The 112,096-nt window shown below is 62.7% G+C and carries 116 protein-coding genes, 2 tRNA genes and 3 pseudogenes (2 of these 121 running past the window's edge); 57 read left to right on the forward strand and 64 right to left on the reverse strand.

The features are described 5' to 3' along the window. From VXM69_RS14600 to VXM69_RS14630, 7 genes are all read right to left on the reverse strand, one after another. Positions 1–44, reverse strand: partial view of a DnaB-like helicase C-terminal domain-containing protein gene (locus VXM69_RS14600; protein ID WP_367189787.1) — the 5' end (the start) only. 925 nt of this gene lie to the left of the window's left edge; only the first 44 of its 969 coding nucleotides appear in the window; its start codon is at positions 42–44; its stop codon lies off the left edge, out of view. Beyond that, on the reverse strand, positions 44–493 hold the full coding sequence (locus VXM69_RS14605; protein ID WP_367189788.1) for a histidine ammonia-lyase: 450 nt from the start codon (positions 491–493) through the stop codon (positions 44–46). The genes VXM69_RS14600 and VXM69_RS14605 overlap by 1 nt, the downstream gene beginning before the upstream one ends. 453 nt (positions 494–946) lie before the next feature. Further along, positions 947–2,512: an IS66 family transposase gene (locus VXM69_RS14610; RefSeq protein ID WP_367189789.1), complete on the reverse strand. Its 1,566-nt coding sequence runs from the start codon at positions 2,510–2,512 to the stop codon at positions 947–949. A 31-nt stretch (positions 2,513–2,543) separates the two neighbouring features. Continuing rightward, positions 2,544–2,894 carry an IS66 family insertion sequence element accessory protein TnpB gene (gene tnpB / locus VXM69_RS14615; protein WP_121863073.1) on the reverse strand — a complete coding sequence of 117 codons (351 nt, stop codon included), beginning with the start codon at positions 2,892–2,894 and terminating at the stop codon, positions 2,544–2,546. Then, positions 2,870–3,412, reverse strand: a complete 543-nt coding sequence (locus tag VXM69_RS14620; RefSeq protein WP_175907237.1) for a transposase — start codon at positions 3,410–3,412, stop codon at positions 2,870–2,872. The genes tnpB (VXM69_RS14615) and VXM69_RS14620 overlap by 25 nt, the downstream gene beginning before the upstream one ends. Positions 3,413–3,456: 44 nt before the next feature. Next, positions 3,457–3,912 carry a hypothetical protein gene (locus tag VXM69_RS14625; RefSeq protein WP_367189790.1) on the reverse strand — a complete coding sequence of 152 codons (456 nt, stop codon included), beginning with the start codon at positions 3,910–3,912 and terminating at the stop codon, positions 3,457–3,459. A gap of 8 nt (positions 3,913–3,920) precedes the next feature. Continuing rightward, a complete protein-coding gene (locus tag VXM69_RS14630) occupies positions 3,921–4,187 on the reverse strand; it encodes a helix-turn-helix transcriptional regulator (protein ID WP_367189791.1) in 267 nt (88 codons plus the stop codon). 228 nt (positions 4,188–4,415) lie between these two features. Between VXM69_RS14630 and VXM69_RS14635 the strand changes: the two are divergent. Beyond that, positions 4,416–5,230, forward strand: a pseudogene (locus VXM69_RS14635) (IS5 family transposase); the annotation flags it as partial. On the opposite strand, the gene VXM69_RS14640 reads toward VXM69_RS14635, so the two are convergent. The 3 genes from VXM69_RS14640 to VXM69_RS14650 all read right to left on the reverse strand — a co-directional run bounded on the left by VXM69_RS14640 (position 5,158) and on the right by VXM69_RS14650 (position 6,594). Continuing rightward, positions 5,158–5,844 carry a hypothetical protein gene (locus VXM69_RS14640; RefSeq protein WP_367189792.1) on the reverse strand — a complete coding sequence of 229 codons (687 nt, stop codon included), beginning with the start codon at positions 5,842–5,844 and terminating at the stop codon, positions 5,158–5,160. The pseudogene VXM69_RS14635 and the gene VXM69_RS14640 overlap by 73 nt on opposite strands. A 140-nt stretch (positions 5,845–5,984) precedes the next feature. Continuing rightward, on the reverse strand, positions 5,985–6,263 hold the full coding sequence (locus VXM69_RS14645) for a hypothetical protein (RefSeq protein WP_367189793.1): 279 nt from the start codon (positions 6,261–6,263) through the stop codon (positions 5,985–5,987). Then, entirely contained in the window at positions 6,256–6,594 is a 339-nt protein-coding gene (locus VXM69_RS14650; protein ID WP_367189794.1) for a hypothetical protein, read from the reverse strand. Before VXM69_RS14650 ends, VXM69_RS14645 begins: the two co-directional genes overlap by 8 nt. 334 nt (positions 6,595–6,928) lie before the next feature. On the opposite strand from VXM69_RS14650, the gene VXM69_RS14655 reads away from it, so the two are divergent. Beyond that, positions 6,929–7,456: an excisionase gene (locus VXM69_RS14655; protein ID WP_367189795.1), complete on the forward strand. Its 528-nt coding sequence runs from the start codon at positions 6,929–6,931 to the stop codon at positions 7,454–7,456. 27 nt (positions 7,457–7,483) lie between these two features. Then, positions 7,484–7,798, forward strand: coding sequence for a helix-turn-helix domain-containing protein (locus VXM69_RS14660; protein ID WP_367189796.1), 315 nt, complete (start codon positions 7,484–7,486; stop codon positions 7,796–7,798). Here VXM69_RS14660 and VXM69_RS14665 read toward each other — a convergent pair. The 3 genes from VXM69_RS14665 to VXM69_RS14675 all read right to left on the reverse strand — a co-directional run bounded on the left by VXM69_RS14665 (position 7,793) and on the right by VXM69_RS14675 (position 9,080). Next, positions 7,793–8,002: a DUF4224 domain-containing protein gene (locus VXM69_RS14665; RefSeq protein WP_367189797.1), complete on the reverse strand. Its 210-nt coding sequence runs from the start codon at positions 8,000–8,002 to the stop codon at positions 7,793–7,795. The genes VXM69_RS14660 and VXM69_RS14665 overlap by 6 nt on opposite strands. A gap of 18 nt (positions 8,003–8,020) precedes the next feature. Continuing rightward, on the reverse strand, positions 8,021–8,704 hold the full coding sequence (locus VXM69_RS14670) for a hypothetical protein (RefSeq protein ID WP_367189798.1): 684 nt from the start codon (positions 8,702–8,704) through the stop codon (positions 8,021–8,023). 103 nt (positions 8,705–8,807) lie between these two features. Beyond that, a complete protein-coding gene (locus VXM69_RS14675) occupies positions 8,808–9,080 on the reverse strand; it encodes a hypothetical protein (RefSeq protein WP_367190231.1) in 273 nt (90 codons plus the stop codon). Positions 9,081–9,218: 138 nt separating this feature from the next. Here VXM69_RS14675 and VXM69_RS14680 point away from each other — a divergent pair, with 138 nt between their 5' ends. Continuing rightward, complete coding sequence (locus tag VXM69_RS14680) at positions 9,219–9,455, forward strand: hypothetical protein (protein WP_034190708.1); 237 nt, start codon at positions 9,219–9,221, stop codon at positions 9,453–9,455. A gap of 73 nt (positions 9,456–9,528) precedes the next feature. Continuing rightward, complete coding sequence (locus tag VXM69_RS14685; protein WP_034190707.1) at positions 9,529–9,726, forward strand: hypothetical protein; 198 nt, start codon at positions 9,529–9,531, stop codon at positions 9,724–9,726. Between the two features lie 429 nt (positions 9,727–10,155). On the opposite strand, the gene VXM69_RS14690 is transcribed toward VXM69_RS14685, so the two are convergent. The 4 genes and pseudogenes from VXM69_RS14690 to VXM69_RS14705 all read right to left on the reverse strand — a co-directional run bounded on the left by VXM69_RS14690 (position 10,156) and on the right by VXM69_RS14705 (position 12,806). Then, on the reverse strand, positions 10,156–10,461 hold the full coding sequence (locus VXM69_RS14690) for a hypothetical protein (protein WP_367189799.1): 306 nt from the start codon (positions 10,459–10,461) through the stop codon (positions 10,156–10,158). A 75-nt stretch (positions 10,462–10,536) separates the two neighbouring features. Next, a complete protein-coding gene (locus VXM69_RS14695) occupies positions 10,537–10,752 on the reverse strand; it encodes a hypothetical protein (protein WP_367189800.1) in 216 nt (71 codons plus the stop codon). A gap of 276 nt (positions 10,753–11,028) precedes the next feature. Beyond that, positions 11,029–11,209 (reverse strand): annotated as a pseudogene (locus VXM69_RS14700) (integrase); the annotation flags it as partial. A gap of 205 nt (positions 11,210–11,414) precedes the next feature. Beyond that, entirely contained in the window at positions 11,415–12,806 is a 1,392-nt protein-coding gene (locus VXM69_RS14705) for a right-handed parallel beta-helix repeat-containing protein (RefSeq protein WP_260435835.1), read from the reverse strand. A gap of 229 nt (positions 12,807–13,035) precedes the next feature. On the opposite strand from VXM69_RS14705, the gene VXM69_RS14710 reads away from it, so the two are divergent. Further along, positions 13,036–13,374, forward strand: a complete 339-nt coding sequence (locus VXM69_RS14710) for a hypothetical protein (protein ID WP_124609469.1) — start codon at positions 13,036–13,038, stop codon at positions 13,372–13,374. A gap of 42 nt (positions 13,375–13,416) precedes the next feature. Here VXM69_RS14710 and VXM69_RS14715 read toward each other — a convergent pair whose 3' ends face one another. Continuing rightward, on the reverse strand, positions 13,417–14,157 hold the full coding sequence (locus VXM69_RS14715; protein WP_049032606.1) for an SDR family NAD(P)-dependent oxidoreductase: 741 nt from the start codon (positions 14,155–14,157) through the stop codon (positions 13,417–13,419). 115 nt (positions 14,158–14,272) lie between these two features. Here VXM69_RS14715 and VXM69_RS14720 point away from each other — a divergent pair. Then, positions 14,273–14,895, forward strand: a pseudogene (locus VXM69_RS14720) (TetR/AcrR family transcriptional regulator). A gap of 40 nt (positions 14,896–14,935) precedes the next feature. On the opposite strand, the gene eco reads toward VXM69_RS14720, so the two are convergent. After that, positions 14,936–15,436 (reverse strand): serine protease inhibitor ecotin, encoded by a 501-nt coding sequence (gene eco / locus VXM69_RS14725; RefSeq protein ID WP_034190702.1) that lies wholly within the window; start codon positions 15,434–15,436, stop codon positions 14,936–14,938. Between the two features lie 143 nt (positions 15,437–15,579). Between eco and VXM69_RS14730 the strand changes: the two genes are divergently transcribed. Continuing rightward, positions 15,580–15,894, forward strand: a complete 315-nt coding sequence (locus VXM69_RS14730) for a hypothetical protein (protein ID WP_034190701.1) — start codon at positions 15,580–15,582, stop codon at positions 15,892–15,894. A gap of 196 nt (positions 15,895–16,090) precedes the next feature. Here the strand turns inward: VXM69_RS14730 and VXM69_RS14735 are convergent, their stop codons facing one another. Beyond that, entirely contained in the window at positions 16,091–16,492 is a 402-nt protein-coding gene (locus VXM69_RS14735; RefSeq protein WP_034190700.1) for a hypothetical protein, read from the reverse strand. Positions 16,493–16,609: 117 nt separating this feature from the next. Here VXM69_RS14735 and VXM69_RS14740 point away from each other — a divergent pair, with 117 nt between their 5' ends. Both VXM69_RS14740 and VXM69_RS14745 read left to right on the forward strand, forming a co-directional pair. Next, positions 16,610–16,990 carry a DUF5594 family protein gene (locus tag VXM69_RS14740; protein ID WP_034190699.1) on the forward strand — a complete coding sequence of 127 codons (381 nt, stop codon included), beginning with the start codon at positions 16,610–16,612 and terminating at the stop codon, positions 16,988–16,990. A 182-nt stretch (positions 16,991–17,172) separates the two neighbouring features. Then, complete coding sequence (locus VXM69_RS14745; protein ID WP_034190698.1) at positions 17,173–18,540, forward strand: MFS transporter; 1,368 nt, start codon at positions 17,173–17,175, stop codon at positions 18,538–18,540. Positions 18,541–18,559: 19 nt separating this feature from the next. Here VXM69_RS14745 and VXM69_RS14750 read toward each other — a convergent pair whose 3' ends face one another. From VXM69_RS14750 to VXM69_RS14760, 3 genes are all read right to left on the reverse strand, one after another. Further along, positions 18,560–19,150, reverse strand: a complete 591-nt coding sequence (locus VXM69_RS14750; RefSeq protein ID WP_367189801.1) for an AAA family ATPase — start codon at positions 19,148–19,150, stop codon at positions 18,560–18,562. Continuing rightward, positions 19,143–20,564 (reverse strand): alpha,alpha-trehalose-phosphate synthase (UDP-forming), encoded by a 1,422-nt coding sequence (otsA, locus tag VXM69_RS14755; RefSeq protein ID WP_059558202.1) that lies wholly within the window; start codon positions 20,562–20,564, stop codon positions 19,143–19,145. The genes VXM69_RS14750 and otsA overlap by 8 nt, the downstream gene beginning before the upstream one ends. 137 nt (positions 20,565–20,701) lie before the next feature. Beyond that, the gene (locus VXM69_RS14760; protein ID WP_080287933.1) at positions 20,702–20,899 is read right to left on the reverse strand and encodes a hypothetical protein; all 198 of its coding nucleotides are present in this window, start codon (positions 20,897–20,899) and stop codon (positions 20,702–20,704) included. A 286-nt stretch (positions 20,900–21,185) separates the two neighbouring features. On the opposite strand from VXM69_RS14760, the gene VXM69_RS14765 reads away from it, so the two are divergent. From VXM69_RS14765 to VXM69_RS14780, 4 genes are all read left to right on the forward strand, one after another. Continuing rightward, positions 21,186–21,737, forward strand: a complete 552-nt coding sequence (locus VXM69_RS14765; protein WP_034190696.1) for a hypothetical protein — start codon at positions 21,186–21,188, stop codon at positions 21,735–21,737. After that, on the forward strand, positions 21,734–22,228 hold the full coding sequence (locus VXM69_RS14770; RefSeq protein WP_034190695.1) for a hypothetical protein: 495 nt from the start codon (positions 21,734–21,736) through the stop codon (positions 22,226–22,228). The genes VXM69_RS14765 and VXM69_RS14770 overlap by 4 nt, the downstream gene beginning before the upstream one ends. Positions 22,229–22,562: 334 nt before the next feature. Beyond that, positions 22,563–22,636: transfer RNA gene (locus tag VXM69_RS14775), tRNA-Gly, on the forward strand. 2 nt (positions 22,637–22,638) lie between these two features. After that, a tRNA-Ile gene (locus tag VXM69_RS14780) sits at positions 22,639–22,714 on the forward strand. Positions 22,715–22,765: 51 nt separating this feature from the next. Here the strand turns inward: VXM69_RS14780 and VXM69_RS14785 are convergent. The 6 genes from VXM69_RS14785 to VXM69_RS14810 are packed head-to-tail and all read right to left on the reverse strand — an operon-like array spanning position 22,766 to position 29,931. Next, positions 22,766–23,230 carry a hypothetical protein gene (locus VXM69_RS14785; protein ID WP_367189802.1) on the reverse strand — a complete coding sequence of 155 codons (465 nt, stop codon included), beginning with the start codon at positions 23,228–23,230 and terminating at the stop codon, positions 22,766–22,768. A gap of 12 nt (positions 23,231–23,242) precedes the next feature. Beyond that, on the reverse strand, positions 23,243–24,376 hold the full coding sequence (locus tag VXM69_RS14790; RefSeq protein WP_258281294.1) for a hypothetical protein: 1,134 nt from the start codon (positions 24,374–24,376) through the stop codon (positions 23,243–23,245). Positions 24,377–24,391: 15 nt separating this feature from the next. Continuing rightward, entirely contained in the window at positions 24,392–25,303 is a 912-nt protein-coding gene (locus VXM69_RS14795; protein ID WP_367189803.1) for an ankyrin repeat domain-containing protein, read from the reverse strand. Between the two features lie 37 nt (positions 25,304–25,340). Beyond that, positions 25,341–26,531, reverse strand: a complete 1,191-nt coding sequence (locus tag VXM69_RS14800; protein ID WP_258281292.1) for a PAAR-like domain-containing protein — start codon at positions 26,529–26,531, stop codon at positions 25,341–25,343. Further along, positions 26,516–27,814, reverse strand: a complete 1,299-nt coding sequence (locus VXM69_RS14805; protein ID WP_367189804.1) for a DUF2169 domain-containing protein — start codon at positions 27,812–27,814, stop codon at positions 26,516–26,518. The genes VXM69_RS14800 and VXM69_RS14805 overlap by 16 nt, the downstream gene beginning before the upstream one ends. Before the next feature lie 5 nt (positions 27,815–27,819). Then, positions 27,820–29,931, reverse strand: a complete 2,112-nt coding sequence (locus tag VXM69_RS14810) for a type VI secretion system Vgr family protein (RefSeq protein WP_367189805.1) — start codon at positions 29,929–29,931, stop codon at positions 27,820–27,822. Positions 29,932–30,072: 141 nt separating this feature from the next. Here VXM69_RS14810 and VXM69_RS14815 point away from each other — a divergent pair, with 141 nt between their 5' ends. From VXM69_RS14815 to VXM69_RS14840, 6 genes are all read left to right on the forward strand, one after another. Further along, positions 30,073–30,594 carry a type VI secretion system baseplate subunit TssF gene (locus VXM69_RS14815; RefSeq protein WP_367189806.1) on the forward strand — a complete coding sequence of 174 codons (522 nt, stop codon included), beginning with the start codon at positions 30,073–30,075 and terminating at the stop codon, positions 30,592–30,594. Next, the gene (gene istA, locus VXM69_RS14820) at positions 30,494–31,501 is read left to right on the forward strand and encodes an IS21 family transposase (RefSeq protein WP_367189807.1); all 1,008 of its coding nucleotides are present in this window, start codon (positions 30,494–30,496) and stop codon (positions 31,499–31,501) included. Before VXM69_RS14815 ends, istA begins: the two co-directional genes overlap by 101 nt. Then, positions 31,498–32,271, forward strand: coding sequence for an IS21-like element ISBcen13 family helper ATPase IstB (gene istB, locus VXM69_RS14825; protein WP_367189808.1), 774 nt, complete (start codon positions 31,498–31,500; stop codon positions 32,269–32,271). The genes istA and istB overlap by 4 nt, the downstream gene beginning before the upstream one ends. 126 nt (positions 32,272–32,397) lie before the next feature. Next, positions 32,398–32,802, forward strand: coding sequence for a transposase (locus tag VXM69_RS14830; RefSeq protein WP_279612793.1), 405 nt, complete (start codon positions 32,398–32,400; stop codon positions 32,800–32,802). Then, positions 32,799–33,143 carry an IS66 family insertion sequence element accessory protein TnpB gene (tnpB, locus tag VXM69_RS14835; RefSeq protein WP_175908252.1) on the forward strand — a complete coding sequence of 115 codons (345 nt, stop codon included), beginning with the start codon at positions 32,799–32,801 and terminating at the stop codon, positions 33,141–33,143. The genes VXM69_RS14830 and tnpB (VXM69_RS14835) overlap by 4 nt, the downstream gene beginning before the upstream one ends. A gap of 39 nt (positions 33,144–33,182) precedes the next feature. Further along, the gene (locus VXM69_RS14840; protein ID WP_367189809.1) at positions 33,183–34,673 is read left to right on the forward strand and encodes an IS66 family transposase; all 1,491 of its coding nucleotides are present in this window, start codon (positions 33,183–33,185) and stop codon (positions 34,671–34,673) included. A gap of 31 nt (positions 34,674–34,704) precedes the next feature. Here the strand turns inward: VXM69_RS14840 and VXM69_RS14845 are convergent, their stop codons facing one another. From VXM69_RS14845 to VXM69_RS14855, 3 genes are read right to left on the reverse strand one after another with little or no spacing between them, the layout of a single operon-like run. After that, on the reverse strand, positions 34,705–36,276 hold the full coding sequence (locus VXM69_RS14845) for an IS66 family transposase (protein WP_367188812.1): 1,572 nt from the start codon (positions 36,274–36,276) through the stop codon (positions 34,705–34,707). 51 nt (positions 36,277–36,327) lie between these two features. After that, positions 36,328–36,675 carry an IS66 family insertion sequence element accessory protein TnpB gene (tnpB, locus tag VXM69_RS14850; RefSeq protein WP_038785480.1) on the reverse strand — a complete coding sequence of 116 codons (348 nt, stop codon included), beginning with the start codon at positions 36,673–36,675 and terminating at the stop codon, positions 36,328–36,330. Next, entirely contained in the window at positions 36,672–37,085 is a 414-nt protein-coding gene (locus VXM69_RS14855; protein ID WP_080298168.1) for a transposase, read from the reverse strand. The genes tnpB (VXM69_RS14850) and VXM69_RS14855 overlap by 4 nt, the downstream gene beginning before the upstream one ends. A 31-nt stretch (positions 37,086–37,116) precedes the next feature. Here VXM69_RS14855 and VXM69_RS14860 point away from each other — a divergent pair, with 31 nt between their 5' ends. Beyond that, the gene (locus VXM69_RS14860) at positions 37,117–37,260 is read left to right on the forward strand and encodes a hypothetical protein (protein ID WP_367189810.1); all 144 of its coding nucleotides are present in this window, start codon (positions 37,117–37,119) and stop codon (positions 37,258–37,260) included. A 59-nt stretch (positions 37,261–37,319) separates the two neighbouring features. Then, positions 37,320–38,939: a type VI secretion system baseplate subunit TssF gene (gene tssF / locus VXM69_RS14865; RefSeq protein ID WP_367189811.1), complete on the forward strand. Its 1,620-nt coding sequence runs from the start codon at positions 37,320–37,322 to the stop codon at positions 38,937–38,939. Between the two features lies 1 nt (position 38,940). Here the strand turns inward: tssF and VXM69_RS14870 are convergent, their stop codons facing one another. The 12 genes from VXM69_RS14870 to VXM69_RS14925 form a co-directional block, all read right to left on the reverse strand. Continuing rightward, positions 38,941–39,513: a hypothetical protein gene (locus VXM69_RS14870; RefSeq protein WP_126360742.1), complete on the reverse strand. Its 573-nt coding sequence runs from the start codon at positions 39,511–39,513 to the stop codon at positions 38,941–38,943. A gap of 21 nt (positions 39,514–39,534) precedes the next feature. Beyond that, positions 39,535–39,912, reverse strand: a complete 378-nt coding sequence (locus tag VXM69_RS14875) for a DUF3592 domain-containing protein (RefSeq protein WP_047898728.1) — start codon at positions 39,910–39,912, stop codon at positions 39,535–39,537. Between the two features lie 97 nt (positions 39,913–40,009). Continuing rightward, entirely contained in the window at positions 40,010–40,342 is a 333-nt protein-coding gene (locus tag VXM69_RS14880; protein ID WP_367189812.1) for a hypothetical protein, read from the reverse strand. Between the two features lie 91 nt (positions 40,343–40,433). Next, on the reverse strand, positions 40,434–41,999 hold the full coding sequence (locus tag VXM69_RS14885; protein ID WP_367189789.1) for an IS66 family transposase: 1,566 nt from the start codon (positions 41,997–41,999) through the stop codon (positions 40,434–40,436). A gap of 31 nt (positions 42,000–42,030) precedes the next feature. Beyond that, entirely contained in the window at positions 42,031–42,381 is a 351-nt protein-coding gene (gene tnpB, locus VXM69_RS14890; RefSeq protein WP_121863073.1) for an IS66 family insertion sequence element accessory protein TnpB, read from the reverse strand. Next, positions 42,357–42,899 (reverse strand): transposase, encoded by a 543-nt coding sequence (locus VXM69_RS14895; protein WP_175907237.1) that lies wholly within the window; start codon positions 42,897–42,899, stop codon positions 42,357–42,359. The genes tnpB (VXM69_RS14890) and VXM69_RS14895 overlap by 25 nt, the downstream gene beginning before the upstream one ends. Before the next feature lie 44 nt (positions 42,900–42,943). Then, positions 42,944–43,648: a hypothetical protein gene (locus tag VXM69_RS14900; RefSeq protein WP_367189813.1), complete on the reverse strand. Its 705-nt coding sequence runs from the start codon at positions 43,646–43,648 to the stop codon at positions 42,944–42,946. Positions 43,649–43,882: 234 nt separating this feature from the next. After that, positions 43,883–45,778 carry a hypothetical protein gene (locus tag VXM69_RS14905; protein WP_367189814.1) on the reverse strand — a complete coding sequence of 632 codons (1,896 nt, stop codon included), beginning with the start codon at positions 45,776–45,778 and terminating at the stop codon, positions 43,883–43,885. A gap of 58 nt (positions 45,779–45,836) precedes the next feature. Further along, entirely contained in the window at positions 45,837–48,251 is a 2,415-nt protein-coding gene (locus VXM69_RS14910; protein WP_367189815.1) for an ATP-binding protein, read from the reverse strand. Positions 48,252–48,273: 22 nt separating this feature from the next. Next, positions 48,274–49,101, reverse strand: coding sequence for a phosphoadenosine phosphosulfate reductase family protein (locus tag VXM69_RS14915; protein WP_367189816.1), 828 nt, complete (start codon positions 49,099–49,101; stop codon positions 48,274–48,276). After that, positions 49,079–52,534 (reverse strand): hypothetical protein, encoded by a 3,456-nt coding sequence (locus VXM69_RS14920; protein ID WP_367189817.1) that lies wholly within the window; start codon positions 52,532–52,534, stop codon positions 49,079–49,081. The genes VXM69_RS14915 and VXM69_RS14920 overlap by 23 nt, the downstream gene beginning before the upstream one ends. Continuing rightward, positions 52,527–53,432 carry a DUF4007 family protein gene (locus tag VXM69_RS14925; protein WP_367189818.1) on the reverse strand — a complete coding sequence of 302 codons (906 nt, stop codon included), beginning with the start codon at positions 53,430–53,432 and terminating at the stop codon, positions 52,527–52,529. The genes VXM69_RS14920 and VXM69_RS14925 overlap by 8 nt, the downstream gene beginning before the upstream one ends. A 474-nt stretch (positions 53,433–53,906) precedes the next feature. Here VXM69_RS14925 and VXM69_RS14930 point away from each other — a divergent pair, with 474 nt between their 5' ends. From VXM69_RS14930 to VXM69_RS14970, 9 genes are all read left to right on the forward strand, one after another. After that, a complete protein-coding gene (locus tag VXM69_RS14930) occupies positions 53,907–54,710 on the forward strand; it encodes a hypothetical protein (protein ID WP_367189819.1) in 804 nt (267 codons plus the stop codon). Between the two features lie 120 nt (positions 54,711–54,830). After that, the gene (locus VXM69_RS14935) at positions 54,831–55,799 is read left to right on the forward strand and encodes a DUF932 domain-containing protein (protein ID WP_367189820.1); all 969 of its coding nucleotides are present in this window, start codon (positions 54,831–54,833) and stop codon (positions 55,797–55,799) included. A 283-nt stretch (positions 55,800–56,082) separates the two neighbouring features. Further along, complete coding sequence (locus tag VXM69_RS14940) at positions 56,083–57,078, forward strand: YqaJ viral recombinase family protein (protein WP_367189821.1); 996 nt, start codon at positions 56,083–56,085, stop codon at positions 57,076–57,078. A gap of 12 nt (positions 57,079–57,090) precedes the next feature. Beyond that, a complete protein-coding gene (locus VXM69_RS14945) occupies positions 57,091–57,306 on the forward strand; it encodes a hypothetical protein (protein WP_367189822.1) in 216 nt (71 codons plus the stop codon). 51 nt (positions 57,307–57,357) lie between these two features. Further along, positions 57,358–58,260, forward strand: coding sequence for a phage capsid protein (locus VXM69_RS14950; RefSeq protein ID WP_367189823.1), 903 nt, complete (start codon positions 57,358–57,360; stop codon positions 58,258–58,260). Then, positions 58,257–59,330, forward strand: coding sequence for a hypothetical protein (locus VXM69_RS14955; RefSeq protein WP_367189824.1), 1,074 nt, complete (start codon positions 58,257–58,259; stop codon positions 59,328–59,330). The genes VXM69_RS14950 and VXM69_RS14955 overlap by 4 nt, the downstream gene beginning before the upstream one ends. A gap of 66 nt (positions 59,331–59,396) precedes the next feature. Then, positions 59,397–60,203 carry a DUF4942 domain-containing protein gene (locus tag VXM69_RS14960; RefSeq protein ID WP_367189825.1) on the forward strand — a complete coding sequence of 269 codons (807 nt, stop codon included), beginning with the start codon at positions 59,397–59,399 and terminating at the stop codon, positions 60,201–60,203. Positions 60,204–60,305: 102 nt separating this feature from the next. Further along, entirely contained in the window at positions 60,306–60,605 is a 300-nt protein-coding gene (locus tag VXM69_RS14965) for a hypothetical protein (protein ID WP_367189826.1), read from the forward strand. A gap of 1 nt (position 60,606) precedes the next feature. After that, positions 60,607–60,957: a hypothetical protein gene (locus VXM69_RS14970; protein WP_367189827.1), complete on the forward strand. Its 351-nt coding sequence runs from the start codon at positions 60,607–60,609 to the stop codon at positions 60,955–60,957. Here the strand turns inward: VXM69_RS14970 and VXM69_RS14975 are convergent. Beyond that, positions 60,954–61,322 carry a helix-turn-helix domain-containing protein gene (locus tag VXM69_RS14975; protein ID WP_367189828.1) on the reverse strand — a complete coding sequence of 123 codons (369 nt, stop codon included), beginning with the start codon at positions 61,320–61,322 and terminating at the stop codon, positions 60,954–60,956. The two genes, VXM69_RS14970 and VXM69_RS14975, sit on opposite strands and share 4 nt — an antisense overlap. Before the next feature lie 56 nt (positions 61,323–61,378). Here VXM69_RS14975 and VXM69_RS14980 point away from each other — a divergent pair, with 56 nt between their 5' ends. The 6 genes from VXM69_RS14980 (at position 61,379) to VXM69_RS15005 (ending at position 66,347) form a co-directional block, all read left to right on the forward strand. Beyond that, a complete protein-coding gene (locus VXM69_RS14980) occupies positions 61,379–63,331 on the forward strand; it encodes a hypothetical protein (protein WP_367189829.1) in 1,953 nt (650 codons plus the stop codon). A gap of 166 nt (positions 63,332–63,497) precedes the next feature. Next, a complete protein-coding gene (locus VXM69_RS14985) occupies positions 63,498–64,652 on the forward strand; it encodes a toxin-antitoxin system YwqK family antitoxin (RefSeq protein WP_367189830.1) in 1,155 nt (384 codons plus the stop codon). A 206-nt stretch (positions 64,653–64,858) separates the two neighbouring features. Next, positions 64,859–65,149 (forward strand): H-NS family nucleoid-associated regulatory protein, encoded by a 291-nt coding sequence (locus tag VXM69_RS14990; protein WP_367189831.1) that lies wholly within the window; start codon positions 64,859–64,861, stop codon positions 65,147–65,149. A 69-nt stretch (positions 65,150–65,218) separates the two neighbouring features. Next, positions 65,219–65,521 (forward strand): hypothetical protein, encoded by a 303-nt coding sequence (locus VXM69_RS14995; protein ID WP_367189832.1) that lies wholly within the window; start codon positions 65,219–65,221, stop codon positions 65,519–65,521. Positions 65,522–65,662: 141 nt separating this feature from the next. Then, the gene (locus tag VXM69_RS15000) at positions 65,663–65,806 is read left to right on the forward strand and encodes a hypothetical protein (RefSeq protein WP_367189833.1); all 144 of its coding nucleotides are present in this window, start codon (positions 65,663–65,665) and stop codon (positions 65,804–65,806) included. Positions 65,807–66,155: 349 nt separating this feature from the next. Next, the gene (locus VXM69_RS15005) at positions 66,156–66,347 is read left to right on the forward strand and encodes a hypothetical protein (RefSeq protein ID WP_367190186.1); all 192 of its coding nucleotides are present in this window, start codon (positions 66,156–66,158) and stop codon (positions 66,345–66,347) included. An 862-nt stretch (positions 66,348–67,209) separates the two neighbouring features. Here the strand turns inward: VXM69_RS15005 and VXM69_RS15010 are convergent. Further along, positions 67,210–67,500, reverse strand: a complete 291-nt coding sequence (locus VXM69_RS15010; RefSeq protein WP_367189834.1) for a hypothetical protein — start codon at positions 67,498–67,500, stop codon at positions 67,210–67,212. 103 nt (positions 67,501–67,603) lie between these two features. On the opposite strand from VXM69_RS15010, the gene VXM69_RS15015 reads away from it, so the two are divergent. Continuing rightward, a protein-coding gene (locus VXM69_RS15015; protein ID WP_175908046.1) for an IS5 family transposase occupies positions 67,604–68,421 on the forward strand; the annotation gives its coding sequence in 2 pieces (ribosomal slippage) (positions 67,604–67,952 and positions 67,952–68,421; 819 coding nt in all). 335 nt (positions 68,422–68,756) lie between these two features. On the opposite strand, the gene VXM69_RS15020 is transcribed toward VXM69_RS15015, so the two are convergent. The 6 genes from VXM69_RS15020 to VXM69_RS15045 form a co-directional block, all read right to left on the reverse strand. Further along, entirely contained in the window at positions 68,757–69,902 is a 1,146-nt protein-coding gene (locus VXM69_RS15020; RefSeq protein ID WP_367189835.1) for a hypothetical protein, read from the reverse strand. A gap of 332 nt (positions 69,903–70,234) precedes the next feature. Further along, a complete protein-coding gene (locus tag VXM69_RS15025) occupies positions 70,235–70,552 on the reverse strand; it encodes a hypothetical protein (RefSeq protein ID WP_367189836.1) in 318 nt (105 codons plus the stop codon). A 417-nt stretch (positions 70,553–70,969) separates the two neighbouring features. Continuing rightward, on the reverse strand, positions 70,970–71,902 hold the full coding sequence (locus VXM69_RS15030) for a hypothetical protein (protein WP_367189837.1): 933 nt from the start codon (positions 71,900–71,902) through the stop codon (positions 70,970–70,972). An 86-nt stretch (positions 71,903–71,988) separates the two neighbouring features. Next, on the reverse strand, positions 71,989–73,326 hold the full coding sequence (locus VXM69_RS15035) for a tyrosine-type recombinase/integrase (RefSeq protein ID WP_367190187.1): 1,338 nt from the start codon (positions 73,324–73,326) through the stop codon (positions 71,989–71,991). Positions 73,327–73,479: 153 nt separating this feature from the next. Beyond that, positions 73,480–74,817 (reverse strand): AAA-associated domain-containing protein, encoded by a 1,338-nt coding sequence (locus tag VXM69_RS15040; protein WP_069245685.1) that lies wholly within the window; start codon positions 74,815–74,817, stop codon positions 73,480–73,482. 22 nt (positions 74,818–74,839) lie between these two features. After that, positions 74,840–76,597, reverse strand: a complete 1,758-nt coding sequence (locus tag VXM69_RS15045; protein WP_367189838.1) for an ABC transporter permease — start codon at positions 76,595–76,597, stop codon at positions 74,840–74,842. Between the two features lie 448 nt (positions 76,598–77,045). On the opposite strand from VXM69_RS15045, the gene VXM69_RS15050 reads away from it, so the two are divergent. Then, complete coding sequence (locus tag VXM69_RS15050; RefSeq protein ID WP_027786765.1) at positions 77,046–77,312, forward strand: hypothetical protein; 267 nt, start codon at positions 77,046–77,048, stop codon at positions 77,310–77,312. Between the two features lie 42 nt (positions 77,313–77,354). Here VXM69_RS15050 and VXM69_RS15055 read toward each other — a convergent pair whose 3' ends face one another. Then, entirely contained in the window at positions 77,355–78,671 is a 1,317-nt protein-coding gene (locus VXM69_RS15055; RefSeq protein ID WP_049033472.1) for an ATP-binding protein, read from the reverse strand. Further along, positions 78,655–79,380 carry a response regulator gene (locus tag VXM69_RS15060; protein WP_006493394.1) on the reverse strand — a complete coding sequence of 242 codons (726 nt, stop codon included), beginning with the start codon at positions 79,378–79,380 and terminating at the stop codon, positions 78,655–78,657. The genes VXM69_RS15055 and VXM69_RS15060 overlap by 17 nt, the downstream gene beginning before the upstream one ends. A gap of 224 nt (positions 79,381–79,604) precedes the next feature. On the opposite strand from VXM69_RS15060, the gene VXM69_RS15065 reads away from it, so the two are divergent. Further along, positions 79,605–80,156: a periplasmic heavy metal sensor gene (locus VXM69_RS15065; RefSeq protein ID WP_034186231.1), complete on the forward strand. Its 552-nt coding sequence runs from the start codon at positions 79,605–79,607 to the stop codon at positions 80,154–80,156. A gap of 69 nt (positions 80,157–80,225) precedes the next feature. Here VXM69_RS15065 and VXM69_RS15070 read toward each other — a convergent pair whose 3' ends face one another. After that, the gene (locus VXM69_RS15070; protein ID WP_034186232.1) at positions 80,226–80,924 is read right to left on the reverse strand and encodes a pirin family protein; all 699 of its coding nucleotides are present in this window, start codon (positions 80,922–80,924) and stop codon (positions 80,226–80,228) included. A gap of 362 nt (positions 80,925–81,286) precedes the next feature. On the opposite strand from VXM69_RS15070, the gene VXM69_RS15075 reads away from it, so the two are divergent. The 4 genes from VXM69_RS15075 (at position 81,287) to VXM69_RS15090 (ending at position 84,484) form a co-directional block, all read left to right on the forward strand. Then, positions 81,287–82,069 (forward strand): ABC transporter substrate-binding protein, encoded by a 783-nt coding sequence (locus VXM69_RS15075; protein WP_034186329.1) that lies wholly within the window; start codon positions 81,287–81,289, stop codon positions 82,067–82,069. Between the two features lie 217 nt (positions 82,070–82,286). Beyond that, complete coding sequence (locus VXM69_RS15080; protein ID WP_034186233.1) at positions 82,287–82,976, forward strand: ABC transporter permease; 690 nt, start codon at positions 82,287–82,289, stop codon at positions 82,974–82,976. Beyond that, on the forward strand, positions 82,973–83,686 hold the full coding sequence (locus tag VXM69_RS15085) for an ABC transporter permease (protein ID WP_034186234.1): 714 nt from the start codon (positions 82,973–82,975) through the stop codon (positions 83,684–83,686). Before VXM69_RS15080 ends, VXM69_RS15085 begins: the two co-directional genes overlap by 4 nt. An 18-nt stretch (positions 83,687–83,704) precedes the next feature. Continuing rightward, the gene (locus VXM69_RS15090; protein ID WP_034186235.1) at positions 83,705–84,484 is read left to right on the forward strand and encodes an ABC transporter ATP-binding protein; all 780 of its coding nucleotides are present in this window, start codon (positions 83,705–83,707) and stop codon (positions 84,482–84,484) included. A gap of 54 nt (positions 84,485–84,538) precedes the next feature. Here the strand turns inward: VXM69_RS15090 and VXM69_RS15095 are convergent, their stop codons facing one another. Continuing rightward, positions 84,539–85,036, reverse strand: a complete 498-nt coding sequence (locus VXM69_RS15095; RefSeq protein WP_367189839.1) for an N-acetyltransferase family protein — start codon at positions 85,034–85,036, stop codon at positions 84,539–84,541. Positions 85,037–85,169: 133 nt separating this feature from the next. On the opposite strand from VXM69_RS15095, the gene VXM69_RS15100 reads away from it, so the two are divergent. Beyond that, positions 85,170–86,096, forward strand: coding sequence for a LysR family transcriptional regulator (locus VXM69_RS15100; RefSeq protein WP_069705597.1), 927 nt, complete (start codon positions 85,170–85,172; stop codon positions 86,094–86,096). A 544-nt stretch (positions 86,097–86,640) separates the two neighbouring features. Then, a complete protein-coding gene (locus tag VXM69_RS15105) occupies positions 86,641–87,720 on the forward strand; it encodes a porin (RefSeq protein WP_049032448.1) in 1,080 nt (359 codons plus the stop codon). Positions 87,721–87,890: 170 nt separating this feature from the next. Here the strand turns inward: VXM69_RS15105 and VXM69_RS15110 are convergent, their stop codons facing one another. After that, positions 87,891–88,229 carry a P-II family nitrogen regulator gene (locus tag VXM69_RS15110; protein ID WP_006398637.1) on the reverse strand — a complete coding sequence of 113 codons (339 nt, stop codon included), beginning with the start codon at positions 88,227–88,229 and terminating at the stop codon, positions 87,891–87,893. Between the two features lie 83 nt (positions 88,230–88,312). Continuing rightward, on the reverse strand, positions 88,313–90,043 hold the full coding sequence (locus tag VXM69_RS15115) for an NAD+ synthase (RefSeq protein WP_069705598.1): 1,731 nt from the start codon (positions 90,041–90,043) through the stop codon (positions 88,313–88,315). Between the two features lie 100 nt (positions 90,044–90,143). Between VXM69_RS15115 and VXM69_RS15120 the strand changes: the two genes are divergently transcribed. Then, positions 90,144–91,322, forward strand: a complete 1,179-nt coding sequence (locus VXM69_RS15120) for a GNAT family N-acetyltransferase (protein ID WP_367189840.1) — start codon at positions 90,144–90,146, stop codon at positions 91,320–91,322. A 71-nt stretch (positions 91,323–91,393) separates the two neighbouring features. On the opposite strand, the gene VXM69_RS15125 is transcribed toward VXM69_RS15120, so the two are convergent. Next, positions 91,394–93,652 (reverse strand): glycoside hydrolase family 3 C-terminal domain-containing protein, encoded by a 2,259-nt coding sequence (locus VXM69_RS15125; protein WP_367189841.1) that lies wholly within the window; start codon positions 93,650–93,652, stop codon positions 91,394–91,396. 151 nt (positions 93,653–93,803) lie between these two features. Here VXM69_RS15125 and VXM69_RS15130 point away from each other — a divergent pair, with 151 nt between their 5' ends. Together VXM69_RS15130 and VXM69_RS15135 are read left to right on the forward strand one after the other, a co-directional pair. After that, positions 93,804–94,838 (forward strand): AraC family transcriptional regulator, encoded by a 1,035-nt coding sequence (locus VXM69_RS15130; protein ID WP_069705600.1) that lies wholly within the window; start codon positions 93,804–93,806, stop codon positions 94,836–94,838. A gap of 49 nt (positions 94,839–94,887) precedes the next feature. Continuing rightward, positions 94,888–95,679: a GIY-YIG nuclease family protein gene (locus VXM69_RS15135; protein WP_367189842.1), complete on the forward strand. Its 792-nt coding sequence runs from the start codon at positions 94,888–94,890 to the stop codon at positions 95,677–95,679. Positions 95,680–95,733: 54 nt separating this feature from the next. Here VXM69_RS15135 and ppa read toward each other — a convergent pair whose 3' ends face one another. Then, complete coding sequence (gene ppa / locus VXM69_RS15140; protein ID WP_011352863.1) at positions 95,734–96,261, reverse strand: inorganic diphosphatase; 528 nt, start codon at positions 96,259–96,261, stop codon at positions 95,734–95,736. A 225-nt stretch (positions 96,262–96,486) separates the two neighbouring features. Here ppa and VXM69_RS15145 point away from each other — a divergent pair, with 225 nt between their 5' ends. The 5 genes from VXM69_RS15145 (at position 96,487) to VXM69_RS15165 (ending at position 102,033) form a co-directional block, all read left to right on the forward strand. Next, entirely contained in the window at positions 96,487–97,926 is a 1,440-nt protein-coding gene (locus VXM69_RS15145; RefSeq protein ID WP_034186332.1) for an aldehyde dehydrogenase family protein, read from the forward strand. A 68-nt stretch (positions 97,927–97,994) separates the two neighbouring features. Beyond that, positions 97,995–98,753, forward strand: coding sequence for an SDR family oxidoreductase (locus tag VXM69_RS15150; RefSeq protein WP_034186242.1), 759 nt, complete (start codon positions 97,995–97,997; stop codon positions 98,751–98,753). 98 nt (positions 98,754–98,851) lie between these two features. Further along, a complete protein-coding gene (locus VXM69_RS15155; RefSeq protein WP_034186243.1) occupies positions 98,852–100,156 on the forward strand; it encodes an MFS transporter in 1,305 nt (434 codons plus the stop codon). Positions 100,157–100,399: 243 nt separating this feature from the next. Next, positions 100,400–100,810: a helix-turn-helix domain-containing protein gene (locus VXM69_RS15160; RefSeq protein WP_034186333.1), complete on the forward strand. Its 411-nt coding sequence runs from the start codon at positions 100,400–100,402 to the stop codon at positions 100,808–100,810. Beyond that, positions 100,807–102,033, forward strand: a complete 1,227-nt coding sequence (locus VXM69_RS15165) for an alpha/beta fold hydrolase (protein ID WP_059560392.1) — start codon at positions 100,807–100,809, stop codon at positions 102,031–102,033. The genes VXM69_RS15160 and VXM69_RS15165 overlap by 4 nt, the downstream gene beginning before the upstream one ends. A 64-nt stretch (positions 102,034–102,097) precedes the next feature. Here the strand turns inward: VXM69_RS15165 and VXM69_RS15170 are convergent, their stop codons facing one another. The 3 genes from VXM69_RS15170 to hemC are packed head-to-tail and all read right to left on the reverse strand — an operon-like array spanning position 102,098 to position 106,259. Further along, positions 102,098–103,285 carry a heme biosynthesis protein HemY gene (locus VXM69_RS15170; RefSeq protein ID WP_034186245.1) on the reverse strand — a complete coding sequence of 396 codons (1,188 nt, stop codon included), beginning with the start codon at positions 103,283–103,285 and terminating at the stop codon, positions 102,098–102,100. 2 nt (positions 103,286–103,287) lie between these two features. After that, complete coding sequence (gene hemDX / locus VXM69_RS15175; protein ID WP_124609529.1) at positions 103,288–105,258, reverse strand: fused uroporphyrinogen-III synthase HemD/membrane protein HemX; 1,971 nt, start codon at positions 105,256–105,258, stop codon at positions 103,288–103,290. Next, positions 105,258–106,259, reverse strand: a complete 1,002-nt coding sequence (gene hemC, locus VXM69_RS15180) for a hydroxymethylbilane synthase (protein WP_175027686.1) — start codon at positions 106,257–106,259, stop codon at positions 105,258–105,260. The genes hemDX and hemC overlap by 1 nt, the downstream gene beginning before the upstream one ends. Before the next feature lie 208 nt (positions 106,260–106,467). Here hemC and ppc point away from each other — a divergent pair, with 208 nt between their 5' ends. After that, entirely contained in the window at positions 106,468–109,482 is a 3,015-nt protein-coding gene (ppc, locus tag VXM69_RS15185) for a phosphoenolpyruvate carboxylase (protein WP_367189843.1), read from the forward strand. A 103-nt stretch (positions 109,483–109,585) separates the two neighbouring features. Here ppc and VXM69_RS15190 read toward each other — a convergent pair whose 3' ends face one another. Further along, a complete protein-coding gene (locus tag VXM69_RS15190; RefSeq protein WP_034186249.1) occupies positions 109,586–110,338 on the reverse strand; it encodes a class I SAM-dependent methyltransferase in 753 nt (250 codons plus the stop codon). Positions 110,339–110,556: 218 nt separating this feature from the next. Between VXM69_RS15190 and VXM69_RS15195 the strand changes: the two genes are divergently transcribed. Then, a complete protein-coding gene (locus tag VXM69_RS15195) occupies positions 110,557–111,366 on the forward strand; it encodes a helix-turn-helix transcriptional regulator (protein WP_343727580.1) in 810 nt (269 codons plus the stop codon). Positions 111,367–111,469: 103 nt separating this feature from the next. Further along, positions 111,470–112,096, forward strand: partial view of an argininosuccinate lyase gene (gene argH / locus VXM69_RS15200; protein ID WP_059560384.1) — the beginning only. Its footprint extends 783 nt past the window's final position; the window shows 627 of its 1,410 coding nt (coding positions 1–627); it begins with the start codon at positions 111,470–111,472; its stop codon lies beyond the right edge, outside the window.

Consider the following 112,096-nt stretch of genomic DNA (forward strand, 5'->3'; position numbering starts at 1 on the left):
GCATATGCCTCCCAGTCGATCGAATCGGGAATCGTTCGGGCCATCAGTCCACCTCCTTAGCGCTTTCATTTCGTTCGGCAGCAAGCTGCTCGATGAGCTCGCACGCGCGGTCATAGGGATTCGGTAGCGTGTCGCACAGGGCGTCGAAAAGGCGGCGCGCCAGTGTGTCCGATGCCGGCCAGCACATCGGCGCAATCGGAATCGGAAACCAGTCGAAGAGCGCGAAGTCCTCGCCGGGCACGATTCGTCGTTCGCCGCAGTGCACCCTTGGACCTTCGCGGAACGCGAGCACCAGCGTGTCGGGAACCGCAGCCGAGATGTCGCCGAGCGTGCGAAGCAGATCGCCCCAAGGCACGTCAGCGGACGTGAATACCTCAACATCGAGCGCGGCAATCGGGCGCCAGTCGTAGAGTCGACCTGCGGCAGCCGAGAGCGTCACGTTTTCGAATCGCAGCGGTCCAACGAGAGTCACAAGCACCGGAAGTTCAGGCACACGACCGGCTCGGCGCATTGACGCTAGTGCGGCACCGTTGGCTGGATATCGAAGTCTCATTGCCGTCACGCGAACGGGTTGTCGGAAGCATGGCCATTCACTCGCTGCTGCGCCTCGGTCAGCCATGCAGCGTTGAAGCCCCCCCACCCGCGGACAACGCAGATCCGCACCACCTCGGCCATCGGGATCCCCGCCTTGTCTGCTTCGGCCCTTATGTCATCGAATGCCGTAGCAGTTGGCGCCAATCTCTTGGTCCTACGCACTGCGAGCCAGTCCTTGACAAGGTCTGAGGGAACTCCGAAAGACTCGAGATGCGCCTGCGCATCGAAGCGCGGAGCGCGTTGCTTGTGTTTCTTTGAAGATGAAGATGAAGATGAAGATGAAGAGCCGTCACCTTGATCTTCACCATGCCGTCTGCTTGGTGAATCGTACGCGGTCTTTTAACGACGCCCCTCAGTGGTTGAGGGCAGCAGGCATTCTCCAAGGCATGAGATCGGCGTAGTCGTCGGCAGTTGCAGCGAGCGGCAACCTGGTGAACAGCCAGACCAGATAGCGATACGGCTCGATGCCGTTCGCCTTGCACGTCTCGACGAGGGAGTACAGGTTGGCACTGGCCTGCGCGCCGGCGACAGTATCGGAGAACAGCCAGCCCTTGCGGCCGACGACGAACGGCCGGATCGCGTTCTCGCACAGGTTGTTCGAGATCGGCCAGTTGCCGTTACCGACGTAGCGGACCAGCTTGGGCCACTGTCCGCTCATGTACTGCAATGCCTTGCCGAGCAGACTCGACGGCACGACGCCTGGCAGATGCTCGACCAGCATGCGCTCGATGATGGTGAGCACGCGGGCGCTGTACCGGGCACGCAGTCGCTGCCGGCGTTCAGACTTCCACTTCGCGCTGCGCGCCTCGGCCGCGAACAGCTTGCCGATCAGCACGACGAAGCGCGTCGCCAGTAGGTCCGGCGAGCGTGCCGCCTTCGGCACCGACTCCTCGGCCTTGATGAAGCCGCGGCGCACGTGTGCCCAGCATCCGAGATGCACGAGCTGGTGATCGTGGGCGATGCCGTTGTAGAGCTCGTACCCGTCAGTCATCAGCACGGTGCCAGGCTGCACGCCGGCATAGAGCTTCTGCGCATGCTGGGCGCCGCGCCCCGGCGAGTACGAGAACATCCGCACAGGCGGCCCCGAGCCGTTGATCTGCGCCCACAGGTAACTCTTTGCTTGCGGCCTTCGTCCCGGTTCCTTCAGCACCTGGAACGTTGTCTCGTCGCCGTAGATCAGGTCCGATTCGAGCAGCGCGTCGCGCATCAGATTGATCACCGGCTGCGTGGCGAGCCCCACCCGCACTACGCTGGCGGCCAGCGTGTTCGACGAGATGGCGCCGCCGAAGCGACGCAGCAGCGTGGCCTGGCGATACAGCGGCATGCCGTACTGGTACTTGCCGGTGATGATCCACGCCAGCGCGGATTCCGTGAGCAGCCCGCGAGGGATGATACGCGCCGGTGCGGGCGTGACCTTGATACCGAGATCGCAGCATGGGCACGCGTATTTGACCCGTTGGTGCTGAACGACGCACACTTGCTCGGGAATCACGTCGAGCTGTTCGCTCGTTTCCACGCCGATCTCGACGAGAGCATGGCCATCATGCGCGCAGAACCGTTCGGACTCGGGCAACTCGTGTCGCACGACCTCGCGCGGCAGGTTCGGATCGAGTGGTTTGCGCCCACGCTTGCCGCGCGTGTGAGCGGCGACCGATGTGCCGGGCATATCCTCGCGCGCGGGCGCGTCGGTAGTCGTCGCCAGCGCCTCGGCTTCGTTGAACAGACCGAGCTGGTCAGCATGGCGCGCTTCGCTCGATGCGCCGAACAGTTCGTGCTTGTAGGCCCGCAGTTTCTCCTCGGCCAGATCGCGCTGAGCCGTCACGAGTCGAAGCTCACCGCGCAGCGCATCGCGTTCGGCGCTCGCGGCAATCAGCGCCTCGTACTCCTCGGCGCTCAACATGACGGGATTGTTCGGCATGGCCGGTTAGACCATGTCGCCCTCGTCGTGTTCAGCTCATCCGCGCGTAATATCGCTGGGGATGCTTCTGGATCACGGCCAGGTCGATTCCGTCGAGCAGCCAGTGCAACTGCTCAGCGCTGAGCGTGATCGTGTCGCCTCCGTTCGGCCAGACGAAGCGGTCGGCTTCGAGTCGCTTGAGCAGCAACCAGAAGCCGTTGCCGCCCCAGCCGAGAATCTTGATGCGATCGCGTCGTCGGTTGCCGAACACGAACAGCGCCGAGGTCATCAGATTCAGGCGCATCGCCTGTTCGACCAGAATCGACAACCCGTTGATGCCCATGCGGAAGTCGACTGGATCGCGATGCAGATAAACCTTCAGCTCTTCGTCGAACCGGAACACGGCAGCCTCCCGAGCATCTGGATCACCGTGGCCAGCTCATCGACACTCGCCTCGCCGAGATCAAATTCGACACCATTGGACAAGCGCACATGTAACGAGAGCGCCATCAACGACGGGGCTGGTGGCAGTACTGGGGAAACGGCAGGCACGGTCGACGCAGTCGTGACGACAGGAACGAATGCCCGCGCTTCACTCATCGGAACCCGACGGGCAGTGCCCGGAATGTCGATCGATACGCCGTCGATCACCAGCGGGTCCGGCCTCGTTGGGGTTTGCAGCGTATGCTGCTGATGGCGCGAGATCCAGCGGCGCAACTGATTCGGATTGACGTCATGGTCCATAGCCGCCCGGGCGATCGATACCCCCGGCTTCAGGCAAAACTCGACCAGCTCCCGCACGGCATCTTCATCAAATTCCCGCCGGCCATCCCGTCGTTGGCCAACTACCAGTCTGCTTCGAAGGTCCTGTTTCTCTGTCATCATGGTCTGAGTGCATGTGTCCACGCGGACACTTAGCATCTGACCTTATGCCTACCATTGGTAGGGCGTCGTTTATTGACGGCTTACGGTGAATCACCTTGCCGATCACCATGCCGTCGGCTTGGTGTCGATGTATTCGGGTTACCGAAGCGCGTGGATGCGCCTGCATGTATGCGCACATACTCGTCTTTGACCATCCGCGACGAGTACCAAATCGGCCCTTCCTGCTCGGCAACTAACGTCACTGGATCACCGTCGCGCCGCCCGGACCTCGGAACATAGACGAACGCAGCGCACGTTTGCGCTTTGTCCGCCCCCTTCAGCACACCCTTGGTGATGATGGATCTCAGCATCGAAAGCGGCGCGCCGATCGCCTGGGCGATTTCCTTAAGCGGCCAGCGCAGTACACCGTATTCCGGCGAGTCGTGCAGCAGGCACATCACGTCGATCCACACGCCTTTCTCAGCATGGGTGCAGCGCCGCAGGTTGCTGTTCGCCTGCCAGTCGCCCGGGTAGAACTGGAACGATGGGCGCGTCATGGCGCACCTCAAGCACTTTCGAGAGCACGGTAGCCAGCCGGGTCGGCCAACCAACGGTGAATCTCTCGATTGGGCCATGCGACGCAGCGCGGCGATCCGAGCTGCACGCGCTCCGGAAACCTCCCTGCAAGCTCGCGAAGGCGCACGGCCTCGCGACTCAACGGAATGAAATACTTCAGACTGCTCCAGCGCGTGTAGCCGTCAAACGGTAGCGACTGAGGGGTAGTCACCGGGACGCAATCGCGGGAGGCTGACTTGTGGTCCTTGGTTGCCATGCTCATAACCTTGTGGTCGATGGGACATGGGTACAAGAATCAGCCCAAAAACCGCGCGAAGGTATCAGCTAACGGTACGTGTTTCCGTACCATTCGGCGGTGGCCGGCAGACCGTCTTTCAGCTACTGCGGGCGCTCTTTAGAGGCCAGTTCAAAAACTCCGGAGAGGGGTTGTTTACTTCCTCGGCAAGCTGTTAACCTTGGGCATCAGAACAAGGGAAGTCCAAGGATGGAAGCGCCAATCATTGACGACGAACTGTGGATACTGATCGAACCATTGCTGCCACCTGCGAAGCTTCGCGCGAAGAGCGATCCTGGTCGTCCGCGCGTGTCCGATCGTGCGGCGCTCAACGGTATCCTGTTCGTGTTCAAAACGGGAATTCGTTGGAACCACTTGCCGACTCGTCTGGGCTTTGGCTCGGGCGCCACTTGCTGGCGGCGATTGAGCGGCTGGCAAAAGGCTGGTGTATGGGACCAACTGCACGAGTTGCTGCTCGACAAGTTGCGTGCGACCGGCCAAATCGATCTGTCATACGCTGCGGTCGATTCGTCGTCCGTGCGCGCCGTTGGGGCGGGCGAAAAACTGGCCCGAACCCCACGGATCGCGCGCGACCCGGTTCCAAGCACCACATCCTCGTAGACGCCAACGGCGTTCCTCTCGTTGCGATCCTGACTGGCGCGAACACCAACGACGTCACGCAGTTGCTGCCGCTCGTTGATGCGATCCCACCCATCCGCGGCGTTCGTGGCCGACCGCTTCAGAAGCCCGGCGTCGTCTACGCCGATCGCGGCTACGATTGCACCCGACATCGTCGCGCGTTGCGCGAACGCGGTATCAAGCCGGTGATCGCCAAGCGCCGGACCGAGCATGGCAGTGGTCTGGGCAAGTATCGTTGGGTGGTCGAACGTACGCATTCCTGGCTCCACAATTTCCGTCGCCTACGCACTCGCTTTGAGCGACGTGCCTACATTCACGAAGCATTCCTGAAACTTGGCTGCTCGCTCATCTGTTGGAACATCTTCCGACGAGCTGAGCAGGGGTTTTTGAACTGGCCTCTTAGCAAGTCGCCGAAATCGGCAGAGTGGGTATCTGGATCAGCATGATGTATTCCGGCAGCTGTAAGCGCGCGATGGACGAAATCGCGCTCGTCTGCTTCCCGCTCGTCGGCGGGCCCCGCGTAGCGGTCAGTAAAGATGCACAGCAACGCGAAGACGGTTCGCTGCAGGGCGCTGCTAACCGGATGGCGCCCAGTGCCAACTGCGCCTTTGTAGCGATTAATGGCCATTTGAAGCGCATCGCAGATACGCATTACTTCAGTGTCAGAGACCGGCGATCCGTCTTCTTTCGTCAGTTCCATGCGAAGGGATGCCGGAACGTTCATCAAACCATCGCGCAGCTTAGTTGCGGTCTCGAGAAGAGGCTGGAGAGATGCCACTTTCCGCGGCGCGCTCTTTTCCCCTGCCGCGCTCTTGTCGTAAGTCGTCTCTGCCTCATACAGCGCAAGTGCGGTCTCGAGTTCGGTCACTGCCTGCTGCTGCGAAAACGATGGGCCAAGCTTCAGACAAGCCAAAACCGCGCTCATGTCATGAGCCGCTAATTTTTTCGGCAGAAGCGCCGTCGTTTGTTCTGCTCGAGAGAACGGTTTCGACCTTGCCATCGCGCCACCTTCGTGCGCCAGCCTTCAGTGGAGTGCCGCGCCAGACCGGTGAAGGTAACCGGTTCTTCGCCCCGTCGAGCTAGGCGCGGTGTGAACGATTATGCCGCAAAGGATCCATACGGCATGTGCCGCCCGCAGCGTTACATAGCGAGCCAGTAGCCGGGATCCTCAAGCTCCTTGATCGGATCCCACGTGTCAACTATCGGTACATCCCCGTCGCAAACGGACCGATGGACCAGCAACGCCACGGCATCCTCGAACCCTTCGCGTTGGGCATCGTTCAGCTTTCCAACCGTCTCTTGAATTTGCCCGGCTACGATCCGCCAGTCGTCAGGCATATTGGCGTCCAATTCTCGGCACATGGCCGCAAACGCCATCACACCACTCCGGTACCCTTGCGACAGTCGACGCTTAGTCATGACGCGCCTCCCTTTCGGGGTTGGACGAGTCCGCTCGGTCCGCCAAGCATTCAATCTTATTGATCGCCATATGCGAAAGCGCATTGAGCCCTTCCATCAAGCCGCCAACGAGATCGTTGCTGAGTGTCGGGACACAGCAGTCCTCCGCAACGCTGTTAGCCAGAAGAATACGGCCGATCGCGTTGATACCCTGCAGCGCGTGGAACACGTTATTCAACGTGTCGCAAGCACCATCCACGGTTAGACCACGTGTGCTAACTCGATCGAAGTTCTGATTGAGGAAGTTTTCTTGGCTAGCGGCCGGCGGTTCGGCCTGGAGATTGTGCGGCATGATGGATCCTTGAGTGTTGGACCCGCCTTCCGTCGCCAAACGGGGTGGGCGGGCGAATGACAGGGTTGGCGAACCGGCACTCAAGGCATCCGGCATACCCTCGCGGGTATCCCCACCATCGCCCACCCATAGACTGGATGTGCGCGAAGTGTACAGACGAAAAAATACCGCCATGTAGCGGTCGTCATCCGCCTTGAGTGTCAGGTCGCCAAACCCGGCCGCTGTTGTCTCAGCAGCGATTCAAGGTTATGACCGCCGTGTTACGTCGTCAAGGGGAATTTTGTAAACCGTCTGCCCGAATGCGAACGCGTGGTCAAAGGTCGAGGAGTTGTCGATGTCAAAGCCGTCCGAAGAGCAATGGGTTCCGCTGGAAGAAGCTGCAACGTTGATGAAGCGCAACGTATCGCGGATCAAGAGCCAAATGAGGAATGGTCGTCTCCAGCGGGGTGTGCAATTTCGTCTCGTTGGAGACGGTGCGTTCGAGCTCAACATCCCTGCATATCTCCGTTGGCTGCAAGACGAGAAAGAAGAACGCAAGCGCCCCCTTGTAGAACGCGTCGCCCGGAAGATGGAGAGGGACGAGAAGCAAATCAAGGAGGCGCTCGACAATATCGCTAAGAAGTCCTCTCCTCCGGTATCGACGACGCCTTCGAAATCAAGGCCAAAGTTGATACCACTGAGCGTTTGGGCAGAGCAAACGTTCGGGGAATACGCTCCCTCACAGCGCTCTATTCGACGATGGATAAAGAACGGGCTTATCCATCCATCGCCGAAGAAAATTGGTAGCAGGTATTACGTCAGCCCAGACGCAGAGTACATGACAGTATCCGATCTACGAATTCGCCGGATGGTTGGCTACTGACCACCGCGATATCGACCAGGAGGTGACATGCGACGCGTCCAGCACGATGATCTATCGATCAACTTCGACGAGTGGCTGCGGTCAAGGATCGGCGCCACTGTCAGTAACGGCGGCCACGACAGCGACGAGGAACGCGAACTACGCATCGCTCTTCGAGCGGTCGAACTCTATGCGAACCGCCATCCGCGCCCTCCGCAGGTCAACCAGAAGCAAGCGGCAGAAATGCTCGGCGTAAGCGCGCGCACCGTGCACAACATGATTAGATTCGGAACGCTGAGACTGAATCGCTGCGGACTCGTTTCGATCGAAGAGGTGGACAAGCTGCTAGCCAGCGAATCATAGCGGCTTGGTCCAGTTCGGTTCTGTACGTCGCCGCTCTGCCGGCTGCAGCACGTTGTTGATCTGCTCCCACGTGATCATCGGCGTTCCGTCGATGCGTCGCGGCGCTTTGATACCGAGGGCGCGTTCGATCCAGCGGATCTGCGCAGCGCCCTGCTTGAGGCCGCCAGTCAGCTCAACTAGTTCTTCTTTCGATAAGATAGCCATCGGATTCTCGCAATCGCGTCAGTGCTTGATACTCTTCACATAGACATTCATCTCGTCCCTAGCAAGTTGAAGCTGAGCGATCAGATCGTTGTAGCGGTTGGCAATTTCTCGCACGGACTGTAATTCTTCCGGGGTGCTAGGCGCGGGCATGCTTTGTATCCGCTGCAACAGCGACACGCGCGCTTGAAGCACGTCTGATAGCTTCGCGTACGCCGGCTCGAGAACAAAATCGCTTCGATCTTCGCGGACTCGATTCAAGATTGCTAACACCTGGGTCAACACATCCTGCACCCGCTTAACTAGCGCGGCCCAAGCAACCTCGCGAGACGCTTGGTCAGCGCCTGCCGCTGATTCCGCATACTCCCCTAGGTTCTTGGCGAGAATCAATTGGCTCGAGACCAACGAACTGGCGAGCGCGCTAGTGTTTCGCAACTTGTCGTACACGAGGTTTGCGTGCACTGCGTTGTAACCCTGAGCGCCCGTGGTGACGAGATGCGTCAGACTGTCTACGATTTTCGTGAGCGCGTCTGCGGCCGCGCCAACTCCATCAGCCAATTCCTTGAGCAGGACTACGCTTGACGCGGCGCCAATTTGCGGGCGCACTGGTAACGAGATACAGAGAGCTAAGATGGCGGCGCCGGCCGATAGCAATTGGCGTCTCGTCGAGATGCTCCCCCCGCTCTTAATCGAGTTTTTGTTCATGTCACGTCCCCGGTGTGGTCGATCCATTCTACGCTCGTCGATATTGCGGAAGACCCGCAGACGCAGCGCCTATCTGCTTCATGGGCTCACGGTTCTACGATTCTCATTCAGTGTCTTTTCTGTTTGGTGACGACTCAGCCACCATCTCCTCTGCCGGATAAAGCTGCAGCATCGCTCGCGCCGCCTCGACGTTCGACGTCGTCAGCCACTCCTCCCAGTCGTCCCGCCGCAGGTTGACGACGGCTCGCTTCTCGTCGCGGACGAAATAAAGCAGCTGCCTGATCAGCGAAGCGCGTATGATGAGTTGGACCGAGCAGCCAATTGTAGATTGATCGCTCGCCCCTCCCCAAGTCTGCGTCGCGCTCTGCTTGCGCACCACATTTGCTCCCTCTCCCCTCGTCGCGCCACGCGGCGGCAGTACGGTTCAAGCTCGGCTCGCGCATTGTCTTTGAGTGAACTCAAAGGCTCCCGAGGCTCAACAAGTCACAATAAAAACTATCAGAAGGCGGCAAACATGAGCTGGTACTGCGAAGCGGAACGCGAATTGATACATATCAGGCGAGCGATCGGACTACTTGAGCAAGCGCAACACGCCTTCGTCAACAATTCCCCTGTAAACGACCCGGCGTACTGGAAGCTCAAGCTCAACAAGCTCCGCACGCAACCCGTGCGAAACAGGGCCTTCGAAATCCAGGTGGACGAACTTTTAGGCCGTCTCGCACTGATCCACGATCCGCACTGCCGCAAGTAAGGCGCGCTCCTTCCCCCTTTTTCGAACGTACGGCCTCGAGCGCCTATGCTGTCGTTATCACCGGGAGCAAGCCATGACCCCACACGACGTAATCACGATCTTCGAGCGGCTGAATGCCGAAGGACGGGCAGCGGTCGATCTGGACCACGCTTGTGCCGGATTCGCTGGTTGGCTGGCGAGCGCCTGGGACACATTGGGAGAAGAAGACATCGCGTTGCTGACATCGATCGGCGCAACGCTGTATCGCGAGGGCTACGGGCGCCGATACTAGGCGGTTCGGCGTCCGTCTCTCCACCGATACAACTACCACCATCGAATGCGAAGTGACGTATGCACCGTTGGACAGGTTCCGACTACCGTGGCGATCAGTGCCGGGTGCCGTCGACCATGTACCAGACGCTCGCTTCGGGAAAAGACATCAAGGGCCGCGACAACGATGCGCAGCACGACGAACACTCGTAGTGTTCTTCGAACGGGCGACCGTTGCGCATGACCACTCCGACCAATTCGAGGTGATGCGCTTCCCGGCTCGACGACTCGCCGTGCAGCGCGACGCAGGCGTCACATGGTGCTTCGATCATTGGAGCGGTTGGAAGGAATTGCACGGCATATAGTTCCAGCGTGGGACTGTTCCCGGTCACGCTACGGCGCCATCATCGCGCAGGCCGCCAGATGTGAAAAGCCCCGCTCGGAGCGGGGCTTATACGTGAAATTCTATGGGATCTTTACAGTAAAACTTAGGATTTCGCATTACTGTAATCGCGGTAATTTCGTGCATCGCCGCGCCGTTACCTGTTGCCTTAGCGAAGCCGCAAGGTATGTTGATGTGCGAGTTTCCACATCGAAGATTGAACGTGGCCTGATCGTTGAGTGCCAAGATCTGCCCCACGTGCTGCGAAACGACTTGCTGCAACATCGCTTCAAGTTCCGCGAGCGTAATCGGCGGTATGTTCCGCACGTGATTCACACGGTCGCCAGTGAAGTGAGCCGAGAGCACAAGCTTCACGTTGTGCTTCGCTAGCGCTGTGTTGATCCGTGTTTCAAGTGCCGTCAGTTGTTGTGCTGTTATCGGCATAATCGATCACTTCGTGTTGTGCTCGACGAGATCTCTCAGCTTGCTGTTCAGGTCTTCGTTCGACTTCGCAACAACGGTACCAATGAGACGGCTATCGCGGAGCGTACCGATTCGGACACTAAATTCGTGATTGTCGAACGAATCGACGAACACGAACTTCCCCGTTCTTTCGTCGCGGAACGATGCGAAGTTTTCGCTCAGCGACATGCGAAAATCGAACATAGTGTCTCTCCTCTGCTGCGACGTCCGGCATATGTATCATGAACGGCAGGTAGTAAACAAAACTTTAGTCCGGCTGTCTATGTTTCGCCACACCAATAAACACCGATGCTCCGGCCGTAGCTACAGCGCGGCGCTCGTCAGGAGAATCTCACGCAAGATTCGAGCCACTTCGACTGAAGGGTCCCAAAATCGCGCTCCAGAGCCGCCATCATCGGTTGGTCCCCGCCCGTCTGAATTGATTCCCATCAAGACGTGTCGCAAAAGTAACAACCCTTATTACTCTGTAAGGTGGCTAGCGAGATAGTCGGCCCACCACTGCATCATCTTCCGGCGCTCGGGCAGGTACTCTGCGTGATTGTAGGCTGCCCGGACGCCGTCGCGCTCGCTGTACCAGCTGACGCTCGATCCAGTCGTGGTTGAAATTGTGCTCATTTAGGATGGACGATGCGAAGCCGCGACGACTGTCTGCCGCCCTCCATAGCACCAGCCCCTCCGGCGAGTCTTGGGAATCGCGCCCGTAGAATTCACGACTACGATTTTTTAGGGGTGTTTTTGGGGGTATAAGTTATGAAAATCTCTCCGCAATCCCTCGCCATCACTGAAGCATGAATTCTGTCGGGGACCAACATTCCCCCGCCAGCCTCACCCTGCCCAGTCCGCCCTCACATCAACCCCGTCCTCACCTGCGGCATCAAACTCGCATCCGCCCCCGTCACGGAAAACGCCCCTTTCGCAGCCGACACCCCCGCCGGCTGCGCCAGCAAGCTGCCATCGCCCAACCGATTCGCATCGACGACCATCTGGCTCGCCGCACACCCGCTCGCCAGCAGCGACACGGGCGAACCGGCGATCGACGAGAACGTGTTCCCCGTCACGCTGAACGAGCACACGTTCCCATACGCCCGGAAACCCGCATAACCGGAGCCGGACACGCTGTTGCCCGTCACCGCGACATTCGTCACCGTGCCCGTCGACGTGTCCAGTTCGAGCGCCGCCTGCTGCGTCGGCTGCAGCCCGTTGTTTGCGTTCGAGTTCTGGATGTTGGTCACGACGTTGCCGCTAATCATCACGTTCGACGCACCGAACGAGTTCCAGCTGTCCTCCTGCGCCACCAGGATGCCCGCCGCCTTCTGCACGCCGTCGACCGTGTTGTTCGAGATCGTCACGGCCTGGCCGCCGACCACCGCCATGCCGCGCCCCCACACGTTGCCGGACACCGCGTTATGGTCGATCAGCACATTGCTGCTGACGCGGCCGTCCCCCCGATAGCTGACGACCGCGATCATGTCGTCGCCGGTGGCCGTCACCGTATTGTTCTGCACGAGCACGTTGATCGATCCGTTGGTCGTATGGATCCCGTCCGCCAGTGTGGCGCTCACCGTGTTGCCGACAATCGCGACGTCGCTGCCGCCGAACACGAAGATCCCGGCGCTGGCGCCACCCTGGATCGTCACGCGCAGCACCTGGACGCCCGCACCGATCACGTCGACCTTGGTTGAGGCCGGCGTCGTGAGCCGCGTCGTGCCGGTACCGACCAGCGTCACGCCCACGAGCGTCGAACCGGTACCGCTCATCACGATCGTCTGGTCCGCGGGATTCGTGGCGGCCAGCGTCGCGCCGTATCCGGAAATCACCGCCTGCGGCACGCTGACCGTGAGCGAATGCCCGACGACGTAACGCCCCGGCGAGATGACGAGGCGCTGGCCGGCCTTCAGGCTGTCGAATGCCTTTTGCAGCGCGTCGGCCTGATCGCCGCCGTTGGCTGCCGGATAGACGGTCACATCCGCGACGAGCCCGGAATTGGCACCCTGCGTGGGCGCGCGCGCCGCGCCGGGCGTCGTGCCGGCCGCGGTGGACGCGGGCACGGGGCTGGCGGGATTCGCCGACGACGGCGAACCGCCGGACGCCGCGCTGGCAGGCTCGGCAGGCGATGCCGGCGGAACGGGTGTGCCCGCAACGGTCTGCGCGGGCGGCGCCGCACTGTCGCCGCCACCGCCGCACGCGGCAACGACAAGGCAAAGCGCGGCGAGCATCGCGCGATCGACTATATGCATAGGATTTCTGACGGACCGGAGGTGGCGTCATCCTAAGGATGCGTCGCGCCTTTGTAAATGAGGCCTTCGTCCGCCCCGGCGCACTGTATGTCCGACGCACGAACCGTTGGCGCGCCTCTCCGATTCATCGCCGTGTCATGCGACATGTGATCGCACTTTGTCCGTGCACCACGGTGAGGCACCGCGCATTGCGTAGAATCCCGAACCTTCGCTCGCACCGGACCCGATCATGATTCGAACCATCGCGGCACTGACCGCCCTTTCGGCGCTGACCTGCACGGCGAACGCCACCGACACCGATATCGGCACGGCTCGCGCCACGCCGCGCTATGTCAGCCCGGGCATCGCCAACGTCACGACGGCGGCAGCACCACTTCGGGACAGCACATCGCCCGACGCACGCTGCCGCGAACTGGCCGCGCGCATCGACGCGGTCACGCACGCCCCCGACCGCGGCCACAAGGTCGTGCGCCGCGTCGGCCCGGACGGCAAGCCGCGCAACGAACTGCACGCCTACGACAAACGGGCCGACCTCGAAACCGAGCATCAACGGCTCGGCTGCCGATAACGAACGTCGCGCCGCCCGGCCGGATCCCGCCGGGCGCGGCCCTTACGCGTTCGCACCGCCGTCGATCGTCAGGCCCGTGCCGTTGATCGACCGCCCTTCCGGCCCGACGACGAAGGCCACGAGCGCGGCGACGTCATCGGCCTTGCCGTACTGCGGAATCGCCATGCGCGAACGCTGGGCACTGGCGTGTTCGCCATCGGCCGGATTCATGTCGGTATCCGTCGAACCCGGATGCACGATATTGACCGTGATGCCGCGCGAGCCGAGGTCGCGTGCGAGCCCCTGCGTCCAGCCGATCAGCGCGGCCTTGCTCGCCGCATAGAGACTCATTCCCGCATCGGGCACGCGCGTCGCGAGGCAACTGCCGGTCGACACGATGCGCCCGCCCTCCCCGAGATGGCGCGCCGCCGCCTGCGACGCGACGATCACCGCGCGCACGTTCACGTTCAGCGTCGCGTCGATGTCGTCGAGCGTGAGGTCGTCCAGCGCGCCGGCCCGGAAAATCCCCGCGTTGTTGACGAGGATGTCGAGGCCGCCGAGCGCCTCCGCGGCACGGTCGACCGCGTCGCGCACGGCAACCGGATCGGCGCTGTCGGCCTGGATCGCGACGGCGCGGCGGCCCTGCGCCTCGATGCCCGCGACGACGGCCTGCGCCCGCTCGGCCGATTTCTCGTACGTGATCGCGACGTCCGCGCCCTCGTCCGCCAGCCGTTTCGCGATTGCCGCGCCGATGCCGCGGCTGCCGCCGGTGATGAGTGCACGCTTGCCCTGAAGTCGGTTCATGTCGGTTCCTTTCCTTATTTATGCAACGACCGACACAGAATGTAGCGAGTTGCGTCGCACAGTCAATTGATTTATTTTATCGATCGATACAGAAATCGACGCAGGGATGGACGCAATGGCTGAACGGGGCCGACCGAGAAGCTTCGACAAGGAAGCGGCGCTGGATCGCGCGATGGAGGTGTTCTGGCGCCTCGGCTACGAAGGTGCGTCGATGACGGACCTGACGGCCGCGATGGGCATCGCGTCGCCGAGCCTGTATGCGGCGTTCGGCAGCAAGGAAGCGTTGTTCCGGCAGGCGCTCGAGCACTACGTCGCGACGGAGGGACGGGAAATCTGGGGGGCGTCGAACGGGCGGACAGCGCACACGACGCCGTGCGGAACTACCTGATGGATACGGCGCGCGTGTTCACGCGGCGCTCGAAGCCTCCCGGCTGCCTGATCGTGCTGTCGGCGCTGCATCCGGCCGAACGCTCCGACACGGTCCGGCAAACGCTGATCGGGATGCGCGAGGGCACGGTCGAGGCGCTGCGGGATCGTCTCCGGCACGGCGTCGCGACCGGCGAGATCTCGGCGCACGCGAACCTCGATGCAATCGCCCGTTACTACGTGACGGTTCAACAGGGCATGTCGATCCAGGCGCGCGACGGCGCGAGCCGCCGCGATCTGGAGGCCATCGCGCAGGCCGCGCTGGGCGCATGGCCCGCGCTCGTCGGTGCGGGCAGCACGGGCGGCGCGTAGCGTCTGGACACTGCCGCACGCAACCGCGCCGGCGGGTGACTTACTGCTTCGTGGCCTGCTGCACGTCCTTCGACGCATGCCACACGCGATAGCGCACCTCGAAGCCGTCCGGCACGTAGACGACGAGCGGCAGGCGGCTGTTGTAGCGCAGCAGCTGGCCGTCGCCGCGCACCTGCACGAACCGTTGCTGCGGCGCCTGGCCCGGGCACGCCATCAGCGTCGATGCCGGCCCCTTCACGTCGGTGAGCTGGTAATACGTGTAGCCCCAGCCCTTCACGTCCTCGGCGGTCAGCTCGCCGCCGAACCATTGCTGGTTGCAGTCGGTCTGCAATGTCTTGCCGATCATCAGCTCGACGCGCGCATCGCCTTCGTTCTCGAGCGCGGGCAGCCCGATCACGACGCGCTGCTGGCCGGCCGCCGCCTGCGGAAACATCTTGATCGACTCGGCCGGCACGGCGGGCGCCGATGCGGGGCTCGCCACGCACGCGGCGGCAGTCGTTACGCAGATAGCGGCCAGGGCGGCCCGGATCGCGAATTTCATCGATGTGCTCCTGAAAAACAAAAGAGCCCCGGATGCTAACACTTTCGCATCAAGACCTTACTGAGCTGTAATTTGCGGACACAATTGCAAACAGCTGTCGGTTCCCGTGCGCGGTACTTATACGGCAACCAACGGAGAACATCATGCTGAAGCTCATTGCTGCCGCCGGCGTCGCGACCTTGCTGGCCGGCTGCGTCGTCGCCCCGGACGCCGGATACGGCTACGGACAGCCCTATTATTCCGATCCCGGCTACGCGTACGCGCCGTCGCCCGTGTACGGCACGGTCAACATCTGGGGCGGTGGCGGCGGGCGCGACTGGGATCGCGGCCGGCGCGACTACCACCGCTGGGACGGCGATCGCGGCAACCGCGGCAACGGCTGGGGACGCGGCGGACGCCGCGGCGACTGGAACGACGGCGGCGGGCGCGGTGACGGCGGTGGCGGCCATCGTCACTGACGCGCAATTGCAACCGTTTGTATCCGCGCACGGCCCGCCGGTGGCCGGTCGTGCGTCACGCAGGCAAACGGACGGTCGCACAAAAGCACAGGCCCTCGCATGAAGCGAGGGCCTTTTGTCGTCCGGTCCCGCGAATGAACCCCGGCGGGTGCCGGCCTGCCGGCGCCCTGCCCGTTCACGCGTCGCGTGCGCCCGCTTACCAGCCGGCCGGCTGCGCGTAGCCGCCCCGCACCGGCGCACCGCACACATACGCGCGCTGGTAACGGTCGTAGCAATAGTTCGGGCCGTCGTCCTGGTACTGCGCCTGCTGATAGGTCGGATACGCCGGCTGCTGGTATGCCGGCGCCTGGTAGTACGTCGGCGGCTGATAGGCCGGTGCCTGGTACACGGGCGCCTGATACGCGACGGGCGGATTCATCGCGGACGTCACGATCGCGCCCAGCACCGCGCCGCCGATCAATGCGCCGATGACGGCGCCGCCGTCGCGGCCATGCGCGGACGCCGGGCCCGCGATGGCGAGCGAACCGGCGAGGACACACACTGCGGCAATCTTTTTCATGATGGACTCCCACGCGAAGTGGTACTGGATGCGATGCATTGTGGCGGCACGCGGCCGTAATAGATGCAGCAAGTGGTAACGCGCGATTACCGGCATCGGGCCCACCGGAACGCCGCGCCGCCGTGCTACGATTTTCGGCACACAGGAGACGCCTTCATGCAGCCCGAAACCGCCCGCCGTTTCGATACCGAATTCGCGCCGCGCATCGCGCAGGCAATCGCCGCCTTCTTCGCCGAGCACGTACTGACCGACGTCGTCCCGTACGGCGGCCACGGGCATCCGACGCGCGTGCAGATCCGCAGCGCGCCGCACGAGCATGTGAGCGGCTTCGAGCATCCGCTGAATCTCGAGCTGACCTGGGACACCGACGAAATCGAGCGGCTGATGGAGCCGGACGGCCCGCAGCGCTTCGAGCACTACCTGGCCGCGCTGCCGAGAAAGCTGGGCGCGTGGCAGGGCGCGCGCGACATCGATCTCGCGTCGCGCACGCAGGCCGATCCGCTCGTGCGGCTCGGCGGCCTCGACTTCGAAGGCTGAGTGCCCGCGCCGGCCCGCGGCCGCGCATGCCGGCGTCGCGTCATGCGGCCCGGTGATACACTCGACCGGCCCCGTTCCGGTGCCGCCGCACCGAGCGGGCCGTTCATCGCCGCCACCCTCGCGCATGGTTGCGCACGCAACCGGCAACCGGGTGCGCGGACAACCAAGCTCTCGCTCCCGTCATGAACGCCGATACCGGCCTGCCGCTTCCGCAACGCTACTGGGCGATCGTCTGCGTCGCCCTGGGCATCACGCTCGCCGTGCTCGACGGCGCCATCGCGAACGTCGCGCTGCCGACGATCGCGCGCGACCTCCACGCGTCCGACGCCGCATCGATCTGGATCGTCAACGCGTACCAGCTCGCGGTCACGATCACGCTGCTGCCGCTCGCGTCGCTCGGCGAGCGCATCGGCTATCGCCGCATCTACATCGCCGGGCTCGCGCTGTTCACCGCGGCCTCGCTCGGCTGCGCGCTGGCCGGCTCGCTGCCGATGCTGGCCGTGATGCGCGTGATCCAGGGGTTCGGCGCGGCCGGCATCATGAGCGTCAACGCGGCGCTCGTGCGGATGATCTACCCGTCGTCGATGCTCGGGCGCGGGCTGTCGATCAATGCGATGGTCGTCGCGCTGTCGTCGGCGATCGGGCCGACGGTCGCCTCCGCGATCCTGTCGTTCGCATCGTGGCCGTGGCTGTTCGCGGTCAACGTGCCGATCGGCATCGCCGCGGTCCTCGGCAGCCTGCGCGCGCTGCCGGCCAACCCGCTGCACGACGCGCCTTACGATTTCCCGAGCGCGCTGATGAACGCGTGCGTGTTCGGCCTGCTGATCACGGCCGTCGACGGGCTCGGCCACGGCGAACGCCATGCGTACGTCGCGGCCGAGCTGGCGGTGGCGTTCGTCGTCGGCTACTTCTTCGTGAAGCGCCAGCTGTCGCAGCCGGCGCCGCTGCTGCCCGTCGACCTGATGCGCATCCCGATGTTCGCGCTGTCGATCTACACGTCGATGGCATCGTTCACGTCGCAGATGCTTGCGTTCGTCGCGCTGCCGTTCTGGCTGCAGAACTCGCTCGGCTTCTCGCAGGTCGAGACGGGCCTGTACATGACGCCGTGGCCGCTCGTGATCGTGTTCGCCGCGCCGCTCGCGGGCGTGCTGTCGGACCGCTATTCGGCGGGCATCCTCGGCGGGATCGGGCTCGCGTTGTTCGCGGCCGGGCTGCTGTCGCTCGCGACGATCGGCGCGCATCCGGGCACCGTCGACATCGTGTGGCGGATGGCGCTGTGCGGCGCGGGCTTCGGGCTGTTCCAGTCGCCGAACAACCGCGCGATGCTGTCGTCCGCGCCACGCGAGCGCAGCGGCGGCGCGGGCGGCATGCTGAGCACCGCGCGCCTGACCGGCCAGACGCTCGGCGCCGCGCTGGTCGCGCTGATTTTCGGGCTGTCGCCCGATCGCGGGCCGACGATCGCGCTCTATGTCGCCACGGCATTCGCGGCGGTGGCGGCCGTCGTGAGCATGCTGCGCATCACGTCGCCAAGGCCGGACACGGCGACCTGAGACTACCGCGCGACGGGCGTCACGCGCCGTCGAGCGCGTCCATCACGAAGCGCACGCGCGCCTTGACGCCGACGCGCGGCAACTCGATCAGCCGGTAGCCGTACGACGTGTAGCACTCGACCATCGCGTCGTAGGTCCGCTCGGCTTCCGCGAAATCCTGCCGGCGCTCGATGTCCTGCATATAGATGTCGGGCCACGGCGGCGCGATGAACACGCGCCGGTGATAGCGAAAACGGCGGGCCGCCGCTTCCGCGTGCGCGGGGACCGGCAGGCCCGTCAGCCGCAGGTAGCCGACCACGTCCGGCACGCCGCGATCGAAGAACACGGGCCCGCGCGCCTGCCGCGCGAGGTGGTACGAACGCATCTCCCAGCTCAACATCAGCTCGGCGAACGCCGCCGGGTCGCGCCACGGCAGCGCGAGGCCGTCGATCGCCATCTGGTCGCGGATCACGCCGCGCCCGGCTTCCTGCGAGCGCGCAAAGCCGGCGCGCTCCAGCGCATCGAGCAGCGTGCTCTTGCCCGAACCCGGGCCGCCCGTCACGACGAAGAAACGGCCGGCGGCGTCCGTCTCTTCGTCCTCGGCACCCGCGCCCGGGGCGAACTCACGCATGCGCGACGCGCCGGCCCGCACGCCGCGTGACCGACGCGGCCGCCGCGACGCTGCGCAGGTCGGCGACGAACGTGTCGCGCCAGACCGACAGGTCGTTTTCACGGAGCCGCGCGAGGTTTTCCTCGTGACGCGCCTGCCGTTCCGCGAGCGGCATCGACAGCGCACGTTCGAGCGCTTCCGCCATCTGCGACAGGTCGTACGGATTGACGAGCAGCGCACCGGTCAGCTCGGCCGCCGCACCGGCAAACTCCGACAGCACCAGCACACCGGGATCGGCCGGATCCTGCGACGCGACGTACTCCTTCGCGACGAGGTTCATCCCGTCGCGCAGCGGCGTCACGTAGCCGACCTGCGACATCCGGAAAAACGCCATCAGCAGGTTGCGTTCGTACTTGCGGTTCAGGTACTGGATCGGCGTCCAGTCGAGTTGCGAGAAGCGGCCGTTGATGCGACCGGCTTCGCCTTCGAGCGTTTCGCGAATGTCCTGGTAGGTCTGCACGTCCGAACGCGTCGGCGGCGCGATCTGCAACAGCGACACGCGCCCCTGCCAGCCCGGCGCGTTCGCGAGCATCCGCTCGAACGACTGGAAACGCTCGACGAGCCCCTTCGAGTAATCGAGACGGTCGACGCTCATCACGAGCTTGCGGCCGTCGAGCGCCTCGCGCAGCATCTTCACCGGCTTGCGCGTGCCGTACTGGACGGCCGCCTGCGCGATCGCGTCGGGATGCACGCCGATCGGATAGGCGGCGACCTTCACGACACGGCCGTGCGCATGCAGCATCCCGTCGTCGCTGGCCGCGCCGATTCCGCGCCGTTCGATGTAGTCGGTGAACGCCTGCTTGTCGGCGTCGGTCTGGAAGCCCGCGACGTCGTACGCGCACATGAACTTCACGAGTTCCTCGTGCGGCGGCACGAGGCGCAGCATGTCGGGCGACGGAAACGGGATGTGCAGGAAGAAGCCGATCGGGTTCTTCACGCCGAGCTCGCGCAGGTAATGCGCGAACGGCAGCAGATGGTAGTCGTGCACCCAGATCAGGTCGTCGGGCCGCAGCAGCGCCGCGAGCTGCTTCGCGAGCATCGCGTTCACGCGCAGGTAACCGGCGTACTCCTGACGATCGAAGCGCGCGAGATCGCCGCGGTAGTGGAACACCGGCCACAGCGTCGCGTTCGAGAAACCGCGGTAGTACTGGTCGTAGTCGCGCCGGGTCAGGCCGACCGTCGCGTACGTGACGTTGCCGTCCCGCTGGATCGCGGGTTCGGCGTCGGGCGTGCCGACGATCTCGCCGTTCCAGCCGAACCAGACGCCCCCGCTTTCCTTCAGCGCGTCCATCACGCCGACGGCCAGGCCGCCCGCGCTCGGGCGCGTGTCCTCGCCGGCGGCGACACGGTTCGATACCACGATCAATCTGCTCATGCGGTTTCCCTCCTCGATTCGATAAGCTCGCGCGCGGCGCGCGCCGAAGCGGGCGCGGCGGCCCGAAGGCGGCCGCGCGGCGATTCAGTTCCGAGAAATGCAATGAAATACGGCGGTGGAATGCAACGCCGACGACATCAAGCGTCCTGCTCCTGACCGAGGTCGCGTTGATAGTCGAGCCCTTCCGGGCGAGCGCCGCCCTGGTTGTGATCGCCGTCGGACGGCGTCTCGTCGGGCGCGCCGGCGGGCGGCGCCGGTGGCGCGTCGGTCCGCGGACGCGGGCGGTCTGCTCCCGCGTCGGGCGGCCGGTGTGACAACCGTTTTGAACGGCGCATGGCTGGGTGTCTCATGTGCGGCGCGGCTCGAGGCCGTCGGAGAAACATTCCATAGCAAAACAGTCTAGGTCGGTTCGCGGCACGCCAAGGTAACAATTACCTTCAATTTGTAACGTTTCGACCCCTCGCCAATCATCTATCCGACAATAGCGCCGCGCGTGCGCGCGGCATGCCGGCCGGCGATTTGTCAAAGCTTTGCAATTTTCCTATGACAATTGCGAAACAATGATGCGGCATCAGGGCGTGCATGCGCCGCCGCTCACCCAGACAGGACTTGCACTCAGGGATGAACATTCGCTTCGAATCGCCGCGTCGGGCCATGCCGGCGCGCATCGTGCTGGCCGTCATCGCCACGGCCGCACTGCTGTCAGGCTGCAACTCGCTGTACAGCGAAGGCGCGACGGCCGGCGCCGGTATCGCGGGCGCCGCGATCGCGTCCAAGGTCACGAACAACGCCGCCGTCGCGACGGGTATCGGCCTCGGCGCCGTGGCCGGCGCGCGGGCCGGCGTCCAGTACTCGCAGCGCGTCGCCCACCGTTACACCCAGGAACAGATCGCGAAGGCGGCCGGCCCGCTCGATGTGGGCGGCGTCGCGCCGTGGTCGACGCACCACTCGTTCCCGATCGAGGACGACGAACAGGGCCGCGTGACGGTCAGCCGGATGATCAGCGTCGGCCCGCTCGACTGCAAGGAAATCGTGTTCGCGGTCGACACGCCGGCGAAGGCCGACAAGGCCGCGCAATCGGCGTTCTACGTCGCCACCATCTGCCGCGACGGCCCCGCATGGAAATGGGCGTCCGCCGAGCCGGCGACCGAGCGCTGGGGCGCGCTGCAATGAGCGTCGCCCTCCGTCTCGCGGCGATCGGCGCGCTGTGCGCGGCAACCGCCGCGCTGTCCGGCTGCGGCTCGGTCGGCGCGGCAAGCGGCGCGCTGGCCGGCGCGGCGACGGGCCTCGTCACCGCGAATCCGGCGGTCGGCGTCGGCGTCGGGATCGCCGTGCAGGCCGCGACCGACGAGGCCGTCAACCGCACGATGAAGCAACTCCATCAGAACCAGCAGGACGCGATCGCGAAGACGGCCGGCGGCCTGGCCGTCGGCGAAGTGAAGCCGTGGAAGGTGAAGAACACGCTGCCGCTGGAAAACGGCGAAGGCGAAGTGCGCGTCACGCGCGCGTACGCGTCGGCGCTCGCGATCTGCAAGGAATTCGCGTTCTCGGTGAAGGACGGCGACAAGGCCGACTGGTATTTCGCGAATGCATGCCAGCAAGGCACGCACTGGAAGTGGGCGTCGGCGGAGCCGGCGGTCGACCGGTGGGGGAACCTGCAGTAACGGACGATGCGCGCCGCGTCACGCGCGGCTCCTGCGAATGCCGGGCCGACGGCCCGGCATCGTCGATCAGGACTCGACGTCCTCGAGGCTGAAATTTGACTACGAACTCTATCCCTTAAATTTCAATGAGTTACACCAGAAATTCACAGCACCCAGGCGAATGTTCGATTCAATGTAGGCGCTGTGTAGGCATTTTGGGTCCGTATCAATCAATGTTGATCCACTTCCACTGCGTTGACTTCGGGCAGCCGCAGCCCTATCCAATAGCACCGGACCCGAACGCGCCCTTTCGTAGCGCGCCCAGCCATAAGGGTCAGGTACAATGACTTGCGCTGCGGGTGTAGCTCAATGGTAGAGCTGAAGCCTTCCAAGCTTACGACGAGGGTTCGATTCCCTTCACCCGCTCCACCGGGCCTCTAGCTCATGCTTGGTTAGAGCAGCGGGCTCATAACCCTTTGGTGCCGCGCTCGACTCGCGGGAGACCCAACACCTCAGCCAGTCCTGTCGCCCCGCCCAATGCGAACGTCGTTCCGAACATCACTCCTCCTCAGCCAAGCCACTCAAGTCTACCGGCTTAGGATCGACTTGTGCTTCCACGGCGCGCTGGAGTGTCCCCGGCTTTCTACGAAGAGCGTATGCCCGCATCACTGAGAGTGGCGCAAACTCAAGCCCCTCTATCGGCGTATGCCCAACAATGACCGGGGTATTGAAATTTACGTTCTTGTCGTCGTCAAGCGGCAACGTCCATTTTCCGCCGTAGTTTTCCCTGACAATTTCACCAAGGTAACGAGCAAAAGTAACAACGAGCCCCAACACATAATCCTTGTTCTGCCCAGAAGACAAAAGATCGAACAACTTCTCCAACTTCGGCAAATCATCCAGCTGAACACTCAACTCAATACCATGCTCCTCCGCCTTCTCGGATAACCAATCCAACTGATCATCCATGTTCATCAGGAAATTATCAAATTCTTCTTCAGCTGATTTTCTATCGAAAGCCATTTCATACTTCCTTTACGGAATCTTAGGACCAATATGCGCATCCACACCCGCCTTCTCCAAAGCATCGAGATATGGCTTTGACGCGCCTTGCTCAAGGATGTGTTCGACCTGCCAGCCTTGCTTGACTAGTTCTCCATCCTTCTGAATTGCCAAGATGTTTTCCTTCGTCAAACTTACGGGACCTGTTTTAAGCTGTCCAGCATACATTTCGTCTGCCTTCAGAATATCAATCTGACGATTGGTCAGAGGCGTCTTGAGGGTACCTTCAGAGGCATCCATGGCCTCACGATATGCAGATTCACGCGCAGCGCCAAATTGGTAGTTGCGCATGTTCGTGTCATATTGCTTGCTCCAAGCCTCGTAGTCTTTCTTCCCACCTCGTGCTTTGTATCTTTCCCACCTCGATGCTTTATGTTCGGGCGTACCGGGCTTTAGCTTAGCCTCAGCAGGCTTAAGCACTTTAGCGCCATCCCCTGCCGCACCTCCGGCACCAACGCCGTCAGTTGCGCCAGCCGCCTTACCGACCGCCGTGGGTACGTCGGCTGCCTTGGTGCCCTCTGCGATAGTCCCCTCTGCCTGAAGCACTTTCCCGGTAGCTGTGGCGGTCTTACTCAGTTCAACTCCTTCAGCAGCACCTACCTTACCTAAGGCGGCCACGCCTCTGATCCCGCCCTTGACTATCCCAGCCCCTCCGGCAGCCAGCGACACCGCCGTTACGATCTTGTCGCCGCCGGCCTGAGCTGCGTTGCTCATCTTGAACTTTGGCAACTCTATCGAGCCGGCACTTGCCTTAACGTCCTGTGCCGCTTGCGTCAGCGCTTCGGCAGACTGCGTTTGCCCAAACACGCTTTGCATCGCGGCGGCCTGCTCCATTTCACCTGCGGTTTGGAGCGTACTACCTTTGATCAGTAGTTCACCAATATCGGACGGTATATTCGCTATCCCTTTGACTGCACCTTTTGTCGCTTCCCATGGGTGATCTGCGGCCTCACTAAGCTCGTGCTTGGTGTTGCCCCACCATTTGGAGAACCACCCCTCCTCCTCTGGCGTTTCCGCCTTCACCGGCGGATTGGCTGAAGACGCAGGGGCGCTCGACATAGCCGCCTGACCATACAGTCTGCCGACAGTATTGCCCTTATCACCCACAATGCTCTCCCCGACTTATTTTTGGCTCATCCGCTCTCGGACCTTCGCCGGCGGGTCTGGCGGGAATTTCGCCCCTTTCGCGATCATCAGTGTGCGCAGATGCTCGAATTTTTCTAGCAACTCATGCCCTTCCGACGTAGTGCCCGGGCTCGGCTGCCCCTGAGTCGTTACGACGGGCTTGCCGCTTTGACCAAGCGTAACGGCCGTTGTACTGGCAGATTTGCCATCCGGTTGAAGGTGATCAATCTCCCATTGCACCGAGTAGGCCACGCTCACGCCGTTGGTCGTATGTGCGTTCACGTCGGCCCCATGCTCGACCAAATAGATAGCAAGGTCGGGCTTCGATACATCGATCGCCTTGTCCAGTGCAGCACTACCGATGGAGTCTCGCAGGTTAACGTTTGCCCCGCGCTCTACAAGCAGATGCACATGCTCGGGCGCTTTCTCACCTTCCAGTGCGCGCTGAAGCAATGTGGTGCCGTCTGCGTCCTGGTAATTCGGCGACAGTCCACCCTCCAACATTGCCTGGAGCACGTGCGGATCGTCGTTCGTCAGCGCGACATGAAGAGCACTTCCAAGGCCTTCTACGACCTGCTTGTCCGGTTCAGCACCATGAGCAACCAGTTCGCGAATGGCGTCGTAGTTCTTCTGCAAAATCGCGTACCAAAGCAACGTCATATCGTCGCGTCCCGCCGCATTGACGTTGAGGCCAGCAAGCGACTCCTTCAGCCGCGTGGTGTCGCGATCATTGATCGCCTTTGCTGCATTCAGATACGGCCCCTCGAAGAACTTGCCAGGAGAATTTGCGCTCATGTTGCATCCAGTGGTGACGAGTACCAGTGCGACGAAAGACGCGCCCGCCAGCTGGCGCCATGACTTTTGGCCGAAACGCACGAGTCGTTGCAGAAAAATGGTTGTATCCGCCATCGTGTTGATGATCGACTATCTGAAAGCAAGGTTGGGTTCATCCTCCAATTTCCTTGAGGATCGTTGTCTGGTCTTCCGTCTTCTGCTGCTCAATTCCGTCAATCACCTTGTCCATACCGTGCTTCGCGACCGAGCCCCCTTGACCCGGCAAGATGTGTGGCTCGCCCACTGCTGTCGGCATCAGGCCATGGCTCTTTTCCTGAGCCGCTGTCAGGACCTCGCCTTCAACTCGATATGCCTGAATGTCCGAGGCGACCGGCGTTCCGCCGTAACGGGCGACCGTCAATGGATTGAGACCAGCAGAATTAAATGTGGTGGCAGCAATCCCGCTCGTTCGTGACGCAGCAGACGCCATCCCACCGCCCAGCGAGTGACCGACAATATTGACGTCAGCACCACTCTTCGCAAGCGCCTTGCCAATCGAGACGGCACGGCTGTAATACGCCGAGTCTTTGTTCATGCCCTGCATGATGTTGTTTTTCCAGTCGGACAAGCTCTTCTTGTCCGTGCCTTGAAACACCACCTGGGGCTTGAAATCGCTACCGAACACGTCCTTGTCCGGCTCATACACCTGCGCACGAAAATTCGTCCCCGGAATGGAAAAATCGCCAGATTTAAGCTTGTACTGAGCGAGTTTGGCCGGATCGCCACTGACGTTGTTCCAGCCTTCCGGTGTATCTGCCTTAGGGTTGTAGACGTTTTGCGCCAGCTTGGCCTGCTCTACTACGGAATTGTTCTTCTCGAATCGATCTGCGGCAGCCTGTAATTTGTCACGCTCCGCGCCCGGCGGCAAAGAACCCACCTTCTCCCGCGCCTCGGCGATCTGGGCCTTTCGCCCTCGCCAACGGGCAGCCTTCGCATCCTTCCCGACGTAATTGCCATTCATCCAGAACTGGTCGCTGTGGCGCACGACCATCTTGCTTTCAACCCGGACAGTCTTGCTATGATCGATCGGCCAGCATTTGGCACCAACGGTTCCGCTTTCGACTCCATGTGCTACGCCAGCCTGATCACCGATCGTATCCGGTGCAAAACTCGAATCAAACCGTACGATAGGATTCCCGTTTGCAAACACCGTCTTCGACGTCATTTGACTGTCGCCAAGGCTTGCCGTGACGGGATAAGGTACCGGCGGCGTGCTACTCCCCATGGGGGTTTTGCATACGTCGGGCATCATCGACACGATGGTCCACTGGCCATCCTTGCGGGCCATTACGTTGTCTGCCACGTGTCCTCCGCTTCGCTCGTTGTTTTCAGGGCGGCCATTCGCAACAGAGGCGCATGCCGATCCAGTTCGAAACGTGCCTCGCACACGCGCAACGCCGGCTGCAACGGAAAAACCGCTCGCCACGTCGCCGATACGCGCATTTCCTCGGTATCGATCAAAAGTGTGTCGAGCTTCATCTCGAGTGGCACGATTTCACCGCTCTTGAAGCGAAGCGCCACAAGGGCGCGATGCCCCGGAAGCCTCGCACGCAAAAAGCCTGCGCGCGTGTGCTCCGGCGGCGCGAGATTGGCAAGCTCAAAGGCGAGTCCTGGCGCAGGCCATTCGATCTGCTGGTCTGCCGGCGCACCATTCCAATAGTGGAAGTCATGATCCACCGGATGGTACGGCCATCTTGTCTTATGCCATGTCTCGTCGTAAGTCCCGGCAAACTGCAAACGCGGTGTCCAGGCGCGACCGACAGCACCCAATCCGACAGGCATCGTCGCGTAGCTCGCCACCACCTCTTTCATCTGCTTGGCATCCAGCCCGGAAGCCGAGTGCTCGCCAACGTCGAGACTGGTGACAGGAATGTCCCATGCTTCGATCTGAGGCGCCGGAATCTCAGCGATCTTTGGCAACGGTCCTGGAATCGATGACGCACACAACGAGGCGACGACCGACTTATGGGTCGCCCGATCGAGGAAACGCTTCTCCACCCATCCCCGGCCCAACGGGTTAGTGAAACAGACCTCGTTCAGCTCGAGTTCCGCACTCGCCCCCGTTGCACCCGGCGCAAGGGCGATGCGACTCGCGCCGCCGTACGCCTGCTCCCAGCGAACCGGAACAGCGCCTGTGGGTTCAGGTTCGCCGAGCTTCCACCCACGCCAGCCCTTCGTAAATGAGCGCGGCCCCGTTATGCGAAGTCCTTTGTCGATGACCATCGTGCCGGCATCGAAGACCCGTACGCGAGCGGGCCACGAAGCCACAGGAGTGCCATGCGGGGCGTGTGCTGTCGCACGAACCAGGACATCACACTTCGGCTTGAACGGTGCGAGATCACTCTCCCATTTCACGCTGCTCGTGCCCGTCTTGCCTTCGTATTCGTCGGCCATCGCCAACGGAACGGCATTGTCGCCGCTCAGCAGCACGCAACGATGCGTATCGCCATCAGCGTCGAGCGATTGCGCCGGCTCAAGCCGGTACGCTGCCTTGAGCGCCACCACGTGAATCTCGTTGCCGGGCACGTCGACGGCATGGAACGCCATCGCATGCAAGGGCGTGAGGTTACGGAACTCCATCGCCATAGCGCTTAGTTCAGATCGACGGTCTTGCCGTCAACCTTCACCGCGTCGGAACCGAGAATGTCGATGCTCGTCCCACTAATCGTAATGTGGCCGCTGCTTTCGAGAACGATTGACGCTTTACCGGTTCGCAGTTCAATGCGATCGCCTGCGGTAACCGTGTAGGTCTTGCCCACCATCGTGGTTTTCGACAGGCCCACCTCCTCGGCGCTGGCAAGGCCGGCCGCAGTGTTGATCGCGCCCGCTACCGTCACGGTATACGCGCCGCCCACGGTCAGTGCTTTCGCAAGCCCGACCGTCTCCGTCGACGTCAGTGCAATCAAGAGGTTCTCCATCCCCTGGATCGTCTCGTTTCGGTTACCGCCGACCGTCAGCGTCTCGTTGTTGCCAACGGTCTCGGTGCGATCCACGCCAACGTGAATCGTCTCGTTGTTGTCGACCGTTTCCGTGCGATCGTGGCCGACGTGAACCGTTTCGTCATGGTCGATATTCTTGCTGCGATCATTGCCGACCCAGTGCGACTCGTTGTGCTCGACCTCGATGCGCTGATCCTTCTCGGCGTGAAGCCAGACCTCTTCTTCGCCCTTCTTGTCCTCGAAACGGATCGCATTGGCTGTGTTGACGTTACCGGTCTTGGTCGAGCGCGTCAGAATCCCGCTCTGTGTCGCGTTTGCTGGCAATGCCCACGGCGGCATGTTCTGCGAGTTGTAAACGCGTGATGTCACCAGGGGACGGTCCGGATTTCCGTCCAGGAAACTCACGACCACCTCATCCCCGATTCGCGGAATTTGAACCATCCCGAAACCGCTGCCCGCCCACGGCTGGCTCACACGCACCCAGCAGGAGCTACCTTGGTCGCGTTTGCCGAGACGATCCCAGTGGAACTGTACCTTCACCCGGCCGAGGCTATCCGTATAAATCTCCTCGCCTTTCGGCCCGACGACGATCGCCGTTTGCGGCCCGACGATCGTCGGACGCTCGCCCTCGAATGCCGGGCGATACGGAATTTTCTTGCGAATGCAGGTGAAGCTGCACGAGTATGCTGAGCTACCTTCACCGGGCTCATAGTTGTTTGTGCCAGCATGAGAGACGGTCAACAACAGGAACTGACGGTCTTCCTGTTTAGTACTGGCATGATCGTAATGGTCATCCAGTTCGAAGTATCGACACGGCATCATCCGTCGACCGGTCGTCGTACCGACAAACGTCTTGCTGTGTGCAGCCAACGCCTCTGTTCGGAAGCGCGTGAGCTCTTCACCCCGATCACTGTCAGCGAAACCATGCTCGCCGAGATAGTCGTAGATCTCGTAGGACGGTACGTCGCCTTGATTGACTTCCGAGCCACCCGACACGAATCGCCTGGCATGGGGAATTTTGTAGTCGAAAGTTTTCAGTCCAACCGTATCCGGCGCAAGCTGACGCTGCGCTTGAAACGACGTGACAACGGCTAGATTGTCCATCGCCTCGCCCTGGTTGTACTGTAACGACGGGCTACGCCCGTCGATCGGCTTCGCGGTCACCGAGTTATCGGCAATGATCAGCTTGTGCCCATCCTTCGCATGCTCGAAGTAATAGAACAGGCCATCCTCTCGCATCAGCCGTTCGACAAAGGCTAGATCGGTTTCCCTGTACTGGGTGCAGTAGCTACGATTCTTGGTTCCCTTCGACAGACGGAACTCGAACGACGCGAGCTTGCCGTACTCCCGGAACACGCGTGAGAGGATCGACTCGGTGTTCTCTTCCTGGAAAATGCGAATGTCCTGTCGACGAGAGAGCATCCACAGCCACGGCAGGATCGTCGCGCTATACATCGCAAAGCCGCCATCCGTGTCCAGATGCGAAAACGCTGCGACGTATCCGTGGAAGTAGCGCTCTTCGGAGCTGGCGAGCGCATCGGTCAACTGTAACGTGATTGTCACCGGTTGGCCGATCAGCTTCTTCAGCTCGATATTCTTGTCCTGCGATGCGAGCCGGGCATGCATCTCGAAATTTTGAGATACCCCCTCGGTACAATGGAAATCGACGAGCACGAGATCCGATCGACCTTTCAATGGGGTTTCGATCGTAAACAGGCGATTGCTCTGGAGCTGGAAGAAGCTCGCAATTTCTGACATTTGCATATGTAGCCTCGGAATCTCTCAGCGGAGGGGGCAGTTTCTTGTCGGCGCGGCCATTCTAATATGTCTGCGCGCCATTTGGACTAGATGTCGGCCCCGGAAAACAGGGACCGATTATCGTGAATCATTGAATATTTGCAGCGAATGGACCATCTGCTGTCACATTACGAACGTGAAGTCGGACTGCTTGCACGCAGTCTGGCGGAGTTCGCTCGGCGCTTTCCGAAGATTGCAGCACGCCTCGGCATGACTGGCGGACACGTCGAAGACCTGCACGTCGACCGAATGGTACAGACGTTCGCCCTACTAGCAGCTCGTGTAGATGCGAAGCTTGATGATGATTACCCGCAATTCACCGAGGCACTTCTCGAAATTGCCTATCCGCAGTATCTGCGCACCGTCCCGTCATGCGCGGTTGCCTCGTTCGACCCATCGGTTCTGTTCGGCCAGCTTGTTGGGCGCAAAGTAATAATGAGCCACTTCGCGCGAAGTAAATCTAAGCCACCTTTCAGTACAGTCAGCCTTTTGCGCGCAAAGGCTGGCGATGCTCCAGAAGGAACAGTGGATGCAAATCCATGTGCTCAAAGCCCAAGGCGTATCGGAGCGCGAGATCGCGCGGCGCCTGGGCATTTCTCGCAACACGGTGGCGCGGTACCTGTCGGCTGAGGAAGTGCCGCGCTACAAGCCGCGTGAACCGCGGCCAACCAAGCTCGGAGCGTTCGAGGCGTACATCATCGAGCGCATGAGGGCCGCAGCACCGGAGATCATCGCAGCGCCGGCGCTGCTGCGCGAGTTGCGGGCGCGCGGCTACGAGGGCCAACTGCGAAGCCTGCAGGCTTTCATGAACACGCATAAGCCCATGCCGAAGCCCGATCCAGTCGTAAGGTTCGAGACCGAGCCCGGTCGGCAGATGCAGTGCGATTTCGTTGTCTTCCGACGAGGCACCGACCCGCTTTACGCCTTCACCGCCACGCTCGGCTTCAGTCGTTGGCGCTGGGCACGCTTCACCACCGATGAACGCGCCGAGACGCTGGTTGCCTGTCATCATGCGCTGTTCGAAGCCTTGGGTGGCATTCCTCGCGAGATCCTTTACGACAACGCCAAGACCATCGTTGTCGAACGCGATGCTTATGGCGACGGCCAACATCGCTGGCACGCCGGCCTGCTCGATCTGGCCAAGCGGTACGGCTTCCTGCCCAGATTGTGCCAACCGTACCGCGCGCAGACCAAGGGCAAGGTCGAGCGATTCCACCGCTATTTGCGCGGCAATTTCTATGTGCCGCTGGCAAGCCAGCTTAAACAATCCGGCTTGATGCTCGATGCCGCGACTGCGAACGTCGAGGTGAGTAAATGGCTGCGCGACGTGGCCAACCAGCGCGTGCATCCGGTTACCGGGCAGGCACCCGCGATTCTGTTGGAGCAACGAGAACGGGCTTGCTTGCTCGATATGCCTGGCTACACATTGCCCCGATTGCCGGCTCGCGCCGTCGCTCGGCCGCGCGTTGATCCCGCGATGTCGATCCAGCACCCGTTGTCCATCTACCAGCAATTACTGACCGAGGTGCGCGCATGAACTTGCAGCAGGAACGCATCGACGGGCACTGCCAAAGCCTGAAGCTCGAGGGACTCATGCACCGATACGTCGCTCTGGCCAGCGACGCGGCGGCCAAGCAATGGAGTTTCCTCGACTTCCTCGAGAACGCGCTCTCGCACGAACGAGAGACGAGGCAAGTTCGTTCGCGGCAAACACTGGTGCGCATGGCCGGGTTTCCCGCCATCAAGACACTGGATGACTACGACTACAGCTTCGCCGTCGGGGTCCCGCGCGAGGCAATCGACGAGCTTGCCACGCTACGCTTCATCGAGCGAGGCGAGAACGCCGTGTTGCTTGGTCCGTCGGGCGTGGGCAAGACGCACCTCGCGATCGCCATCGGATATGCAGCGACGCAGGCCGGCATCAAGACGAAGTTCATCACGGCGGCGGATCTGATGTTACAGCTCGAGGCTGCACGCCGACAGGAGCGATACGACGCCGTTCTTCGGCACAACATTCTCGGCCCGAGGCTGCTCATCGTCGATGAGATCGGCTATCTACCGCTCTCGGGCGATCAGGCCAGTCACTTCTTCCAGATCGTCGCCAAGCGCTACGAGCGTGGCTCGATGATCCTGACCAGCAACCTGCCGTTTGCGCAGTGGGACGAAACCTTCGGCGGCAACACCACCCTCACTGCAGCGATGCTCGACCGCATCCTCCACCATGCCCACATCATCCAGATCAAAGGAGACAGCTACAGACTGAAACAGCAACGCAAAGCCGGGCACGTCCCGACATCGAAGAAGTAACGACTGGCTCAGTTTTACTTTGCGCGATCAGGCGCGAAGTGGCTCAGATTTCAGTAAGCGTATCGTGAGGGCCGTTCTTGAACTCGCAGGTAGGAGGGCCCAAAGTAGTTCCCACTATTTTGAGTAGTGGGAACTACTTTGGGCTCAGAGAAGATATCCGCGGGCAGTCGCAAGGGCCGCCCGAATCACAGTCCGGAGTTTCGGCGTCGGATGGTCGAGGCTGCGTGCGAACCAGGTGTGTCGGTGTCCAACCTTGCTCGTGAACACGGTCTGAACGCGAACATGCTGTTTAGATGGCGACGCGAGTATAGAGCTGCGCAGGCCAAGGCAACCGAATTGATTCCAGTGACCATAGTGGCCGATATGCCGAGCGTCGTCGCTCCAGAGGTGTCGATCGCGGCTCTCAAAGTTGCGGAGCCGGCCGCGCCTGGCGGCACGATCGAAGTGCGAATCGGTCGCGCCGTAGTCAAGGTAGATGGCGTGGTCGATCTCGAAACACTGCGGGCGGTGCTGGGGAGTTTGAAGTCGTGATCGGCCTGCCGGCGGGTACGCGGGTATGGATCGCAGCAGGCGTCACCGATATGCGCTGTGGTTTTCCCGGCCTGGCGGCGAAGGTGCAGACGGCGCTGTGCGAGAATCCGCTGAGTGGTGACGTGTTTATTTTTCGCGGGCGCCGTGGGGACCTGATCAAGATTTTGTGGGCGACCGACGACGGGATATGGCTGCTTGCGAAACGGCTCACGAGCGGGCGTTTTGTCTGGCCGCAGGCCGACGGCGGCAAGATCTATCTGACGACGGCCCAGCTGTCCATGGTTCTTGAGGGGATCGATTGGCGGCAACCTCGTCGAACGGCCACGCTGTCGATGGCGTAGTGGTTGTAAACCGCGTGGGAAGCTCGTAAACTGCGCGGCATGCCGCCCGACGATGATCTACCCGACGACGTTGCCATCTTGAAGGCCTTACTGATCGAGGCTCGCGCCTCGCTTGCCGAGCGCGATATTGAGATCGTTGATCGGGACCGAGAAATCGAGCGCCTGAAGGCGCAAATCGACAAACTTCGTCGGATGCACTTCGGTCACAAGTCCGAGCAGTTGGACCGGCTCGAAACGCAGCTCGAGAATCTGGCCAGCGAACAAGGTGTTGCAGATGTTCGCCGAGCGCGCGCTCGGGCACCGAGCTCAGGAATCTCCATCAAGACGCCGAAGGAAACGCTGCCGTCTCATCTGCCACGCGAAGAGCGTGTGCTTGCCCCTGATCCGATTTGTGCGAAGTGCGGTAGCGTCATGCGCCCGCTCGGCGAGGATATGTCAGAGCAGCTCGCGCGCGTGACGGCGGCGTTCAAGGTGATCCGCACGATCCGCCGCAAGATGAGTTGTACCCGATGCAACCATATCGCGCAGCCGCCGATGCCGGGACTGCCGATTGAACGCAGCATCGCTCATCCCAGCCTGCTTGCCGACATCCTCGTTTCGAAGTATGGGGATCACGTTCCGTTGTATCGGCAAACTGCGATTGCGGCCCGCGACGGTGTGCGTCTGGATCGCGCCAACATGGCTCGCTGGATCGGTCAATGCGAAGAGCTCTGCCGACCGCTGATCGAGGCACTACGGCGCTATACGATGGCGCCGGAGAAACTTCATGCGGATGACACGCCGATCCCCGTGCTTGAGCCCGGCAAAGGGAAAACCGTGACGGGCCGCTTATGGGTCTACGTGCGTGATGATCGACGTTCCGGTTCGACACAACCCGCGGCCGTCTGGTTTGCCTACTCGCCGGACCGCCAAGGAATCCACCCTCAGACTCATCTCGCCGGATTCGAAGGTGTCCTGCAGGCGGACGGTTACGCTGGGTTCAACGAACTGTATGAGAGCAGGAAGATCCGCCAGGCAGCATGTTGGGACCACGCGAGACGCTATCTGTTCGAGGTCCACGAATCCGGCCCGTCAGAATTTACAACTCAAGTCCTTGACATGATCGGCGAGCTCTACGGCATCGAAGCCGAGATCCGAGGCAAGCCACCCGATGAGCGTCTACGTGTTCGGCAAGAAAAAAGCAAACCACTGCTCTCGTCTCTCGAAGTACGCTTGAGGGAGAAACTTGAGACGCTCTGGCCGAAGGCACCGCTGGCTGCTGCGATCAACTACTCGCTAAATCGTTGGGAGGCACTCATACTGTTCTGCGATGACGGTCGAATCGAGATCAGCAACGTGCTGGCTGAAAACGCGTTACGCTGCGTATCGCTCGGCAGGAAGAACTTTCTGTTCGCCGGTTCCGACAGCGGCGGAGCGCGGGCGGCCGCGATGTACAGTTTGCTCGGGTCATGCAAACTCAACGGCATCAACCCGCGCACCTACCTCGAATACGTGCTCACGCACATCGTAAGCGCCCGAGCAGTACCGTAGTGCAGGTTGTTGACTGCGGAGCTCTGCGACGCTATCGGATGGGGTCGACGCGAGCAGTAGGCGGCAGCGACGGCGCCACGTTCCACGGCAGCAGCTCGTCGACGCGGTTAGCCGGATAGTCGGCGATGCGCTCGAGCACGTAGGCGAGATACGCCTCGGGATCGAGGCCGTTTAAGCGCGCCGTGCCAATCAGGCTATACATCGCGGCGGCACGTTCGCCACCGGAGTCGGCGCCGGCGAACAGATAGTTCCGCCGTCCGAGAGCGACGGCTCGCAATGCTCGCTCGGCAATCAGGTTGTCGATCTCCGCACACCCATCGCTGCAGTAGTAGACGAGCGCTGGCCAGCGATTCAGCGCGTACCGAATCGCCTTGGTCGTGTCAGATTTTGCAGAGAGGTTGGCGAGCGTCGCTTCGAACCAACGCTTCATGTCGTCGAGCAGCGGCACCGCCCGCGCTTGGCGCACACTGCGCCGTTCGTCGGGCGGCTTGCCGCGGATCTGCTCTTCGATCTTGTAGAGCGCGCCGATCCGGCGCAGCGCCTCCTCCGTCACGGCGTTGGGGCGCACCGCATGCAGGTCGTGGATCTTCCGGCGCGCGTGAGCCATACATGCGGCTTCCTGGACGCGCCCGTCGAGATATAGCTCGGCATAGCCCGCGAACGCATCGGCCTGCAGCACACCAGTGAAGTCAGCGAGATGTCGCTGCGGATGCTCACCGCGGCGATCTGACGTGTAGGCGAACCAGGCCGCCGGCGGTTCGTCGGAGCCGCTCGGCCGATCATCGCGCACGTAGACCCAGAGACGTCCTGTCTTCGTTCGACCGTTGCCCGGCGCCAGCACCGGCAGCGGAGTGTCGTCCGCATGCACCTTACCGCAGGCCAGCGTGTAGCGGCGCACGGCGTCGACCAACGGTGCGAGCAGCGCCGTGATGCTGCCCATCCAGTAGCCCATCGCGCCGGGATCGATCTCGACGCCGTCACGCGCGTACATCACCGCCTGGCGGTGCAGCGGAAGGTGGTACGCGAACTTCGACACGGCGATGTGGGCGAGCAGCGCCGGACCCGGGATGCCCCGATCGATCGGGCGGCTCGGCGCCGCAGCCTGCACGATGCGATCGCAGCGCGCGCAGGCCAGCTTCGGGCGGCGATGACGGATCACACGGAAGTGCGCACGCACGTATTCGAGTTGCTCCGCGACGTCTTCGCCCAACGGCTTGAGCTGTCCACCGCAATCGGGGCAGTCATCATCGGCGGGCAGATGGACGCGCTCTTCGCGTTCAAGATGTTCGGGTAGCGGCTTGCGGCTCGGACCTTCGCGGCGCGGCCGCTTTGCCTCGGGAGCGGCTGCTACATCGGCGGCGCCTTCGTCGGCCTGCAGATCCTCCAGCCGCAATTCGAGCTGCTCGATCTGACGATCCAGCTTCTCCGATTTACGGCCGAACTGCATGCGGCGCAGTTTCGCGATCGTGAGCTTTAGGTGCTCGATCTCAAGTGAGCGCGACGAGAGTTGCTGCCGCAGCTCGGCGACCTGGGCGTCGCGCTCACGCAGCAACGCTTTCAAAGCGTCGATGTCGTCGGGCAGCGCGGTCGAGGTCGATTCCATGAGGACAGTTTACGACTGCCCATGATCACGCGAGCACCAGTTAACAATGGTTTACAGCGCGCTGCGTGGGCGCGCGGCTTCGACCGGCTGCCGCCAATCGAAACCCTCGAGCAAGAGCGACAGTTGGGCGGTTGTGAGCGCGACCACGCCGGCGTCAGCACGCGGCCACGCAAAACGCCCCTTCTCGAGCCGCTTCGCCAATAAACATAGCCCGCCGTCGCTCCAATACAAGCACTTCAGCAGGTCACCGCGCTTGCCCCGGAACACGAACACGTGTCCAGAGAACGGATCTTTCTCCAGCACCGTCTGTACCTTCGCGGCCAACGAATTGAAGCCGCATCGCATATCGGTGACGCCCGCCGCGATCCAGATCCGCGTGTTTTGAGGCAGACCGATCATCGTAAAATGCGATCGAGAACAGAACGCAGCACGTCCGGGTCTGGCGCGCCTTCGATGCGAATCGACGTCTTGCCATGCTGGATCTGGATCGAGCCGGACGGTATGTTGTCGGTCGCAGTCGGCACCTCGAGCGCCATCGACGGCTGAGACGGTTCGTTGACGACAACCGGCAGCATTGCGTCTGGAATCGCATCGTCCGTTAGCAGGCCTTGCGCATGGAGGCGACGCCATGCCCACACCTGATTGGCATTGATGCCGTTCTCGCGAGCAACACGGGCGACCGATGCGCCGGGCTCGAATGTCAGCGCGACGATGGTCCGCTTCCATTCCGTGGGATGTCGGCGAGTTTGCCGTTTCGGCGGGATCTCGACTGTCTGAGTCACTCTGTCCACAACTCCTATCGTGGACACGACTGGTCATTCGTGTCCTTCACAGGACATCATGGCACTCGTCACCGAGCGTTCACAGACGGTACTGGTCTCGTGCTTACCGCACATCGCCGATTACCAGATCAATCGTGTCGACGAATTGCTGCCCTGGAACGTCGCCAAGCTGCTGCTCCCAGTCCCCGGCACTGCGAACTGATCCGGTCTGCCCACGGCAGGCATAGCCTGCCGCGCTCTGCGCCGCCTGTCCAGAAAATTTTGGACGGCCCTCACGCTACGCTTACGATTTCAAATGCGTTTGACAAGCTTACAGAACCGTTGACGATAGCGCGCGGCACGATGCTGGACGCCAATGCCGCACCGTGCCGTTTCCGTACCGTCTATGACGTCACGTTATCGCCATTGCGCATTCACTCGGCGCGTTATTCGCCGGCGACGCTTGCTCCGGCAGCAGCACGCATTCCGTCGGAAGTGACGGGGATCCTTTCGATTTCCTTTGCAAGCGAATCCGCGTCGCAAGCATTTGATGAGGCCATTCCGTCCGCCCCGGTTCGAGTGCATTTGACCGGGGAGCGGCCGCTCGTCGCCGCGCTTGCCGATACGCTGCTGCTCCGCGCATCAGGCGCGTACGTGGAAGTGGACGACAGCGGACGCTGGATCAGCTTGTCGAAAGTGCCGATCGAGCCGGCCGGCTTCGCCGATGAAGAGCAATTGCTACCGCACGAAGGCAACACGAGCGCGCAATCCTTCCGGAATCTCGTGGAGTATTTTGCCTTCCCCGAGAAGTTCGATTTCGTCGACATCGACCTGGGGCGAATTCGTCGCGCCGCACGCGCCGCCGCAGCTCGACGGCTAACGCTTCACATCGCCGTGCGAGGCACGGCCCATGACTCCGCCGCCGCTCAGATCCTGGCGACGCTGAACACCAGCACAGTCCGATTGTTTTGCACGCCGGTCATCAACCTGTTCGAACGCGTCGCAACGCCTATCCAGCTAACCAGTCACGATGCCACCTATCCGATCACCCCGATCCCGTTGGCAACCGGCATTCCGCTGAGCGTCTATTCGGTTGAAGCCGTCTATCTGGGTGAGCGTACGAAATCGGACGAAGACAAGGCCCTCATCGCTTCACGTGCGACACCGCGCACACAGGTGTGGCCGTATCGTGCATTCAGTCATGCGCGACCGACGGATTCGTCTGCCGTCTATTGGTTGGCCTACCGAGATCCGGAAGCCTCGCCGGACGGAGCACCTGCGGAATCGCTACTGGCTTTGGTGGACTTAAAGGGTCAAACCGCTCATCCACGATATCCTCAGGTCGATGTCGATGTACTGGCGACCAACGGAGAAATGCCGTCCCGGTTGCCGATAAGTGCGCCGGATAGCGATCTTCTGTACGAGGGCTCAGCGCTGGCATGCCCGATTACCCTACTCTCTCGTCCGACCTTGCCGGCAGCCTTGCCGCGCGGCGGTGCACTTTGGCGCGTCCTGTCGGCGTTGGCGCCGCATCCACTTGACCTGACGCGAGCCGGACTACCCGCCCTGAAGGAGTTTCTGCGTTTCCATGCCCCGCGTTCCAGCGTGGTTGCCCAACGTTGCATCGATGCGATCGTATCCCTCGACCACAAGCCGGCAATCAGGTGGATGTCTCTCGACAACCAGTTCCCGTCATTTGTTCGCGGTGTGGAGATCCTGCTTTCATTCTCGGAGGCGGCGACCAGAGATGTTAGCCTGCATCGGTTCTCGGCCGTCATGGACCGGTTCTTCGGCCCGTACGCTCACTCAAACAGCTACGTTCAGCTCGTCGTGTTATCGGCAGAGAGCGGCAAGGAGCTTTTGCGATGCGCGCCGCAGCCCGGCACGCAACCGTTGGTCTAGCTCAGTGAACATACCCGGCAAGAATCCCGATACTCGCCCCGGCCTGGAAGCCCACTGTTTGCCCTCGCATGATCAATACAGCCGGAGCCTCTGAAATTGCTCGTTGGAGCAGCCAACTGAAGCCAGGACCTGATAGCCCCGCTGCCAGCAACGCAGGATTCATGCCGAGCAACATTGCATCGCCCGCCCAGCCATAAATCGCCGACAACGACCCGTCGACATAAATCGTTCCGCCCTGAAAATCCGATCGCGACAGTTCAGTACCGCGAAACGCGCTCGTCATGTAGATACTGCCGTAACTCGGGAAGTCCAATGTGGAGCCCGCCGCCCCAACGCTGCGGCCCCGAATCGGCGGCAGCTTGATCTCAGGTGTCGAGAACCTCGGCAATTTGATTTTTGGGATCTTCAGACCCGCGCCGATCCCGACGCCGACGCCACCGTAGTAGAAGCTCTGATCGTGCTTCTCAGGGTCGGTCAGTATGATCGTGCCGCCCGTTGCCATTACGATCTCAACGCTCAGGCCACCGCCTGCCCCGGTGTTATAGGTCCACTTGCTCAGCCTCAGAAATGACATGCCCGCGCCCCAGTGATCTGGTTATTGTCGTGACGGAAGGTTGATCAGCCCACAAACGATGAAGCCCAATCCGAAGGCAGCGAAAAAGACCGCATTCCCCCAGATCGCATCGAACCGATCGATTCTCGCAGTCGGAATCGGATTCTCGGCAAGATAGCGCACCTGTGGTCGATCGCCGACGGCCATTTTTGACACGATACCGCCTTGCGGATACGAAACGTGTTCGCCTGACTTGGTCATGAACTCGATTTCAGGGTGATAACCGCCCGCGTTCAACTTCACCACTTCGCCCGGCACCATGATCGACGTCCGCATGAATTCACGCGTCAGCTGGACGTTTATCGCCGCTGCGATCAAAAAGCCGACTCCGATCACAACAAAGGCTACGGCCTTGTACATAAATGTGCTCGCTCGTTCGTCAAATAGCAGTCGGGATGATACACAACGCGAGTCCCGCACATGGGACTATCCGACGGCATCCAGCCCATCCAAGAGATTACAAACCAAGCTTGTCGGAGCGCACAATTGTCGGCCCAACAAAAATGACTTTGCGCAACGACGATTGCGGACCATGCGGCTGCATCTTGAAATGCGGGCGACGCCAGTGCGGACTCTTTTCGTGATGCGGTACGGCAGTCTCATTGCCTTCCGCACCAATCGGCTCCCAATCCAGAACCGCCGGTCCCACGATATGTCGATCGTACAAGTACTCGATCTCCGCGAGTCGTTCTCGACGTTTGCGCTGCCCTAGTCCGTTGAACTCCCTCGGTGCCCGACTATAAGCAAGATCGGCTTCTACATGCGCATCTGGAAGCTTCAGATACAGCATCAATTTTACGACGTAGTCGAATACCTGCTGCCAATAGACAAGAGCCGTCTCGCGCCTCTCCGGAGCGTACGCGGTCTTTTAACGACGCCCCTCAGTGGTTGAGGGCAGCAGGCATTCTCCAAGGCATGAGATCGGCGTAGTCGTCGGCAGTTGCAGCGAGCGGCAACCTGGTGAACAGCCAGACCAGATAGCGATACGGCTCGATGCCGTTCGCCTTGCACGTCTCGACGAGGGAGTACAGGTTGGCACTGGCCTGCGCGCCGGCGACAGTATCGGAGAACAGCCAGCCCTTGCGGCCGACGACGAACGGCCGGATCGCGTTCTCGCACAGGTTGTTCGAGATCGGCCAGTTGCCGTTACCGACGTAGCGGACCAGCTTGGGCCACTGTCCGCTCATGTACTGCAATGCCTTGCCGAGCAGACTCGACGGCACGACGCCTGGCAGATGCTCGACCAGCATGCGCTCGATGATGGTGAGCACGCGGGCGCTGTACCGGGCACGCAGTCGCTGCCGGCGTTCAGACTTCCACTTCGCGCTGCGCGCCTCGGCCGCGAACAGCTTGCCGATCAGCACGACGAAGCGCGTCGCCAGTAGGTCCGGCGAGCGTGCCGCCTTCGGCACCGACTCCTCGGCCTTGATGAAGCCGCGGCGCACGTGTGCCCAGCATCCGAGATGCACGAGCTGGTGATCGTGGGCGATGCCGTTGTAGAGCTCGTACCCGTCAGTCATCAGCACGGTGCCAGGCTGCACGCCGGCATAGAGCTTCTGCGCATGCTGGGCGCCGCGCCCCGGCGAGTACGAGAACATCCGCACAGGCGGCCCCGAGCCGTTGATCTGCGCCCACAGGTAACTCTTTGCTTGCGGCCTTCGTCCCGGTTCCTTCAGCACCTGGAACGTTGTCTCGTCGCCGTAGATCAGGTCCGATTCGAGCAGCGCGTCGCGCATCAGATTGATCACCGGCTGCGTGGCGAGCCCCACCCGCACTACGCTGGCGGCCAGCGTGTTCGACGAGATGGCGCCGCCGAAGCGACGCAGCAGCGTGGCCTGGCGATACAGCGGCATGCCGTACTGGTACTTGCCGGTGATGATCCACGCCAGCGCGGATTCCGTGAGCAGCCCGCGAGGGATGATACGCGCCGGTGCGGGCGTGACCTTGATACCGAGATCGCAGCATGGGCACGCGTATTTGACCCGTTGGTGCTGAACGACGCACACTTGCTCGGGAATCACGTCGAGCTGTTCGCTCGTTTCCACGCCGATCTCGACGAGAGCATGGCCATCATGCGCGCAGAACCGTTCGGACTCGGGCAACTCGTGTCGCACGACCTCGCGCGGCAGGTTCGGATCGAGTGGTTTGCGCCCACGCTTGCCGCGCGTGTGAGCGGCGACCGATGTGCCGGGCATATCCTCGCGCGCGGGCGCGTCGGTAGTCGTCGCCAGCGCCTCGGCTTCGTTGAACAGACCGAGCTGGTCAGCATGGCGCGCTTCGCTCGATGCGCCGAACAGTTCGTGCTTGTAGGCCCGCAGTTTCTCCTCGGCCAGATCGCGCTGAGCCGTCACGAGTCGAAGCTCACCGCGCAGCGCATCGCGTTCGGCGCTCGCGGCAATCAGCGCCTCGTACTCCTCGGCGCTCAACATGACGGGATTGTTCGGCATGGCCGGTTAGACCATGTCGCCCTCGTCGTGTTCAGCTCATCCGCGCGTAATATCGCTGGGGATGCTTCTGGATCACGGCCAGGTCGATTCCGTCGAGCAGCCAGTGCAACTGCTCAGCGCTGAGCGTGATCGTGTCGCCTCCGTTCGGCCAGACGAAGCGGTCGGCTTCGAGTCGCTTGAGCAGCAACCAGAAGCCGTTGCCGCCCCAGCCGAGAATCTTGATGCGATCGCGTCGTCGGTTGCCGAACACGAACAGCGCCGAGGTCATCAGATTCAGGCGCATCGCCTGTTCGACCAGAATCGACAACCCGTTGATGCCCATGCGGAAGTCGACTGGATCGCGATGCAGATAAACCTTCAGCTCTTCGTCGAACCGGAACACGGCAGCCTCCCGAGCATCTGGATCACCGTGGCCAGCTCATCGACACTCGCCTCGCCGAGATCAAATTCGACACCATTGGACAAGCGCACATGTAACGAGAGCGCCATCAACGACGGGGCTGGTGGCAGTACTGGGGAAACGGCAGGCACGGTCGACGCAGTCGTGACGACAGGAACGAATGCCCGCGCTTCACTCATCGGAACCCGACGGGCAGTGCCCGGAATGTCGATCGATACGCCGTCGATCACCAGCGGGTCCGGCCTCGTTGGGGTTTGCAGCGTATGCTGCTGATGGCGCGAGATCCAGCGGCGCAACTGATTCGGATTGACGTCATGGTCCATAGCCGCCCGGGCGATCGATACCCCCGGCTTCAGGCAAAACTCGACCAGCTCCCGCACGGCATCTTCATCAAATTCCCGCCGGCCATCCCGTCGTTGGCCAACTACCAGTCTGCTTCGAAGGTCCTGTTTCTCTGTCATCATGGTCTGAGTGCATGTGTCCACGCGGACACTTAGCATCTGACCTTATGCCTACCATTGGTAGGGCGTCGTTTATTGACGGCTTACTCCGGAGCACATTGGTTGTTCAGATCTTCGAGTATCTGTTTGACCGTGCGATCGGGCTCATCCAGCGGATAGGTGACCAATTGTGTACGAAAGTCACCGCTGCTGAATTCCTGCCAAGTCACCATCGTCAACTGGTCCGCAGTCGTCGTCCCAGATTCGAGCCTGCGCCGGAACAATGCAATCGCGCGGATACCATCGTCTTTGTATCCTCGCCACGCAGAATTGGGAATGATGCAAAGCGCCGGCGCCGGAAATTCAACCAGACCGATCGGCACATCGTCTGCAATGTAAGCACTATCCAGTAATCGATGAAGCGCGGCGGTCGGTTCGTACATCGCACCGTTGCTGGCATGGTAAATCTGCCAAGTCAAGCTGCGACGGGCGTTTTCCAGATCCTGCGGGTCCAGGCCGGCTGCCAATGAACGAACGCAGGTCGTCACGAATCTCGGAAACTCATCGAAAAGCTGATCGATTGGGTGCGACGCCAGCCTCGTTTGGAAATCGAACTGCCAAACCTTCTGCGCCTCCAGCCTGACGCGATCCCATGCGTCCAACGTTCCTGCGGCCCGATAACGAACTGGTGGCGGCAATCGGGCATAGTCCGGTTTATCTGCCGCAGACGTATCCCTCAGTGCCACCTGTATGGACATTGCAAGAAACGCCTCGGGATTATGAAAGACAAATTGACGGCCTGGATCCACTTGAGCGCCTCAATGCGTGCGTATTCAGCTCGAAACGATGGCAACTAGGATAGCAAAACTTCAGCCAGATCCTTTTCTCGCTGTAACGAAGCATCTAGTAGCGGCACTCTCGTAGACCTGGCCCCTCAGACGGTCGGTGCGTACCAGAAAACCTAGTTTCTGGATGGCATAAGCCTCACGGCGCTCCGAAGTCGTATCCCGTACGAAGAGGCGAACGCCGTAGCAAGGAGGAATTCAAATTGGCAGAAAGACTATTTCGAGATAATCTCCACCCTCAATCGCGGGAAGCGCTGTGCTAGCGAAGATCTTCGCAAATTTTGGTCGATCTTTGGTAGACCTCTCTCCACTTGCGGAGACATTTAACCCATGCTTAAAATCAATTTTCCCCTCCATGTCCCCCTTCCCCGTAAACCCACGCGCGGCCATATCGCGCAGCAATGCACTTATGTCCCCGGTATTCGGTATCCCTTTCAGGGCATTCGGTAAAGCGACCAGTATGTCGATGAGCTGAGCCATTTCCTCCCGGACATGGACTGGAAGATAAATATCGCAATTGGCCTTCTTATGTGGCCGGACAACGCCAACCACTTCCCCCCTCGAAATCTCCTTCGTCGCAACGCGCCCCTGATTCTTCTGTATCAGGGAAATCGACACCTTCGAAATGTAATGCACATAGTGGGGAACTACCGGGAGCCCTATGCGACCGACAGCTTGCATCGCTGACGCCTGAATGTTCAAAGCATAAAGCTCATTCATTCGCCCTATCAGCGTCCACATTCGTCGATCATTTAAATGGCCGATCTTTACGGTTCTGAGATCTTTAAAACCACCCCAATTCACTGAAAAATACTTTCCTCCAACCTTATAGATTTGATGCTCTTTTGCAATCTGATCGATCGTCAGCTTCAAAAGCGAAGCCTCAGCAGCCACATCAAGTTCAGTTAGCACACCTTCCACGCAAAGCACTTGATCATTAGTAATTTTGCACTGAATCAAATCACATGTCTGCGAGACCGTAAGAAGAACGATTTGCGGCTCGCAGAATGATTGATACATATTTGCGAACTGAATTTTTTCCAGTCCACATTCCGGGGCGGTCTGTTCAAGAGTGGCAAGAAAGGAAGCCTCGTAAAACAGGTCTGGTATGAGCTGCTGGGGCCTGAGTTGCCCCAACAGGACTTCATCCGAATCTCCCACCCCACGTCCGGCTTTCACGAAATCGACTTTCTTCAGCAGCTTGGAAGTCAGAACTTGGCCATATAGCCATGCCAGATAGTCATCCAATGTACCTTCGTCTTTCAACTGTGCTGCGTGAAATGTGACGAGATCTTCGAGCTCTAGGCTTTCAATTGAATCCGCGATCTCTTTGGCCACCTCCTCGTATGCTTTTCGGAGGCCTTTATAGACTGAATAGAATTCCAGCAATTTCTTAGCGGAAATCGTATGATGCTCCTTTGCCAAGCCAACTACACGGCCACTAAACTGAAAATCGGCTTTCGGCACCATTCTGAAATAGCTAGACATCGTCTTAGAGTCTTTTCTAAACTCCAGAGCCTTTTTCTCTGTCTCGCTCGGATTCAAGGCACTACTGATCAAAAGAACAAAGGGAGGCGTAGTACTGGGAGACTGGAAACAATGAGTCGAAACCCCACCAAGCCAGTGCGTGCTCTCAGCGATCTTTTTATAGTCAGCGTCATTCGAAAGCATGTAGTCAATGACGATGATAGAGGGAACATCGTTCGGATCGAAGGTGGGCAACGAGCTAAAGAGTACAACATCGAACCCCGCGTCACGAAGACCAGACCTTACTTTCTCGAGAAGTTCCACCCGAGTGTGCCAAATGTTGGCCAACTCGCCCCACTCGTCCCTTAGCTCCCCAAAGCGCGGGGACGATGCAATCCTGCCCCAGAACTCGATATCAGAACCCGCGCTCTCCATCCACGAGTCAAAATATGCGGAGGTGCGCACATCTCCTACGGCTTTGTATTCGGCGACAAACCATTCCTTAACATCTTGATGGTCAGACAACAGTTGTCGCAAGGAAGGAATGCACGCAGCAAGTACCTGACGCTGAGGGGCAGCCCACGCATCATCGATAAAATAGGCTCGCGGCCGAGTCGCTTGCTGCATAGACGAGTTGGTATTAGCAAGATTCAAGATGCCCCCGCTGCATCATTATTATTCAATATCACGAAAACTCAAATCGAAAACCGCTATAAACCTCTTTTTCCTCATCCCAAAGAAGCTCGATTTTTATACCATTATCGTCACTCAATCGCTTTGTTATGTAAAGTCCCAAGCCACGCCCTGCGGAAGCAGGCTTCTTGCTCCAGAAGGGATCAAATATCTTGTCTGCATCTTGCTCCTCAATCCCCGGACCGTTGTCAACAAAATCAATTATCTTTTTGTCAAGATCATATTCCACCGTAATTGTGGAACAAACACCCCGCTCTCCTCCCTGCAGATCAACCAACGAATCTCGCGTGGATAGCCAATAGACGGAATTCGATATAAGATTTTCAAATATTTGAAAAATCTGCCCAGGAACCACGTGAGTAATCAGCGACTCGTTTAACCCTCGTTCATACTCGACGTTAATTTTGTGCCGCTCGAACTGAGCCCCGTGAGCACTAATTAGCGTATCGATAACCTCCAAGACATCACAGTCCGATTTAATCTGCCTCCCCGGAGTGCTGACCGGATCGAGAATTCGCAGTCTTTTTTCTAGAGTCTTTAGCTGTTGCTGAAGCGATCTCAAGGTCGGAGACAGTTTGGCCGCCTTTGCCTCGCGATCAAGATCCCCAAGCGTGTACTTAGCGGTTCTGGCAAGTTCATGGACGATGAATTCCACCAACATTCCGACACCAGCCAAATGAACATACGCCTCAGCTCCTTCCTGCTGCTTCTTAATGGTGGATTTCGCGTGTGCCCACGCCAACTCCAGCTGATCGATATGCGATCGCAGTTCGCGAATGGAGGCGTCGCTCTCAGGAAGTTTTCTGGAAAGAATCGTCAGTGACGCTTTAGCCGATTTTGATTTTTCTTTTACTGTTTGATCAATTTTTTGAACAGAATTTAATGCCAGCCTAGTGGAGCGCTCCTCGTGCGCAGACACACGCGACCCAAGCTCTTTCCAGATTCCTTGTTGCAGACATTGAATAAGCGCCCGCTTCTCGGGAGAATCACGCATGCCTTCTCGATTCGTTTGATCCTTGAGCGCAGGATTTGTTTCCGACCCAATTCGTACGAAACCGACGAACTGCCCCCGATTTAACTTGAAAGATCGACGACGGAGTGCCCTCTGATCCAAGGATAGCCAATCATCTTCTGGCGAGGCATAAGGATACACGCGATAACCATCACGATATACCAACAATCCACCGCCCCACAATTCAAGCCACTCCTTGAAATCATTTCTTGCGTCCTTCTCGGAAATCTCTTGTCCCTTTCTTTGTCGGTTATACCAATAACCTTTCATCGAGAAAGGACCGAGGGTATCGATTCCCGCATATCGAGGGGCATTACTCCGAACTTGACCCGGAACCATCGGCTCATTTTCATCAGCGAGCATGCTATATAGGCCGTCACCCTCCGCAAATATCTCTTGCGAATCCTCATCAACCTGGCCGCCCTGCGTAGGCACTCGAAATATAGCCCTTCCCTTCAGGACCGGCACGGGTTTGCGGTTCGCCAATCGCGCATCCCCTAGTGGAGATTTGTAGGAAAAGTCCATCTCCAGATAGCCATGCCATCCTTTCAACCACTCTTGATCGATTTCGACGAAAGCATCCCTCAACTCATCGCCGTTAAAAAAAAGTCTGATGTCGAGTCGAATCGAATTCCGGTCAAAGGGGTCCTGCAACTTTGACAAATGAGTTCTCGCAATACGACGCAGCGTTTGCTCTGACCAATCGCTTTGCAGATCGGAAACAGTTATTTTTGTTCCTTTTTCCTTGTCTTTTTCGCCAGCAAGAGACTCCAGCGTCGGATGAAAATCTGATATATCGAGTTCAACGTTGTCCTCCAGAGCGCCCCAATCGCAGCCCAAACGAGAAAAATTCTTGTCGGCCGTCGTCGTCGTGGTGACGACCAGTCGCCGCCCTAGGCGCATTGCCGAAAGTCGCCCGATGCCTTTCTCCCCGAGATATTTACTACCCGTTTTACCTACACGATTAGGTGTTCCGACCGTAAGGAAGTTTTTGACAAGAGAATCTTTTGTCATTCCCTCACCAAAATCTTCAACCTCCAGATAGGAACAGTTCGAGTACGCATTGCGAAGCAAAAGAATAGCTTCCTCGCTTCCTGCTTCCGACAAACTATCTAGCAGCCTAGACTTGAACAGATCACTCGCAGCAGGACTGACGTATTGCTGAATCCATTTTGACACAACAGCCCGCGTCAACGGCTTATCGAAAGATTTTATCTCGGATTGGAGTTTTATATAATCGGAATGCTTTAACCAAGAGAACACCCGGATGATGACTTTCTCAGTCTTCGCATCGACTGCATTTTTTATCAACTCGTATAGTGCAACCTCGTCCGAACTGATCAGTTCGGCACCCAGCTCCAGCAAGACACGCGCTTTAACATTGAATTGATACATGACGACCTAGCTAGTTATCGTTTTAGAGCTGGCAAACCAGACATCCCTGATCCTCGTCATCATCAAGGTCTTCACCCCGATCTGCCTCGGCAAATACCTCAGCAAGCGTCGCGTTCTCCTTGCGGGCCTTCATGCGCTGGATCCGAATCACGTGTTCACGCTTGATTTGCTCCACACGGTGCGGCTGCTCCAACTCCGCCAAGCTCTCACCTTGGCTCCACGTGAAGAAGTTTCCAGTCTTCTCATAAGGTTTTTCATATGCCTTCGCTTTCTCGAACAGATCTGGATGGGTTTCCTTCAATCGGACCCACTCGATCTTTTGTTGATAAAAGCAGAAGTAGCAACCCGAACGTGTGCGTCCCCACTGCGTGTAAGGCGGCATGCCTACGCCGGAGTTTCGGAGAATCTCCTCAATGTCACGCAAGACCAGTCCATCCTCACGAAACGGGTAGACCGCTGTGATATTTGGCTTGTGACTAATATATCCGCTGCGATCCTCGTCAGCGCGCAAGCCGACGTAGTTAACGACTTCATTGTTGCCACAATACTGTTCGAACGGCTTGAGCTTCAATGCTCGCGTGCACCACCGGCGATGGTTAGATGGAATCATGCCACCATACATCTCGTACCAGTGGTCGAAACCAACGTCGGCGTTGAGGCGCGTCACTTCCTTCCCGAGGTAATCCGATATGCGCTGGAGGTACGCATACGTTTCGGGCAACTCCTTCCCAGTATCACTAAAAATATACTCCATCTGCGGAATTCGATCGCGAAGATAAATGGCCAGCGCAGCACTGTCCTTCCCCCCGGACAAGCTGAGAATATGCCTAACTTGCTTCCCGCTCGTCATGATCTTTCTCCTTGGTCGAATTCAACTGTATCTGCATGACATTGAGCCCTTGCAACGCTTCCGCCAATGCTGCGGCAGCTGTATGGGGTTCTGCCATAGCCTGCTTTTCCAGAAGATCCAGAATGCTGCGAGCCAACGTCGCAGACTGTTCGGATTTCGCGACAAACAGAGCAGATTCCTGTCCCGTCGCGCCAGTCAGCGTTACGCTAACAAAACGCTCTGCTGCTCGTGGCGCCCCCTTCCGCTGCATGACAAGTCGCAGCCAGCGACGATAATGGCCGCCTATCTCCGTGGCCGATTGCGCGAAGCTCGCGATTGTTTCATCCGTCCACGTGTCCAGTGGCCGTTGCACAAGCAGGCTTGCTACCGAATCGAGCCACTTCTCGTCCGTCAGTGTCACGTCCGTGCAACGCAAAATGAAGCTCTTGAGCCGCGCATCTGCCAATCCGGTCGCTGCGCCGGAGCACTCTGCCTGTAGTTGGCTACGGATCCTGCCCAATTGCCCGGCAATCCCGAAGACTCGCCCGAGCTCAATGGCCACGGTCTCTTGTAGTTTACGCTGACTCATCCCTAGGTCAGTCAGGGCCGAGGACAACCATTCTACAAACGAGCAGCTTGCCTTGCTCTGGGCGTGCACCTGCGGAAGCGTTGTAGCCAACAACTCAATTGGATCCTGAGCCTTGCTCAGACGTGCTCGAACAAGCACTGCGTCTTTGCCAATTCTCCCCGTCTGTTTCGCGAAATCCGAAAGCTGCCCGAACCACCGATAAAGTGAGCGTGCCAGCGCCAAATATGTTACCTCGCCTATTGGCGCAGCCCCAAGAGAGGCAAGCACCGAACCATAATCGCGCAGCAAATCAAGGCTATCCCGCCCTCCCGACAGTTCCCTCACCTGGAAGGTGTGAGGATTCTTGTACATGCGCTGGAGGTACTCGCTCGTGAGCTCTAATACCAACGTACCGCGTTCGAATATGGCGCACCGGCTACGATGAATCAGCAAATATAACGTAACCCACACGCTGGCCGGCCCGCTGCGCACTCCAAACGGCGGAGCCGCAAGGGCGTGCAGAACTTGTTCAAATGTCGGCGCATCACTCGTTAAGATGCGCGAAATCTCGGCCCAAACCCCGCTGATATCAACCGATGCCCCCTTTCGTGGCGGAATCAGTTTCCAATTATTACCATCTGTCTCCCAGATGCCGGTGTCACGCACCAATGTTGCGTGGATCAATCTCTCCGGAGGGAACTCCTTATCGCCGAAAATTGGTGCACCGGTTGGACCGGCCAGCAGCACGTCCATCAGTCGTTGGCGTGCCAGCACAATCGCAGACGCCGGGCGGTCTTTGTTGATTAGTTCGTTAACGACTCGCGGTGCGTCCTTAAAGACCGTCTCAAAAAGCCAAGACGCCACCTGATTTACGTTCATCGATTCACAATCGGGGATAGCCTCGCCCTGGTACCAGTACGCCGGTCCAGCGAAACCCTGTCCAACGGCAAGTGCAGAGAACACAACTGCGTCGACGTCCTCCTTCGCCTGATGAAGCCGACTATCAACGTACTGGCTCGTCCACGGATCGAGCCGCTTGCTTGTAACTTCCTGCTGCACCGAAAGCCATATCGCCAACTCCGCGAGCGCAGCACGTCCCTGCACCGACAAAGCAAGGCAGCAGTAGACGCTCAGGGGATCGTCCACACTGCGAATGCGGTCCAGTGCCTCACCTTGCTCTTTCGAACCTGCCGTCACCAGAACGAGCCGAAGCCATCCATCAGGCTGCCCTTCACCGTCTTTTTTCCGCGAGGCTACGCCGGGCCATGCCGCCACGGTACCGACGTCGATCGCCAAAGTACGAATGGTTCCACGGCGGTTATAGTGCCTGTTGGCAATAACAAACCGGTTGCCGAGCACATGCTTGGCTCCCCGAACGACTAGCTCACCTTCAGCGGTCTGCGCAGCGTCGTCGTACAGCGCTTCAATGTTGACTGCCTCTGAAACTGCGAAGCCGTATTCCGATCGATTGTGGCGGCAAATCAGCAGGCTCTCCGACACCAGACGATCGAGCCGCTCCTTCGTCTCTGGCACATCCTGTCGGCCAAGTGCGTAGGCAACCAGCTCCGGGGTGATGCGCAGCCTCAAAGAAGACTGGACAAGTTCCAGCACAGCAATGGTCTTGAGCACGGACAGCGCGTCCGCATCATTTCCATGTCGATCGATGGCGGTTACCGCAAAGGCCCAGCGTCTCTCGGCAGCGAGATCTCGAAAGCGCAGTCCTTGGCCGGATGCTAGGTAATCAAATGCTTCCGTCAGGCGATACCAAGGGTGACCCTCAACTGGCGTAATTTGCGCGAAGTCACGCAAGCCGGCCGGCTCATTGCTGTTGAGAAAAGCGTGAAACGAGCGCTCGCTTTGCCCATACCGCTTGGAGATAATTGCCAGCGCAGCAAGGGTCAGTGGGTGAAGTGGATAGAGTCTCTCCGGGTGCTGAAGCAAACGCCTGTCTGCAGCGGTCGGTGCCCGAAGGATGTCCTGCTCCAACGCGATATCGAACACAGCGCGCGCCGACTGCGCGAGCACGGCATCGCGATACAAGGACGGCTTGGCCTCAAGCGCGTGAGCGGCGAAATGAACATAACGCTCGACGGGCTCGTCGAAAGGAATTTCCTCGAATCGCGATGCAACCTTGTGCCACTCATCGTCCAATGCACGCCCGATGCCAGCTGCATAGCTAGCAAAGTTCTGGTGTTGCATCACTACCAACGCCAACGAATCGTCAGCCGGTCGGCACGCCTCCTCAGCTAGCTGCTGCAGCGCGATCAAGTCCCCAGCGTCAGGATGCATCGCGGCATGCTCAACAAACTTCCCCACTTCGTCGATCAATAGAACCGTCCCAGCGAAACCCTGCGCAGCAACGATCGAACAAAAATCGCGCATCAGCTCACCAGCCACAGCGTTGATCGGCCGGCCTTTGTAGTATCCCGGTTCGGAGAGATGCTTCTTAAATGCATTCACACCTTTTCCGTTAGGCCAGCGAGCGAGTGCACGATGGATTTCCGCGCCAAGAGCGAGCCCGATAGATAGGCGTGCGCCTACTATCGCCATCGGAAACCGATTGGACCCCGCGAATAAACTGGCAACCGACGCGGAAGCATTGCGCAACATCTCGTAGACCACAGGACAGGCACTCTGCCCTTGGAGCAACTGAGCAAGCACGATGCCCAGTGCCGACTTACCACTCCCGTATGGGCCGACCACCTTCCATGCGCGCTGTGAACTACTGTGCGCCAACGCGTTGCCGATCTGCTTAAGCGCCTGGATGGCGTTAGGCGTTGGCAAATAACTGATAACTGCCACATCGTCACGAAGGTCGCGGCTGAGCGAGATGGACCGCGTATGCTGCGCACGAAGCTCAAGGCCATCAATGATTCGGTCAAGCATGGGCGATAGCCTCCTTGTCAGCGTTCAACAGGTAGTGCTGTTCGATGCGAGATCTGTCGAGCACGACACTCTGGGTATCGGACGTGTCCACGAATCGCAGCGCGCCGTTCAAAACGCCGTCTGCGAGGTTCTCAATGAACGCACGAAGCTGGTGTTCGTCCAGCCGGAATACCGCTCCAGGGCTATTTGTGCCTTTGAGTAAATGATGGAATTCAACGGAAGAAGAACCGCTGTTATTTGATGTCACGTATTCCACTAGCGCAATGGCAAAAACTCGCAAGCTTAGACCAACCGGAGCGCGCAGATCAGTATTGAAGACAACGCGCCCGTCTTCTTCCTTCGCGGCGCGCACCAGCAGCAAATCCTGCAGCGGACACCAAGACGTGTCGTCGCTGTTGCGTTCTGCCTGATAGTAGCTTTGCAGAAAAATCGAGGCATGCTGTTCCAGCGTACTCGATGCAAGCGGCCGTGCTGCGCCCGTAGCGCGCTCGACCAAAGCGCCGATCAGCCGTTGTCGATCGAAACGCACCAGCCTAGCTTCTCCGAACACCACAGACCAAGCCGCGAGCGCCGCATTAGTACACAGTCGCCAATGAAGCAGCCATAGCGACTCCAGCGACTCCAGGTGAGGATCCCAGCCGTGGTCCAGGTCGAGCAGTTTGCGCCCAATCGGGCCCGGAACATGGCCTTGCCCCGGTACAAACGTCAATACCCCCATTGCCTCGCACCAGAACTGGAGAGACTTCACCATGTTGCGACCGATACCAAGCTGATGCATCGCCCGCTCCTCGTCTCGAAGGAGATCAGGCTCCGCTGACACTGCTTGATAGGCTTTGGGCAGCCAGCCATATCGGCAAACGAAGGACTCGTGTCCGGAAAAGCGATCTGTGATTGTCATGATGTTTGGGATTTGCTTGCGCCACGCGTAATCTTTGAGGCAGCCTCTGGCTCCCCGGAGATTGGCGTGCGCTCAATAATGATGGCCTTCGTCGTTGCGTCGAAGTACAGGTCGACAGAGTCGCCTTCCTGGATACCCGCATTCCGCAACAATGCATCCGTAAGGGCTATCCTACCCATTTTCTGTACTTTTTTTGTACCGAAATGAACCTTCATAAAGTACCCACCAAGGCGAAATAAGGGCTGAAATTTGGGCATATATTAACTTAAAACAGTCTGCGCCCGATATGTTCGCTTCGCAACGGCCCCCTTATGTCATACCGCACCTGACAGCACTGAACGTCGATGTGCGGCAACTCCGCTCTGGCTGATGCGATCGCAAAAAATCTCAGTTCCATATCACCTACCCGAGCCAGCCATCGGAGGGCTTCGCCGATGCATTTCCGCATCGACGCACTTCGCTTAGGAACTCCCCATGCATCCCACTCTTGCCTTCGCGATTGGCAATATCGCTGTCGTGATTCTTGTCTGTACCGGCATCATGCTGTTTCTCAGGCGGCGCACGACTCCAACTCCCGCCCCGACGTCACCTACACCTACCGCCGTCACCTCCCCTCAGTACGAGCTTTTCGATCCTACGATCGACGAATGGGAAGCTCAGGCTCCCTACCCTGACCACGCTCTGCATGCTGTCCGACACGCGCCGCCGGCATCGTCCCGGACATCGGACTACCCCACTCGTCGTTCACCCGATCCGTTTCCCGACGATCGCGAACCGTTCGAAACCGAACCCTATCGACGCCGATTTGAACCGCCGGCACGCGGCGAACCGCTCGACTCCCCATCGTCGTTGTCGGCCGAGCCCCGTCCATCCGCAACAACAGCTACCGAGCCCGATCACTTCTCGTATGCGCCACCGTGGGCAACGGAAGCGCTGTCGTCTAGCGACACGCGTGCTTGTCCTCAGTGCGGCTCCACTCGGATCGATGCGCTCAACGTCGGCCGCAAAGCAGGCAGTACGCTTGGCAGCGTTGCTGGCGCAACCAGTGGTGTCGCCATGGCGCTGTCCGGTGCCGAGGCTGGCGCGGCTGTCGGTGCCGTTGGAGGCCCGCTCGGTGTTGTATTCGGTGGATTGACTGGCGCCCTGATCGCCGGGCTGCTTGGCAGCACAGCCGGCTCGATCGCAGGTTCCGCTGTCGGCGGCGTACTCGACGACAGTCTGCTTGATAACTACCGGTGCCTGTCGTGCGGTCATACCTTCGGCGCGCAGTACCGCTGATCGCCGCAATCGCGACAGTCATTCTGGCTGTCCGCTTCTTTCGCTCCCCCCTCATTCAATCCAATTTCCCCGGCATCGGCCGGGCGTTATGCCATCTCTATCGAACAGGAGTTTTCAATCGTGCATCTTGTACAAACCATTGCGTGGACAGGTCAGGAACCGTGGCACGGTCTCGGCAACAAGCTCGCCCCGAAACAACCCCTCGAGGTCTGGAAACGTGCCGCCGGCATGGATTGGACCATCGAGGAAGCAGAAGTCCGATTCGTCGCCAATGGAAACCGAAATCTCGGCTCAATCCACGCGTTTCCCGAACAGAAAGTGCTGTACCGAAGCGATACGAAGATGCCCCTGTCCGTCGTCTCCGCGCGCTATCAAGTCGTTCAACCCGAACAGATTTTGGAGTTCTATCGAGATCTGACGGAGGTCGGTGGGTTCCAACTCGAGACAGCTGGCGTCCTCAAGGAAGGTCGCAAGCTCTGGGCGCTCGCCCGTACCGGCCAGTCCGGCACCCTAAAAGGTAAGGACGAAGTCAACGGCTACCTGTTGCTGGCTACCGCTTGCGACGGCACCCTGGCAACCACCGCGCAGTTCACGTCGGTGCGTGTGGTCTGTAATAACACTTTGCAAATAGCCTTGGATCACAACGTCGGTGCCGTAAAGGTTCCGCACCGTTCGCAGTTCGATGCGGCCGCCGTGAAACGTCAGCTCGGTATCGCCGTGTCGTCCTGGGATGCGTTCATGGTGCGGACCAAGGCGCTCGCCGAACGCAAGATCACCGACTCCACGGCCGAAGCGTTCCTGCGACGCGTGTTGACGTACTCGACTGCCAACCTTCCGGACCGCGAGACCGTTGCGGTCAATGAACGAGCGATCAAGGCAGTCGGCCAGCTCTATGCCGGTCGTGGCAAGGGTGCGGATCTGCCTTCCGCATCAGGTACGGCATGGGGTTTGCTCAACGCCGTGACGGAATACGTCGATCACCATCGCCGTGCCCGGACCGATGATCACCGCCTCGACGCCGCCTGGTTCGGCGCGGGTGCAACGCTCAAGCAACGTGCCTGGGACGAGGCCATGAAGCTTGTCGCATGACCAAGCCCATACCGACTCTGGCCGTGGACATGCGAATTCAAATTCCGCGCGGGGCCGGGTTACGGTTCGGAGGCCGTTACGCCACTGTCCTGCAAATCAAACCCCAGGGCACGACGGTCCACCTTGGAAACGGCAAGCTCGTGACCTTCGCCTACAACGCGTTGCAGGACGCATTCCGACGCGCACACTCAACGTAGCGCAGCAGTTTCATATAGCCCCCGTATTTCCTCACCTTTGGCCCGGCCAGATTCGTCTGCCGGGCTTCTTTATTTCCGGAGACTGCATGAACACTCCTCACCCTGAACCACCGCGCACGCGAAAGCCTGCGCTGAAGCTCGTCAAGACCAACGAACTCGCGCGCGACGACTGGCTGGCTGTGCGCCGTACCGGCATTGGCGGGTCTGATGCCGCTGCTGCTGTCGGCCTGAACCCGTACATGAGTGCGCTGGAATTGTGGCTCGACAAGACCGGACGCGCGGAAGGCATGCCCCGCCCCGATCCGAACGATACGACGTCGCCGACGTATTGGGGCACGCTGTTGGAGCCGATCGTCGCGGCCGTCTACACCCAGCAGACCGGCAACAAGGTGCGCAAGGTCAACGCCGTGCTCCGTCATAGCTCGACTCCTTGGATGTTGGCAAACATCGATCGCGAGATCGTCGGTGCGCGCGACGTCCAGATTCTGGAGTGCAAGACCACTGGAGAGTATGGCGCCCGACTCTGGCGCGAAGGCGTGCCGGAATACGTGCAGATACAAGTTCAGCATCAGTTGGCTGTCACCGGCAAGACGGCGGCGCATGTCGCAGTCCTGCTTTGCGGGCAGGCGCTGGAAGTGCATCGGATCGAGCGGGACGACGCCCTGATCAGTCGGCTCATCGAACTGGAAGCGCGTTTCTGGCGCTTCGTGGAAACGGATACGCCACCGCCTGCGGACGGATCGGAATCGGCCGATCGCGCACTGCGCCACCTGTATCCCGGCCATGGCGAGACGATCGACTTCAGTGACGACCAGCGTCTGTCGTCCGTGTTTGCCGATCTGGTTGCCGTGCGGGCCGAGATCGAGACGCGTCAGCAGCTCGAGGCACAGTTCAAGCAGGCGATCCAGCAGGCCATGGGCGACGCCACACGTGCTCTGTTCGAGACCGGTTCGGTCTCGTTCAAGCGCAGCAAGGACTCCTCGTCGGTCGATCTAGAACGGCTGCTGGCCAATCACCCCGAGTTCGAACAGCAGTACGCCCGCTCGAAGCCCGGTTCTCGCCGGTTTCTCGTTTCCACCTGACTCTCACCCACCATGACGAATCTCGAATGTCTCACCGACATCATGACGTTTTCACGATACGGCGCGCTCGCGCAAGCCTTTGTGATGGACGCGCTGAGCCAGCACGCAGCGCATGTCGCCCAAACGCCGCTGGACGCACTGCAAGTCAATCCGATGATCAGTGCGCGTGCCTGGCACGGCGTCGCCCAGGAAATCCACACGAAGCTCGAAGCGCACTTCGCGCGGTAGTCAGCGCGATTCGGTGCTCGCCGTTCCCCTTTCTAATTAGAGGCCCCCATCATGCTCAAGGGTTTAGCTATCACTCCGCCCGTCGTCGGGCGCATCTCCATCGGGCGTATCGTCGAGAAGAACGGCAAACGCATTCCGGAGAAAGATGACCAATTCACCCTCACGACGCAGGTGCAACAACGCGGCGAGTGGATGTTGCACCCGCTGAACGAAACGCTGCGCAAGGCGACGGCCGGCAAGCTGCGTTCGATCCCGGTTCGCGTGCTGTTCAACGATCCGGATCTGAACCTGCGGGCCGAGTACTCACTGTTCGACCGCGATACCGGACGGCCCGTATGCGTCGGTAACGGAGAACAATGTCGACGCGTGACCGACACCGGTATCGAAGCCATGCCGTGCCCATCTCCGGACGGTTGCGTCTTCGGCCGTCAGGGCGGCTGCAAACCCTACGGACGGTTGAATGTGATCATCGGTGACGACGACGAGATGGGGTCGTTCATCCTGAGAACGACGTCCTACAACTCGATTCGGACCCTGGCCGCACGCCTGCATTACTTCCGTGCGGTGTCCGGTAACCTGCTCGCGTGCCTGCCACTCGAACTTAAGCTTAGGGGTAAAAGCACCACGCAGAGCTACCGGTCGGCGATCTATTACGTTGACCTCGGTGTGAGCTCGGGCAGTACGCTGGAGGAAGCGCTCGTACAGGCAAAGGAATTGGACACGCGGCGGCGTTCGGCGGGGTTCGACCAATCGGCGCTCGATGCCGCCGCTCGGCTCGGGTTCGCCAACGGGGCGTTTGAAGATAGTCCCGATGAACGGGCCGCTGTCGCAGAGGAGTTTTACCCTGACAATTCGGCCCAGCCGGATACCGGGGAAGGCGGCATGTCCGAGTCGCCGTCCCTGCGCGACAAGCTCGAACGCAAAGCTGTCCTGCTCAGCGGCAAAGCAGCATGAGCGTTCGGCGCTGGGTATTCGCGTTGGCGACGCTGGCAACCGTGACTGCACTCAGTCTGTCAATTCTGGCAGGCTGGCAGCGCGGCGGCACGTTGTCGGAACGACTCATCTGGATCGCGATCGGAACGGTGCTCGTCACGAGCGCACACCTGTTGCCGGCGCTGATTCGCGATGCGCCGATCCCTGTCCGCACCGTGGGTAGCGTGTTATGGGGTGCCTGTCTGGTAACGGCATGTTTTGGGCATACGGTTTTCTTCACGTTCGCCCAACAACATGCCGGGGAGATGCGTGCGTCGACGGTACCGGTGACTTCGGTGCCGCCCCCCACTCGCAGTCTCACAGCCGTCATGGCAGAGCGCGCCACCGTGACCGCGCAACTCGCGGCGGCCAATGCCCGTTACTGCGTGGGTAACTGCGTGACGCTGGAGGGTCGGCGCGTCACGCTCGGCGCCAGGATCGATGCGCTGAATGCCGAAGCCGACGAGATCCGACGTCAGCAGGTCGCGACGGATCGCATCACGTCGCAGCGTGATGCGTTACTCGTTGATCCAGTCACGGCACGGCTCGCTGCGTTACTCAGCACGACGGCGGCTCGCGTCGATCTGCTGACCGGTCTCGCGTTCGCCGCTGTGCTCGAAGGTGTGGCTTGCCTATTGTGGACGATCGCGCTTCGATCATCGGTACCGGTCGAGACTGGCGTAGCGTCGTCTGCCGTCACGGTAACGCCGGCCGTGACTCCGCCCCGCGTCGTGCCAGTCACGAACGCAGCCGGCACGACTCCGTCGGGTGTCGTGCCCGTCACGGCCCGTCACGACGACAAGGCCGTTAGTTGCGATTCCGCGACACCGAGTCACGACAGCACGATTCACTGTCACGCACCCCGCGACGGTCCGATTCCGCCGTTACCCGTCGCCGCTCCCTTCGACGACCACCTGTCCCGACTCGCTCGGGATATTGCAGCGGGGTTAGTGCGTCCGACCGTCGCCGACATCCGGCTCCATCTCGGCTGCTCGCAGGCCAAAGCGCTCGCGCTTCGCCGGCGACTGGTCGAACTCAACCTTGCGGCATAAACAGCCGGGCCTACGTGGCCCGGCTGTTTCTTGTCGCCCTCATTCCACTTCATATCGACATGCCACATGGACTCTACCGATCTCGTCAAAAGCATCAGCGTCACCAATCTCGCCAACCAGCGCGTCGCCGTCGTCGAACGCGTGCGCGCCGCCCTCGATCTGCTCGGCGAAGCGCAGGCGCTCGCCAAGGCTGCGCATCTCGGATTCCCGCGTCTTGTTCTCGATGAAAGCTACGGCTGCCGTGGCCGTCCCACCGTCACTGGAGAATATGCCAAGCGCGACGACGCGGAAGCCGCCATGGTACGGATCATCGATGTGCGCGGCTGGGATTACCTGTTGTCGGAATCGGGCCTACGCACCTTCATGGATGCGAAGGCGCGTGACCAATGGAGTAATCAGATTGCCGAAGGCGAGGTACCGGAACTGACGGCCGCCAACATTGAAGCCACTTTTTCTCAACTCTACGGAGCACGCGGCGACATGTTCGAACGCGGCGTGCTTCAGTGCTTCCAGCGGCTGTCGTGGAATTACAGGACGAATGAACCGTTCAAGTTCGGCAAACGCATCATCATCCGGTATCTGCTCTCGCAAGGCAGCTCGAATTATCACGTCACGAACGAACTGGACGATCTGACGCGGGTATTCAGCGTGCTCGACGGCGAGCCGGAGCCGGATCATCGGCATGGCATGTCGTCGCTCATCTCGGACGCGCAGCGCCAACGGAAGACAGAGGCCGAGCACGGCTATTTCCACCTGCGCTGGTTCAAGAACGGCAACGGCCACCTGACGTTCAAACGCGCTGATCTGGTCGACAGAATGAACCTGATTCTCGCGAAGCACTATCCGAACGCCCTCGCGTCCGAAGCCCGGTAGTTCCGCGACGCGTCCTGCGTCTCGTCTTTCCCTTATCCATTCAGCGAACTCGGTATCCGGCTTATCCGGAGGCTCGTGTTCGTCCATTACCTGGAGAATTTCGTGAATCTGCCATACATCGTTCACGCCGGCCCGCGCTTCAAGCTCGGCCGGATCTTCGCCACGCCCGCCGCGCTGGAAGCCATCGCCAACGCGCACGTGTCGATCATCGACCTGTTGGTCCGCCACATGCGTGGCGATTGGGGTGACCTGTCCGAATCTGATCGCCAACAGAACGAGTTGTCGATCGACGCAGGGCTACGCCTGCTGTCCAGCTACGTTCTGCCCGGCGGTCAAACCGTCTGGGTCATCACCGAATGGGATCGCTCCTCAACCACGTTCCTGCTGCCGGGGGATTATTGACATGCCGGACCGCTCGCTTCCCACCAAACTCCGCGTGGCCGCCCGGATTTCGCCTGGCTGTGTCTTCGTTTCGCTCGGTGCTCGTGCCGCATTGGAGGCCGTTCAGGTTCCCCTCGTCCATTTCCTGATCCGCCACGTGCGCGGCGATTGGGGACGACTCACCGACGAGGACTGGCAACGCAACGAGCGCGCCCTCATAACCGGTGACTATCTGCTATCAAGTTACATCCTGTCGAGTGGACAAAAGATCTGGATGCATACCATGCACAAACGGTCCGCGACCTTTGTGCTGTTGCCGTCCGAGGCGTTCCGGTTCGAGTCATCCTTACGCAACACGCTACTCGGGCGTTAGCGGTGCCCGCCTACTGTTTCACGACGAGTGAGACGGGCCGACAAACGCTCGAATACTTCCAACAACATCGCTCGATCGCCGGTCGACAGACGTGACAGCAGCCGGTTCAGATGACTCGCTTGGTCGCTGGATCGATTGCTGGCCTCGGTTAGCAGGTCAGCAGCATCGCACGCGAAGATGTCCGCCAGTTCGAAAAGGCGCACCACAGTCGGGATAACCGTTCCGCGCTCCATCCGCGACACGGCCTCCAAGCCGATCCCCAGTCGCTCCGCAACCTTTTCTTGCGTCAACCCGCTTGCAATGCGCTGCTTCGCGATGGCTTTACCCACCGCGACAGCCAAGTCTTCAGTGCCCGATTTCGGCATGGCCCCTCCTAGTCAACCGAAATGGTTGAGCACCATCCCTTTGACATGAAGGGCCTTTGGGGTTGATATTCAACCTTTTGAGCGATTTGCCGTTTACCAAGCTGAGGGAGGCGATCCGCGCGATAAGCGTACGGCCGCGCTCCATCCATTCGGAACGCCTTTTCCTACCAGCGGAAAGGGAGAACTCCGATTCGACAACAATCGAATATCAAATCCGACTCTTTATTAACAAGGTTGAAACAATGAAAACCAAGAACCATACGGGGTTCAGTAAACACCTTCTCGGCCTGTCCATCGCAGCGGCGCTTGCTGCCTGTGGGGGCGGCGGGGATTCCGCCCCGACTCAGCCATCGACCGGCGCCGGCACCACGCAGCCCCCCTCCACACCAACCATTACCGGCAAAGCCGTTGACGGTTATCTCGTCGGTGCTACGGTCTGCCTGGATCTGAACAACAACGGGGTTTGTGATTCGGGGGAGCCGACGACGATCACAGACGGAACCGGCCAGTTCGCGATTCCGTACAGCGGCGATGCAACCGGAAAAATGCTACTCGTCCAGGTCACGCCGACGACTAAGGACCAGTCTCGCCCGGCGGGATTCCAGTTCCCGGCCGGCTTCACGCTCTCGCAAGTCATCCAGCCCACGACATCACAGGTTGTCAGTCCGCTCACGACGCTGGTTGGCGCCCAGATGCAGACCGGTTTGAGCCGCCCGCAGGCCGTCGCTGCCGTGCAAAGCCTGCTTGGCAAGCACGTCGATCCGAATGCCGACTACCTCGCGAACAATGATGCGGCGACGCAAGCGCTCGCGGTGCAGATCGTGGACAAGATTGGCACCTTCTCGGTCAAGGGCGCGGTCGACGCCGCGACGCTTCGCAATACCCTGAATGCCATGATCGCCAAGGGCAGCGTGACGGCGATCACCCAGGACGATCTGGCCACCCAAGCGGCAAAGCCGGTCTACCAGATCGCGGACGCCTCGCAGATCCTCGCCAAACCAACCTACAGCTTCGTGGACTATCTGGTTTCGTTCTTCGGCGGATACAACCCGACGCCGGGCTCGACCAATCAAGCGGTGGTTCGCGATGTCCGCCAGATCGTCAACGGGGCACTGCAGACTGATCGGCAGGAAAACCTGCCGGTGGGAACCGACACATGGACCAGTATCGGCCTCGGTGCGTACAACGGTGGCAAATACGACGGGCTTGCCGGCGAGTATGTGCTGAAGGCAGATGGAACGTGGTCGAGCCTCATCTCGGAGACCCAACGGCTCGCCCCGCTGCCGCTTTCGAGCATCGGCACAACCTTGTCGGGTACCGACCCGGCATCGGGTATCGGTTTCACATACGAGGCCCGCTCCGTCGACCTGTCCGGTCAGCCCTTGTCGTTTGCCGCCCCGGCGGTTCCCGGCTTCTACGACTTCGCCCACGTGACGCAATTGACCGGCGCCACATTCCCGAGCGCCACCAGCGCCTATCTCGGCCTTCAAGCCTATTCGGCGGATCGCATCGTTCTGCCGGTGTCAGTACCGATGTGCGACAACGCTGTCGTGCAAAGTGGCCTCGTCTGTGGCGGCATTCCCGCGTACATGGATGGCGGCACGATTGTCATGACATCCGGTAGCGCAAGCATCACATACACGTCGACTCAGCAAGCAGTCGGCGTGCAGCTTGCGGCAGTGAATGTCGGATTGGATTCGATTCAGTTGTCCGCAGATCACCACGCCACGATCGACAACACGCCTGCCACATGGTCCGTCTATCCCGGCAACGCCAATGTGCTGATTTTTGACTTTGCCTCGAGCGACATGGCGGCGCTGGCTGCGAATAACGGTCGCCTGCAACCGCTCGCTCAGGGCGCCAAGCTAGTTCTTGCGCTCCGCGCGGGACGCTTGCAGGTCGGCTGGCTGTATCCGTCGACGTACACCGACAAGTCTTTGCAGTTCGCGTCCGGCCTCCCTGCCTCGTTGATGGCGGCGCTGAATTCGGTCGTCGCCGCTCAGCATTGAGCAAATCACCTTGAAGCTTGGCCTGGGTTCTGGCACTTACCCCCTCGGATCGCCAGAACCTCTTTTGCCGACCGGTTCGTCCGGTCGGCTTTTTTCATTCTGCGTTGCCGACCGTCACTTCATTTGTACAGAAGCGCGTGACCGTCACCATTCCCACATTCAACCCATGAAAATCTTCGACCTGAAATCGCATCGGGTGGCGCTCATCGCGACTACCTTCATCGTCACGCTGCTCGCCGGCTGTAAGGGCGATGTCCTCGATTATCGCAACGTCCAGATCGTGAACGGCAGGGTGTATGCCGGTGACGCAAACGCCCCCTTCTCCGGAACAGTCACCAACGTACCCGTCTCACGCATTCTCAGCAATCAACCCGGCTATCTGAAGATGATGCAAAACAGTACGTATGCCGTGTCGGAACCTTATCGCGGCGGCATCGATCCGATGGCGATTCATCAATTCCTTTGCGACGCCAAGGTCAGTAACGGCATCCTCGACGGCGATGCCGCCTGCACGACTCCGCAATCCGATACGGTCCGTATGAAAATGTCGTTCAGAAACGCGGCGCTCACCGGCTCGATGCAGATCTTCGACGACAGCGGTAATCGCACCGTACTCGATGTCACGTTCAGCAACGGCAAGCCGGATAGCACCGAGAAGATCTACTACGCGCCGACGCAACAGCTTATCGGTGAATTTCCGTGGAAGGACGGTCTGCTGGACGGCACGATCAAAACGTACGACGGCAAAACTGGAAACACGCTCCTGGAAGCACACTATGAAAACGGTGCGGTCAACGGGGAAATGATTCGCTATGCACCTGATGGCAAGCGCGTCATCTACCGCGCATCATTTACCAACGACAAGCTCGACGGTGCCGAAGATCGTTTCAATCCCAACACGGGCGAACTCGTCAGCCACAACATTTGGGAATCCGGCATGCGAGTGCCGACACCAGAAGAAGCACAGGCCACCGCAAACACGCGCGCAACCCTCGAACGCATCAAACAGGTGAAAGCTTGCATACGCGAACTTCGGAACGCTACACCGCCGGATCCGATGGACGTTACTGGACGGCAAGAAGCGAAGTGGTCAGCGGAATGTGAACAACGATTCCCGGCAGTGGCCAACGTTCCAGTCACTCCTACATCTCCCTCATCAACTCAGATCGAAGATCGTAGCGCGTGGCCGACCGAGGACAACGCCTGTACGCAGAAATGGCAAAAGAACTTCGTGGCAAAAAATGGCCCCGATGCGATCATCAGGTACGACATGGCGTGGGAATGGGTCGACAACTGCCGAGCCGGAAAGCAGCCGTCGTAGAGCGTCATTTCCGACGGACCGAAGGGGCGTTGCCCCAAGGTCCATCAGTCTGTATTTTTTTTGATTCTTTGCGTCCAATTTCCACGCATCCGTGTGTCGGTTCGAATCATCACCCATATTCGATTTCGTACAACTACTAACTGGCGTGTACCATCCTGACAGTCAATGCTGCTATCCTACGGCGACCATAACCAATGGAGGGCAATATGGCGACTTACAAGGATCTGAAAGCGCAGGCAGAAGCACTCGCCGAAAAAGCCGAGGCAGCACGCCTCGCTGAATTCCAGGCAGTCCTCGAAGAAGTTCGCGCGAAGGTCGCCGAGTACGGCATCACCGAGAAGGACATTTTCGGTAGACGTCGCAGCCAGTCGGCCAAATCGACTGCGGAAGCGAAGTATCTCGATCCAAAGACTGGCGCAACATGGTCCGGCCGGGGTCGCGCGCCTGCATGGATCAAGGACGCAAAGAATCGAGATCGTTTTCTGATCAAGGAATGATTGCTCGACGACAGATCCCGCAGTCGAACTGCTGAAAGCAGCTACTTTGACGTTTGTGCAGAAAAGCCCATGGAAAATGCGCTGGTTGCTGTCGACGTCGCGTGGAAGCATACCCACAAAGATGAACCGATCAGGCTCGTCTCCGCGCTTGACGGGGACCGTTACGAGGTGCGCAAGCTCGAATTCTTCCGCGATGGCAGTGTGGGATTTGCCGACGAAACAAGGTCGTCGCTAGGAACGGCACTGGGAACCGTTCCAGTGCCTTCTTCGATCGAGATCAACGCCGATCCGGAATTCGAGGCGCAAGAGATCGCGTTGGAAGTATTCGAGGCTATATGGTCACGCTATGTTGCGCGTATCGACCACCGCTAGGAAACCTCGTCCGAGCGACAGGCACCGAAGCCGTGGTGGCCGACGCGAGCTTGATCGGATTACTCGGCCTTGACGATCGACATGTAACGGCAGTGACGGCGCCACTTTCCACGGCATCGGCTCGTCGATGCGATTGATTTGATGGCCAGCAATGTGCTCGAACACACCATCGCACAATCACCGATATCTGAGGCACATAGAAAACCCGCCGAAGCGGGTCTGGTTTCCAGCAATGCCTACTTACCCTTCGGTTTCGATTTAGGTGCCGGTGGTTTTTTCGCCTGAGCCAGATCGGAGCCTGCGACAGACTTCTGAGCAGGCGTGCTCTTTTTGTTGGCAAGCTGCTTACTCGCCAACGATGCGTCTTTTTTACCCGTAGTCATCAACACCTCTTCTAGAAGATGGTCAATTTTTACTACGCGGTCAATGTATGACGATTATTTTGATCTCGGCGAGTAGAGTTTACCCGGGATACGGAAGCTACTCTGCCTCAGACACCTCACGTCGTCCTGCACGCCCTCCAGCAACCCCAAGCCCGACGATCATGCTCCATCTGCAATGGAGCTATTTTCTTCGCCCAGTGCGTCGTTTCCATCCGATAGAATCAACCTTCCCAAACTGCCTCGCACACCTCATGCAAGTCCGAGTCGCATACGAACACAGCCTGATTGATGCTCCTGACGACTTCATCGTCCAGGTGCCATCTCAGCTCATTGACGCTGTCCCAGCGAACGTTCCGCCAGTGTTGTTGCCGGAGTACATTGCGGACCTGATCTTGAAAAGATCACCTCAGATCGGGAAGATTCGAAATCTGCGTCTGCTTTGAAGATGAAGATCGCCATGATGCGCGTGGTAGAGGATAGCATTCGATTGTCCTGTCGGACATAGGGTAGATAGACTACTTATTTTTAAAGATCAGTCTCGTGGTCGACTCGACCACTTCGAGTTGAGAACTACGCTGCGTGTCCTTAGCGCCCACAAGGCGCGTTGGACACTTCGCTTTATCAAAGTCAGATCGCGCCCCCCCAGGGGCTCGATAGGTTGACGCTCCACGAGGAGTCCTCGTTCCGCTTATTGAAGTTAGTCGGTGACCTTTGATGGTCACCGATAATGGGGTGACGCTACGCTTATGCTTAGCAGCATAAGCTCCGCTATCCACCCTTCGCTTTGCTTCGCTCGCTCGGAGAACGGGGTTGGTTCAAACCATAATCAGGACGATAAATTTTTATACCAAACCTATGTTTCGATAAACAAATTACTCCCGTGCAAACTATCGGGCGTAGACGCCCTATCGTTCGAACGGAAGCAATTTGTTGTGTGCTGCGTGATTTCCCCGAAGGGGAATGTGTTTCCAAGTTTGTATCATGCGTGCCGCCGGCGACGCGTACCTCGCCACGCAAATGCGATCACCGACGCGCTGATGCACGGCCTGACCAGTAAAGCATGTCTCGTCACCTTTCAGCCAGCAGCGCGCTCGAATCACTCGCGGAACATTTACGATCGATGCACGCTCACGCACCACCAAGCGCCGATCACCACCGGCAAGGAAAGGCGACACGCCGTCACGACGCATCGCCCTTCTTCCCCGGCTTGCAAACGCTATAGATCACGTACAGCTCGCGTATCGCCATGCCATGCAGTGCTGGCAAAATCACCGCGACACCACGCCCGTGTTCATCACCTACACGTCAGTCGTTCTTGCCGCCGTCGGCAAGCGCACTCGTCACCTTGTCGTAGATCGCTTTATAGCCGCCGATCGACAGGCTCAAACCCTGCTCCTTCAGCGCCTTGACGATCGTGCTTCGCGGGACGCCACGCTGCTCTGCCGCAAGGATCGACGGCAAAGCTTTCCTAAAGAGGTCTTCCTTTTGCTGCCGAGCATTCGGTTGCAACGCGTCCAGCGCCGCGATCAGCGAATCTTGGTCGATCTTGTTCGGCGCTGTGGACACGCCGGAAGTATTGGTGTTGTTCGTCGTCATTTTCTGACTTTCCTAAGAGGCCAGTTCAAAAACTCCGGAGAGGGGTTGTTTACTTCCTCGGCAAGCTGTTAACCTTGGGCATCAGAACAAGGGAAGTCCAAGGATGGAAGCGCCAATCATTGACGACGAACTGTGGATACTGATCGAACCATTGCTGCCACCTGCGAAGCTTCGCGCGAAGAGCGATCCTGGTCGTCCGCGCGTGTCCGATCGTGCGGCGCTCAACGGTATCCTGTTCGTGTTCAAAACGGGAATTCGTTGGAACCACTTGCCGACTCGTCTGGGCTTTGGCTCGGGCGCCACTTGCTGGCGGCGATTGAGCGGCTGGCAAAAGGCTGGTGTATGGGACCAACTGCACGAGTTGCTGCTCGACAAGTTGCGTGCGACCGGCCAAATCGATCTGTCATACGCTGCGGTCGATTCGTCGTCCGTGCGCGCCGTTGGGGCGGGCGAAAAACTGGCCCGAACCCCACGGATCGCGCGCGACCCGGTTCCAAGCACCACATCCTCGTAGACGCCAACGGCGTTCCTCTCGTTGCGATCCTGACTGGCGCGAACACCAACGACGTCACGCAGTTGCTGCCGCTCGTTGATGCGATCCCACCCATCCGCGGCGTTCGTGGCCGACCGCTTCAGAAGCCCGGCGTCGTCTACGCCGATCGCGGCTACGATTGCACCCGACATCGTCGCGCGTTGCGCGAACGCGGTATCAAGCCGGTGATCGCCAAGCGCCGGACCGAGCATGGCAGTGGTCTGGGCAAGTATCGTTGGGTGGTCGAACGTACGCATTCCTGGCTCCACAATTTCCGTCGCCTACGCACTCGCTTTGAGCGACGTGCCTACATTCACGAAGCATTCCTGAAACTTGGCTGCTCGCTCATCTGTTGGAACATCTTCCGACGAGCTGAGCAGGGGTTTTGAACTGGCCTCTAAATAATTACCGCGTGGGTAGATGATCTGAACGAGAGGCAACCTCTCGTCTCGGGAAACAGCTCGTCCGCCTTTTTGGTGCGGACAGAGGGCCGATTTTCCCGCTGACTCCATTAGGACACTTGTGGGTTGGATGCCGCTCCTTGCCGGACTCTCGATCCTCTAGGACGACAGCCTGGCTTGGCGGCGTACCAACTGGGATATTGCTGAAAACTATCTCGGATACGCCAACGTTCCCGAAAAATACTGAGCCGCGCTCCGCCCATCTGAGGCCGCCGGACGGCAACTGACTCGCCGGATTCTTCAGCGTTCGAAGCACCGCCACTTCACTCCTCAGGTTTCGGCATACGCCCCATGGTGAACAGCTTCGAATTGATTTCATCCGGCAACTGGGGACGCGCATACTTGTCCCGCAGCGCGCGACGTTGGAGACCGCGCTTCCAGCGATCAAATTTTTCGTCTTCGTCACATCCGATCCATTCGGCCGCATAGCCGTCGCCTCCCAGCAGACCGTGGCGTTTATATTCACCGCGCCCGCGCGTGACAGATTCAGCCCAATAGCGCCCTACCGCTTCGGACAATGCAACGCAGTCCGCCTGGTCGATTTGCTCCCCGTCGAAGATACAAGCGCAGTACAGATAGAACCCACCCACGCGAGACCACGACACACTGCAAACATAACCAACCATGTGCTTGACGATCGTCGACTTGCTTTTGATGTTCGAAAACAGACGCTCGCGATCGCGCAACACTTGCTCGATACCGACGTGTCCGCCACTCGCAGGAACGTGTTCTACCGTGCCATTGAAATACATCGTCAGGTTCTCGCTTGCTAGCACCTCGAGCTGCCCGGCGATCGCACTTGCATCTCTCCCACGCATACGTGCACGCTGGGAGAAGAGATCAATCCCGAACATCGTAAAATCACCATATCTCTCGCGCATCCTGTCCAGATAGGTACCGACCGTTTGCTCGTTCTCTTCAGCATTGCGCACCCACCGCGCTTGATTACGCTTGACGCCAGTGCCGATCGCCTCGATGCGCACATCCGCAATGTAATCCTCACAGACATCAGCGACGAACCGACCATCCAACAATCGGCCGCTTGGTGAAATGGGTGAAAAGGCACGCAGCTCATGCATCCGGTAGACGTCCAGACACAATTTCACGATCGGCGGAAGCTCGATATCCGACGCATAAAGGATAGGACACCACAGGTGAATGCCCCGGATGAGAAAACCCAGATCCGACACTTCAAAAACCGTGCTCAACCCGCGATCTACATGGATCTTGAATGCAGGTTCTTCGCCATAGATGATCAACTGCGCAATCTCGAGCATCTTGCGTAACGTGCCTTCGTGTTGACCAATCAACATCGTTCGACCATCGTCCAGAAGAACGGCATCACGCATTCTCTCTAGGTCTTGCAGCGCCTCCCTGTCGATGGGACGCAACCCTTTCGTTTGCTTCATTCCCTTCAGCTCCTTGCATGCTTGTGGAACGGTCATCGTTCATCGCTGCATCGTCGTCACACACCGTGTTCGTTGACACGTCGACTTCGCGACATATTTCGCCGACTTGGATCGGCCCACGGCACACCGCGAACCGATCCAAGCACAAAACAAACCATACAGAAAAATTAGCAAACCTAACTTAAAAATTGAATAGTCTACTCACGACTGACCCACAATTTATCTGGCATCAGATATCCACCTCAGTCCCCCATGCTTACCGAAATCAACCTCATCACTGGCAAGCACCTCCTGAGAAGCTCAAGACGGTTCGTCATACCGTCCAGATCGCATCAGAAGGCACAGTTCGCTTGCGCGAAAGGAATGTATCGAGGCAGCAAGTGGATGAAAGTGGCCTTGCCGGCCGCCTCGACCGAAATGCGGAAACCATCTCGCAAGACCACCAATGCATTGTCGAAACGCTTGCGCGTAATCCCCATGGCTGCCGGCCAGTTCTTGAGCTCATGCCTCGGCACCGATGTTTGCCCGATCGGAAGCAGGTAATTTCGCAGCGCCCACTCGAGATGGAAGGCGTCGACCAACTCAATCGGAATCTTGGGAGGATGCGGCAAGAACGAACGCGTACCTGTCGTGTGGACGGGCGGCATCATTTCACACTCCCATTTTTCATCAACTGCTCGACTGCATCGGCCGGCCAAAGGAGGCGACGATTCGGCAGCTTTACCGGACGTACGCCGTGGTAACTGCCCGTCTCGCTATAGCGTTTACGAATCGAGTCTGGACGACAACAGATCGCGGCCGCAAACTCTTCAGTTGTCTGCCGGCGGCCGCTCGAGGATGAGGGGGAAGATGGAAATTTCATAGTCAGCTCCAAGTAAACGAACCTTCAAGGATTCGCGCTGCATGGAACTGACCGAGGATCATTGCCCGTCGATCCCTAACACGGCAACTCCATGCAAATCGCTTGGTTGCAAGACTATTGGTGATGGGGATGCTGGTCGATGGATCGTGGCTTATCGTGGATGTTGTGGCTTATCGTGGTCTAACGTGGTCAGATAAACCATGCGTCACTTGCCGATGTCACGTCCCCGACGACGCGCGAGCAGTTCTGCCAATGCTTTTTTCGTGTATTCCCGCTCTCGGCCGCCCACACCAAAGATCACTTGTCCATTCATGTAGCCAATCAATGGCCGGAACTCGTCAGGCCGTTCGGAGGCAATTTTGACCAATTGATCGAAAACCGCCTCAGCATCGTCCCCGTTGGGAGCAGCAAGCTCTATGGCGCAACCAATCGCCTTTTCGAGATACGCCCTGCGCCCTTTGGGGGTAGTCTTATGCCGATGTCGAACACTCGACTGCACCCCCACAATCTGCGCAGCATCACTAGTCGGTAAGTCGCCGTGATGAACTTCAACCGTGCTGTCAGTTCGAACATCGTAGTGTTCGTCCGGCCTCACCGATATCGACAACACCTGCTGAGATTGTGGCTGCGTCAGTACATGAGGAATGTGCGATCGGTCTAGAAAAGACTCAATGTCTTCGACGTCGAAAACAATCTCATGAATTCGCCTCTCGTATTTTTCGCTTGCCGCTGGCATCTGAGGACAATCTCGCGCGTAATCACCGGCGGTAGCTGGAAGGCGAGCCCATCTCCCGACGGAAGGTACGTTGCGCAGGTAAAACTCTTTATTGAAATTGAGCCAACGTCGATACCACTGACCTTGTTCAAGCAGGAACGCCATGCCGTCGTCGCGCGCGGCATCATTCGGACGCGGGTAACCGGTGCCATCTCGGATGTCGAGCCATCGGGGCTGCGATGTGCTATCAGTCGACATCAAATGGTAATCGAGAAGGCTCGCTGCATCACTATAGCGATAATACGACTCGTTAATGTTTTCCAACCAAGGGTTGGCATCCTGCGGAGCAAGGCTTGCCCAATCAGGAACTACAACGCGCGCCCCGATTGCGCGCAGAACATTGTCTAACGTAACGAATAGCATCTTCGATCGCACCACACATGCGTAACGGAATTTCCAGAATGCGCGCGGAGCCGGCGCCAAGTTCTGCCCTTACACAGCTTCGCCGACTACTGTGGCAAGCTGATACCTGCCTGCTCCAACATCCAGGACTCAATCTTATCGTGCCACATACGCAGCAGATCGAGTGGGCGTCGACGGTAGTGCTTCTCGGCGATCGCGGATGGCTTATGCCCTTGGATCTGCGCAACGACACCCACCGGCACTTCCACCCATTCCGACAGCGTCCCGAACGAGCGGCGAAGTCCGTGCAGCGTCACATGCGGCAAGCCGGCGGCCACCAGTGCTTTTCGGTGCGCAATGCCGGGATCTGCAATCTTGCCGTCAGCCGCTTTGGTGCTCGAGAAGACCCACGGTGATGGACTCCACTGCTGGCCTTTTGCCGCCATCCGGGTAATTTTCTGATCACTTGGCGGCATCTCATTCAATCGCTTCAGGTTCAACAGCAGCCCCGCCAGATATGGAGTCAGCGGTATTGTTCTCCCCCCAGAACCTTCCATCTTGTCGTCAAGGACAAGACTCCGCCACTGAAAATCGACATCTTCCCAGCGAAGTGACGCCCACTCCTCCCGTCGCGCACCAGTTATCAAAAGACCCTGCAGATACGCACTGATGACCGGATTCTCAACGTTCTGTACCGCACCGAACCAAGCCATGAGTTGTTCGCGCTGGAGCGAATCACCTTCTTTCGCTTTGACGCGCGGCACGACCTCTTTCACCGCTCGCGACGAATAGGCATCTGCTGGAATGATTCCAGCGTAAGCTGGCGTGTCAGCCGCCCATCGAATAAAGCCTCGTAGCAAGCGAAAAGAGAGTGCGGATACGGTCGGACGGTCCATTGACTGCAAGCGCAGCCATTCGCTAATGCACTTTCCCGTCATGTCAGACAGCTTGACCGAGCGCAACGACGCCAACGGTCCCGCCTTCCGCGCACCCGAACCACTCTTCCGGGGCTGACCACCGATGCTACCGTGCTGGAGATGATCGCGGTAATGCAGGTCGCCCCAGAACGACTTCCGCTTTCCAATGTAGTCGTCCCACGCATCACCAAAAGTCACATCCTTCCGGCGAGCCTCGGCCCGTCGAGCTTCGTGGGCAGCCCGCTGGTCAGCTTTTACTTCTCTCGGATCTTTGCCCTCGTCAACCAGCGTTTTCAATTTGCTGGCTTCAACACGCGCCCTGCCAAGATCCCAAGCACGAGCGTCGCCAATCGTCACCCTAACGGTTTTGCCAAACAGCCGTGACTCAAAAACATAGGCACGCGTACCTGCCGCAGTCACACGCAACCCCAAACCGGGCGTCTTAGCGTCCCAGTGGATCGTCTGTTGCTTGCCTGGCTCGCACACGAAACCATCAACCCGCGCCGCAGTAAAACTTTGCTTTGCCATCATCGCCTCAAGTAGGCACCATGTAGGCAAATTGTGCGGACACAAAGGGATCTACGTCAATATGGAAATTGACGCACCTCCAATCAAGTCATTGTTTTTTATAGTTTTTTTCACCAAAACGGATGTCAAACCACATACACCCATGCGTAGACTTCAGGACTCGACGTCCTCGAGACTGAAGATCTCGGTCTGGTCGTTGTACGAGAAGATCTCGCCGTAACGGCCCCAGTCGATCACCGCGTCGAGCGTTTCCTCGGCCGCGCCGTCCGACAGCGAATCCTCCAGCTCCTGCTCGAAGCGCACGCGCGGCGCGCGATGGCCCGGGCGCTCGTTCAGCACCTTCTTGATCCGGGCCGCCAGCGGCACGTGCTTCAGCAGGTGATCGGCAAACATCAGCTTGCGCTCCTGCGTGCCGAATTCCGCGAACACGCGCCCCGGCGGCGTCAGGAACACATCGCCTTCGCGCACGTCCGCGAAACCGAGGTACTGCAACACTTCGGCGATCGGAAACAGGTCGTCGACTTCCAGATGCAGCGTACGCGCGATTTCCGGCATGTCCGCGCGGCCGTGGTACGGCGCCATCGCGAGCGTCTCGATCAGGCCGGCCATCAGGTTGGTCGACACCTGCGGCAGCCAGCTGCCGAGTTCGAGCCCCTTCTTCGTCGCCTCGCCGGTCTGGCGCGCCGTCATCTTCGCGTAGATGTCGTCGACCAGCTTGCGAAACGCCGGGTCGAGCCGGTTGCGCGGATGCTTGAACGGCACCTTGATCTCGGCGATCACGCGGCCCGGGTTCGACGACAGCACGAGGATCCGGTCGCACATGAACACGGCCTCCTCGATGTTGTGCGTGACGATCAGCACCGACTTGATCGGCATGCGGCCCTGCGTCCACAGATCGAGCAGGTCGGTACGCAGCGTTTCGGCCGTCAGCACGTCGAGCGCCGAGAACGGCTCGTCCATCAGCAGGATCGTCGGATCGACCACGAGCGCACGCGCAAAACCGACGCGCTGGCGCATGCCGCCCGACAGCTCGCGCGGGTACGCGTTCTCGAAGCCGTCCAGACCGATCAGGTCGATCGCGGCCAGCGCGCGCTCGCGCCGCTCGCGCGCGCCGACGCCGAGCGCCTCGAGGCCGGCTTCCACGTTCTGCAGCACGGTGAGCCACGGGAACAGCGCGAAGGTCTGGAACACCATCGCGACGCCTTCGGCCGGGCCGGTCAGCGGCTTGCCGAGGTAGGTCACCTCGCCGCCGGTCGGTTCGATCAGGCCGGCGATGATGCGCAGCAGCGTCGACTTGCCCGAGCCGGAACGGCCGAGCAGCCCGACGATCTCGCCTTCGCGCAGCGACAGGTTCGCATCGTCGAGCACGAGCAATTCGCCCTGCGTCTTGTTGAAGCCGCGGCAAACGTGATCGACGCGCAGGATTTCCTCACCGAGGCGCGGCGGCTGGGACGTCTGGACGGGGGCGTTTACAGCATTCGGATTGTGCATCGCGTTTCGCTCTCAATCGATCTCAGTCGAGCCGCAGCTTCGCTTCGGCGAAAGCATACAGCGGCCGCCACAGCAGGCGGTTGAACAAGGTGACGAACAGGGACATCACGGCGATGCCCAGGATGATCTTCGGGAAATCGCCGGCGGCCGTGGTCTGCGCGATGTACGCGCCGAGGCCGTGCGCCTCGATCTTGGTGTTGCCCCAATGCACGGCTTCCGACACGATGCTCGCGTTCCATGCGCCGCCCGACGCGGTGATTGCGCCGGTCACGTAGTACGGGAAGATGCCGGGCAGGATCGCCTGCCGCCACCACTGCCAGCCGCGGATGCGGAAATTCGTCGCCGCTTCGCGATAGTCGTTCGGGTAGGACGTGGCACCGGCGATCACGTTGAACAGGATATACCACTGCGTGCCGAGCACGATCAGCGGCGACAGCCAGATGTCCGCGTTCAGGTGGAAGCGTGCGATCACGATCACGAACACCGGGAACAGCAGGTTGGCCGGGAACGCGGCGAGGAACTGCGCGAGCGGCTGCAGCTTCTCGGCCAGCTTCGGGCGCAGCCCGATCCATACGCCGATCGGTACCCAGATCACCGACGCGATCGAGATCAGCACGACCACGCGCAGCAGCGTGATGAGCCCGAGCGTGATCACGTGGCCGACCTCGGCCATCGTCACGCCGGTCGCGACGAAGCTCACGACGCGCCACACGATGTAGGCCGTGCCGACCAGCACGAGGATCGCCCACGCGATGTCGACGGTGCGCGACGCCTTCTTCTCGACGCGCGGCAGCGAAAACCGCATCGCGCCCGACAGCGGCAGGCGCAGCGGAATCCGTGCGGCCTTCGCGAAGAACCAGCCGGCCGGCACGAGCAGCTGATGAATCAGGCGCGTGCGGCGCACGAGGTCGAGCAGCCAGGATTGCGGCGCATCGCCCGACGCGGTGTTCTCCATCCGGAACTTGTCGGCCCACGCGATGAGCGGCCGGAACAGGAACTGGTCGTACGCGAGGATCACGACCGTCATCGTGAGGATCACCCAGCCGATCGCGCCGAAGTTCTTGTCCGAGATCGCCTGCGCGAGATACGCGCCGATGCCCGGCAGCGTGATCGTCTGGTTGCCGACCGTGATCGCCTCCGACGCGACGACGAAGAACCAGCCGCCCGACATCGACATCATCATGTTCCAGATCAGGCCCGGCATCGAGAACGGCACTTCGAGCTTCCAGAAGCGCTGCCACGACGTCAGGTGGAAACCGCGCGACACTTCGTCCAGATCGCGCGGCACCGTGCGCAGCGACTGGTAGAAGCTGAACGTCATGTTCCACGCCTGGCTCGTGAAGATCGCGAAGATCGCCGCGAGCTCGGCGCCGAGCACGCGGCTCGGGAACAGCGCGAGGAAGAACGTGACGGTAAACGAGATGAAGCCGAGCACCGGCACCGACTGCAGGATGTCGAGGATCGGGATCAGCACCATGCCCGCGCGACGGCTCTTGGCCGCGAGCGTGCCGTAGACGAGCGTGAACGCGAGCGACGCGACCATCGCCGCGAGCATCCGTAGCGTGGTGCGCAACGCGTATTCGGGCAGGTTCGACGGGTCGAGCGAGATCTTCTGCGTCTGCAGCGTGCCGATCGGCGCCATCGTTTCGTGGAAACCGACGACCGCCATCGCGATCAGGCAGATGATCAGCGGAAACGCGATGAAGTCCCAACGGTTCGGCAGAACGCGCCACGCGGACGCGTTGGCGGTCCGGTTCGGATTGAAGAATCCGACATTCATCAGGCGCCCTCCCCGGTAAGGCCGAACGAAGCCGGCAGTCGATGTTGATTCATGGCAAAGCGCACGGGCGCGGTAATTCTCGATTGACTGACGATCTCGCGCACGCGCGATGCGCCGTGCGTGCACGCTGCGCCCGCGCTCCCGGGGGCGAGTCGGCCCGCGACGGCACGACACTACACCAACCTGTATTTCAGGTTCAACCGTCCGGGGTCGGTGCACCGATCGTGCCCGACGCGCGGGCGGACGGCCGGTGCGCGGTACGGAGCAGCCCGGCCTGAGTCCTTCGGCCGGCAGCAGGCCCGAATTATGCCGTGATCCGGCCCGGCCGGGAACCCGCCAGCCCCACACGGGCGCAAACCGTGTCGGACATCAGGGGCCGAATACGGTGAAGCGGGTATGATCGGGGCTAGCCCCCTTGGGGATCGACCGACGAGCGGGAGGAAAGGGAATGGCAGGAAACTTGGTGATCGTCTGCCGCGATCAGGATGCCGACGCGTTCTACGAACTGATGCAGGAGTACGGGTCGTTCCAGACGCGGCTGTCGTCGACCGCATGGTACCTGAATATGAACGTCGTGCCGGAATCGCTGCAGGAGGAAATCCTGGAGCGCCTCGGCCGGTATACGACCGTCTACATCTTCGAGGCCACCAGCGTGACCTACAACACGATCGACAGCAACGCGGCCGAGACGCTCGGCACGCTGTTCGGCGAATGACGCCGCGCGGCGCCCGCCCGGCCGGGCAGGCGCCGCAGCCGCCTACGCGGCCTGTGCGTGGGGTTCGTCCTTCGGCACGGCCTCGAACGGGAACGTCATCGCGACGCGCAGACCGCCCTCGGGGCGGTTGCCGATGTCGCACGCCCCGCCCAGCCTGAGCACCAGCCGCTCGACGATCGCAAGCCCGAGCCCGCTGTGGCCGTTCCCGCCGCGCGCGGGGTCGAGCCGCACGAACGGCCGCGTCGCGGCCGCCAGATCGCGCGGCGCAATCCCGCCACCGCTGTCGCTGACCGACAACACATAGCCGGCCGGCGTGCGCGCCGTTTCGACAAGCACCGGCGGTGCGCCATACGCATGCGCGTTGTCCAGCAGGTTCGACAGGATCCGGTCGAGCGTGGCCGTCGGCAGCCGGAAACCCGGATCGGCATCGAGCCGGGTCTGGACCGTCGGCGCATTCGGCGCGACCGCGCGATAGCTGCGCGCGATCCGCTCGCATGCCTGGTCGACCGGCACCGGTTCGCTGCGGTCGGACCCGCCGTGCGCGAACACCAGGAACTGGTCGACGATGTGCGACATCGAGTCGACATCGCGCACGACGCCGTCGCGCAACCGCGCGTCGTCCATCATTTCCGCCCGCAGGCGCATTCGCGCCAGCGGCGTGCGCAGGTCGTGCGCGACGCCCGCCAGCATCACCGCGCGATCGTTCTCGGCCTGCGACACCTGCTCCACCATCTGGTTGAAGCCGTGCGTGAGCTGGCGCAGCTCGCGCGGGCCGCGCTCGCGCAGCGGCGGCACCGGCTGCCCGCGGCCGAAACGCCCGACCGCGCGCGCGAGCGAGCGCAGCGGCTGCTGCAGCTGCCAGGCCGCGAACAGCGCGGCGATCACGCCGGCCGAGAAGATCGTGCCGAGCCACAGCAGCATCCGGTCGAGCGAGCGCGGCGGCCGCAGCGGCTGCACGGGCACCACGATCCAGTTGCGATCGGCCGGCTCCTTCACCCACAGCACGGGCGGATGGCCCGGCGTGCCGATCTCGACCTGCGTGCCGGGCGGCATGCGCTCGCTCACGTCGTCGCGGAACCGCTTGAGCGGCGGCGGCAACGCCGAATCGCCGCCCTTCGGGACGTCGGCGCTGTCCGGCGGCACCAGCCGCACACGCGACGGCAGCGGCTGGTCGGGCGTGCGCTCGACGTGCTGGCGCACGGCGTCGACAAGGAACGCGGCTTCCTCGACCGCATAACGCGTCTGCATCTGGTTGCGCTCGAGCCGCATCGCGAAGAACCACGCGAAGTGCGACAGGAGCAGGACACCGATGACGAGCAGCGCCAGCCGCCCGAACAGTGAATCAATGGGTTTGCGCATGAGCCTCGCCGTCGGGCACGAACACGTAGCCGCGCCCGCGCACCGTCTGGATGAAGCGCGGCGTCGACGGATCCGTTTCGAGGATGCGGCGCAGGCGCCACACCTGGACGTCGATGCCGCGGTCGGTACCGTCGTACTCGGGCCCGTGCAGCAGCTCGAGCAGCCGCTCGCGCGTGAGCGTGCGCAGCGCGTGGTTCACGAAGATCTTCAGCAGCGCGAATTCGCTGCTCGACAGCGTGGCTGGCTTGCCGTCGACCGACAGCGTGCGCGCCTGGAAGTCGAGCAGGAAACGGCCGAACGCGAACGGCTCGCGCTGTTCGGGCGCTGCCGCCGACGGCGTCGCGCGGCGGCGGCGCAGCACCGCCTGCACGCGCGCGAGCAGCTCGCGCGGGTTGAACGGCTTGCCGAGGTAGTCGTCCGCGCCGAGTTCGAGCCCGACGATGCGATCGACGTCGTCCGCCCGCGCGGTGAGCATGATCACGGGGATGTCGTCGCCGGCCGCGCGCAACTGGCGCAGCGCGGTCAGGCCGTCCACGCCCGGCATCATCAGGTCCAGCACGATCAGGTCGGGCCGCTCGCGCTCGAGGCGCTTCTCGAGCGTCGCCGCGTCGTGCAGCACGGACACTTCCATCCCCTGGCGCACGAGATAGTCGCGCAGCAGGTCTCGGAGTTCTTGGTCGTCGTCGACGATGAGGATCTGGGTAGTCATGGCTCGAAGTTTACCGCGCGAGGGCGGAGTCGAAGAACGAAACAAAGGGACGAAAGGGTTACTGCGGGTTACCGCGCAAGGGAACTGTAATGCACGGTAACCGGGCCGCCGCCCCACGTAACACCGGCCGGAGCCTGCATCGCTAACCTGCGTCTTACCGGATGCGGTACCCGGCTTTTCCGGCACCGCATCGCCGGACCCTTTGGATACAAGGAGTTTCTGAAATGTATAAGAAGACTTCCCGCGTGGCCATCGCGGCCGCCGCCGTGCTCGCTCTCGCCTTCGGCACCGCGCATGCCGCGCAGCCCAACGACATGCCGCCTCCGGGCGGCCCCGGCATGCACCAGATGCACGGCGGGCACGAAGGCGGCCCGTTCGGCGCGATCATGAAACTGCACGACCAACTGAAGCTCAACGCGTCGCAGGAACAGCAATGGCAGGCGGCCGTCAACACGATGAAGCAGAACCATGACGCGATGCGCAAGAACCACGAGCAGGTGCGCGAGCAGTTCAAGGCGCAGCAGAACCAGCCGATCCTCGACCTGAGCGCGATGCATTCGGCACGCCAGCAGGCCGAAGCGCAGAACGCGCAACTGCGCGAGCAGACGTCGGCTGCGTGGCTCACGTTCTACAACGGGCTGAACGACCAGCAGAAGACGACGGTCAGCACGGCGCTCAAGCAGCAGTACGCGAAGATGGAACAGCGTCACGAGAAGATGAAGGAGCGCTGGGAGCAGCATCGCGCCGCCAAGGGCGCATCGGCGCCGGCGCAGTAAGCCGGCGGGCCGCTTCCCGGAGCGGCGCCGAAGGGGACGCGGGCACCGGCCCGCGTCCCTTTTTTCGTTTCAGGCGACGTCGAACAGCAGCACTTCGGCCGCCCGGCCGCGCGCGAACGCCACCGCGTCCACGCCGCCGATCCGCGCGCCGTCGCCGGCGGCCAGCGCGCGGCCGTTGACCTCGATATCGCCGCGCGCCACGTGCACGTAGGTGCTGCGCCCCGCGCGGACCTCGAAGGTCACCCCCTCGTCGCCGTCGATCAGCCCCGCGAAGATGCGGGCATCCGCCCCCATCGACAGCGCGCCGTCGCCGCCGCCGGGCGCCGCGACGAGCCGCAGCCGGCCGCGTTTCTCGGCGGCGGCGAAATGCCGCTCCTCGTAACCGGGCCGCCCGCCCCGCTCGGCCGGCTGCAGCCAGATCTGCAGCAGATGCAGCGGACGGTCGCGCGACGCGTTGGTTTCGCTGTGCACGAGCCCCGTCCCGGCACTCACCCGCTGGACGCCGCCGGCGCGGACGATCGCGCCGCAGCCGAGGCTGTCGCGGTGCGCGAGCGTGCCGTCCAGCACGTAGGTCACGATCTCCACGTCGCGACGCGGCTGCATCCCGAACCCGCGCGTCGGCGCGATCAGGTCCTCGCTCAGCACGTGCAGCGCGCCGACCGGCGGATGCGCGTTCGCGGCGCGGCCGGCCGACGAAAAGCTGTGACTCGATTCGAGCCAGCCTTGGCGCGTGTGGCAACGGTCTTCGGCGCGGCGGATCTGGAACATGGCGCGGGCACTCCGGGGGCAGATACTTGTTCGGGTTTACCGCCACTGTAGGGGGACACCGAACGCGCCACAATCCGCCGCCAATGCACAGCATTGTTGCGCTCGCGCAACCAATCGTCAAAATATTCGTTGTCAATACCTCGATTGCCGCAACAGCCGATTCGAAGAATCGATCGGTCGCGCCGGATTGCCGTTTTCCGGGAATCGCGTTCGGGTAAAATACCGCCCTTTTGGCGTTCGCCGTTCCGGCTGCGCCATCGCCAGAGCGCCGTCCGGCGAATTTTGGCCGTCTAGAATACGCCGCGGCGCCCGGTCCCGCCGGCCGCGAGCGCCCCCGGAAAGTCAGCAACAGAAGGATGGAAATGAAGAAGGCCGCCCTGTGCGCCGCCCTCGCCCTCGTGGCGGGCAGCGCCTTCGCGAAGGAGTGGAAGACCGTGCGGATCGGCGTCGATGCCAGCTACCCGCCGTTCGAGTCGACCGCGCCGAGCGGCGAGATCGTCGGTTTCGACGTCGATCTCACCAAGGAAATCTGCAAGCGGATCAACGTGAAATGCGTGTGGGTGGCGCAGGATCTCGACGGGATCATCCCGGCGCTGAAGGCGAAGAAGTACGACGTCATCGTGTCGTCGCTGACCGTCACGGACAAGCGCCGCGAGCAGATCGACTTCTCCGACAAGGTGTATGACGCGCCGGCCCGGATGATCGCGAAGACCGGCTCGCCGCTGCTGCCGACGGTCGCGTCGCTGAAGGGCAAGCGTGTCGGCGTCGAGCAGGGTTCGACGCAGGAAACCTACGCGAAGACGTACTGGGAACCGCAGGGCGTGACGATCGTTCCTTACCAGAACCAGGACCAGGTCTACACCGATCTCGGCTCGGGCCGTCTCGACGCGACGCTGCAGGACGAGCTGCAGGCCGACTACGGCTTCCTGCGCACGCCGCGCGGCAAGGGCTTCGCGTTCGCCGGGCCGGAAGTGAAGGATCCGAAGACGATCGGCGACGGCACCGCGATCGGCCTGCGCAAGGACGATACGGACCTGAAGCTCAAGATCAACCGGGCGCTGGCCGACATGCACAAGGACGGCACGTACGACCGGCTGTCGCACAAGTACTTCTCGTTCAGCGTCTATTCGGCGCCGGCCCGCTAAGCGCCGACAAGAAGAAGCAACGGATGCGGGGGCGGCCCCGTGTCCACGCAGTAAAGGCAGTCAACCACGCGCCGCCCGCCCCCTTGCCCGCCGCTCGCGCGACGGGCTCGCCCGGCACCGTTGCCGGGGCGGACGGTCATGATACGCACGGGGCGTTCCGCGCAGCTTGGCGGGCGCGTCTTTCGCGGCGCACCGCGTGCGCCGTCAAGGACCACATATGTTTCTACAAGGTTACGGCCCGCTGATCCTCGCTGGCACCTGGCAAACCGTCAAACTGGCGGTGCTTTCGCTCGCGCTGTCGTTCCTGCTGGGGCTGCTCGGCGCAGGCGCGAAGCTGTCGCGCAACCGCGTGACGAACGGCATCGGCACCGTCTACACGACGCTGATCCGCGGCGTACCCGACCTCGTGCTGATGCTGCTGCTGTTCTACAGCCTGCAGATCTGGCTGAACATGGCGACCGACGCGCTCGGCTGGGACCAGATCGACATCGACCCGTTCCTCGCCGGCGTGCTCGTGCTCGGCTTCATCTACGGCGCGTACTTCACCGAAACCTTCCGCGGTGCGTTCCTGTCGGTGCCGCGCGGCCAGCTCGAGGCCGGCAGCGCATACGGGATGACGAACTGGCAGGTGTTCACGCGGATCATGTTCCCGCAGATGATGCGCTTCGCGCTGCCGGGCATCGGCAACAACTGGCAGGTGCTCGTGAAGTCGACCGCGCTGGTGTCGATCATCGGCCTCGCCGACGTCGTGAAGGCCTCGCAGGACGCCGGCAAGGGCACGCTGCGGTTCTTCTTCTTCACGCTGATCGCGGGCGCGGTCTACCTCGCCATCACGACGATCTCGAACTTCGTGCTGATGTGGCTCGAAAAGCGCTACTCGACCGGTGTCCGCAAGGCTGACCTATGATCGAACTCATCCAAGAATACTGGCGCAACTATCTCTACACCGACGGCTATCGCATCACCGGTGTCGCGATCACGCTGTGGCTGCTCGTCGTGTCGATCGGCCTCGGCTTCTGCCTGTCGATACCGCTCGCCGTGGCGCGCGTGTCGAAGAAGAAGTGGCTGTCGAGCGCCGTATGGCTGTACACGTACGTGTTCCGCGGCACACCGCTCTACGTGCAGCTGCTGCTCTGCTACACGGGCCTCTACAGCCTGCAGGCCGTGCGCGGCACGCCGGTGCTCGATGCATTCTTCCGCGACGGGATGCACTGCACGCTGCTCGCGTTCACGCTGAACACCTGCGCATACACCACCGAGATCTTCGCCGGCGCGATCAAGGCGACGTCGTATGGCGAGATCGAAGCCGCGCGCGCGTACGGGATGTCCCCGTTCACGATGTATCGCCGCGTGATCCTGCCGTCGGCGCTGCGCCGCGCGCTGCCGCTGTACAGCAACGAAGTGATCCTGATGCTGCATGCGACCACCGTCGCGTTCACCGCGACCGTGCCGGACATCCTCAAGATCGCGCGCGACGTCAACTCGGCGACCTACATGTCGTTCCATGCGTTCGGCATTGCCGCCCTGCTCTACCTCGCGATCTCGTTCACGCTCGTGTGGCTTTTCCGCCAGGCCGAGCGTCGCTGGCTCGCGTATCTGCGCCCGCAAGGCAAGTAAGTTTTCGCAGGACTATTGATGAACTCCCAGACTCAGAAGCTTTTCGTCGACGATCTGCACAAGCGCTACGGCGACAACGAAGTGCTCAAGGGCGTGTCGCTGAGGGCGAACTCGGGCGACGTGATCAGCGTGATCGGCTCGTCCGGCTCCGGCAAGAGCACGATGCTGCGCTGTATCAACTTTCTCGAGCAGCCGAATGCGGGCCGCATCTTCGTCGACGGCGAGGAAGTGCGCACCGCGCTCGACAAGACGGGCGCGCTGCGCGCGGCCGATACGAAACAGCTGCAGCGCGTGCGCACCAAGCTGTCGATGGTGTTCCAGCACTTCAATCTCTGGTCGCACATGAACGTGATCGAGAACGTGATGGAAGCGCCCGTGAACGTGCTCGGCATCCCGAAGAAGGAAGCCGAGGACCGCGCGCGCGAGTATCTCGAGAAAGTCGGCCTCGCGCCGCGCGTCGAGAAGCAGTACCCGTCGCATTTGTCCGGCGGCCAGCAGCAGCGCGTCGCGATCGCACGTGCGCTCGCGATGCATCCGGACGTGATGCTGTTCGACGAGCCGACGTCGGCGCTCGACCCGGAGCTGGTGGGCGAAGTGCTGAAGGTGATGCAGAAGCTGGCCGAGGAAGGCCGCACGATGATCGTCGTCACGCACGAGATGGGCTTCGCGCGCAACGTGTCGAATCACGTGATGTTCCTGCACCAGGGCCGCGTCGAGGAAGAAGGCGTGCCGGCCGAGGTGTTTGCCAATCCGAAGAGCGAACGCCTGCGCGGGTTCCTGTCGGGCAGCCTCAAGTAACACGCACGAAACGCACGACGGTCGAACGGGCGCCCCGCGGCGCCCGTTTTGCGTTTACGCGGCGCTCACCGGCGCGCCGTCGGCGAACGCGCGCAGCGCGTCGCCCGCCAGCCGGTATCGCACCCATTCGCTCTGCGGCGCCGCGCCGACGCTCTCGTAGAAGCGGATCGCCGGCTCGTTCCAGTCGAGCACGCTCCATTCGAACCGCCCGCAGCCCGACTCGACCGCGATCCGTGCAAGCGTCTTCAGCAGCCGCAGCCCGGCGCCCGCCCCGCGAAAACGCGGCGACACGTACAGATCCTCCAGATACAGGCCCTGCCGCGCGAGCCACGTCGAATACGAGAAGAAATACACGGCAAAGCCGGCCGGCTCGCCGTCGACCTCGCAGATCAGCGCGCGCGCGGGCGACCCATCGCCGAACAGGCTGCGTTCGAGGGACGCGGGCGTCGCGATCACTTCGTGCGCCGCCTTCTCGTAGACGGCCAGCTCGGTGATGAAGCGCAGGATCAGCGGCACGTCGGCGACGCTGGCGCAACGGATATCGATTTGCACGGGTTGAGCCCTCCTCCGGCCCGGTTCTGAAACAGAAAGCAGCGCCGCGTACGCGCGCTGGCGCCGATCGAACCGTCATGCTACGTTCGCGCAATGACTGCAGGAAGTGCAGTTTCTTTATCCAGACCTGAACATGATGCATCCCGACCTGCGCCGTCTCGACCTGAACCTGCTGCTCGTGTTCGACGCGCTGTACCGCCACCGGTCGGTCGCGGCGGCCGCGCACGAGCTCGCGTTGAGCCCGTCCGCGTTGAGCCACGCGCTCGCGCGGCTGCGCGACGCGATCGGCGATGCGCTGTTCGTGCGCCTCGGCAACGAGATGCAGCCGACCGTGCGCGCCGACGACATCGCCACGTGGGCCGGCGACGCGCTCGACACGATGTCGAAGGGTCTCGCCCGCGCACGCCGCTTCGATCCCGCGCAAAGCGACCGCACGTTCGTGTTCGCCGCGACCGACTACACGGCCTTCGCGGTGCTGCCGGCGTTCCTCGCGCGGATCCAGCACGTCGCGCCGCACCTGCGGATCCGCGTCGTGCATTCCGACCGGAAGATCTCCGTCGACGAGCTTGCGGCCGGCCGCATCGACTTCGCGCTCGGCTATCACGAGGAATCGGCGGCCGATGCGCCGGGCATCGAGGATTTCGACTGGTTCTCCGACGACTACGTCGTGATCGCCAGCGCCGCGCATCCGGCGATCCGCCGGCGGCTGACGCTCGACCGGTACCTGGCCGCCCGCCACGTGGTCGTCACGCCGTGGAACGAATCGCGCGGCGTCGTCGACTACGTGCTCGACCGGCTCGGCCTCGCGCGGCACGTCGCCGTGCAGTTGCCGACCGTGCTGGCCGCGCCGTTCGTGATCGCGGAATCCGAATTGCTGATGACCGTGCCGAACCGCGCCGCGCAGGCCCTGCGGCACGCGACGCCGATCCGCATCTTTCCCGCGCCGTTCGAGATCCCGCGCTACACGGTGAAGGTCTACTCGCACGCGAAGCATGCGCGCACCGATGCGCACCGCTGGATTCGCGCGCAGTTGCTCGACGCGCGGCCGGGCCCGCGCTAGGTTCCGCGCGCCTTGTGCGACGGGCGTTTCAGGCGCCGGCCTGCGTTCGCCGAAACCGCCCGAATCATTACGAAATACTTACCAATTTCGCGACTTTCGCGCTTACGCCCGCGCATTCGCAACGTCAATAGTGGCAATCCTTGACCCCTATCCAAAAAATTCGTGTCTCCCTTGCGGGACAAGGGTTTTCCGTTAATCGCCAACCCTCGGTGCACCTGTTGCCCACCGTGTTGCATGGCAATTTGGCGACAGCGGTTAGTCAAACAACGATTTCCATCGCCACAAAATTGTATTTTTGCTAAATTAGTAACCAAAGTAGCAAAACGAAGTTCGTGAAATGTAGTTTAGCTTCACGACACTACAAGGAGACCCCGCAGGCCGACCCGGCTGCGCGGGACCGCTCAACGGTTTTCCGTCCGCTTGCCCGCGTGCCGCGCTTACCGGCCCTGCACGAGGTCTCCCTGGTTATCCCGCTTTTGCCCGGCGCTCGCGCTCCGGGCATCTCGTGCAGTCTGGGTTGACTTTTTGACAGGGTATGGAGGAGATGATGAAGAAAGCTTTGGTCGCGGCCGCGCTGATGGCTGCTGGGGTGGTGACGGCGCACGCGCAGAGCAGCGTCACGCTGTATGGCCGCCTGGATGCGGGCATCGAGTACCTGAACGGCCTGCAAAACGGCCACCAAGTGCGCGCGGAAAGCGGCGACTGGGGCACGAGCCTGTGGGGCTTGAAGGGTAGCGAGGACATCGGTGGCGGCAACAAGGTCCTGTTCCACCTCGAAGGCGCGTTCAACACGATGACGGGCGGCTTCAGCGGCTCGATCTGGGATCGTTTCGCGACCGTCGGTATCTCGAACGACCGCTACGGTACGCTGCTGCTGGGTCGCGAGCTCGCGATCGCCAACGGCGTGTGGGACTTCGACCCGTTCGGCCAGTCGGCCTGGTCGACGGCCTCGCTGGTGCGCGGCCGCAACTGGAACAAGACCAGCAACAACGTGTCGTACCAGTCGCCGTCGCTCTACGGCCTCGACTTCTACGGCCAGTTCTCGTTCTCGAACTCGACCAGCTTCAACGGCAACACGACGGCCGGCCAACCGGGCCGTGCAATGGGCGGTCAGGTCACCTACACGAACTCGCTGTTCCAGTTGCGCGGCATCTACGACGAAACGCGCGACAGCAACGGCCGCTTCTCCGACGTGTTCAACTACTCGCGTGAATACTTCGCGGGCGTGAACGTGTTCCTCGGCCAGTTCAAGGTGCAGGCGGCCTACCAGGCATCGCGCGCGGACGGCAGCGGCGGCCCGGCAGTGAACGCCGGCGTGACGGGTACCCAGCAGGTCTGGGGCGGCGTGACGTGGCAGGCAACGCCGGCAGCGGCGCTGATCGCAGCCGTGTATCACGTGAACGCGAACCACGGCGGCGGCAACGCGAACATCTACACGGTCGGCGGCTCGTACAACATCTCGAAGCGCACGCTGTTCGACCTGCAGGTCGCAACCGTGCGCAACAGCAAGAACGCGAACTTCGGCCTGAACGCGAACGGTGCAGGCACGGCCGTGTCGACGGGCAACCCGAATCCGGGCGGCAGCCAGACCGGCGTCTACGCCGGTATCCAGCACCTGTTCTGATCAGGCGCCGTCAAAGAACGATTCGACAACACTTTCCACGCTGCTGCGAGAGGCGCGTATCGGTGCGGTACCCAACCGGGTATCCGCACCGTTTTTTCTTGGGCGGGCCGGCTTGGCGCCTGCTCCCGCAAACCACGGGCTTGCGCAGGCCCGGCGACGCACGACGGCGTTCAGACGGCCGCTTCGTTCTCTTCGCCGGTGCGGATGCGGATCACGCGCTCGACGTCCGACACGAAGATCTTGCCGTCGCCGATCTTGCCGGTCCGCGCCGCGCCGATCACAGCGTCGATCACCTGGTCGACCTGCGCTTCCGCGACGACCACCTCGATCTTCATCTTCGGCAGGAAGTCGACGACGTATTCGGCGCCGCGATACAGCTCGGTATGGCCCTTCTGGCGGCCGAAACCCTTCACTTCCGTCACGGTCAGGCCCGTGAGACCCACTTCGGCGAGCGCTTCGCGGACTTCGTCCAGCTTGAACGGCTTGATGATGGCGGTGATGCGTTTCATGGTGGTTGTCCCCCAATGCTCGTTTGGATGAAAAATCGCGTTCCCGATTGTAAGCCTGCGGGCCGCCTCCGGCCCAGCACGGCTCACTCGAGACGTTCGGTGAACCGCGACGTGATCGGGTAGCGCCAGTCGCGCCCGAACGCGCGATGCGTGACGCGGATGCCGATCGGTGCCTGGCGGCGCTTGTATTCGTTGATCTTGATGAGCCGCGTCACGCGTTCGACGTCGGCCTGCGCATAACCGGCCGCGACGATCTCCGCGAGCGGCCGGTCTTCTTCCATGTACATCCGCATGATCGCGTCGAGCACGTCGTACGGCGGCAGGCTGTCCTGGTCGGTCTGGTTATCGCGCAGTTCGGCCGACGGCGCGCGCGTGAGGATCCGCTCGGGAATCACGTCGCGCAGCCCGTAGTCGGCCGTGGCGTTGCGATAGCGGCAGAGCCGGTAGACCAGCGTCTTCGCGATGTCCTTGATCACCGCGAAACCGCCGGCCATGTCGCCGTACAGCGTGCAGTAGCCGACCGCCATCTCGCTCTTGTTGCCGGTCGTCAGCACGATCGAGCCGAACTTGTTCGACAGCGCCATCAGCAGCGTGCCGCGGATGCGCGCCTGGATGTTCTCCTCCGTCGCGTCTTCCGCGCGGCCCGCGAACTCGCCGGCAAGCGCCGCGCGGAATGCGTCGAACATCGGCTCGATCGCGATCTCGTCGTAGCGCACGCCGACGCGCCGCGCCATCTCCGCCGCGTCGGTGGTCGAGATGTCGGCCGTGAAGCGCGACGGCATCATCACCGCGCGCACGCGCCCGGGCCCGAGCGCATCGCACGCGACGGCCAGCACCAGCGCCGAATCGACGCCGCCCGACAGCCCGATCAGCACGCCGGGAAAACCGTTCTTGCCGATGTAGTCGCGCACACCGGTCACGAGCGCGCGGTACACCTGCGCATCCGTCGACAGCTCGGGCGCGATCGTGCCGGGCAACGGCCGCGCGCCGTCGAATTCGACGATCGCATGGCCTTCGTCGAACTGCGGCATCTTCGCGACGAGCGCGCCCTGCGCGTCGAGCACGAACGAGCCGCCGTCGAACACGAGCTCGTCCTGGCCGCCGACGAGGTTCACGTACACCATCGGCAGCCCGGTCTCGCGGATCCGCGCGCGCAGGATGTCGATGCGCACCGCTTCCTTGTTCATGTGGTACGGCGAGCCGTTCGGGATCAGCAGCACCTGTGCGCCGGCCGCCTTCGCGATCTGCGCGGCCGACGCATGCCACGCGTCCTCGCAGATGATCACGCCGTATTTCACGCCGTTCAGCTCGAACACGAGCGGCTCGGCGTCCGTCGCGAAGTAGCGCTTCTCGTCGAACACCTCGGCGTTCGGCAGATCCTGCTTGCGGTAGGTGCCGACGATTGCCCCGCCGACGATCAGCGATACCGCGTTGAAGGTATCGGTGGGCGGCACGCCGCGCTCGATCGGGCGGTTTGCATTACCATCGACGGCTGGCGCGTGCGGATCGGCGCCCGCACCGCTGCCCGGCCCCCTGCCCGGACCGCGCAACGGATGGCCGACCAGCACCGCGAGCCCGTCGAACGCCTTCAGCGCGTCGGCCAGGGCAGCGAGCGCAGATGCCGCCGCCGCGTAGAACGCGGGCCGCAGCAGCAGGTCTTCCGGCGGATAGCCGGACAGCGCGAGTTCGGGCGCGACCATCAGCTGCGCACCATCGTTGTGCGCGGCGCGTGCGGCCGCGACGATCCGCGCGACGTTGCCGGCGAAATCGCCGACGGTGACGTTGATCTGGGCAAGAGCGAGTCGGGTCTTCATGGCGGGATCGGGCGGCGCGCCCGGAACGGCTGACGAAATCGAACCGGACGCGGGCCGCGGCGGCACGCATCCGGCAACATCCAACGGTACGGATTCACGCTTGAAACACGCACGCATCGATTATCGCACGGGCATCCTGTCGTCCCCCGCCGAGGTGCCGGCCGACGAATGGAACGCGCTGCTCGCCCGCGACGCGCAGCCGACGCCGTTCCTGCGCCACGAATTTCTCGACGCACTGCACGTCGCGCGCTGCGCGGTCGACGAGACCGGCTGGTCGCCGCACTTCGTCACGCTGACCGACGAGCGCACCGGCCGCCTCGCGGCCGCCGCGCCCGTCTACGCGAAGCAGCATTCTTACGGCGAATACGTGTTCGACTGGGCGTGGGCCGACGCCTATCAGCGCAACGACCTGCCCTACTACCCGAAGCTGCTGTGCGCGGTGCCGTTCACGCCCGTGCAGGGCACGCGCCTGCTCGCGGCCGACGACGACGCACGCCGCCGGCTCGCGGCCACGCTGCTCGCGTTCGCCGAGCAGAGCGACGTGTCGTCGCTGCACGTGCTGTTCCCGACCGGCGACGAGGCGCGGCTGCTCGAATCGATGGGAATGATGCTGCGCGAAGGCGTGCAGTTCCACTGGCTCAACGACGGCTACCGTCACTTCGACGACTTCCTCGGCACGCTCGAGCAGAAGAAGCGCAAGAACATCCGCGCGGAGCGACGCAAGGTGCACGCCGCAGGCGTGACGTTCCGGCGGCTGACCGGCGACCGGATCACCGACGCCGACTGGCGCTTCTTCTCGCGCTGCTACCGGCAGACCTACCGCGAACACTTTTCGAGCCCGTACCTGAACCTCGATTTCTTCCGCACGATCGGCGCGACGATGCCCGAGAACCTGCTGCTCGTGATCGCGGAAGCCGACGGCCGGCCGATCGCGAGCGCGCTCGCCGTGTACCGGCGCGGCGAGCACGGCGGCGGCACGCTGTACGGCCGCTACTGGGGGGCGATCGAACACGTCCCCTGCCTGCATTTCGAAACGGCCTACTACCAGTTGCTCGAATTCTGCATCGAGGCCGGGCTCGACACGTTCGAAGGCGGCGCGCAAGGCGAGCACAAGCTCGCGCGCGGCTTCCTGCCGACCGTCACGCACTCCGCGCACTGGCTCGCGCACCCGGCGTTTTCCGATGCGGTCGCGCGCTTCCTCGAACGCGAGACCGAACATATCCACGCGTACGTCGACGAGTTGCGCGAACACGATCCGTTCCGGCGCGGCACCGAATAGCACCGGCAGGCACGTCGTCATGCGGCGAGGCCACGACCGGCCTCGCCGCATGACGCACGGCCGCCTCCGGCTCAGTGCGCGGCGAGCGTCACCGTCTGCGACAGCGCCTGCGGGTCGCGCGACGACGCGGCGGCCGACAGCACGTAGCTCCCCGCGCCGATCCGCCACGCATGCGCATTCGCATCCCATACCGCGAAGCGCTGCGCCGGCACCGCGACGCTGACCGTGCGTGCCTCGCCCGGCTGCAGCGCGACCTTGGTCCAGCCGACGAGCCGCTTCGGCGGCTCGCCGAGCGAAGCGGGCAGCGCCGCGTAGATCTGCACCGTCTGCGCACCGGCACGCGCGCCCGTGTTCGTCACCGTCACGCCGACCTTCACGTTGCCCGCCGCGTCGGCCTGAGCCGACATCCCCGACATCGCGTACGTCGTGTACGACAGCCCGTAGCCGAACGGGAACAGCGGCTCGATCGCCTTCGCGTCGAACCAGCGATAGCCGTACGCGAGGCCTTCCGCATAGACGGTCTGCGTGCGCGACGGATCGATCGCCGGCTGCGGCAGGTCGGCTTCCTGCTTCGGGAACGTCAGCGGCAACCGGCCCGACGGATTCGCGTCGCCGAACAGCAGGTCGGCGATCGCCTGGCCGCCCTGCGCGCCCGGATACCACGCATCGAGCACGCCGTGCACGTTCGCGAGCCACGGCATCAGCACCGGGCTGCCGTTCTCGAGCACGACGACCACGCGCTTCGCCTTCGCGGCGACGGCCGCGATCAGCGCGTTCTGGTCGTATTGCTGGTTGTACGGATCGGCCTTCGCATCCGGCAGCGACAGGCTCGCGAGGTCGAGCCCTTCCGTTTGCCACTGCGTCGCGAACACGATGGCGACATCGGCCTGCGCGGCCGCGGCCGCCGCGGCATTCGCATCGGTCCCGTCGAGATAGCTGACCGAGGCGTTCGGCGCCTTCGCGCGGATCGCCGCGAGCGGCGCGGACTTGTACCAGGTCGCGCAGCCGCCGAACAGCGTGCCGGCCGGTTGCTCGCAGGTCGTCACCGCGTTGCCGTCGATCGCCGGTACCGCGCCCGAGCCGCCGCCCGACAGCACGCCGGCATCCGCATGCCCGCCGATCACGACGACCGACTTGAGCGCGCCGGCCGCGAGCGGCAGCACGGGCTGCGCATCGCCGGGCGCGGCCGCGTTCTTCAGCAGCACCGCCGCTTGCCGCGCGATCGCCAGCGCATCGGCGTTGCCGGCGGCCTCGTCGATCGCACCGCCCGGCTTCGGCGGCGCATCCATCACGCCGATGCGGATCAGCGTGCGCAGCTTGCGCTGCACCATGTCGTTCAGGCGCGCGGCCGACACGCTGCCGGCCTGCAGCGCCGCGCGCAGCTTCGAGTTGAAGTAGGAGCCGAGCGGCGCGTTGCCGTCGTCGGCCGCGCCCGGCTGCTCCTCGTCGAGCCCGGCCTGCACGGCCGCGACGGTCGAGTGCGTCGCGCCCCAGTCGGACTGCACGACGCCCTTGAAGCCCCATTCGTTCTTCAGCACCGTCGTCAGCAGATACCGGTTCTCGCAGGCATACACGCCGTTCAGCTTGTTGTACGAGCACATCACGTTGCCCGGCTGACCGTCCTTCACGCCGATCTCGAACGCGAGCAGCTCGGCCTCGCGCATGGTCCGCTCGTCGACGACCGAATCGATCGTCATCCGGTTGGTTTCCTGGTCGTTGAACGCGAAATGCTTGATCGTCGCGATCACCTTCTGCGCCTGCGTCGCCTGCGTGCGCGCGGCGCTCAGCGTGCCCGCGAGCACCGGATCCTCGCCCATGTATTCGAACGTGCGGCCGTTGCGCGGCTCGCGCGCGAGGTTCACGCCGCCGCCGAGCCCTTCCGCGAAACCGAGCGCGCGCAGTTCCAGCGCGATGCGCGTGCCGTAAGTGCCCGCCAGCGCGGGATCCCAGGTCGCCGCGAGCGCGACCGGCGCCGGCAGCGCGGTCACGCGCGCGTTCTTCACGTTCACGCCGCCCGCCGAATCGGCGCTGCTGACCGCCGGAATGCCGAGCCGCGGCACGCCGGGGATGTAGCTGGCGCCGTTCAGCGCGTCGGCCGGGAACGGGCCGCCCAGGTCGAGCGCGGGCATGCCCGTGCCGTGCACGAGCTGCAGCTTCTCGTCGGTCGTCAGTTGCGCGACGAGCGCGGCCGCGCGCCGGTCGGCCGCCGCGTCGGGGTCGGCCGGCGCGCTCGGGCCCGCCTGGATGTCGTCGCCGCCGCACGACGCGAGCAGCACCGTGAGCGCACACGCGGACGCAATCGTCGAACACCGGAACAGCGAAGTTTTCATTGATCCTCCAGAATCGTTCTGTTGTACTTGTCGCCACACTCCAGCGTCCGAGTCTAAAAAGTGACCGGTCACCACGCTTGACCGGCAGGAGCATGCGTTGACCTCTCGCAGCGGGGACAAACCCGAACGGCATGACGACAGGGAGACAGACATGGAGTTGCAACAGAAATCGGTATCCGTACGGATCTACCGCTGGCTGTGCGAGGACGCGCGCGCGAACGGCATCGATCCCGCGCCGCTTTACGACACGCTCGGCATCGGGCCGGCCGAGCTCGCCGACGACGCGCGCCGCATCGCGGGCGACCGGCATGTGGCTGCGATGCAGCTGACGAGCGGCTGGCCGCTGTCGTGGCGTCGCCCGCCGCCGCAAGTCGTGCCGTGGCTCGTGCAGTTTCCCGAACTCGCGGGCATCACGTGCAACGCGGCGACGCTGCGCGACGCGCTGCACGGCTACCTGCACTATCGCGAGCTGATCGGCAACGTCGACTGGGTGTTCGCGCACGAGCATCGCGATGCGATCGCGCTCGAGTACGTGAACGAAGGCGACGGCCGGCACGCGGGCAGCGCATTCACCAACCTCGCGATCCTCGCGGCACTCGCGCGCCTGTACGATCCGCACGCACGCATCGCCGACGCCGAATTCGCCGGCCGCGCGTTCGCGCCCGCCGCCGCGCTGCGCGACATGCTCGGCGCGCCGATGTCGTTCGACGCCGCGCACAATCGCATCGTGCTGCGCTCCACGCACCTCGACACGCCGTTCGAGCGCTACAACGCGCCGCTCGCCGGCATCCAGCGTCATGCGGCCGACGCCGCGCGCGAGCGCGTGCGGGCACGCTCGACGTTCGGCTCGTCGGTCGAGCAGTGCGTGCGCGACTGGCTGCGCACGTCCGACGAAGTCGACGTGCCGACCGACACGCTGATGCAGCACGTATGCACGCGCTTCGCGATGTCGCGCTGGACGCTGCGCCGGCGGCTGCATCGCGAAGCCGTCGGGTTCCATGCGCTCGTCGCGCAGGCACGACTGGGCGAAGCACGCGACCTGCTGCTGAACACGCAGTTGCCGATCGGCGAGATCGGCGTGCGCGTCGGCTTCCGTTCGACGAGCGCGTTCACGCGCTTCTTCACGCGCGAACTCGGCGCGGCGCCGAGCCGCTTTCGCGACGGACACGGCGACCGGTGGCGTTGACGCGCGTTTTTTCTGAGACACTGGCGGCTTCGCACTCCGCCGCCCTGCCATGTCCTGGTTTCTGTATCTGATCGAATGCGCCGACGACAGCGTCTATACGGGCATCACGACCGACGTTGCCGCGCGCTTCGACGAACACGCGTCCGGCAAGGGCGCGCGCTACACGCGCTCGCGCAAGCCGCGTGCGGTGCTCGCGTCGTTTCCGCTGCCCGACCGATCGAGCGCGTCGCGGGCGGAATACTGGGTGAAGCGGCTTACGCCCGTGCAGAAGCGGAAGCTGGCGGCCGGGTTGCGGACGCTCGAATCGGTGTTGCCCGTCGTGGCGACGCTCGATGAAAGCGCGGACGCGGCCGGCTCACCGGTGCGCACGCGCGGGCGCAAGCAGGCGAAGGCGGAGAACGCCGACAACCTGGCGGACACGGCCGCGGCGCAACCGGCTGCAGCGGAAAACGTGAAGGCCGGGAAAGTCGGCAAACCGGCAAAGGCGGCAACGCGCAAACCAGCGGCGACGAAAGCCAAAAAGGCCGCGCCGGAAGCGAAACGTGCACAAGCCGACGGCGCCACAGCCGTAAAAAAGACCGCGTCGCGCGGCATGTCGGTAAAGAAGACCAGGCCGCCCGCATCCGCTTCATCGAAACCGAAGGCCCCGGCCGCCGTCGGCCAGCCCGCGGCGAACACGCGCAAGAACGCCGCTTCCGAGCCGGCCCGTCGCCGGCCATCGGCCGCGACAACCATCGAAGCGGCCCCGCCCCGCGCAACACGTGCGAAGACCGCGCCGGCCGCGGCGCCGTCCGCACGCCGGAAACCCGCGCGCCCAAAACAAAGCCGCGCGGCCTCCTGAGGAGACACGCGCGGTCTGCGTTCCGTACGAACCGGCCGTCGGCCGGCACGCCGCTTACTTCTTGTAGTTCGCGGCGCCGTCGGTGATTTCCTTGTGCGCGGCTTCGATGCCGGCCCAGCCTTCGACCTTCACCCACTTGCCCTTCTCGAGCGCCTTGTATTGCTCGAAGAAGTGCTTGATCTGGTCCTTCAGGTACTCGGGCACGTCGTCGATCGACTTCAGGTTCGCCGTCATCGGGCAGACCTTGTCGTGCGGCACGGCGACCAGCTTCGCGTCGACGCCCGACTCGTCGGTCATCTGCAGCATGCCGAGCACGCGCGAGCGCACGATCGAGCCTGCCAGCAGCGGGAACGGCGTGATCACCAGCACGTCGACCGGATCGCCGTCGCCCGACAGCGTCTGCGGGATGTAGCCGTAGTTCACCGGATAGCGCATGCCCGTGCCGATGAAGCGGTCGACGACGAGAAGGCCCAGTTCCTTGTCCGCCTCGTACTTCACCGGGTCGCTTTGCGCGGGAATCTCGATGATCACGTTGAAATCTTGCGGCAGGTCCTTGCCGGCCGGAACATGATTGAAGCTCATGAGCACTCTCTGTAGGTCGATGGGAATTCGGGACAGGGCGCAGCGGCCGATGCACCGGCGCGGGCGCCCCCCAAGGGAATGCGCCATTATAGCCAATCGACCGGTGGCGTCCGGATGACGATCGGCGCGATAATCGTTCCGGATGGTCGGCCGTCGCACTGCCGGCCGCGTGGCACGGCATCGGCGTCGGCGCTGAAGCGCCAACCCGGGTACACGGGAGCAGGCATGGAAGAGGCGAAGCACTTCATCGCGGGCGAATGGACGTTGCCCGCGCAACTGGAAACCATCGCGGTCGTCGATCCCTCCGATGGCCAGCCGTTCGCGGTCATCGCGCGCGGCACGGCGCCCGATGTCGAGCGCGCGGTCGCCGCGGCCCGCGACGCGTTCGCGGGCCCGTGGGGCGCCGCGAGCGCCGCCGAACGCGGCCGCGTGCTGATGCGGCTGTCGGCGCGCGTGACCGATTCGATCGAGGAACTCGCCGCGATCGAGGCGCGCGATACCGGCAAACCGCTGAAGCAGGCACGCGCCGACGCGGCCGCGCTCGCGCGCTACTTCGAGTTCTACGCGGGCGCCGCCGACAAGCTGCACGGCGAAACCCTCCCCTACCAGGCCGGCTACACGGTGCTGACGGTGCGCGAGCCGCACGGCGTCACGGGCCACATCGTGCCGTGGAACTACCCGATGCAGATTGTCGGGCGCAGCGTCGGCGCGGCGCTCGCGGCCGGCAACGCGTGCGTCGTCAAGCCGGCCGAGGATGCGTGCCTGTCCGTGCTGCGCGTCGCCGAGCTCGCCGCCGAAGCCGGCCTGCCGGCCGGTGCGCTCAACATCGTCACCGGCTACGGCCACGAAGCCGGTGCCGCGCTCGCGCGCCATCCGGGCATCGACCACATTTCGTTTACGGGTTCGCCGGCCACCGGCAAGCTGGTCACGCAGATGGCGGCCGAGAACCACGTGCCCGTCACGCTCGAACTCGGCGGCAAGTCGCCGCAGATCGTGTTCGCCGATGCCGATCTCGAGGCGGCGCTGCCCGTGCTCGTGTCCGCGATCGTGCAGAACGGCGGGCAGACCTGCTCGGCCGGCAGCCGCGTGCTGATCGAGCGCGCTGTGTACGAGCCGCTCGTCGAGCGCCTCGCCACCGCGTTCAACGGGCTGCGCGTCGGCCCGAGCCGCGCCGATCTCGACTGCGGCCCGCTGATCAACGCGAAGCAGCAGCAGCGCGTGTGGGATTTCCTGTCCGACGCGCAGCACGACGGCATTCCGATGGCCGCGCACGGGCAGGTCGTCGCCGATGCGCCCGAAAGCGGCTTCTACCAGGCCCCGGCGCTGTTGCGCGACGTACCGCCGTCGCACCGCCTCGCGCAGGAGGAAGTGTTCGGCCCCGTGCTCGCCGCGATGCGTTTCGTCGACGAGGACGAAGCCGTCGCGCTCGCGAACGGCACGCCATACGGCCTCGTCGCGGGCATCTGGACGCGCGACGGCGCGCGCCAGATGCGGCTTGCGCGCCGCCTGCGCGCGGGCCAGGTGTTCATCAACAACTACGGCGCGGGCGGCGGCGTCGAGCTGCCGTTCGGCGGCGTCGGCCACTCGGGCCACGGCCGTGAAAAAGGCTTCGAGGCGCTGTACGGCTTCACCGCGCTGAAGACGATCGCGATCCGCCACGGCTGAACGCGCCGGCGGCGGCCGGTCGCGACATGACGCACGACGATTCTGATAACCAGTACAGGAGACACACCATGCGGTTGAGCGGCAAGACGGCCATCGTCACGGGCGGCGGCTCGGGCTTTGGCGAAGGCATCGCGAAGACGTATGCGCGCGAAGGCGCGAACGTCGTCGTCAACGACCTGAACGGCGCGGCGGCCGAGCGCGTCGCGAGCGAGATCGCGCTCGCGGGCGGCAAGGCGATCGCGGTCGCCGGCGACGTGTCGAGGCAGGACGACTGGCATGCGCTGCTGCAGGCCGCGCTCGACGATTTCCACGCGGTGCAGATCGTCGTGAACAACGCGGGCACCACGCACCGCAACAAGCCCGTGCTCGACGTGACGGAAGCCGAGTTCGATCGCGTGTACGCGGTCAACATGAAGAGCCTGTTCTGGTGCGTGCAGACCTTCGTGCCGTACTTCCGCGCCCAGGGCGGCGGCGTGTTCGTCAACGTCGCGTCGACGGCCGGCGTGCGGCCGCGCCCGGGCCTCGTCTGGTACAACAGCACGAAGGGCGCGATGATCACCGCGAGCAAGTCGCTCGCGGCCGAGCTCGGCGCCGACCGCATCCGCGTGAACTGCATCAATCCCGTGCTCGGCGAGACGGCGCTGATGACCGAGTTCATGGGCTGCGAGGACACGCCGGAAAACCGCCGCCGCTTTCTCGCGACGATCCCGCTCGGCCGCTTCTCGACGCCGCAGGACATCGCGAACGCGGCGCTCTACCTTGCATCCGACGAGGCCGAGTTCATCACCGGCGTGTGCCTCGAAGTCGACGGCGGGCGCTGCATCTAGTCGTAACGGGCGGCACGACAATCACGCCATTGCTTCGCACGAAACCGGACCGGGCGCCGCTGCGCCCGCTCCGGCCAACTACAAGGACTGGAGACAACATGGCAACATCGACGCAGTCGCTGCCGGGCTCGTCCGGCGCATTCGAGGAAGCAACCTACCGCAAGGTCTCGTGGCGGCTCGTGCCGCTCCTGCTGCTGTGCTACGTGGTCGCGTATCTCGACCGCGTGAACGTCGGCTTCGCGAAACTGCAGATGGCGAGCGACCTGAACCTGAGCGACACCGTGTACGGGCTCGGCGCCGGGATCTTCTTCTTCGGCTATTTCCTGTTCGAAGTGCCGAGCAACATCATCCTGCACAAGGTCGGCGCGCGGGTGTGGATCGCGCGCATCATGGCGACCTGGGGCGTGATCTCGATCCTGACGATGTTCGTCACGACGCCCGCGATGTTCTACGTGATGCGCTTCCTGCTCGGCGTCGCCGAAGCGGGCTTCTTCCCCGGCGTGATCCTCTACCTCACGTACTGGTATCCCGCGCACCGGCGCGGCCGGATGACGACGTTCTTCATGACGGCCGTCGCCCTGTCCGGCGTGATCGGCGGGCCGATCTCGGGCTTCATCCTGAAGGCGTTCGACGGCGTGAGCGGCTGGCACGGCTGGCAATGGCTGTTCCTGCTCGAAGGCATCCCGTCGGTGCTCGCCGGCGTGCTCGTGTTCTTCACGCTCGACGAGCGGATCGCGAAGGCGACGTGGCTGACAGACGAGGAAAAGGCGCTGCTCGCCCGCAACGTCGACGCGGAGGAAGCGACCAAGGAGGACCTGTCGCTCGGCGCGGTGATGTCGAGCCCGCGCGTATGGCTGATGGCGCTGATCTATTTCTCGTTCGTGATGGGGCTCTACGGCGTCGGCTTCTGGCTGCCGACGATCATCAAGGCGACGGGCGTGACCGACACGATCATGATCGGCCTGCTGTCGGCGATTCCGTATGCGGCCGCGGTGGTCGCGATGATCCTGATCGCGCGCAGCGCGGACAAGCGCCGCGAACGCCGCTGGCATCTCGCGATTCCGGCGGCGATCGGCGCGCTCGGGCTCGTGCTGTCGGTGATCTGGGCGCACCAGACCGCGCTCGCGATGTTCGGCCTCACGCTCGCGACGATCGGCATCCTGACGACGCTGCCGCTGTTCTGGAGCCTGCCAACCGCCTTCCTCGGCGGCACGGCCGCCGCGGCCGGCATCGCGATGATCAATTCGATCGGCAACCTCGCCGGCTTCCTGAGCCCCTACCTGATGGGCTGGCTCAAGCAGGCGACGAGCGCCAACGATGCGGGCATGTACATGCTCGCCGGGTTCCTCGTGCTCGGCGGGCTGCTCGCGCTGTCGGTACCGAAGCGGCTGGTCGACAAGTAATGCGCGGCGCGTAACCGCACACCGGGCACACGGAGCGCGCCGGCCGACCGACTGCCTCCACCGAAACGCCCCGGCGACCGGCATCCGTCCGGTCGCCGGGGCGTTTTTGCTTTCGGACCGGCGCCACCCGGATCGACCGGACGCCACGCCAGACGGACGATGGCACCTTATCCACCAAATTATTCCCTTATGCTCCTATATATATGGAACAATAAAGAACATTAAGGGAATCATTTGCCGATCATGTTCCACACCGTCGAAGACACTGCCGCACGCCTGCGCGTCCATCCGAAGACCGTCCTGCGGTTCATTCGCGACGGCAAGCTGCGCGCGACGCGGGTCGGCCGTGCGTACCGCATCCTCGACACCGACCTCGCCGCGTTCGCGCCGGCGGCGCCGGCCGCCGCTCCGCGCGCGGTGCGCGTCACCAGCATCGTCGACATCCCCGACGCGTCGCAATCGCTGCACCAGTACCTGTCGCGGTCGCTGCACGCGATGGCGTCGGGCCGCACGTCGTACGTCGATCCCGTGCGGATCGACGTCACGTTCGACCCCGCCTCGAGCCTGGTCAAGGTCGTCGTCGCCGCGACGCCGGCCGACACGGCGGCGCTGATGTCGTCGCTCGACATGCTGCTGCAGAAAAGCGGGACATGAGCGCGATCTTCCGGTCGCCCCGCCACGCACGCGCGATTCGCGCCGCCTACGCGGCCGCGCTGTCGCACTGGCCGGCCGGCCATCGGCGCATCACGGTGCAAACGCGCCACGGCGCGACGCACGTGATCGCCTGCGGCCCCGAACACGCGCCGCCGGTCGTGCTGATCCATGGCGCGCAGACGACGGCGGCCAGCTGGCAGCACTACGCGGCCGCATGGTCGACGCACTTCCGGCTCTACGCGATCGACGTGATCGGCGAAGCGGGGCCGAGCGCGCCGTCGCGCCCGCCGCTGGCAAGCGACGCGTACGCGCAATGGCTCGACGACGTGCTGGACGGCCTGCAGGTGTCGCGCGCCGCGTTCGTCGGCATCTCGCTCGGCGCGCGCACGGCGCTCGACTTCGCGTTGCGCCGGCCCGCGCGCGTGACGCGGCTCGTGCTGCTCTGCCCGTCCGGCATCGGCCGGCAAAAGCCGTTTCTGTGGTGGGCACTCCCGCTGCTGCTGCTCGGCGAGGTCGGGCGCGCCTGCGTGCGACGGCGCGTGCTCGGCCGCCTGCCGCCCGCGTCGACGCCGGCCGAACGTGACGCGCTCGCACTGATGCGCGCCGTCGATCGCGGGTTTCGCCCGCGCCTCGAACCGATCCCGGTATTCGACGACGCGACGCTGCGCACGCTGTCCGCGCCCGTCCTGGCGATCGTCGGCGGTCGCGACGCGCTGCTCGATTCACGCGACACGCACGATCGCCTGACGCGTCTCGTACCGCACGCGCAGGTCCTGATGCTTCCCGAGCAGCGTCACTTCATCCGCGGGCAGCGCGACAACGTGCTCGCGTTTCTCATCTCGACGAAACCGATCGACATGCACCACCGAATCGTTCAGGCAGCCGGCAGCCGCGTGCTGGTCCGCGATCCTTGTGCCGGCCTCGTGCGGCGGGAAAGCGATGCGCTCGACCTCGTCGCGCTTGCGCACGAGCACGAAGCCGACTGGATCGCGATCGCCGCGGACGCGCTGCACGACGACTTCTACCGGCTCGACAGCGGGCTGGCCGGCACCGTGCTGCAGAAGCTCGTCAACTACGGCGTCCGGCTCGGCGTGGTCGGCGACATCGACCGCCGGCTCGCGCGCAGCGAAGCGCTGCGCGCGCTCGTTCGCGAGTCCAATCGCGGGGAGTCGGTCTGGTTCGTCGCGAGCGAGGCGGACCTGCTGCGCAGGCTCGGCGCATGACGGACAAAAAAAGCCCCGAAGGCCGCCTGGCGTTCGGGGCGTCTTGCGCGGCGCAGCCGCCGCGTCAGACCACGGTGATCGCGAGCGCGCTTTCGCGATAGTGCTTCGCCGCCTTGTCGGTTTCGCCGAGCTGCTCGAACAGGCGCGCGAGCGCGCGATGCGCCCGCACCTTCAGCGCGTCGTTGTCGGCCAGCTTCAACGCCGATTCGAGAAACGACTGCGCCTTGCCCCACAGCTGCTGCTGCTGGCAGAGGCGGCCGAGCGCGAACAGCAGGTCGGCATCGTCCGGGTGATCCTTCTTCCACCCTTCCGCCTTCTGGATCAGCGGCAGCGCATCGGCGCCGGCCGTATCCGGGTAACGGCGCAACAGGCGTGCATCCCAGTTGTGCGCGAGCGCGTCCTCGACGATGCGGCGCGCTTCGTTGCGACGCTCGAGCGGCACGAGCAGGTCGGCCGCGAGATCGGCCAGACGCGGCGACTGGCGCTCGACCGGCGACAGCGACTGCCACACTTCGAGCAGCGCGTCCGGGTCGTGCCGGCGTTCGCGCAGCAGGTTTTCCGCCGCCTGCTGGCGCAGCCGCACGGCCGCGGCCGGATGCAGCGCCTCGCGCTTCTCGAGCGCCTTGGCGAGCTTCAGCACCTCGGCCCAGTTCTTCAACTGCTGCTGCGCACGCAGCGCGACCTGCTGCGCATGGATGCGCTTGCCGCCGGCCTGCATGTCGGCGAGCGCGGCGAGCGCGCCGTCGGCATCGCGCGCATCCGCGCGCATGTCGGCCGCGGCGAGCAGCCGTGCGTCCTGCCATTCCGGCGCATCGACTTTCGACAGCCAGTCGTCGCGGCGCGTGTACTCGTGCATCCGGTGCGCGGCCGTGGCGCCGACGAGACTCGCGGCGCCCAGGTTCGCGTCGACCGACAGCGCTTCACGCGCGGCCTTCTCCGCGCGCGAGAAGCGGCCCGCGTACAGGTTCGAAATCGCATCGCGCAGCGACGCCTGCGCCTTCTCGTTGCGCGAACGCGCACGATACGCGGCAACCCGCTGCGGCATGCGCCAGATGTTGCGCACGATGCGCAGCAGCGCGTACACGACGATGAACAGCACGACGATGGCGATCACGAACAGGTTCAGCGACACGTCGACCCGGTACGGCGGATAGACGAGCAGCACCTGCCCCGCGTCGAAACGGCCGACGGTGGCGAGCGCCGCGGCGATCGCGAACAGGACCGCGAGCCAGACGATTCCTCGAAGCGTCATCGTTACCCCCGGCTCTTGAACTGCTGAACGGCGTTCAGGCTGGTGTTCAGGTTCGGCACCGCGACCGTCAGCGACGCGCCGTCAACCTGCTTGAGCAGATCCTCGACGGTCTGCGTGTCCTTCGATGCCTGATCGAAATACTTCCCGAGCGACGCCTGCGCGGCGTGCAGGTCGGCCTTCATCGCGCTGTCGTTGCGCGCGAGCAGCGACAGCCGCGCGGTGAGCAGGCGCAGCTTCACGTTCTCGCGCACGAAGTAGCCCTGGTCGGGCGACGCGAGCATCGCGTCCGCGTTGTCGATCCGGCGCACCTGCACGAGACCCTTGAGCTGCTGGCCGAGGCCGGCCGAGAAGTCGTGCCACCACACCTTCCAGCGCGGCTCGCCGGCTACCGCCGACGAAGCGGCTTCAACCGGCGCGGCCTTCGGCGCCGCATGCGGCACGATCGCCTCGCCGGACAGCGGCAGCGCGTCGACTTTCGCGATCGCGTCGTCGAGCTTGATCGCGAGGCCCGTGAGATCGGCCGCCGGCGCGGCCTTCAGTTTTTCGATGTCCTGCGCGAGCGCCTTGCGCACCGTGACGGCCTGCGCGCTCTGCGACGTCGCGAGACGCGCGTCGGCGTTCTGCAGCGCGATCAGCGCGAGCTGCGTGTTGCCGGTCAGCTGCAGCTGCTGGCTCGCGCTCGACAGCATCTGGTCGACTTCCTCGAGCATCCACGCATCGCGGTTGCGCGACAGGTCCTGGTATTGCTGCTGCAGCGCCTGCTGCGCGCTCTGCGCGTCGGCGAGCTTGCCGTCGAGCTGCGCGAGCTGCGTGTCGACCTGGTGCGTGCTGGCGAGCGCCTGCTCGGTCTTCATGCGCGTTTCGGCCGTCTGCGCGTCGAGCGCCTTCTGGCGCGCGACGAACGTGCCGTCGAGCCGGTCGATCTTGCGGTTCAGCGCATAGCCGCCGACACCGGCCGCGCAGCCGAGCACGACGACGACGAACCACAGCACCGCGCTGCCGCCGCGGCGCGCGTGCGGCTCGGGCGCGAGATAAGGGGGGCTGGACGGCGGTGCGGATGCAGCGGCCGGCTGGGAAGCGACGCTTTTGGAATCGTTGGTATCTGTCATGCGTTTAGTCACCGGTACGGCTGTCGCCGGTTGGACGGCCTCGTCGGCCATCGTTCGAAACGCGCGGACGATGCGCTCATCGCCCGCGCCGGTCAGCGTAATCCTATCAAAACCCAATGCGCGCGCGGTCTGCTCGATCCGCGGGTGCGGCGTGACGAGCGGCGCATGCTTCAGCGCGTCGATCTCCACATCGTTCAGGTGCGCGCGGGCCAGCTCGTGCAGGTTGCGCACGCCTTCCGAACTCGTGACGAGCCACGCGTGCGGCTGGCCGTCGAGCAGCGCGTGCACGCGCTCCCACGCGCCGACGCGCGGCTCCGGCACGACGCGCCGGTACGCCGCGACGAGCGTGACGTCCGCACCGGCCTCGCGCAGCCGGTCGGCGAGCCATTCGCGCCCGCCGTCGCCGCGCACGATCAGCACGCGCTGGCCCGCCAGCGCCTGCGCGCCGCCGAACGCGGCCTCGATGCACGCGAACAGGCTTTCCGAATCGTAATGGGGGACGCCGCCGTCGGCCGGCGCCTGCGGCGCGATCACGCGGTGCGCGGGCGCCGCGATGCCGTGACGCTCGAGCGCCGCGACGCTGCCCGGCCCGACCACGCCGACCGGCAGCGCGTTCGGCCAGATCGCGCCGTACTGCGCGAGCGCGCGGTCGATCGCGTTCGGCGACACGAAAATCACCAGCGCGTAATCGGCGAGCGCCGCGAACGCGGCATCGAGCGGCGCCGGGTCGTCGACCGGCGCGATGTCGATCAGCGGAAATTCGAGCACGTCGCAGCCGGCCTCGGCGAGTTGCGACGCAAGCGCGTCGGACTGGCCGTCCGGACGTGTCAGGACAGCGGTGAACGCGCGCGCGCCGCCCGCCATCAGGCGTCGCCCTTGCCGGCCTGCGAGGCCGCGAGCAGCGCCTGGACGATGTCGAGCGCGCCTTGCGCCTCGAGTTCGTCGGACACCGCACGGCCGAGCGCGAGCGCATCGGCGACCGTCATCACGGCGCCGCGCTCCTCGGCCGTCAGCACGCGCTTGCCGTCGGTCGTCGACACGCGGCCCGTCAGGTACAGTTCGCCCGCGCGCCACACCGCATGCGCGGCGAGCGGCACCTCGCAGCTGCCGCCGAGCGCGCGCGACACCATCCGTTCGGCCTCGACCGCGAGCGCCGTGCGCGGGTCGTGCAGCGGCGCGAGCCACGCGGCGACGTCGTCGCGGCGCGCGGCGATCTCGATGCCGAGCGCGCCCTGGCCGGCCGCGGGCGGGCTGGCTTCGACGTCGATCAGCGTGCGGATGCGCGCGTCGAGGCCGAGGCGTTTCAGGCCGGCGGCCGCGAGGATGATCGCCGCGTAGTCGCCGCGGTCGAGCTTCGCGAGGCGCGTGTCGAGGTTGCCGCGCAGCGGCAGGACTTCCAGGTGCGGATAGCGCGACCGCAGCATCGCTTCGCGGCGCAGGCTCGACGTGCCGACGACCGCGCCGGCGGGCAGCGCGTCGAGCGACGCGTAGTCGTTCGACACGAAGGCATCGCGCGGGTCTTCGCGCGCCATGATCGCGGCAAGCGAGAAGCCGTCGGGCAATGCCATCGGCACGTCCTTCAGCGAATGCACGGCGAGATCGGCGCGGCCGTCGGCCAGCGCGCTCTCCAGTTCCTTCACGAACAGGCCCTTGCCGCCGACCTTCGACAGCGTGCGATCGAGAATCTGATCGCCGCGGGTCGTCATCCCGAGGATTTTCACGTCACAAGCTGGATATAATTTGCGCAGCGCATCACGCACATGTTCGGCTTGCCACATCGCCAGGCGGCTCTCGCGCGAAGCAATCGTCAACGTCGCGGGCGGCTGTGCCTGTCGCGGCCCGGCCGCGGGGGTCTCGGAATTCATTGCTGGAACATCGAAGGACGGGATTGAAGATCGAACAATGGTAGCACGCACGCCCCGGCCCGCCCGGGCCCGGAGCCCGCGCCCGGCCTGCCCCCGCGCGGGTCGCGGCGCCGATGTGCGGATGTGCCGCACGTAGCTGGTTGCTTGACCGCAGTTCCCGCAGTTTCCGCAGTTCCTTTTGACTCGAGCTTTCCCAAGGAAACCCATCGTGAAGTCTTCCGGATCGGCGCGCACGGCGCGCCGCAATGCTGCCCTGTCCTCCTCCGACGCCTCGACGGACACCGTCGCCACCGCCGCGAACGGCCGTGCGAAAACGGCAACGAAACCGAAAGACCCGATACGTCAGACAAAACGCGTGACGAAAGCCGCCGGCGCCGCCGCCCGCACGGCCGCCGCGCCGAAGGCCGGCACGCGCACGCGCGAGGACAAGGACCGTCCGCTGTTCGAAGACATCCGCTTCCTCGGCCGCCTGCTGGGCGACGTCGTGCGCGAGCAGGAAGGCGATACGGTATTCGACGTCGTCGAGACGATCCGCCAGACCGCGGTCAAGTTCCGCCGCGAGGACGACAACGAAGCCGCGCAGACGCTCGAGAAGAAACTGCGCAAGCTGACGCCGGAACAGACGGTGAGCGTCGTGCGCGCGTTCAGCTATTTCTCGCATCTCGCGAACATCGCGGAAGACCGCCACCACAATCGCCGCCGCCGCATCCATGCGCTGGCGGGCTCGGCGTCGCAACCGGGCACGGTCGCGTACGCGCTCGAACAGCTGAAGACGACCGGCAACGCGTCGAAGCGCCTGCTGCAGCGCTTCTTCGACGATGCGCTGATCGTGCCGGTGCTGACCGCGCACCCGACCGAAGTGCAGCGCAAGAGCATCCTCGACGCGCAGCACGACATCGCGCGCCTGCTCGCCGAGCGCGACCAGGAACTGACAGCGCGCGAGCGCCAGTACAACGAAGCGATGCTGCGCGCGCGCGTCACCGCGCTGTGGCAGACCCGCATGCTGCGCGACGCGCGCCTGACGGTCGGCGACGAGATCGAGAACGCGCTGTCCTACTACCGCGCGACGTTCCTCGACGAGCTGCCCGCGCTGTACGGCGACATCGAGGCCGCGCTCGCCGAGCACGGCCTGTCCGCGCGCGTGCCCGCGTTCTTCCAGATGGGCAGCTGGATCGGCGGCGACCGCGACGGCAATCCGAACGTGACCGCCGCGACGCTCGACGAGGCGATCAACCGCCAGGCCGCGGTGATCCTCGAGCACTACCTGGAACAGGTGCACAAGCTCGGCGCCGAGCTGTCGGTGTCGAACCTGCTGGTCGGCGCGAACGACGCGGTGAAGGCGCTCGCGGCCGCCTCGCCCGACCAGTCGCCGCACCGCGTCGACGAACCGTATCGCCGCGCGCTGATCGGCATCTACACGCGGCTTGCCGCGAGCGCGCGCGTGCGCGTCGGCGAAGGCACGGTGCCCGTGCGCAGCGCGGGCCGCGGCGCGCCGCCGGTGCGCGCGATCCCGTATGCGGATTCCGAGGCGTTCGTCGCCGACCTGAAGGTGCTGACCGCCTCGCTCGACGAACACCACGGCACGTCGCTCGCCGCGCCGCGCCTCGCGCCGCTCGTGCGCGCGGCCGAGGTATTCGGCTTCCATCTCGCGAGCATCGACCTGCGCCAGAGCTCCGACATCCACGAAGCGGTGGTCGCCGAACTGTTCGCGCGCGCGGGCGTCGAGGCGAACTACGCGGCGCTCGCCGAGGAAGACAAGCTGCGCGTGCTGCTCGCCGCGCTCGCCGACCCGCGCCCGCTGCGCTCGCCGTACTTCGAATACTCGGCGCTCGCGCAGAGCGAGCTCGGCGTGTTCGAGAAGGCGCGCGAAGTCCGCGCGCAATTCGGCGCGCGCGCGGTGCACAACTACATCATCTCGCATACGGAAACCGTCAGCGACCTCGTCGAGGTCCTGCTGCTGCAGAAGGAGACGGGGCTGCTCGAGGGCGCGCTCGGCGTGCCGGGCGGCGACGCGAGGAACAGCCTGATGGTGATCCCGCTGTTCGAGACGATCCCCGACCTGCGCGACGCCGCGCGCATCATGCGCGAATACTTCGCACTGCCGGGCATCGACGCGCTGATCGCCCACCAGGGCGCCGAGCAGGAAGTGATGCTCGGCTACTCGGACAGCAACAAGGACGGCGGCTTCCTCACGTCGAACTGGGAGCTGTACCGCGCGGAACTCGCGCTCGTCGACCTGTTCCGCGCCCGCAAGATCACGCTGCGGCTGTTCCACGGCCGCGGCGGCACGGTCGGCCGCGGCGGCGGCCCGACCTACCAGGCGATCCTGTCGCAGCCGCCGGGCACCGTGAACGGCCAGATCCGCCTGACCGAACAGGGCGAGGTGATCGCGAGCAAGTTCGCGAACCCCGAGATCGGCCGGCGCAACCTGGAGACCGTCGTCGCCGCGACGCTCGAGGCGTCGCTGCTGCCGCAGTCGAACGCGCCCGCGCAGTTGCCCGCGTTCGAAGCCGCGATGCAGACGCTGTCCGATTCGGCGATGGCCGCGTACCGCGCGCTCGTCTATGAGACCCCGGGCTTCACCGACTACTTCTTCTCGTCGACGCCGATCACCGAGATCGCCGAGCTGAACATCGGCAGCCGCCCGGCATCGCGCAAGCTGCAGGATCCGAAGCAGCGCAGGATCGAGGATCTGCGCGCGATTCCGTGGGGCTTCTCGTGGGGCCAGTGCCGGCTGCTGCTGACGGGCTGGTACGGCTTCGGCAGCGCGGTGAGCGCGTATCTCGACAGCGCCGGGGACGACGCCGAACGCACGAAGCGCGTCACGCTGCTGAAGAAGATGAACAAGACCTGGCCGTTCTTCTCGAACCTGATGTCGAACATGGACATGGTGCTCGCGAAGACCGATCTCGCGGTCGCATCGCGCTATGCGCAGCTCGTGTCCGACCGCAAGCTGCGCAAGCACGTGTTCGAGCGGATCGTCGCGGAATGGGAGCGCACGTCGCAGGCGCTCGCGGAGATCACCGGGCAGGAAGGCCGCCTCGCGACCAACCCGCTGCTCGCGCGCTCGATCAAGAACCGCTTCCCGTATCTCGATCCGCTGAACCACCTGCAGGTCGAGTTGATCAAGCGTCACCGCGCGGGCGACACGAACGCGCGGCTGCGCCGCGGGATCCACCTGACGATCAACGGGATCGCGGCCGGCCTGCGCAACACCGGCTGATCCGCCCGCGGCGCGGGCGCGTTCCGCGCCGGCCTGGACGCGAAGGCCGCGATACGCACGAGCGCGTATCGCGGCTTTTTTCATGGCGCGGCGCGCCGCGCGTTCAATGCGCGTCGATCAGCAGCGCGTCGTGCTCGAACGAACCGTCGGGCTGCACCGCGTAGTAGCCGCGCACCTCGTCGGGCGCGTGCGCCCACAGCGCGCGAATGCCGGTCACGCTGTCGGCCGGCGTGCGGATGCGCGCGACCCACGTGTCGAAATCGATCGGCAGCCGCCAGCGGCTGTGTACCTGCGCGTCGAAGCCGGCTTCGCGGAACATCGCGAGCCATTCGTCCGCCCGGTAGTCGCGCACGTGCGATGCGTCGCGCAGCACTTCCGCGGCCTGCAGGTACGTGTCGAGGAGCGGATGGTCGTTGCCGGCGATGTCGATCATCAGCACGCGGCCGCCCGGCTTCAGCACGCGGCGCACCTCGGCGAGCGCCGCGCGCAGGTCGTGCCAGTGGTGCGCGCTCATCCGGCTCACGACCCAGTCGAACGTCGCGGTATCGAACGGCAGCCGCTCGGCCGGCCCCTGCTGCGTGCGGATGTTCGCGAGCCCGCGCTCGCGCGCGGCCGCATCGACGGTCGCGAGCATCGGCGCGGCGAGATCGTAGGCGACCACGTCGCGCACGTGCGGCGCGACCGCGAAGCTCGCGTGGCCGGCGCCGCAGCCGAGATCGAGCACCGCGGCCTCGGGCGTCGCACTCACCGCGTCGGCGAGCGTCCGCAGGTCGGCACCCGTCGCATGAACCGTGCTCGTCAGATAGGCGGCGGCCGTCGTGCCGAATGCGTCGGCGACCTGGTCGTGGTGTTTCATCGTTCGCTCCTTTCTCTTGCGCAAGCGGCCGGCATGGATGCGCCAGCGCGCATTCCGGCCCCCTGCAACACGTTTGGTGGGACGCCCGCTGCCCTGCCAGCGTGCGACCCGCTACAATAGGCCCGCGTCTGTACCAGTACAAGTTAAGCAGTTATTCTGGTATTCAATCCACCTGCCTGAACGTTGCCGCGCCCCCGCTTCCCTTTTGCCGTTTCCGCATGAACCAGCCGTCCTCCGCCTCCGTCCCGCCGCTCGACGCCACGCCCGCCCGTGCGCTCGGCGAATTCATCCGTGCCCATCGCGAGCGGCTGTCGCCGCAGGCCGTCGGGCTGCCGCCCGGCCCGCGCCGCCGTACGCCGGGGTTGCGGCGCGAGGAAGTCGCGCAGCTGTGCGGCGTCAGCCCGACCTGGTACACGTGGATCGAGCAGGGCCGCCCGGTGTCCGCATCGGCCGACGCGCTCGCGCGGATCGCCGTCGCGCTGCAACTGTCGAAGGCCGAGCGCGCCTACCTGTTCGAGCTGGCCGCGCAGCGCGATCCGGCCGAGCCCGACGTCGCGGGCGGCGACCTGCCGCCGACGCTCGCCGCGACCGTCGCGGCGATCGCGACGCCCGCGTACGTGCTCGACCGGCAATGGAACGCGCTCGCGTGGAACGCGCCGGCCGCCGCGCTCTTTTCCGGCTGGCTCGACGGCGAGCACGACCGCAACCTGCTGCGCTTCACGTTCATGTCGCCGGCCGCGCGCACGCTGATCGTCGACTGGGAAACCCGCGCCCGGCGGCTCGCGGCCGAATTCCGCGCCGATTCGATCCGCCACCTGGCCGACGCGCCGACGCGCGCGCTGATCGACGCGCTGACCGCCGGCAGCGACGCGTTCGCGCAGTACTGGGCGTCGCAGGACGTGTTCGAACGCGAAGGCGGGCGGCGCGAATTCGACCATCCGGACGACGGCCGCCTCGTGTACCAGCAGATCACGCTGAAGCCCGCGCACCGCGAGGACCTGAAGCTGGTCGTGCTCGTGCGCGACTGAGCGGGCCGGCCCGCGCGGGCCACGGCCGGCAGGCCCGCGAATGTTAGAATTGCGGGATTCCCTCGGCGGCGCACGCTGCCCAACTCCCCTTCGAAGAATCGCCATGACGTCCCAACTGCACAAAAAGGGCGAGGCCTGGTCGGCCCGCTTCTCGGAACCGATGTCGGAACTGGTCAAGCGCTACACGTCGTCGGTGTTTTTCGACAAGCGCCTCGCGCTCGTCGACATCGCCGGCTCGCTCGCGCACGCGAACATGCTCGCCGCGCAGAAGATCATCAGCGCCGACGACCTGGCCGCGATCGAACGCGGAATGGCACAGATCAAGGGCGAGATCGAGCGCGGCGAATTCGAATGGCAGCTCGACCTCGAAGACGTCCACCTGAACATCGAGGCGCGCCTGACCGCGCTGATCGGCGATGCCGGCAAGCGCCTGCACACGGGCCGCTCGCGCAACGACCAGGTCGCGACCGACATCCGCCTGTGGCTGCGCGGCGAGATCGACCGCATCGGCGGCCTGCTGAACGACCTGCGCGGCGCGCTGATCGACCTCGCGGAACAGAACGCCGACACGATCATGCCCGGCTTCACGCACCTGCAGGTCGCGCAACCCGTCACGTTCGGCCACCACCTGCTCGCGTACGTCGAGATGTTCACGCGCGACGCGGAACGCATGCGCGACTGCCGCACGCGCGTGAACCGCCTGCCGCTCGGCGCGGCCGCGCTCGCGGGC

Source organism: Burkholderia sp. Ed8, from assembly GCF_040761425.1.
Taxonomy (GTDB): Bacteria; Pseudomonadota; Gammaproteobacteria; order Burkholderiales; family Burkholderiaceae; genus Burkholderia; species Burkholderia seminalis.

Coding starts and splice junctions, on each gene's coding strand:
- VXM69_RS14645 (WP_367189793.1), bottom strand. CDS start 6,263: ATGACTAAGCGTCGACTGTCGCAAGGGTACCGGAGTGGTGTGATGGCG.
- VXM69_RS14945 (WP_367189822.1), top strand. CDS start 57,091: ATGACGAATCTCGAATGTCTCACCGACATCATGACGTTTTCACGATAC.
- VXM69_RS15155 (WP_034186243.1), top strand. CDS start 98,852: ATGGCAACATCGACGCAGTCGCTGCCGGGCTCGTCCGGCGCATTCGAG.
- VXM69_RS14920 (WP_367189817.1), bottom strand. CDS start 52,534: ATGCTTGACCGAATCATTGATGGCCTTGAGCTTCGTGCGCAGCATACG.
- istA (WP_367189807.1), top strand. CDS start 30,494: ATGCAAATCCATGTGCTCAAAGCCCAAGGCGTATCGGAGCGCGAGATC.
- VXM69_RS14610 (WP_367189789.1), bottom strand. CDS start 2,512: ATGCCGAACAATCCCGTCATGTTGAGCGCCGAGGAGTACGAGGCGCTG.
- VXM69_RS14620 (WP_175907237.1), bottom strand. CDS start 3,412: ATGCTAAGTGTCCGCGTGGACACATGCACTCAGACCATGATGACAGAG.
- VXM69_RS14910 (WP_367189815.1), bottom strand. CDS start 48,251: ATGTATCAATTCAATGTTAAAGCGCGTGTCTTGCTGGAGCTGGGTGCC.
- VXM69_RS14715 (WP_049032606.1), bottom strand. CDS start 14,157: ATGAACCGACTTCAGGGCAAGCGTGCACTCATCACCGGCGGCAGCCGC.
- VXM69_RS14995 (WP_367189832.1), top strand. CDS start 65,219: ATGGAAAATGCGCTGGTTGCTGTCGACGTCGCGTGGAAGCATACCCAC.
- VXM69_RS14625 (WP_367189790.1), bottom strand. CDS start 3,912: ATGACGCGCCCATCGTTCCAGTTCTACCCGGGCGACTGGCAGGCGAAC.
- VXM69_RS15150 (WP_034186242.1), top strand. CDS start 97,995: ATGCGGTTGAGCGGCAAGACGGCCATCGTCACGGGCGGCGGCTCGGGC.
- VXM69_RS15105 (WP_049032448.1), top strand. CDS start 86,641: ATGATGAAGAAAGCTTTGGTCGCGGCCGCGCTGATGGCTGCTGGGGTG.
- VXM69_RS14860 (WP_367189810.1), top strand. CDS start 37,117: ATGGCACTCGTCACCGAGCGTTCACAGACGGTACTGGTCTCGTGCTTA.
- VXM69_RS15195 (WP_343727580.1), top strand. CDS start 110,557: ATGAACCAGCCGTCCTCCGCCTCCGTCCCGCCGCTCGACGCCACGCCC.
- VXM69_RS15115 (WP_069705598.1), bottom strand. CDS start 90,043: ATGAAGACCCGACTCGCTCTTGCCCAGATCAACGTCACCGTCGGCGAT.
- VXM69_RS14650 (WP_367189794.1), bottom strand. CDS start 6,594: ATGCCGCACAATCTCCAGGCCGAACCGCCGGCCGCTAGCCAAGAAAAC.
- VXM69_RS14740 (WP_034190699.1), top strand. CDS start 16,610: ATGCAGCCCGAAACCGCCCGCCGTTTCGATACCGAATTCGCGCCGCGC.
- istB (WP_367189808.1), top strand. CDS start 31,498: ATGAACTTGCAGCAGGAACGCATCGACGGGCACTGCCAAAGCCTGAAG.
- VXM69_RS14815 (WP_367189806.1), top strand. CDS start 30,073: ATGGACCATCTGCTGTCACATTACGAACGTGAAGTCGGACTGCTTGCA.
- VXM69_RS14640 (WP_367189792.1), bottom strand. CDS start 5,844: ATGGCAAGGTCGAAACCGTTCTCTCGAGCAGAACAAACGACGGCGCTT.
- VXM69_RS14785 (WP_367189802.1), bottom strand. CDS start 23,230: ATGGCTTTCGATAGAAAATCAGCTGAAGAAGAATTTGATAATTTCCTG.
- VXM69_RS15000 (WP_367189833.1), top strand. CDS start 65,663: ATGGCCAGCAATGTGCTCGAACACACCATCGCACAATCACCGATATCT.
- VXM69_RS15170 (WP_034186245.1), bottom strand. CDS start 103,285: ATGACGCTTCGAGGAATCGTCTGGCTCGCGGTCCTGTTCGCGATCGCC.
- ppa (WP_011352863.1), bottom strand. CDS start 96,261: ATGAGCTTCAATCATGTTCCGGCCGGCAAGGACCTGCCGCAAGATTTC.
- VXM69_RS14840 (WP_367189809.1), top strand. CDS start 33,183: ATGCCGCCCGACGATGATCTACCCGACGACGTTGCCATCTTGAAGGCC.
- VXM69_RS15090 (WP_034186235.1), top strand. CDS start 83,705: ATGAACTCCCAGACTCAGAAGCTTTTCGTCGACGATCTGCACAAGCGC.
- eco (WP_034190702.1), bottom strand. CDS start 15,436: ATGAAATTCGCGATCCGGGCCGCCCTGGCCGCTATCTGCGTAACGACT.
- VXM69_RS14905 (WP_367189814.1), bottom strand. CDS start 45,778: ATGCAGCAAGCGACTCGGCCGCGAGCCTATTTTATCGATGATGCGTGG.
- VXM69_RS15080 (WP_034186233.1), top strand. CDS start 82,287: ATGTTTCTACAAGGTTACGGCCCGCTGATCCTCGCTGGCACCTGGCAA.
- VXM69_RS15005 (WP_367190186.1), top strand. CDS start 66,156: ATGCAAGTCCGAGTCGCATACGAACACAGCCTGATTGATGCTCCTGAC.
- hemC (WP_175027686.1), bottom strand. CDS start 106,259: ATGAATTCCGAGACCCCCGCGGCCGGGCCGCGACAGGCACAGCCGCCC.
- VXM69_RS15020 (WP_367189835.1), bottom strand. CDS start 69,902: ATGAAGCAAACGAAAGGGTTGCGTCCCATCGACAGGGAGGCGCTGCAA.
- VXM69_RS14990 (WP_367189831.1), top strand. CDS start 64,859: ATGGCGACTTACAAGGATCTGAAAGCGCAGGCAGAAGCACTCGCCGAA.
- VXM69_RS14680 (WP_034190708.1), top strand. CDS start 9,219: ATGAGCTGGTACTGCGAAGCGGAACGCGAATTGATACATATCAGGCGA.
- VXM69_RS14730 (WP_034190701.1), top strand. CDS start 15,580: ATGCTGAAGCTCATTGCTGCCGCCGGCGTCGCGACCTTGCTGGCCGGC.
- VXM69_RS14810 (WP_367189805.1), bottom strand. CDS start 29,931: ATGCAAATGTCAGAAATTGCGAGCTTCTTCCAGCTCCAGAGCAATCGC.
- VXM69_RS15190 (WP_034186249.1), bottom strand. CDS start 110,338: ATGAAACACCACGACCAGGTCGCCGACGCATTCGGCACGACGGCCGCC.
- VXM69_RS14955 (WP_367189824.1), top strand. CDS start 58,257: ATGAGCGTTCGGCGCTGGGTATTCGCGTTGGCGACGCTGGCAACCGTG.
- VXM69_RS15070 (WP_034186232.1), bottom strand. CDS start 80,924: ATGTTCCAGATCCGCCGCGCCGAAGACCGTTGCCACACGCGCCAAGGC.
- VXM69_RS14685 (WP_034190707.1), top strand. CDS start 9,529: ATGACCCCACACGACGTAATCACGATCTTCGAGCGGCTGAATGCCGAA.
- VXM69_RS14930 (WP_367189819.1), top strand. CDS start 53,907: ATGCATCCCACTCTTGCCTTCGCGATTGGCAATATCGCTGTCGTGATT.
- VXM69_RS14970 (WP_367189827.1), top strand. CDS start 60,607: ATGCCGGACCGCTCGCTTCCCACCAAACTCCGCGTGGCCGCCCGGATT.
- VXM69_RS14705 (WP_260435835.1), bottom strand. CDS start 12,806: ATGCATATAGTCGATCGCGCGATGCTCGCCGCGCTTTGCCTTGTCGTT.
- VXM69_RS15060 (WP_006493394.1), bottom strand. CDS start 79,380: ATGACTACCCAGATCCTCATCGTCGACGACGACCAAGAACTCCGAGAC.
- VXM69_RS14760 (WP_080287933.1), bottom strand. CDS start 20,899: ATGCGCCGTTCAAAACGGTTGTCACACCGGCCGCCCGACGCGGGAGCA.
- VXM69_RS14950 (WP_367189823.1), top strand. CDS start 57,358: ATGCTCAAGGGTTTAGCTATCACTCCGCCCGTCGTCGGGCGCATCTCC.
- VXM69_RS15145 (WP_034186332.1), top strand. CDS start 96,487: ATGGAAGAGGCGAAGCACTTCATCGCGGGCGAATGGACGTTGCCCGCG.
- VXM69_RS14770 (WP_034190695.1), top strand. CDS start 21,734: ATGAGCGTCGCCCTCCGTCTCGCGGCGATCGGCGCGCTGTGCGCGGCA.
- VXM69_RS15045 (WP_367189838.1), bottom strand. CDS start 76,597: ATGAATGTCGGATTCTTCAATCCGAACCGGACCGCCAACGCGTCCGCG.
- VXM69_RS14925 (WP_367189818.1), bottom strand. CDS start 53,432: ATGACAATCACAGATCGCTTTTCCGGACACGAGTCCTTCGTTTGCCGA.
- VXM69_RS14915 (WP_367189816.1), bottom strand. CDS start 49,101: ATGACGAGCGGGAAGCAAGTTAGGCATATTCTCAGCTTGTCCGGGGGG.
- VXM69_RS15075 (WP_034186329.1), top strand. CDS start 81,287: ATGAAGAAGGCCGCCCTGTGCGCCGCCCTCGCCCTCGTGGCGGGCAGC.
- VXM69_RS15010 (WP_367189834.1), bottom strand. CDS start 67,500: ATGACGACGAACAACACCAATACTTCCGGCGTGTCCACAGCGCCGAAC.
- VXM69_RS14885 (WP_367189789.1), bottom strand. CDS start 41,999: ATGCCGAACAATCCCGTCATGTTGAGCGCCGAGGAGTACGAGGCGCTG.
- VXM69_RS15160 (WP_034186333.1), top strand. CDS start 100,400: ATGTTCCACACCGTCGAAGACACTGCCGCACGCCTGCGCGTCCATCCG.
- VXM69_RS14710 (WP_124609469.1), top strand. CDS start 13,036: ATGATTCGAACCATCGCGGCACTGACCGCCCTTTCGGCGCTGACCTGC.
- VXM69_RS14845 (WP_367188812.1), bottom strand. CDS start 36,276: ATGGAATCGACCTCGACCGCGCTGCCCGACGACATCGACGCTTTGAAA.
- VXM69_RS15110 (WP_006398637.1), bottom strand. CDS start 88,229: ATGAAACGCATCACCGCCATCATCAAGCCGTTCAAGCTGGACGAAGTC.
- hemDX (WP_124609529.1), bottom strand. CDS start 105,258: ATGGCGGGCGGCGCGCGCGCGTTCACCGCTGTCCTGACACGTCCGGAC.
- VXM69_RS15125 (WP_367189841.1), bottom strand. CDS start 93,652: ATGAAAACTTCGCTGTTCCGGTGTTCGACGATTGCGTCCGCGTGTGCG.
- VXM69_RS14795 (WP_367189803.1), bottom strand. CDS start 25,303: ATGGCGGATACAACCATTTTTCTGCAACGACTCGTGCGTTTCGGCCAA.
- VXM69_RS14765 (WP_034190696.1), top strand. CDS start 21,186: ATGAACATTCGCTTCGAATCGCCGCGTCGGGCCATGCCGGCGCGCATC.
- VXM69_RS14880 (WP_367189812.1), bottom strand. CDS start 40,342: ATGCTGTATCTGAAGCTTCCAGATGCGCATGTAGAAGCCGATCTTGCT.
- VXM69_RS15030 (WP_367189837.1), bottom strand. CDS start 71,902: ATGCTATTCGTTACGTTAGACAATGTTCTGCGCGCAATCGGGGCGCGC.
- VXM69_RS15165 (WP_059560392.1), top strand. CDS start 100,807: ATGAGCGCGATCTTCCGGTCGCCCCGCCACGCACGCGCGATTCGCGCC.
- VXM69_RS14985 (WP_367189830.1), top strand. CDS start 63,498: ATGAAAATCTTCGACCTGAAATCGCATCGGGTGGCGCTCATCGCGACT.
- VXM69_RS14975 (WP_367189828.1), bottom strand. CDS start 61,322: ATGCCGAAATCGGGCACTGAAGACTTGGCTGTCGCGGTGGGTAAAGCC.
- VXM69_RS14805 (WP_367189804.1), bottom strand. CDS start 27,814: ATGGCGATGGAGTTCCGTAACCTCACGCCCTTGCATGCGATGGCGTTC.
- VXM69_RS14940 (WP_367189821.1), top strand. CDS start 56,083: ATGAACACTCCTCACCCTGAACCACCGCGCACGCGAAAGCCTGCGCTG.
- VXM69_RS14735 (WP_034190700.1), bottom strand. CDS start 16,492: ATGCATCGCATCCAGTACCACTTCGCGTGGGAGTCCATCATGAAAAAG.
- VXM69_RS14665 (WP_367189797.1), bottom strand. CDS start 8,002: ATGGCTATCTTATCGAAAGAAGAACTAGTTGAGCTGACTGGCGGCCTC.
- VXM69_RS15055 (WP_049033472.1), bottom strand. CDS start 78,671: ATGCGCAAACCCATTGATTCACTGTTCGGGCGGCTGGCGCTGCTCGTC.
- VXM69_RS15035 (WP_367190187.1), bottom strand. CDS start 73,326: ATGGCAAAGCAAAGTTTTACTGCGGCGCGGGTTGATGGTTTCGTGTGC.
- VXM69_RS14745 (WP_034190698.1), top strand. CDS start 17,173: ATGAACGCCGATACCGGCCTGCCGCTTCCGCAACGCTACTGGGCGATC.
- VXM69_RS14750 (WP_367189801.1), bottom strand. CDS start 19,150: ATGCGTGAGTTCGCCCCGGGCGCGGGTGCCGAGGACGAAGAGACGGAC.
- VXM69_RS15135 (WP_367189842.1), top strand. CDS start 94,888: ATGTCCTGGTTTCTGTATCTGATCGAATGCGCCGACGACAGCGTCTAT.
- tnpB (WP_038785480.1), bottom strand. CDS start 36,675: ATGATCGGTCTGCCTCAAAACACGCGGATCTGGATCGCGGCGGGCGTC.
- VXM69_RS15040 (WP_069245685.1), bottom strand. CDS start 74,817: ATGCACAATCCGAATGCTGTAAACGCCCCCGTCCAGACGTCCCAGCCG.
- VXM69_RS15050 (WP_027786765.1), top strand. CDS start 77,046: ATGGCAGGAAACTTGGTGATCGTCTGCCGCGATCAGGATGCCGACGCG.
- VXM69_RS15130 (WP_069705600.1), top strand. CDS start 93,804: ATGGAGTTGCAACAGAAATCGGTATCCGTACGGATCTACCGCTGGCTG.
- VXM69_RS14670 (WP_367189798.1), bottom strand. CDS start 8,704: ATGAACAAAAACTCGATTAAGAGCGGGGGGAGCATCTCGACGAGACGC.
- VXM69_RS14960 (WP_367189825.1), top strand. CDS start 59,397: ATGGACTCTACCGATCTCGTCAAAAGCATCAGCGTCACCAATCTCGCC.
- VXM69_RS14870 (WP_126360742.1), bottom strand. CDS start 39,513: ATGTCATTTCTGAGGCTGAGCAAGTGGACCTATAACACCGGGGCAGGC.
- VXM69_RS14875 (WP_047898728.1), bottom strand. CDS start 39,912: ATGTACAAGGCCGTAGCCTTTGTTGTGATCGGAGTCGGCTTTTTGATC.
- VXM69_RS15025 (WP_367189836.1), bottom strand. CDS start 70,552: ATGATGCCGCCCGTCCACACGACAGGTACGCGTTCGTTCTTGCCGCAT.
- VXM69_RS15100 (WP_069705597.1), top strand. CDS start 85,170: ATGATGCATCCCGACCTGCGCCGTCTCGACCTGAACCTGCTGCTCGTG.
- VXM69_RS14655 (WP_367189795.1), top strand. CDS start 6,929: ATGTCAAAGCCGTCCGAAGAGCAATGGGTTCCGCTGGAAGAAGCTGCA.
- VXM69_RS15065 (WP_034186231.1), top strand. CDS start 79,605: ATGTATAAGAAGACTTCCCGCGTGGCCATCGCGGCCGCCGCCGTGCTC.
- VXM69_RS14630 (WP_367189791.1), bottom strand. CDS start 4,187: ATGGCAACCAAGGACCACAAGTCAGCCTCCCGCGATTGCGTCCCGGTG.
- VXM69_RS14895 (WP_175907237.1), bottom strand. CDS start 42,899: ATGCTAAGTGTCCGCGTGGACACATGCACTCAGACCATGATGACAGAG.
- VXM69_RS14660 (WP_367189796.1), top strand. CDS start 7,484: ATGCGACGCGTCCAGCACGATGATCTATCGATCAACTTCGACGAGTGG.
- VXM69_RS15085 (WP_034186234.1), top strand. CDS start 82,973: ATGATCGAACTCATCCAAGAATACTGGCGCAACTATCTCTACACCGAC.
- VXM69_RS14695 (WP_367189800.1), bottom strand. CDS start 10,752: ATGTTCGATTTTCGCATGTCGCTGAGCGAAAACTTCGCATCGTTCCGC.
- otsA (WP_059558202.1), bottom strand. CDS start 20,564: ATGAGCAGATTGATCGTGGTATCGAACCGTGTCGCCGCCGGCGAGGAC.